This window comes from Bacteroides intestinalis, from assembly GCF_003464595.1.
Taxonomy (GTDB): Bacteria; Bacteroidota; Bacteroidia; order Bacteroidales; family Bacteroidaceae; genus Bacteroides; species Bacteroides intestinalis_A.
Genome location: NZ_QRZF01000003.1, coordinates 346,030 through 461,372 on the forward strand (window position 1 = coordinate 346,030; position 115,343 = coordinate 461,372).

At 41.7% G+C, this 115,343-nt stretch carries 90 protein-coding genes and 2 tRNA genes (2 of these 92 only partly in view); 39 read left to right on the top strand and 53 right to left on the bottom strand.

From position 1 onward, the window contains the following. The 8 genes from DWW10_RS06020 to DWW10_RS26360 form a co-directional block, all read right to left on the bottom strand. Positions 1–1,130: the 5' portion of a vitamin K epoxide reductase family protein gene (locus DWW10_RS06020; RefSeq protein WP_022391654.1), read on the bottom strand. It extends 430 nt beyond the left edge of the window; 1,130 of the gene's 1,560 nt are visible here — the first part of the coding sequence; the start codon lies at positions 1,128–1,130; the stop codon falls past the left edge of the window. A 14-nt stretch (positions 1,131–1,144) separates the two neighbouring features. Further along, the gene (locus DWW10_RS06025) at positions 1,145–1,975 is read right to left on the bottom strand and encodes a GLPGLI family protein (RefSeq protein ID WP_022391653.1); all 831 of its coding nucleotides are present in this window, start codon (positions 1,973–1,975) and stop codon (positions 1,145–1,147) included. A 170-nt stretch (positions 1,976–2,145) separates the two neighbouring features. Further along, on the bottom strand, positions 2,146–2,307 hold the full coding sequence (locus DWW10_RS25990; protein WP_022391652.1) for a hypothetical protein: 162 nt from the start codon (positions 2,305–2,307) through the stop codon (positions 2,146–2,148). 100 nt (positions 2,308–2,407) lie between these two features. After that, on the bottom strand, positions 2,408–2,764 hold the full coding sequence (locus tag DWW10_RS06030; protein ID WP_022391651.1) for a DUF3244 domain-containing protein: 357 nt from the start codon (positions 2,762–2,764) through the stop codon (positions 2,408–2,410). Positions 2,765–2,903: 139 nt separating this feature from the next. Further along, positions 2,904–4,658, bottom strand: a complete 1,755-nt coding sequence (locus DWW10_RS06035; protein ID WP_022391650.1) for a tetratricopeptide repeat protein — start codon at positions 4,656–4,658, stop codon at positions 2,904–2,906. 584 nt (positions 4,659–5,242) lie between these two features. Further along, a complete protein-coding gene (locus tag DWW10_RS06040; protein ID WP_182021359.1) occupies positions 5,243–6,139 on the bottom strand; it encodes an IS3 family transposase in 897 nt (298 codons plus the stop codon). A 26-nt stretch (positions 6,140–6,165) separates the two neighbouring features. Continuing rightward, the gene (locus DWW10_RS06045) at positions 6,166–6,570 is read right to left on the bottom strand and encodes a hypothetical protein (protein WP_118420950.1); all 405 of its coding nucleotides are present in this window, start codon (positions 6,568–6,570) and stop codon (positions 6,166–6,168) included. Between the two features lie 112 nt (positions 6,571–6,682). Then, positions 6,683–7,360 carry a helix-turn-helix domain-containing protein gene (locus DWW10_RS26360; RefSeq protein ID WP_259320429.1) on the bottom strand — a complete coding sequence of 226 codons (678 nt, stop codon included), beginning with the start codon at positions 7,358–7,360 and terminating at the stop codon, positions 6,683–6,685. A 693-nt stretch (positions 7,361–8,053) separates the two neighbouring features. Between DWW10_RS26360 and DWW10_RS06055 the strand changes: the two genes are divergently transcribed. From DWW10_RS06055 to DWW10_RS06090, 8 genes are all read left to right on the top strand, one after another. Further along, positions 8,054–10,630: a TonB-dependent receptor plug domain-containing protein gene (locus tag DWW10_RS06055; RefSeq protein ID WP_118420952.1), complete on the top strand. Its 2,577-nt coding sequence runs from the start codon at positions 8,054–8,056 to the stop codon at positions 10,628–10,630. A 32-nt stretch (positions 10,631–10,662) separates the two neighbouring features. Continuing rightward, on the top strand, positions 10,663–11,844 hold the full coding sequence (locus DWW10_RS06060; RefSeq protein ID WP_118420953.1) for a DUF4876 domain-containing protein: 1,182 nt from the start codon (positions 10,663–10,665) through the stop codon (positions 11,842–11,844). 10 nt (positions 11,845–11,854) lie between these two features. Further along, a complete protein-coding gene (locus DWW10_RS06065; RefSeq protein WP_259320430.1) occupies positions 11,855–13,393 on the top strand; it encodes a DUF6850 family outer membrane beta-barrel protein in 1,539 nt (512 codons plus the stop codon). Positions 13,394–13,440: 47 nt separating this feature from the next. Beyond that, positions 13,441–13,668, top strand: a complete 228-nt coding sequence (locus tag DWW10_RS06070) for an ATP-binding protein (RefSeq protein ID WP_118420954.1) — start codon at positions 13,441–13,443, stop codon at positions 13,666–13,668. A 9-nt stretch (positions 13,669–13,677) separates the two neighbouring features. Continuing rightward, on the top strand, positions 13,678–15,576 hold the full coding sequence (locus DWW10_RS06075; protein WP_118420955.1) for a helix-turn-helix domain-containing protein: 1,899 nt from the start codon (positions 13,678–13,680) through the stop codon (positions 15,574–15,576). A 53-nt stretch (positions 15,577–15,629) separates the two neighbouring features. Next, positions 15,630–16,286 carry a flavin reductase gene (locus DWW10_RS06080; protein WP_118420956.1) on the top strand — a complete coding sequence of 219 codons (657 nt, stop codon included), beginning with the start codon at positions 15,630–15,632 and terminating at the stop codon, positions 16,284–16,286. Between the two features lie 172 nt (positions 16,287–16,458). Next, entirely contained in the window at positions 16,459–17,463 is a 1,005-nt protein-coding gene (locus DWW10_RS06085; RefSeq protein ID WP_118420957.1) for a beta-ketoacyl-ACP synthase III, read from the top strand. Between the two features lie 210 nt (positions 17,464–17,673). Next, a complete protein-coding gene (locus DWW10_RS06090) occupies positions 17,674–19,176 on the top strand; it encodes a glutamine synthetase family protein (RefSeq protein ID WP_118402180.1) in 1,503 nt (500 codons plus the stop codon). Positions 19,177–19,424: 248 nt separating this feature from the next. Here the strand turns inward: DWW10_RS06090 and DWW10_RS06095 are convergent, their stop codons facing one another. Then, on the bottom strand, positions 19,425–21,038 hold the full coding sequence (locus DWW10_RS06095) for a serine hydrolase (protein WP_118421026.1): 1,614 nt from the start codon (positions 21,036–21,038) through the stop codon (positions 19,425–19,427). A gap of 243 nt (positions 21,039–21,281) precedes the next feature. On the opposite strand from DWW10_RS06095, the gene DWW10_RS06100 reads away from it, so the two are divergent. Beyond that, on the top strand, positions 21,282–21,674 hold the full coding sequence (locus tag DWW10_RS06100) for a VOC family protein (protein ID WP_118420958.1): 393 nt from the start codon (positions 21,282–21,284) through the stop codon (positions 21,672–21,674). 37 nt (positions 21,675–21,711) lie between these two features. Further along, complete coding sequence (locus tag DWW10_RS06105; protein WP_118420959.1) at positions 21,712–23,214, top strand: MutS-related protein; 1,503 nt, start codon at positions 21,712–21,714, stop codon at positions 23,212–23,214. A 67-nt stretch (positions 23,215–23,281) separates the two neighbouring features. Here DWW10_RS06105 and DWW10_RS06110 read toward each other — a convergent pair whose 3' ends face one another. Then, positions 23,282–23,578, bottom strand: coding sequence for a hypothetical protein (locus tag DWW10_RS06110; protein WP_007213302.1), 297 nt, complete (start codon positions 23,576–23,578; stop codon positions 23,282–23,284). 730 nt (positions 23,579–24,308) lie between these two features. Here DWW10_RS06110 and DWW10_RS06115 point away from each other — a divergent pair. Both DWW10_RS06115 and DWW10_RS06120 read left to right on the top strand, forming a co-directional pair. After that, positions 24,309–25,322: a tyrosine-type recombinase/integrase gene (locus DWW10_RS06115; RefSeq protein ID WP_118420960.1), complete on the top strand. Its 1,014-nt coding sequence runs from the start codon at positions 24,309–24,311 to the stop codon at positions 25,320–25,322. Positions 25,323–25,673: 351 nt separating this feature from the next. Further along, positions 25,674–25,907: a hypothetical protein gene (locus DWW10_RS06120; RefSeq protein ID WP_022391614.1), complete on the top strand. Its 234-nt coding sequence runs from the start codon at positions 25,674–25,676 to the stop codon at positions 25,905–25,907. Between the two features lie 86 nt (positions 25,908–25,993). On the opposite strand, the gene mgtA is transcribed toward DWW10_RS06120, so the two are convergent. From mgtA to DWW10_RS06160, 8 genes are all read right to left on the bottom strand, one after another. Beyond that, complete coding sequence (mgtA, locus tag DWW10_RS06125; RefSeq protein WP_118420961.1) at positions 25,994–28,645, bottom strand: magnesium-translocating P-type ATPase; 2,652 nt, start codon at positions 28,643–28,645, stop codon at positions 25,994–25,996. Positions 28,646–28,768: 123 nt separating this feature from the next. Continuing rightward, positions 28,769–30,136, bottom strand: a complete 1,368-nt coding sequence (locus DWW10_RS06130) for a sensor histidine kinase (RefSeq protein ID WP_118420962.1) — start codon at positions 30,134–30,136, stop codon at positions 28,769–28,771. Beyond that, entirely contained in the window at positions 30,133–30,819 is a 687-nt protein-coding gene (locus DWW10_RS06135; protein WP_118420963.1) for a response regulator transcription factor, read from the bottom strand. Before DWW10_RS06135 ends, DWW10_RS06130 begins: the two co-directional genes overlap by 4 nt. Before the next feature lie 80 nt (positions 30,820–30,899). Beyond that, positions 30,900–31,775 carry an arginase family protein gene (locus tag DWW10_RS06140; protein WP_118420964.1) on the bottom strand — a complete coding sequence of 292 codons (876 nt, stop codon included), beginning with the start codon at positions 31,773–31,775 and terminating at the stop codon, positions 30,900–30,902. A gap of 26 nt (positions 31,776–31,801) precedes the next feature. Next, entirely contained in the window at positions 31,802–32,428 is a 627-nt protein-coding gene (locus DWW10_RS06145) for an NUDIX hydrolase N-terminal domain-containing protein (RefSeq protein WP_022391768.1), read from the bottom strand. Further along, positions 32,425–33,330: a class A beta-lactamase, subclass A2 gene (gene bla / locus DWW10_RS06150; RefSeq protein WP_029327914.1), complete on the bottom strand. Its 906-nt coding sequence runs from the start codon at positions 33,328–33,330 to the stop codon at positions 32,425–32,427. Before bla ends, DWW10_RS06145 begins: the two co-directional genes overlap by 4 nt. A gap of 64 nt (positions 33,331–33,394) precedes the next feature. Then, on the bottom strand, positions 33,395–33,898 hold the full coding sequence (locus DWW10_RS06155; RefSeq protein ID WP_029427616.1) for a GNAT family N-acetyltransferase: 504 nt from the start codon (positions 33,896–33,898) through the stop codon (positions 33,395–33,397). Further along, positions 33,895–34,647, bottom strand: coding sequence for a response regulator transcription factor (locus DWW10_RS06160; RefSeq protein WP_007213316.1), 753 nt, complete (start codon positions 34,645–34,647; stop codon positions 33,895–33,897). The genes DWW10_RS06155 and DWW10_RS06160 overlap by 4 nt, the downstream gene beginning before the upstream one ends. Before the next feature lie 114 nt (positions 34,648–34,761). On the opposite strand from DWW10_RS06160, the gene DWW10_RS06165 reads away from it, so the two are divergent. Both DWW10_RS06165 and DWW10_RS06170 read left to right on the top strand, forming a co-directional pair. Beyond that, complete coding sequence (locus DWW10_RS06165; protein ID WP_022393567.1) at positions 34,762–35,352, top strand: sugar O-acetyltransferase; 591 nt, start codon at positions 34,762–34,764, stop codon at positions 35,350–35,352. A 24-nt stretch (positions 35,353–35,376) separates the two neighbouring features. Beyond that, positions 35,377–36,027, top strand: coding sequence for a DUF1349 domain-containing protein (locus tag DWW10_RS06170; RefSeq protein WP_118420965.1), 651 nt, complete (start codon positions 35,377–35,379; stop codon positions 36,025–36,027). Between the two features lie 125 nt (positions 36,028–36,152). Here the strand turns inward: DWW10_RS06170 and DWW10_RS06175 are convergent, their stop codons facing one another. Next, positions 36,153–36,803, bottom strand: a complete 651-nt coding sequence (locus DWW10_RS06175; protein ID WP_118420966.1) for an NAD(P)-dependent oxidoreductase — start codon at positions 36,801–36,803, stop codon at positions 36,153–36,155. 402 nt (positions 36,804–37,205) lie between these two features. On the opposite strand from DWW10_RS06175, the gene DWW10_RS06180 reads away from it, so the two are divergent. From DWW10_RS06180 to DWW10_RS06195, 4 genes are all read left to right on the top strand, one after another. Then, complete coding sequence (locus DWW10_RS06180; RefSeq protein ID WP_118420967.1) at positions 37,206–39,149, top strand: heavy metal translocating P-type ATPase; 1,944 nt, start codon at positions 37,206–37,208, stop codon at positions 39,147–39,149. 5 nt (positions 39,150–39,154) lie between these two features. Further along, the gene (locus DWW10_RS06185) at positions 39,155–39,592 is read left to right on the top strand and encodes a Fur family transcriptional regulator (protein WP_007213321.1); all 438 of its coding nucleotides are present in this window, start codon (positions 39,155–39,157) and stop codon (positions 39,590–39,592) included. A gap of 10 nt (positions 39,593–39,602) precedes the next feature. After that, complete coding sequence (locus DWW10_RS06190; protein ID WP_118420968.1) at positions 39,603–41,327, top strand: helix-turn-helix domain-containing protein; 1,725 nt, start codon at positions 39,603–39,605, stop codon at positions 41,325–41,327. A 135-nt stretch (positions 41,328–41,462) separates the two neighbouring features. After that, positions 41,463–42,776 carry a sensor histidine kinase gene (locus DWW10_RS06195; RefSeq protein WP_118420969.1) on the top strand — a complete coding sequence of 438 codons (1,314 nt, stop codon included), beginning with the start codon at positions 41,463–41,465 and terminating at the stop codon, positions 42,774–42,776. Here the strand turns inward: DWW10_RS06195 and DWW10_RS06200 are convergent. The 3 genes from DWW10_RS06200 to DWW10_RS06210 all read right to left on the bottom strand — a co-directional run bounded on the left by DWW10_RS06200 (position 42,753) and on the right by DWW10_RS06210 (position 45,368). After that, positions 42,753–43,310, bottom strand: a complete 558-nt coding sequence (locus tag DWW10_RS06200) for a pentapeptide repeat-containing protein (RefSeq protein ID WP_118420970.1) — start codon at positions 43,308–43,310, stop codon at positions 42,753–42,755. The two genes, DWW10_RS06195 and DWW10_RS06200, sit on opposite strands and share 24 nt — an antisense overlap. Positions 43,311–43,322: 12 nt before the next feature. Further along, the gene (locus DWW10_RS06205) at positions 43,323–44,960 is read right to left on the bottom strand and encodes a B12-binding domain-containing radical SAM protein (RefSeq protein WP_118420971.1); all 1,638 of its coding nucleotides are present in this window, start codon (positions 44,958–44,960) and stop codon (positions 43,323–43,325) included. A gap of 111 nt (positions 44,961–45,071) precedes the next feature. Further along, positions 45,072–45,368: a hypothetical protein gene (locus DWW10_RS06210; protein ID WP_259320431.1), complete on the bottom strand. Its 297-nt coding sequence runs from the start codon at positions 45,366–45,368 to the stop codon at positions 45,072–45,074. A 310-nt stretch (positions 45,369–45,678) separates the two neighbouring features. Here DWW10_RS06210 and DWW10_RS06215 point away from each other — a divergent pair, with 310 nt between their 5' ends. Continuing rightward, positions 45,679–46,245 carry a sugar O-acetyltransferase gene (locus tag DWW10_RS06215; protein WP_118420973.1) on the top strand — a complete coding sequence of 189 codons (567 nt, stop codon included), beginning with the start codon at positions 45,679–45,681 and terminating at the stop codon, positions 46,243–46,245. 5 nt (positions 46,246–46,250) lie between these two features. On the opposite strand, the gene DWW10_RS06220 is transcribed toward DWW10_RS06215, so the two are convergent. The 9 genes from DWW10_RS06220 to rho all read right to left on the bottom strand — a co-directional run bounded on the left by DWW10_RS06220 (position 46,251) and on the right by rho (position 59,716). Then, positions 46,251–48,179: a PAS domain-containing hybrid sensor histidine kinase/response regulator gene (locus tag DWW10_RS06220; protein ID WP_118420974.1), complete on the bottom strand. Its 1,929-nt coding sequence runs from the start codon at positions 48,177–48,179 to the stop codon at positions 46,251–46,253. Between the two features lie 180 nt (positions 48,180–48,359). Beyond that, positions 48,360–48,436, bottom strand: a tRNA-His gene (locus DWW10_RS06225). Between the two features lie 91 nt (positions 48,437–48,527). Beyond that, on the bottom strand, positions 48,528–49,664 hold the full coding sequence (locus DWW10_RS06230; protein WP_118420975.1) for a CapA family protein: 1,137 nt from the start codon (positions 49,662–49,664) through the stop codon (positions 48,528–48,530). Positions 49,665–49,678: 14 nt separating this feature from the next. Next, positions 49,679–51,307 (bottom strand): peroxiredoxin family protein, encoded by a 1,629-nt coding sequence (locus DWW10_RS06235; protein ID WP_118420976.1) that lies wholly within the window; start codon positions 51,305–51,307, stop codon positions 49,679–49,681. Between the two features lie 81 nt (positions 51,308–51,388). After that, complete coding sequence (gene folD / locus DWW10_RS06240; RefSeq protein WP_022391648.1) at positions 51,389–52,267, bottom strand: bifunctional methylenetetrahydrofolate dehydrogenase/methenyltetrahydrofolate cyclohydrolase FolD; 879 nt, start codon at positions 52,265–52,267, stop codon at positions 51,389–51,391. Positions 52,268–52,280: 13 nt separating this feature from the next. Further along, entirely contained in the window at positions 52,281–53,600 is a 1,320-nt protein-coding gene (ffh, locus tag DWW10_RS06245) for a signal recognition particle protein (protein ID WP_118221036.1), read from the bottom strand. A gap of 96 nt (positions 53,601–53,696) precedes the next feature. Next, entirely contained in the window at positions 53,697–55,661 is a 1,965-nt protein-coding gene (locus DWW10_RS06250) for an ATP-binding protein (RefSeq protein ID WP_118420977.1), read from the bottom strand. Further along, positions 55,658–57,469, bottom strand: coding sequence for a tetratricopeptide repeat-containing sensor histidine kinase (locus DWW10_RS06255; protein WP_118420978.1), 1,812 nt, complete (start codon positions 57,467–57,469; stop codon positions 55,658–55,660). Before DWW10_RS06255 ends, DWW10_RS06250 begins: the two co-directional genes overlap by 4 nt. 177 nt (positions 57,470–57,646) lie before the next feature. Next, positions 57,647–59,716: a transcription termination factor Rho gene (gene rho / locus DWW10_RS06260; protein ID WP_022391644.1), complete on the bottom strand. Its 2,070-nt coding sequence runs from the start codon at positions 59,714–59,716 to the stop codon at positions 57,647–57,649. 290 nt (positions 59,717–60,006) lie between these two features. Between rho and DWW10_RS06265 the strand changes: the two genes are divergently transcribed. From DWW10_RS06265 to DWW10_RS06285, 5 genes are all read left to right on the top strand, one after another. Then, complete coding sequence (locus DWW10_RS06265) at positions 60,007–60,837, top strand: 4Fe-4S binding protein (RefSeq protein WP_118420979.1); 831 nt, start codon at positions 60,007–60,009, stop codon at positions 60,835–60,837. Positions 60,838–60,926: 89 nt separating this feature from the next. Beyond that, positions 60,927–61,607, top strand: a complete 681-nt coding sequence (locus DWW10_RS06270) for a response regulator transcription factor (protein ID WP_118420980.1) — start codon at positions 60,927–60,929, stop codon at positions 61,605–61,607. After that, positions 61,604–62,662, top strand: coding sequence for a sensor histidine kinase (locus DWW10_RS06275; protein ID WP_118421027.1), 1,059 nt, complete (start codon positions 61,604–61,606; stop codon positions 62,660–62,662). Before DWW10_RS06270 ends, DWW10_RS06275 begins: the two co-directional genes overlap by 4 nt. A 362-nt stretch (positions 62,663–63,024) precedes the next feature. Then, positions 63,025–65,409, top strand: coding sequence for a TonB-dependent receptor (locus tag DWW10_RS06280; RefSeq protein ID WP_118421028.1), 2,385 nt, complete (start codon positions 63,025–63,027; stop codon positions 65,407–65,409). Further along, positions 65,393–66,160 carry a phosphatase PAP2 family protein gene (locus DWW10_RS06285; RefSeq protein WP_118420981.1) on the top strand — a complete coding sequence of 256 codons (768 nt, stop codon included), beginning with the start codon at positions 65,393–65,395 and terminating at the stop codon, positions 66,158–66,160. Before DWW10_RS06280 ends, DWW10_RS06285 begins: the two co-directional genes overlap by 17 nt. 16 nt (positions 66,161–66,176) lie before the next feature. Here DWW10_RS06285 and tilS read toward each other — a convergent pair whose 3' ends face one another. Next, positions 66,177–67,487, bottom strand: coding sequence for a tRNA lysidine(34) synthetase TilS (gene tilS / locus DWW10_RS06290; protein ID WP_022393494.1), 1,311 nt, complete (start codon positions 67,485–67,487; stop codon positions 66,177–66,179). A gap of 162 nt (positions 67,488–67,649) precedes the next feature. Here tilS and feoB point away from each other — a divergent pair, with 162 nt between their 5' ends. The 4 genes from feoB (at position 67,650) to DWW10_RS06310 (ending at position 71,244) form a co-directional block, all read left to right on the top strand. Further along, positions 67,650–70,121 (top strand): ferrous iron transport protein B, encoded by a 2,472-nt coding sequence (gene feoB / locus DWW10_RS06295; protein WP_118420982.1) that lies wholly within the window; start codon positions 67,650–67,652, stop codon positions 70,119–70,121. Further along, positions 70,118–70,333 carry a hypothetical protein gene (locus tag DWW10_RS06300; RefSeq protein ID WP_118420983.1) on the top strand — a complete coding sequence of 72 codons (216 nt, stop codon included), beginning with the start codon at positions 70,118–70,120 and terminating at the stop codon, positions 70,331–70,333. The genes feoB and DWW10_RS06300 overlap by 4 nt, the downstream gene beginning before the upstream one ends. 52 nt (positions 70,334–70,385) lie before the next feature. Further along, a tRNA-Cys gene (locus DWW10_RS06305) sits at positions 70,386–70,457 on the top strand. Positions 70,458–70,710: 253 nt separating this feature from the next. Further along, positions 70,711–71,244: a hypothetical protein gene (locus DWW10_RS06310; protein ID WP_118420984.1), complete on the top strand. Its 534-nt coding sequence runs from the start codon at positions 70,711–70,713 to the stop codon at positions 71,242–71,244. 54 nt (positions 71,245–71,298) lie between these two features. Here the strand turns inward: DWW10_RS06310 and DWW10_RS06315 are convergent, their stop codons facing one another. Further along, positions 71,299–77,091 carry a DUF3320 domain-containing protein gene (locus DWW10_RS06315; RefSeq protein WP_022393745.1) on the bottom strand — a complete coding sequence of 1,931 codons (5,793 nt, stop codon included), beginning with the start codon at positions 77,089–77,091 and terminating at the stop codon, positions 71,299–71,301. 241 nt (positions 77,092–77,332) lie between these two features. Between DWW10_RS06315 and DWW10_RS06320 the strand changes: the two genes are divergently transcribed. Both DWW10_RS06320 and DWW10_RS06325 read left to right on the top strand, forming a co-directional pair. Further along, positions 77,333–79,198, top strand: coding sequence for an SLC13 family permease (locus DWW10_RS06320; RefSeq protein ID WP_118420985.1), 1,866 nt, complete (start codon positions 77,333–77,335; stop codon positions 79,196–79,198). A gap of 24 nt (positions 79,199–79,222) precedes the next feature. Continuing rightward, positions 79,223–79,762 carry a TlpA family protein disulfide reductase gene (locus DWW10_RS06325; protein WP_022391587.1) on the top strand — a complete coding sequence of 180 codons (540 nt, stop codon included), beginning with the start codon at positions 79,223–79,225 and terminating at the stop codon, positions 79,760–79,762. A gap of 23 nt (positions 79,763–79,785) precedes the next feature. On the opposite strand, the gene DWW10_RS06330 is transcribed toward DWW10_RS06325, so the two are convergent. Continuing rightward, on the bottom strand, positions 79,786–80,517 hold the full coding sequence (locus DWW10_RS06330; protein WP_022391588.1) for a class I SAM-dependent methyltransferase: 732 nt from the start codon (positions 80,515–80,517) through the stop codon (positions 79,786–79,788). 135 nt (positions 80,518–80,652) lie between these two features. Between DWW10_RS06330 and DWW10_RS06335 the strand changes: the two genes are divergently transcribed. The 3 genes from DWW10_RS06335 (at position 80,653) to DWW10_RS06345 (ending at position 83,939) form a co-directional block, all read left to right on the top strand. Then, positions 80,653–81,735, top strand: a complete 1,083-nt coding sequence (locus tag DWW10_RS06335; protein WP_118420986.1) for a sensor histidine kinase — start codon at positions 80,653–80,655, stop codon at positions 81,733–81,735. Then, positions 81,732–83,663 carry a tetratricopeptide repeat-containing sensor histidine kinase gene (locus tag DWW10_RS06340; RefSeq protein ID WP_118420987.1) on the top strand — a complete coding sequence of 644 codons (1,932 nt, stop codon included), beginning with the start codon at positions 81,732–81,734 and terminating at the stop codon, positions 83,661–83,663. The genes DWW10_RS06335 and DWW10_RS06340 overlap by 4 nt, the downstream gene beginning before the upstream one ends. A gap of 93 nt (positions 83,664–83,756) precedes the next feature. Further along, a complete protein-coding gene (locus DWW10_RS06345; protein WP_022391360.1) occupies positions 83,757–83,939 on the top strand; it encodes a hypothetical protein in 183 nt (60 codons plus the stop codon). An 88-nt stretch (positions 83,940–84,027) separates the two neighbouring features. Here the strand turns inward: DWW10_RS06345 and DWW10_RS06350 are convergent, their stop codons facing one another. The 5 genes from DWW10_RS06350 to DWW10_RS06370 form a co-directional block, all read right to left on the bottom strand. Next, a complete protein-coding gene (locus DWW10_RS06350; protein ID WP_022391359.1) occupies positions 84,028–84,405 on the bottom strand; it encodes a VOC family protein in 378 nt (125 codons plus the stop codon). Between the two features lie 93 nt (positions 84,406–84,498). Continuing rightward, positions 84,499–85,629 (bottom strand): DUF4468 domain-containing protein, encoded by a 1,131-nt coding sequence (locus tag DWW10_RS06355; protein ID WP_022391358.1) that lies wholly within the window; start codon positions 85,627–85,629, stop codon positions 84,499–84,501. A gap of 12 nt (positions 85,630–85,641) precedes the next feature. Beyond that, positions 85,642–86,373 (bottom strand): MBL fold metallo-hydrolase, encoded by a 732-nt coding sequence (locus tag DWW10_RS06360; protein ID WP_022391357.1) that lies wholly within the window; start codon positions 86,371–86,373, stop codon positions 85,642–85,644. A gap of 81 nt (positions 86,374–86,454) precedes the next feature. Beyond that, positions 86,455–87,159: a pirin family protein gene (locus DWW10_RS06365; RefSeq protein WP_022391356.1), complete on the bottom strand. Its 705-nt coding sequence runs from the start codon at positions 87,157–87,159 to the stop codon at positions 86,455–86,457. Positions 87,160–87,262: 103 nt separating this feature from the next. Then, positions 87,263–88,270 (bottom strand): 2-hydroxyacid dehydrogenase, encoded by a 1,008-nt coding sequence (locus DWW10_RS06370; protein WP_118216141.1) that lies wholly within the window; start codon positions 88,268–88,270, stop codon positions 87,263–87,265. Between the two features lie 217 nt (positions 88,271–88,487). On the opposite strand from DWW10_RS06370, the gene DWW10_RS06375 reads away from it, so the two are divergent. Further along, the gene (locus DWW10_RS06375) at positions 88,488–89,003 is read left to right on the top strand and encodes an HU family DNA-binding protein (protein ID WP_259320432.1); all 516 of its coding nucleotides are present in this window, start codon (positions 88,488–88,490) and stop codon (positions 89,001–89,003) included. Positions 89,004–89,148: 145 nt separating this feature from the next. After that, positions 89,149–90,480 (top strand): OmpP1/FadL family transporter, encoded by a 1,332-nt coding sequence (locus DWW10_RS06380; protein WP_118420988.1) that lies wholly within the window; start codon positions 89,149–89,151, stop codon positions 90,478–90,480. A 77-nt stretch (positions 90,481–90,557) separates the two neighbouring features. Here DWW10_RS06380 and DWW10_RS06385 read toward each other — a convergent pair whose 3' ends face one another. The 8 genes from DWW10_RS06385 to DWW10_RS06420 all read right to left on the bottom strand — a co-directional run bounded on the left by DWW10_RS06385 (position 90,558) and on the right by DWW10_RS06420 (position 103,705). Next, a complete protein-coding gene (locus DWW10_RS06385; RefSeq protein ID WP_022393364.1) occupies positions 90,558–91,838 on the bottom strand; it encodes a DcaP family trimeric outer membrane transporter in 1,281 nt (426 codons plus the stop codon). A gap of 76 nt (positions 91,839–91,914) precedes the next feature. Next, complete coding sequence (locus DWW10_RS06390; RefSeq protein ID WP_022393365.1) at positions 91,915–93,378, bottom strand: TolB family protein; 1,464 nt, start codon at positions 93,376–93,378, stop codon at positions 91,915–91,917. Beyond that, positions 93,375–95,105 carry a DUF6057 family protein gene (locus DWW10_RS06395; protein WP_022393366.1) on the bottom strand — a complete coding sequence of 577 codons (1,731 nt, stop codon included), beginning with the start codon at positions 95,103–95,105 and terminating at the stop codon, positions 93,375–93,377. The genes DWW10_RS06390 and DWW10_RS06395 overlap by 4 nt, the downstream gene beginning before the upstream one ends. Further along, positions 95,102–95,731: a DUF4369 domain-containing protein gene (locus DWW10_RS06400; RefSeq protein ID WP_022393367.1), complete on the bottom strand. Its 630-nt coding sequence runs from the start codon at positions 95,729–95,731 to the stop codon at positions 95,102–95,104. Before DWW10_RS06400 ends, DWW10_RS06395 begins: the two co-directional genes overlap by 4 nt. Positions 95,732–95,862: 131 nt before the next feature. Next, on the bottom strand, positions 95,863–97,734 hold the full coding sequence (locus DWW10_RS06405; protein WP_118420989.1) for a glycosyl hydrolase family 18 protein: 1,872 nt from the start codon (positions 97,732–97,734) through the stop codon (positions 95,863–95,865). 6 nt (positions 97,735–97,740) lie between these two features. After that, positions 97,741–98,646 (bottom strand): hypothetical protein, encoded by a 906-nt coding sequence (locus tag DWW10_RS06410; RefSeq protein ID WP_118221057.1) that lies wholly within the window; start codon positions 98,644–98,646, stop codon positions 97,741–97,743. 22 nt (positions 98,647–98,668) lie between these two features. Beyond that, positions 98,669–100,474 carry a RagB/SusD family nutrient uptake outer membrane protein gene (locus DWW10_RS06415; protein ID WP_118420990.1) on the bottom strand — a complete coding sequence of 602 codons (1,806 nt, stop codon included), beginning with the start codon at positions 100,472–100,474 and terminating at the stop codon, positions 98,669–98,671. Positions 100,475–100,486: 12 nt separating this feature from the next. Further along, positions 100,487–103,705, bottom strand: coding sequence for a SusC/RagA family TonB-linked outer membrane protein (locus DWW10_RS06420; RefSeq protein WP_022391445.1), 3,219 nt, complete (start codon positions 103,703–103,705; stop codon positions 100,487–100,489). Between the two features lie 854 nt (positions 103,706–104,559). Here DWW10_RS06420 and DWW10_RS06425 point away from each other — a divergent pair. The 3 genes from DWW10_RS06425 to queF are packed head-to-tail and all read left to right on the top strand — an operon-like array spanning position 104,560 to position 106,370. Next, positions 104,560–105,240, top strand: coding sequence for a queuosine precursor transporter (locus DWW10_RS06425; RefSeq protein WP_022391444.1), 681 nt, complete (start codon positions 104,560–104,562; stop codon positions 105,238–105,240). A 6-nt stretch (positions 105,241–105,246) separates the two neighbouring features. Then, positions 105,247–105,903 carry a 7-cyano-7-deazaguanine synthase QueC gene (queC, locus tag DWW10_RS06430; RefSeq protein WP_022391443.1) on the top strand — a complete coding sequence of 219 codons (657 nt, stop codon included), beginning with the start codon at positions 105,247–105,249 and terminating at the stop codon, positions 105,901–105,903. A gap of 11 nt (positions 105,904–105,914) precedes the next feature. After that, on the top strand, positions 105,915–106,370 hold the full coding sequence (gene queF / locus DWW10_RS06435; RefSeq protein WP_022391442.1) for a preQ(1) synthase: 456 nt from the start codon (positions 105,915–105,917) through the stop codon (positions 106,368–106,370). A gap of 48 nt (positions 106,371–106,418) precedes the next feature. Here queF and DWW10_RS06440 read toward each other — a convergent pair whose 3' ends face one another. Further along, positions 106,419–106,712: a hypothetical protein gene (locus DWW10_RS06440; protein ID WP_118421030.1), complete on the bottom strand. Its 294-nt coding sequence runs from the start codon at positions 106,710–106,712 to the stop codon at positions 106,419–106,421. 139 nt (positions 106,713–106,851) lie between these two features. Here DWW10_RS06440 and DWW10_RS06445 point away from each other — a divergent pair, with 139 nt between their 5' ends. Next, positions 106,852–109,179: a sensor histidine kinase gene (locus DWW10_RS06445; RefSeq protein ID WP_118420991.1), complete on the top strand. Its 2,328-nt coding sequence runs from the start codon at positions 106,852–106,854 to the stop codon at positions 109,177–109,179. Between the two features lie 18 nt (positions 109,180–109,197). Here the strand turns inward: DWW10_RS06445 and DWW10_RS06450 are convergent, their stop codons facing one another. The 5 genes from DWW10_RS06450 to DWW10_RS06470 all read right to left on the bottom strand — a co-directional run. After that, positions 109,198–110,421, bottom strand: coding sequence for a glycoside hydrolase family 88 protein (locus DWW10_RS06450; protein WP_118420992.1), 1,224 nt, complete (start codon positions 110,419–110,421; stop codon positions 109,198–109,200). 13 nt (positions 110,422–110,434) lie between these two features. Next, positions 110,435–112,084 (bottom strand): glycoside hydrolase family 43 protein, encoded by a 1,650-nt coding sequence (locus DWW10_RS06455; RefSeq protein WP_022391441.1) that lies wholly within the window; start codon positions 112,082–112,084, stop codon positions 110,435–110,437. Positions 112,085–112,229: 145 nt separating this feature from the next. Continuing rightward, complete coding sequence (locus DWW10_RS06460; protein WP_022391440.1) at positions 112,230–114,173, bottom strand: glycoside hydrolase family 97 protein; 1,944 nt, start codon at positions 114,171–114,173, stop codon at positions 112,230–112,232. Positions 114,174–114,234: 61 nt separating this feature from the next. Continuing rightward, complete coding sequence (locus DWW10_RS06465; RefSeq protein ID WP_118420993.1) at positions 114,235–115,326, bottom strand: serine hydrolase domain-containing protein; 1,092 nt, start codon at positions 115,324–115,326, stop codon at positions 114,235–114,237. Positions 115,327–115,328: 2 nt separating this feature from the next. After that, positions 115,329–115,343: the 3' portion of a glycoside hydrolase family 127 protein gene (locus DWW10_RS06470; RefSeq protein ID WP_118420994.1), read on the bottom strand. It continues 1,911 nt past the right edge of the window; the window shows 15 of its 1,926 coding nt (coding positions 1,912–1,926); its start codon lies beyond the right edge, outside the window; its stop codon occupies positions 115,329–115,331.

The window sequence follows — 115,343 nt, forward strand, 5'->3', positions numbered from 1 at the left end:
CTAATCCAGGTTGTAATAGTTAAGGGGGCATTGGGGTCTCCAATACTAAGTCCATATTCATCTTGACGTATTACTGTTGCTTTATTAATGAATAAATTGAATACAGAAGGTGTGCGATGTATTCTTAAAGAATGTATTTTCTGTTCGATGTATTGGCTTTTAGTTGTGGAGTACTTCTTTAATAAAATGACAACTAATAGTATTAGTGGAAAGAAATACGAGATTTGAAAAAATGGTGTTATAGTATTTGTAAAACTAAAATCTTCTTTGATAAAGAAAAGACAGGCTTGCAATATTATAATAGAATCTAACGAAAGGCATAGAATACACCATTTCTTTATATAAAGTTGAACGGATAGGGAATATAAGATGAAAGGAAAGCTAATGATAAGTATTGCTGAATATGTTTCACTTGTGTTGATATTAAATGGATTATATAAAAGGGAAAAAGAAAAAAATAATGCTGTTCCGAAATATGTTAGTCCTAAATCAGCTAAAGTAATATTACCGAAACGTGAAAATTTTGAATGTGCTACACTGTCACAATCAATATGCTTTCCCACTTTACATATTTTATTTAATACTGTTCCACGCTTTCCTTTTTCATGTGCAAATATGATATATGAGCTATAAAGACCTATGATATTTAAAGCAACAATTGCTAAATTAGTAATATTGAAAAAAGGGATAGCAAATAAGCAAAGTAAAGTTATATAAATATATATGCATCTTCTGTTTATACTAATCTCTTTATCTGTACTATATAGAATAATACCATCCCATTTTTTTAGAAAAGTGTCAATGCTCTCTTTGTAGAAACGAGAATTTGCTGTATTATACCATAGAATATTATTACTGACTATTTCTTTTATGAGAATTATATTGTCTGTTGTTTGACCTTTCAGATGAGCCAAGAATGGCTTGTTTAACATTGCAATGTCTTCAAATTTTGCCTTTACGACATTACATTCTATTTCAATAGAATGGAGAGTACGATATAAGCTCAACATTGTCGGATATGCAGGAGATGATTCCAATAAGATTTGCACATCTTCTTTGTGAATGCTACTTTTGTAAAGCTTGCTGTAGCAATAGAGCGTATCTGTCAAGTTACATTTGTTAGACATCATGATGAGTCGTATTTCTAGTGATAATCAGTTTCTTCAAAGTCGTAATTGCGATGTTTTAGTGCTTTCTTTTCTTCAGAACGTTTCAATCCGTACATTGTACTCATTCTTTCGGTCGGATCGGTATGTAACTCTTTGTAACGGGTCTCTAAATATTTTTTTCGGGTAGTTTTTGCCCAGTCATGTCCATAGAAGTCATAAATGCCTACTGGTTGTATTCCTTTGCTTACTAAGCTTGTAGCAGTGAAACTATAGTCTTTGTCTTTGTCATAAGCTTCTAAAATCAGTCCTGGTAATCCACATAGTTTCCACGGTCCTTCACTGATAGGAATGTCAAAAGTGAACCAAGCATACCAGACTCGTCCACGATAATGACTAATGGCTAGTTGGCAGGAATATTCCAATATTACTTTAGTGGAATCTTTTAGTGCCCATTGTGGTTTTTCCCACTCTTCCTCATAGGTCCAATTCATCAGAGCGAAATGATTGAATACTGTCACCTTGTTTTCTGGAAAATTCTTATAAACATACTCATGGAAAACCCCGCTTGGACTTTTTCCTCCGGTTTTTCTTGAGTATTCTATAAACATCATGGCTCTTTTTTTTCTGTCTGTTCCTAACGAATCCCACCGCAATTCTCTTGGGGAATAGAACATGCTACTGTTTTGCCCGATTCGGAGTCTTGCAGGTTCTGCTTTATAGTCATTTTTCCTATCTAATGTGTCAGTTACTACACGTTTGTAATATTCACATTCTAACACTGCAGGCTCAATAACTTCTACTTTCTGTGCATATAATATGTGAGTTGTTAAACTGCAGATAAAAAAGATGATGTATTTTACTTTCATTTGGAATCTAAATCTATTTATATGAAAATGATATTTCTAAAATCCAATGCATAATGGACTATAATTAACCACAGGGAGCACAACAAATTGTATGAATTGAACTGTAATATTTGAATTATCAGTTTGTATTATACAAGTTGACGTGCTCTCTGGGTGAAAAACATGAACTTTTACAAACATGCATTGTCAAAAGCTTCATTCCAGCCATCCCAATCATAGTCAGGATCATTTCCATGAGCATTTCCTTCTGCAATGACTAAGTCGCATGCACTCAGTTCCATTAATTTACCTCCCATAATGGCAAGCATTTCTTTTTCAGTAATCTTTTCCATAATTTAAATTTTTAGTGGAGTCTATTGATCGTTTTTTCGCAAGAGTAAGTGACTCCGTTTTCTTATCTCTTGGAGGCTCTCTTGTACATTAGATATCGTCTTAATTGGAAAAACATCCATAAAAAGAATCATTTCCTATTTTAAGTTCCAATATATAGCCATCTTTTAGTAAATCAAATACCTCAAACGTGTGGCATCGTGAATTTACTATACTGGTATTAGAATATATTACATTGTCGGATTGATCTTTTATAACAATCGACACATTCTCTATTGTCATGTTTGAATAAATGCGTATTATATTCTCGTCATAAGTAGCCGTAGGCTCTACTGACAAGGAGCGTTTGTCTTTTATCCGATCGCTAGCATTATCTTTGCATAACTGTATAGTTATCTCCTTCGCCAAGCAATTCATATAAAACAAAGAACTGATAAGTATAAAAAGCAATCGTTTCATAGCTTTTAGCTTTTAGTAATTATTTAATGAGTACAAAAAAAGTGATTTTAGGGTTTTAATCAAAGTATGAGAGTGTGCAAAACAGTGTGCATATTTTCTTTTTGTGTGCAAAATAGTGTGCATTTTAGTTGTAAATATCTTATAATGAGTGTATAAAGTCATCCCAGTCTTTAGGACTTCCTTTTTTGCGGAAAACTTTTTCGTAAAGTCTTCTGCGGGTAGAAGTGATGGCTTCTTTACTGTGGGCGGTAAGTTTAGCGATATCTATGGGAGATTTATTTATCTTTATTAGCAGGCAAATGTGATACTCATGTTCATTCAGTTTGCAGAGCTTACATATATTCTCGGTGAAATCTTTATAAATAGCGTTTATGGTTTCTTCAAGTTCTTTCCAATCCTTGTTTGAAAGCAGATTTTTACTTACTTTAGTTGTATTGAGTTGTTTCTGAATGTATTTGTATATTTCAGATTCGAAAAGGACAGAACCGGCCTGTTTGCGTCTGGTTAACTCTATTTCTGCCTGTCTGTTTGCGCAAAGTGTCATTTCTATTTGTTCTTCTAGTTGTAGTTTTAAAGCATTGTTTGCTAGACTGGCTTCCTGTAATTTTTGCTCCAACACTTCTATTTTTCGTTTGTTTTCTTCTATGAACTGATCACTTTTTCGGTATTGTTCATCCCTCAGTTGTTCAAGTTTCTCCAGTTGAGTTTTTAGTTGCAAGTTTTTCCGTCTAGCATACTGCAGGTAGGCAAACAATAAAACAAGGGCAAAGAGGCTGATTAAGCTGATGATGATGATGAGATTCTGCTTTTGTTTATTTTGTGCTGTCAATTGCTTGTTTGCTTTCTCGCGTAGTTGATAATTATAGAGAGAGTTTAACTTGCGGATGGTTTCTGTATCAGTGATTTTTTGGATAGAATCTGTACATTGTATAAATTGGCGAAGGTGCAATAAAGCTTTTTGAGGATTGTTGTTGTCAATGGCTATTTGTGCTAAACCCTTATGTGCCGATTGTTTGGCATAAATGGTACCACATTGCAGTAATTGTTTATAATAATAGATAGCGGAATCTATATCCCCCATTTTGTGGTATAACTCTGAAGCAATAGAGAAAATGCCACTTTTACTGGGAATATCTATACTGTCTAATGAAGGCTGCAGAGCTTGCCGAGCTAAATCATATTTACCCAACTCTGTGTAGAGACTTGCTATTTGGCTTTTTACCAGAGCCATGAGCACATAATCTTTATGAAAGTCGGCTAGATCATAAGCTTTACGAAAATAATATAAGGAACTGTCATTTTGGTCAACACATCGGTATGCATCGGCTATATCTTTCAAATTGAATACCATGCCTATACTATCTTTTAATGCTATGTCGCATTTTTGTGCTTCCTTGAACATTTTCAATGCTTCATCATAAGTCTTTTGATATAGAAACAGTGTCCCCATCTGGCTACATATCTTGCTTTTCAGTTGGTAGTTTGCATTTTGGGGTAGGGCTTCTATTGCTTTCTCAAAGTAATCCAATGCTTGCGGCGCATCTTCCAAATCCCGATATACGCGTCCTGCATAGTAGTAAGCTTCCGGCAAATGCTCTTCATCTTCTTGCTTTATATAATAATGTAGTACGGGAAGTATCAAGCTGTCTGAAGTATGGCGTATATATGCTTTGTCGTTTGCTTTGATGCAGAGTAATCGATAATACATTTGCGTAGACTCTGATTCAGTCTTTATGTTGTCTTCCAGTGTTTTTAATAGAGCAATAGCACTATCCGGCTGTGTGCTTGCCAAACTATCCGCTACAATCAGTGATTGCGGGTTAGGTTTTCTGTCACATGCATAGAAGCATAGCAGCAGGCAGGTTAGTAGTATGAATCGTGTGTTTGTTTTCATACCTACAAAGATAGTGTTTCTTTGGAAAATATTTTATTTTCTTGGCGATAATGTATTCTATTTTTGTGGCTGAATAATAAATCAGTGGTAGGTAGGTGAGAGATCCATAATGCTTTAAACATATTATTCTACATTTATTTCAAAAAAGTTCAGCCCATTCATTTCAGAGTAAAAGCTTCAATAGTAATTGAGAAATACATAGGGGGGCATTTGACTTTGCCCTGCTTGTTTGGTGTCTTAGTAGTAAGTCTGATTGGATGTTAACCTTGGTCAACAGGCTCGTTAATGACGGTCAACAAGCCGATCAACCAAGGTTAACAAGCCTGTTGACCAAGGTTGGTGTCCAATCATTGACTATGCCTGTAAACGGTTTACACTCTCTAATAATCTCTTCCTGATTCATTGTACAGAAACCTGAAAGTCTTCCTGGTTTGCTTTACATTACTTCTTGATTCTTCCTGTTTTACTTTACAGTCTTTTCAAAGAGTTCCTGCTTTGCTATACACCGCTATAATGTTTGACAAATAGTTGTATATAAGTACTTTCATTGTTTCAAAGTTAAATAAATACGATTAAATTACCAACTACATATTATGAAAAACACCGCGGCGGTCTGCCTGCGCGGCTGGAGGCGCGAAGCCTCCAAAGAGCGCAACATGCAGTCTTCTCATTTCTGCGGGCGTTTTCATCCCATTGCTCATGTGTGGGCGTTTATTGTTGTAGAAATCAACGATTCCTTCCATAATGCTCTGCGCCTGCTGCATATCTTTGGGACGTTTCATTTTGTAGAGCCACTCCTGCTTGATGATACCGTTCATCCTTTCAGCTATGGCATTATCCGTTGGATTTCCATCCTCTGTCATGCTGATGGAGGCGCCCACTTCCTTGAGTCTTTCCACATACAGGTTACAGCAGTACTGTGAACCACGGTCCGAATGATGTATGAGTGAGCGCAGGTCCAGTCCCTGTTCCCGAGCGCTGTCGATAGCATCATTCAAGGCGGAAAGGGTATGGGAAGCCAAAAGGCTGTCAGAGAGCTTCCAACCGACAATCTCATGAGTGAAAGCATCGGTCAGCAGGTGCAGATAACAAACACCCTCATCCGTATCGATGTAGGTGATGTCCGCTACCCATAGTTCACCGGGAGTCATGGGCCTGAAACCTTTAATAAGGTTCTTGTACTTACGATAGTTGTGGTTGGAGTTAGTCGTATGTCGGCGCCGTAAGGGGGCAAGCATAAGATGTTTGCGGTGCATAAGTTCGTAAAAACGGTCACGCCCGAGCATCCTTGAACCGAAAATGTCACGCAGAATCAAAAATAGCTTGTAAGCGCCAATTCCAGGAGCTTGAGAACGTAGCTGCGCCACTACTTCGACGATTTGGGACTCCAAAAGAGAACGTTCCATGAATTTCTCACGGCTTATACAATAATAGCCTTCACGAGTCTTGCCAAACAGTCCGCTCAGGCAACGGACAGACAAATCCGAATGCCTGAGACGAAGGCTGTCTACTGCTTGGCGCCAACTTTTTTTAATAAGTCGATACCATATTCTTCACGACCGATCTTCAGTAACTCTGAAAGAGCCTCATTGCGAAGTTCTGAATACTCCAAAGCTTTACGAAGACGGGATATCTCAGCTTGGAGAGACTCAGCACTAGTCAAGGCTTTCAAATCTTCTTCTGTACGTTTCTTACGCATTGATCTCAGTTTGGTTAATAACTCTTCGGACAAAGATAGGGATTCCGGATGATTTTCAAAAAGATTCTTCCAACGACAGAGGCTGCCCCGATTGATGCCGTAACGAAAACTGGTTACAGATAAGGACTCACCACTTGAGTAATGAGAGCTTAGAACCTCAAATTGAAAAGAGGGATCATAAGCTGAACGATTGATTACTTTTTTCTGTTTCATATTACACCGTTTTTAGTTAAATAGGTGTAAACCATTTCTGTATTAAGTCATAATGCTTGATGTGAAATAAATAGATGCATCGTTCTGATACGGATTGACTGCGATTCAACTTTTAAGTGAGACATCTTCTTCTCCATTCCGAGGGAGAACAACCATATCGGTTTTTAAAAGCTTTGTGAAATGCAGAAGGGCTGTTGAAGCCTGTATTATAACAGATGTCTTCTATTTCTGCATTCGAATCTCTTAAAAGCATTTCTGCTTTTTCGATACGAAGTGACGTAAGGTATTGAAGGAAACTACATCCATATTCTTGATTGAAATATCTATTTAAATAGGTGGAATTGACTGCCACTTTTTGAGCAAACTGCTCCAATTTTATTTTTTGATCATAAATGAATTCTGGTGTTTGTAATAGTTGGTTTATTTCATCGATCTTTTGAGGAGTCAAGTATACTTTGGAGTTTTTCTTACCATTTATGAGCACCTCTTTTTCTACGACATCTTTTTCTGATTTGCTTTCTAGTTGTTGATTTAGGGTATTCACTGGGAACGGTGATGATGTTTCCCGATAAATACGTAGCTTGAGCTTTTGTTTTACGAATTGGTGTAAGAGAGAATTATAAAAGATATATCCACTTAATACGCCAATACAAAGGTTGTATAAAAGATTGCAGATATATGAAGAAGTGAACATATTCAATAAGAACATGAAGAAGAACCCTGATATTAGGATGCTTTTTCTTTGAATATCGGAAGCTGATTTTAGGAATATACAGTCTGTTTCATTCATATTTCGCAAGAGTAATACGTAAATGAAAGTCTGTGTGATCCCTGTTATTATACACGTTAAACGGAAAAGTGTCCACCAAGCCGGGAACGATGATAGAATTTCAGCCCAACTGTAAGTTAAGCGATCTGCCACCGGACTTAAAACTGACATCAATATGTAACAACACGATAAGACCATCGAGGGTAACATATGTTTCCACCATTGTAGCTTTTGGGGAAATATTCCGGTAATACGGAAGCGGATAAAGAAATAGAGTAAAGGAGGGAGAAAAGTCAGTCCCCAACAGTATAGGGTGGGTAAGAGGGATGTTCTCTGAAGCAGGAAGAAATTTTCGTATAATGTGCTATATGACGTTAATCCCCAGTATATTAGTAGGATTGGTGCTAATAATATGCTCAAATCCTTTTTATGCTTGTTTCTCCAAATCAGAGAGATAGAAGCAAGACCTAGTACAGCCCAAGTCAGCAGAAAAGTACAAATAAGTAATGTCTTTAATATGAAAAATGGCATGATATTGTTGTTCTGTTGCTTGCAAATGTACACACAAAAGTCCGAAAAGAGTGATTTTATTCTGCATTTTTTTAAAGTTTGGTAATGAAATGTTGGTAGAAAATTGTTTCCTTTGCCCCCCTAATCTGAGGGTTACTATATAACGCTCGTTAGGTATGTAAATTACCATCTTGGGTTGTACAAATGAATAATTGTTACAGGGGCTATATATTAATTGCTTTTTGGGTTTGTTCGCTGGCGGTATATGGACAGACTGAAATGCAGGCTATAGATACTCTTCGCAACATCCGGTTACAGGAGGTGATTGTTACTGCTACTCAATCAAATGCTCCGGGAACACGTTCTGTCATTGGGCAGGATGCTATTCGTCATATACAGGCTACTGATCTTTCTGTCTTATCTCAATTACTACCCGGTGTTCTTGTCCGCAATCCGGATCTGAATGCTCCGGCTGCCTTTACCATCCGCAGTGCAACTTATGAAAATACGACTAATGCTTTAGGGACAGCCATAGTGGTGGATGGACTCCGCATGAATAATAATGCCAATATGCAGCAAATGGGACTTGAAGGTAGGGGAAGCCTCTTTAATAGCACGGTGTTATCCGGTTTCGACGTGCGTTCCTTGTCTCCATCTTCTGTGGAGTCGATTGAGGTGATACGTGGTGTTCCTGCGGCACGTTATGGAGATGTGACCAGTGGGGTTGTTCTGGTTAAGTCGAAAGCTGGGATACAACCTCTTACCATCGGTATTCGTCTGACAGCTACAGAGAAACTTGCTTCTGTGGGGAAGGGCATTGCGATCAGTAATAATGGGGGAACTCTCTATTTAGGAGCAGATTATGCACTTTCAAATCAATCGCCTCAAGTCTTTGAAGAATCTTTTCAAAGATTTGGAATCCAGGCGGCTTATGCGAAGGATTTCCGGTCGGCTACTTTGCGTCTTAATATGCGTGGTTATTGGATGAAGGACAATGATAAAAGAGGGCAGAATACAGTGGATGGTGAATTTCGGAAATATCTGGATCAAAACATATCTTTTTCTGCTAACGGACAGTGGAATTTGAATCGTTCCTGGATTTCCAATCTTGAATATCAGCTAGGGTTTACGTATGGGAGCCAGAAGAATGAATCCAGTACATATTATTCGGGAACACAGCAAGTCACTACCTATACCGCACAGGCAGGTGAACATGCCGGAGTGTTCTTGCCTCCCCATTATTTCTCTCAGTTATCCGTTGAAGGCAAGCCATTGAGCGGAGATGTATCGTTGACTGCCAATCACAGAAAAACGATGGGTGAGAACATCAGTAACCATTTGCAACTGGGACTTCATGCTGAAGTGGAAGGGAATCGTGGAAAAGGAATAAGTTTCGATCCTCTTCGTCCTCCCTTGGAAATGCTCAGAGTGCGGACAAGGTCTTATCGGGATATACCTTTATTATATAAGTATTCTGCTTTTGCTGAAAATCACTTTATTCTCCGTTATGGGAAGATGCGGACCGAAGTGCAGGCGGGAGTACGTTTTACTCAGTTGCCGACTCAGCGTCTACAACGGAGCTCTTCTGTTGATCCGCGTATCAATCTTTCCCAGATATTTATTGATAGGACAGATGATGTTTTTCTAAGTCGTTTCAGTGTACGTCTGGGGTGGGGATTGATGCATAAGATGCCTGTACTTGCTTATTTGTATCCCGATAAATCGTATACGGATATGAATTGCTTTACGTACAATGATGCTGAGAATAATCAGCGTCTGACCGTCATGCATACATTTATAACTGACCGTAATTTTAACTCCGACTTACGTTTGCCTGTTAATCAGAAGTTTGAAATAGGGGTGAATTTCCGGATAGGAGGTGTTACTGCAGATGTGGTATGGTTTAAGGAACATCTCAAAAATGGCTATTGCACCTCCCAACTTGCCGAACCTTTTTCCTATCGCCGCTATTCCCCTTTGATCAGTAAAGGAGAACAACCGGAATTGACGGATGAGGGTGTCATGAATGATGGTGAACTTCTTCCATATACTTTGAATACTACGTTTGCTACCTATTTATCACCCCAGAATGGTATAGAACAGGAGAAACAAGGTGTTGAGTATACCATTGGTCCGATTCATTCAAAGACGCTGCGTTCTTCATTTTACATAAGTGGCGGATATCTGGATGTATGTGAAAAGAATACGGCACTTTCTGCCTTGCATCCCCAGATAGAAGTGAATGGAAAAGCTTACCCTTATGTAGGTATTTATGAAACAGGGCCTTCTGTTGCGAATACTCAAATCTGGCAACAATTGAATAGCCGGTTTCAGTGTGTTACTCAAATTCCCAGAATTGGTTTGATCACGAGCTTAACGCTTCAGGCTGTGTGGATGGATAAACAACAGCGGGGAATGGAGAGCCGGTTTAATAACCCTGTGCACACGGACAGTAATAATCAGAAGTGCCTGAATCCGGTTTATTATATAGACGGAGAGGGAAACCAGCATCCTTTCACGCCAGAAATGGCGACGGATGAACGTTTTGCTGATTTAGTGATCAGGGCGAATACAACTACCGCTTTTCTGAAGGACTCGTATAAACCTTATTTCTTGTTGAATCTTCGGGTTACTAAAGAGATAGGACGTCATGTTTCGGTTGCTTTTTGTGCTAATAACCTGCTGCAATCCAATCCGAAACGATATCGGCGGAGTATACAGAAATATGCAGTTGTGAATCCGGATTTATATTATGGTGCGGAAATTAGTATCCGCTTTTAAAATTAGTATTTGTATTAAATTTTAGATATTGAATGAGAATGAAATATTATGTATTGTTTTTCTTCGTGTTATTCCTATGTGCTTGTACCGGGGATGAGAATAGTTCTTCATGCTCTGTGAGTGTCCAACTACTTTCTCCTACGGATGAAGTGACCTTGCCTTTTGAAGAGATGGAGGTGGTATTGACAAATAAGGATCAAGGTACGGTTTATACCTCTTCATGTGGTTCTGATGGAGTAGCTCTGTTTAATGTGGAATATGGATATTATACAGTTGCCGTACATTATCAATCTGCTTCCGGAATTATTTTCAGTGGAAGATTGGAATCTTTGTCGTTATTGCCCGAACAGGGTGAAGAAGTGATGAAAGTCCAGTTGCAACTGGCTCGTTCTAAAATAAATGCGTTGGTCATTAAAGAGATTTATTATGTGGGTTGTAAAGGAGAGTTGGGAGCAGATTATCAGGCTGACCAATATGTTACACTCTATAATAACTCTGATGAGACTGTATATCTGGATGGATTGTGTCTGGCTTTGGTGGATCCGATGCCAGGTATTGTATCTCCTTGGGTGAAATATACGGATATGAAACGGATTCCCGTTGCTGATATGACCTGGCAATTTCCGGGTAGCGGTAAGGAGTATCCTTTATTGCCCGGAGCGGAAACTACCATTGCAACGAATGCTGTAGATCATACCGGAGGCGAATATCAGCATGCTAATTCAGTTGATTTATCTAAAATTGACTGGGGATTCTGGCATGTAAGTTTGAGCAAACAGAGCATAGCACCCGGTGTGAAACCATTGAACCTGCTTTTAAATCTTAACTCGACCGCATGGATGTATTCATTTCCGGTAGTTGGCCCCACATTCATGATATTTGGATTTGAAGGCATTAGTGCAGAGGAATATATAAATAATCCATTGAACAGGGAAAATAGGCCCCAAGCTTCGAATAAGACTAAATTCTATTTGATGATTCCGAAAGAGTGGGTGATTGATTGTGTGGAGTGCGTGGAAAATGAAGCCAAGCTTGCCAATAAGCGTGTGCCTAATGAACTGAACCATGAACCTGTGTATATTCCGGAAGGAGATTATTCCGGGAAATCGTTGATACGTAAAAGTGCAGCATCAACCAACGGGCATTTCATTTATCAGGATACGAACAATGCGGCAGAGGACTTTATCGTATCCGAACCGTCTTTGAAAAAATAAGCAAGCAACTATGCGGAGTACATTATTTATTTTATGGCTTCTGTCGGCGATTCCCGTATATGCGCAGTCTGATTCATTGCATATCTATTCTATGCAAGAGGTTTATCAGCAGAATAATTGGCTGACAGGAGCTAATCCGGTAGGAATGTCATTCAACCGTTTCCGCTCGTTCTCTGTGGCGGAAGTGGGGTATAGGTTTGAAGATGGAAACTTTGGTAATGTCAGTTTGCCCGCTTCATCCAATAAGTATGCGGTGTTTGGTGAATCTTACCAGACTATAGGTAATGTCTCTTTATATGGAAAAATAGGATATGTGAATAACCGGAAGCAAGAGGTGAATTGGAATGGGATGACCGGTGACTGCTGGCGTGGAATAAATCTTTGTGACTCAGTGAGTGGCGATCAGCGTTCGGAACAATACCAACTGTCCGGTGCATTTTCATTACCCGTTTCTTCGCATTGGCTGATTGGTTCGAGGTTCGATTATTTAGTTGACCTGAATGCCAAGGATACAGATCCCCGGAATGAAAACCAGTGGATGGAGTGGAAAATAACTCCCGGAGTTGGTTATGAGTGTGGAAGTCATCGTTTGGGTGCTTCCATATTTTATGGCAATCGTAAAGAAACGGTGGACTATCAGAATATAGGTACTCATACGGCATATCCTTTCTTTGTTTCTTATCCGTTAGGGTACTTTAAAACTTTGCCTAAAGGAGAAAATATAAAATGGTATTATTCTGCACAGGAGTTCGGAGGATTCTTACAAGAAGAGGGAGTTTATGGATGCTTCCGGCTATTTCAACAGATAGGAGGGAACCTTGTCAGACAAAATATAGTAAGTGACCGTATACAAAACAAGAAAGAAGGTGAAACAGATGGCTGGAAACTGGATTATAAAGGTATAGGTTCATTAGTTTCTCCATTGAATCGCCATGAATGGAGTTGGAAAGTTTTGTTTGACAAGTCGGATAGTTATGATCTTTTGCAGCAGCAGGAAGAGAACATGGGTACATGGCATTCTTTGGGGAAGGTTCTTCGTTCTACTTCCCGTATTAATGAATATGGGTTGACTTATGGTTACTATCGACTTTATAATGAGTGGAATAGTCGTTATTCTATCGTTTCGGGAATTGACTTTAAGCAGACAAAAAGTCAATTGCTTTTTTATCCGGCTGAATATACGCAAACTGTGCACCGTTTTACTGCATATTCTACATTTACTCGGAATTTCTTATTATCTAATGCCCGAATTGATTTAGCTATTGGGGCAGAGTACGGTAAAGGAGGTGGAACTATGATAGCTGAAAAACAGTTGCAATCAGGACAGAATACGCCCGCAATCAAATTATGGCAGAATATGGATCGGTTGGAGCAGGAGTACAATTACTTAACAGAGCTCAGATGGGCATTATATTTGTCTCTAACTTATACTCATACCGTTTCTTTTACTTGGTTTGCCCAATTGACGGCGGGGTATGAAAATGCTTCTAAAAATCTTTTTAATTCAAATAAGGAAAATATTTCTGTACAAATAGGATTGTTTTTCTAAATAGATTCCGTAGTTTTGAAGCGACTAACTAAAAAAACAATAGAATTATGGAAAAAAAAGAAATTTTGGATAATCAGAAATCAGATCCGAGACCTGTTGGTAGATGGATTATTTACATTGACAAGTGTACGGGATGTGGTGAGTGTGTGGATGCATGCAGTTTAGGACTTCTTTACATAGAAAAAGAGAAAGTTAAAATGAAAGAAGAAAGATATTGCAGTCAATGTGGAGATTGTGCCAGTGCTTGTGCATTTAGGGCAATAACTTTTGTATAATTCTACCATATGAAAAATTTCTATCTATTTCTTTTTTTATTCTTATGCGGTGCTTGTTCAAACCTTGGTAATAAAGATGCCTTAGATACAGAATTGTCAAAGGTACCGATATTATCATCTTCTTTTGATTCTTTATTATCTGAAGTAGAATATTTACCTATTAGGGATAGGATTGAATGTATAATTAAAATATCGCATAAAAATGAAGAAGAAATAGATGGAGTAAAAAAACAAGAGCGACTTTTAATGAAGGTTTTACCTTTTACTTCTGGTAGAAAAAGGAAAGAAGTTCTAATTCAATTAGTGAGAACCTGTAGTAGTTTGGATAGATTTGGTGTTTCTGGCGCTTATTCTAAGGGGCTTAAATGGATAGAAATGTTAGAAACCAATCATTCACTTTCACAAGAAGAAGAGTGGCAAGTAAATGAGATGAAAGCATTATTGCTTAACAGATCAGGTTATCAAGAAGATTTTCTTCCTGTTTGGTATAGATTATTGAAACAGTATCGTGAGGCTGATAAACCGGAAGATGTAGGTAAGTGTCTTCTAACTATAGCGAGTCATTTTGTGATGTTGGAAGATTATGAAAATGCCTTGTTACTATATAAGGAGGCATACCAGTTGGCCTTGGAACATAAATTCATGGAGCTACAACAAACCTCTGGCATTATGTTGATAAAATATTTATGTGGGGCAGGATATTATTCGGAATCATTGGATTATTATAAAAGAATTAATCCAGAAATAGCGTTTAATCCTTCAATACAAAATGAAGTTGTAAAAAGCTATATGGAACTTAATAAACCTGATAGTGCACGCATGTATTTAGTAGAAAGATTATTGGTAGAAAAGGGGAATAAATTTGTTCTAAACTGTATGATGGCCGAAACTTATATTCCTGAAGAGCAAGATGATTCCGCTTTTTTGTTTTTGGATAGGGCTATGACATCTTATAAAGAAAAGACTAAGAATTATCAAAGAAAAAGTAAAGAAGCTACATTACTTCCTCACTGTTTTTTATCTCCTTGTTATTTATTTGCCGATTTATTGTGGAAAAAAGGTAAGATTCAACAAGCGAATCAATATTATACGATTGTTGAACCTCTAATGAAAGAAATAGTCAAGACTTCCATGCAAATGGAGCTACAAATAAAAGCCCTTACCAATTTTAGTTCTTTCTGCCGTGAAACTAAGCAATATGAAAAGGCTCTGGATTTATTATCTCGACGAGATTCTGTTCTGCAAACGTATTTGGAATTTAAAGCGAAGAACGATAAAAAAAATTATGCAGAACGTTTAAAGATTCAGGAATTGAAGCATGAGCTTAATGAGAGTGAAGATGTAAATAGAATAAATACACATGTGGCTGCAATTTGTATTTTTCTCTTGGTAATTTCTGTAGCAGCTACATTCAAGTCCATATCTATGTACCGTAAGTTGAAGAAACAAGGTGCTGTAAATTATAGACTTCAAGGAATGATTAAGAAATGCGATGAAGGAGATATGCCTAAATCACATTCTGTATCTATGGATCAATATGAACTTTTATTCTGGCAAGCCTTACATAAAGTTCGTGATGAACAATACTTCCTTAAAAGTGACCTTACGATAGAGACGTTGGCTGATGTACTGAATACGAATCGTTCTTATTTATCGGTTAGCATCAATAGATTCTGTGATAAAGGCTTCAGTGTTTGGCTGAATAATTTCCGTATTCAGCATGCCGAACAACTGATGAGAGAAAATCCTTCAATTGCCCTTAAAGATTTGCCGGAGCAGTGTGGTTATGCAACCACTGGTACTTTTGTTCGAAACTTTAAGAGGTGTCATAACATGAGTCCAAGTGAATTTATGAATAAACTTCTCATTGAACAAACACTTCCTAAAGTAGAGAAGACTTTTCAGTAAATTGATTATCTTTGAGCACACTAAATGATTCATAACTTAATTATTCTATATCAATGAAAACAACTATTTTATTACCGGTAATCAGTCTTTTCTTATTCCTTGCATCTTGTACGAATCCCAATGATAAGAAAGTAAATGATCAAACTTCCGAATCCTCTGAAAGTGGTGTAACCTCTACTGATTGGCAATCTCGTTACGATAAACTTGAAGCCTCCGATTTGCCCGACAATGTGATTCAACTGATCGGTAAAGAATGGATGCTTGTAACGGCAGGTGATGAAAGTTCCTATAATACAATGACTGCCAGTTGGGGTGGTATGGGATACATTTGGGAACGTCCTTCTACCTTTATTTTTATACGTGATACCCGCTATACTTATCAATTCCTCCAACAGCATGAGAGTTTCACCCTCAGCTTCTTTAATGAAAAATATCGCAATGCCTTGCGTATATGCGGTACAATGTCAGGAAGGAATACGGATAAGGTGAAAGAGACCGGACTTACTCCTCTAGAAACTCCTTCAGGATCAATGAGCTTTGAAGAAGCACGAATGATTATTGAGTGCAAAAAGATGTTTGTTCAGGAGTTGGACTATGCCAGCCTGACCGAACCTTATAAATCAAAAATCATGGAAGAAGCTTATAAAAACGAACCTTCCAAACATCAAATGTTTATCTCAGAAATCGTCAATATTTGGATTAAGAAATAATATTCAACGAAATTTTGGTCAATTATTCCTTTTCATTGGTAAAAGACCAAAGTGTTTTTGGCCAATTCTTGGAATTCATAGTCTTTTCTGTATATTTGCGCCCGCATTTTCTTAAGTATCACTTATATATAATTGTCCCTATAATCAGAATTTACTAAACTAGGTAGAGTTTATGGAGAAAATAAACGCAGTAATTACAGGAGTCGGAGGATATGTACCCGATTATATCCTAACCAATGATGAAATTTCTAAAATGGTCGATACCACCGATGAATGGATTATGGGGCGTATAGGCATAAAGGAAAGACGTATTTTGCATGAAGAGGGACTGGGTACTTCGTATATGGCCCGCAAAGCTGCCAAACAGTTAATGCAACGTACGAATTCTCAACCGGATGAAATTGATCTGGTGATTGTCGCTACTACCACTCCTGACTATCGTTTACCTTCTACAGCCTCCATCTTGTGTGAGCGACTGGGATTAATGCGTGCTTTTGCTTTTGATGTACAGGCGGTTTGCAGCGGTTTCCTGTATGCACTGGAGACGGGAGCAAACTTTATTCGCTCGGGAAACTACAAGAAGATTATCGTGGTAGGGGCTGAGAAAATGTCTTCAATCATAGATTATACCGATCGTGCCACTTGTCCCATTTTTGGTGATGGTGCGGCAGCCTTCATGCTGGAACCTACTACAGAAGATTTAGGTGTAATGGACTCAGTGCTGAGAACGGATGGTAAGGGACTGCCTTTCCTACATATTAAAGCAGGTGGCTCTGTATGTACTCCTTCGTATTATACGCTGGATAATCACATGCATTACATTTATCAGGAAGGGCGTACGGTTTTCAAATATGCCGTAGCCAATATGGCTAATGCTTGTGAAGCTGTCATTGAAAGAAAACATTTAAGTAAAGACGATATTGACTGGGTAATTCCACACCAGGCCAACCAGCGCATTATCACTGCTGTAACGCAACGCTTGGAGATTCCAACCGAGAAAGTGATGGTTAATATAGAGCGTTATGGTAATACGAGTGCCGCCACACTTCCGCTTTGTATCTGGGATTTTGAAGATAAGCTAAAGAAAGGCGATAATCTCATCTTTACAGCATTTGGGGCAGGGTTTGCCTGGGGTGCTATTTATGTAAAGTGGGGATATGACGGAAAAAAGGGATAGTAGCCCGGGTTACTATTCCCTATAACTTTTCTTATTATAACAACCCGGATATACAAATAGTTTATCCCATCATCTTTTGCCAAACCTTCATTTTATTTCTTTTTTTGAGTATCATATATATTGAAGTTATTATAAAATATTATCTTTGTGGGGAATCATTGCATGACAACACATTGTTAACCATACAATAACTTAAAAAACAACCAACGTATGAATCATGAGCTATCGATGAGCGCCAACCAGCTGGTGGCTGCTCTTCAAAAACCGGCTTCCGAATTTACGAAAGCAGACATTATTTCTTATATCAAGGAGAACGATATTCGCATGGTGAACTTCATGTATCCCGCAGCAGACGGGCGACTGAAAACATTGAATTTTGTCATTAACGACGCTGCTTACCTTGATGCCATACTGACTTGTGGTGAACGTGTAGACGGATCAAGCCTTTTCCCATTTATTGAAGCGGGCAGTAGCGACTTGTATGTAGTTCCGCGTTTTTGCACAGCCTTTATCGATCCTTTTGCTGAAACTACAACACTTTCCATGCTTTGCTCTTACTTCAATAAAGATGGCGAACTTCTGGAAAGTTCACCGGAATATACGTTGCGTAAAGCTTGCAAAGCCTTTACTGACGTAACCGGAATGGAATTCCAGGCTATGGGTGAATTGGAATATTATGTGATATCAGAAGATAGTGGACTGTTCCCTGCCACTGATCAACGTGGCTATCATGAATCTGCTCCTTATGCCAAGTTCAATGATTTCCGTACCGACTGTATGCTGCATATTGCAAAGGCGGGCGGACAGATCAAATACGGGCATTCCGAGGTAGGTAACTTCACGCTTGACGGTAAAATCTATGAGCAGAATGAAATTGAATTCCTGCCGGTACGTGCCGACTTGGCTGCCGATCAGTTGATGATTGCGAAATGGGTTATCCGTAATCTGGCTTATCAATATGGATATGACATTACGTTTGCTCCGAAAATTACAGCCGGAAAGGCCGGTTCAGGATTGCATATCCATATGCGTATTATGAAAGACGGTCAAAACCAGATGTTGAAAGATGGTGTACTTTCTGAAACTGCCCGTAAGGCTATTGCGGGAATGATGGAGCTTGCACCTTCCATTACAGCTTTCGGTAATACGAATCCTACTTCTTATTTCCGTTTGGTGCCGCATCAGGAAGCTCCGACAAATATTTGTTGGGGTGACCGTAACCGTTCCGTATTGGTACGTGTTCCGCTGGGATGGTCGGCAAAGACAGATATGTGTATGCTGGCTAATCCGTTGGAAGCTCCCAGCCACTATGATACTACACAGAAACAAACTGTGGAAATGCGCTCTCCGGACGGTTCTGCCGATTTGTACCAACTGATAGCCGGATTGGCCGTAGCATGTCGTCATGGTTTTGAAATTGAAAATGCTTTGGAGATTGCAGAAAAGACCTATGTGAATGTGAATATTCATAAGAAGGAAAATGAGGATAAGCTGAAACAATTGGCTCAACTCCCTGATAGCTGTGCCGCTTCTGCCGATTGCCTGGAAAAACAGCGTGCTATTTTCGAACAGTATCATGTATTTAGTCCTGCAATGGTCGATGGAATTATCAGTAAATTGCGTTCCTATGAAGATCGTACCTTACGTAGTGAAGTACGTGACAATCAGGAGGAAATGCTAAAACTGGTTAATAAGTATTTCCATTGCGGATAAAGCATAATTTGTAGACAAAGAGTTAGGGTAGTGTCTTTAGTATTATCCATAATAAAGTAGGAGAGTGTATCAAAACTGAATAAAAGAACGCGAATTACACAAATTACGCAAATAACAAATCCGATAAGCTTTGACTATCAGAAGTATAAAAAAACATTATTTGTGTAATTCGTGTATTTGTGTTCTAATCTTTATTTTGACACACCCGCTCCGTTTTTTATATAGAGTTTTTGTGTTTCTGTTTTTACTTAATATACACTTGCCGATTGAATAACTATCTTTTCTAACAGCTCCTGCATTTTCCCTATAACCGGTTTTTTATCAAGACCGTATTCTGCACCCATCACTCTCATTTGCGGGAAAGTACTCCATACACTACCGTTCTTGTCTTCCCAGACAGATATCTTCAGTGGTAATTCAATGGAGATGCTGGGATTTTCCTGCATTAATTGGGTTCCCACTTTGGGTGAACCGAAAACGATAACCTGGTTCGGACGAAGTTCAAGACCTACCTCTTCAGCATTTTTGCCATGGTCGAATTTAGCGAATACAGGTATCCCCATAGCCTTCAGAGTCTGTTCGATGCGGGTCATTGTTTCTGCTACGCTGAACTGGCTTTCGTAGGTATAGAGCAGGTTATCATTGGCACCTGTTCCCATCTTGTTGCTATCGAAGGCAGCAGCAATTTTGCGTCCCAGGTTTGTCAGGTCAACCCCTTCTTTATTGGCAAGCAGAGTTACGCATACCAGTTCCGATGCATCCGTAAAGCGGCTTAGGAAAGCTGAATGTCCCGATACGCTTCCTTTTATATCCATCAGACCTTTGTGATTGTAGAACTGCCAACCGGCTATCGCAGAAACAACCTTTCCATTTGCCAGTTTTGTAGGCTTATAGATCATGTCCCGGTTTCCCGGTTTAGCTATCAGTACACCTCCGGCAAGGCCGATGTCCCAATGGCTGACATTTTCGGCAGATGCCCATATATCAGAAAAACCTTTCATTGAGGTGGGGCTGATAACAGGGGCGGTAACTAATTTTCCATCCTTTTCTATATATCCTGTAGTCGTCTCTGACGGGTTGATGTAGTCTTTATCTTTCTTGAAAGTCTGGTGTACGTTAGCAGTCGTTGTAACATCTTCTTGCTTTACGCTGGCTAAATCCTCTCCGAAATAGGTCTGTTGCAGACCGAGGTAATCTATCTGATACTTCTTCACGAAGTTGTGATACGACATCTTGCTTATTTTCTCAATAATAGAAGTCAGCAACAGGACGTTTGTAGCACTCTGCTTTACGTCTGTACCCGGTTCAAAAGCCAGTGGAATAGTTTCTACCGTTTTTATCAGTTGTTCGGGTTGGTAATCGGCAGATACGTTGAAGCCCTTTTGCGAACGGTAGTCGGCAATGCCCGAACTATGTTGCATCAGCTGGAGGATACTGATATTTTTCCAGTTCTCCGGAATATCCTTAAAATACTTGCCAATAGTATCGTTCAGGTCCAGTTTGCCTTTCTCATATAACTGCATGATGGCTACTGCTGTGAAGCCTTGCGAAATAGGACCGATGGGCCAGAGTGTTTTTGCAGCTGCCAGATTCCCTTTTTCGAAATCTGTTACTCCGTAGCCCACTACACGCGGGATGTAAGGTGCCTGCACAATGGCGAGGGTCATACCCGGTATGCCTTGTTCTTCCATGAACTCGTAAATCATTTGGTCGATAGCTTTTCCCTGATAGGCTACATGCACATTGCCTCTGCCTTCCTGCGGCAGTTGATTTTCATACTTTTTCATAATTGTTCCTCCGTCTTGTGCTAAAATCGTTCCCGAAATCAGCAAACCTGCTAATGTTATTAATTTCTGTTTCATATTATTTTTCGTTAGAGTTTTATTCTTGTTTTCTGGTGTTGCAAAGGTAGGCGGTTCCATTGGGGTGGAAGATAACGATATCACACGTATAGTTTGCAATTATTCCCGATTGCAGGGTATTCCTGCTTTTTCATGAAAGAATAGTGACCCGGGTGAAACAATATCCCCAAAAGGGCTTGCTTTTCCAGTTGATTTTAATAGATTTGTTGTTTACTCAATAAATTGATTATAAAACAGGGCTTTATGACATCAAATGTGAAATCTTTAGTCTATAAAATGAATATAGTGGTTGACTGTAAAGATGCAGGAGTTTTAGCAGAATTTTACAGTAAACTGCTGGGGTGGGAGCTGACACATCAACGTGCGAATGGTTGGGCGGCTATCACTTCTCCATCCGGTATGGTGATGGCGTTTCAGGAGATTGAAGAGTACCAGCCACCTGTATGGCCTTGGAAAGAAGATAAGCAAGGACAAATGCTTCATCTTGATTTCTATGTGGAAAATCTGGAGGAGGCTGTGGCTTATGCCATTCAGTTGGGAGCCCGGCAGGCAGATGAGCAGTACTTCAGGACTTCACGAACGATGTTTGATCCGGCAGGACATCCTTTCTGCCTTGATACGGAAGAGGCTGAATAAATACACAAAACAGTTACTGAACAATAAAGAATATACCATGTCCGAAATTGCGAACTATTTCCTTTATAGAAATGCCGAAGGCGAAACCGGTTTATCCGCTAACAGCATTGACGACCTGAATCTGGATGACTTGTTTGCCGAAATTGATTATTGTCATTCCAGTATAGGCAGGCAGTATTTGTATTATCTTCTGCTATCGGATAAAACCTCCGGCATGGAAAAGCAGGAAGCACTTCTGTCTTCATTGGCAACTCATACGGAGTTGCGTACTCTTTTAAGCAATGCACTGAAAGAACTGGATAAACCGGATGCTTATTCCATCGTATCCATTCTGGAAAATGATAATACAGGGATTGGTGCCAAGGAGATGGTTCTTATTAATATCTGTCGGTTTCTGCCTTTGCTGTTTCTGGCTCTGATGCTGCTCACTCATTCGGGAGTGTTTCTTACTTTATTTGTCTTTTCATTCGTGGCAAATGCAGTGTTGCACTATCGTAATAAGGCGAAAATCCAGAGATACTTTTTCTCTATACCTCAGCTTCTGAAGATGATAAGGCAGGCGGGAAAGCTGGCGCAGAATAAGGAGTTTATCTCTGTAGATCCTTCTATCACGACTGACTTGAAAGCTGTGGAAGGTCTGAAGAAGTATATCTCTTATTTCCGTTTCAACCTCAGTCTGGATAATGACATGGCTATTCTATTTTATATGGCAGCGGAATTAATCCGGGTATTCTTTCTCCACGAAGCGTATGCGGTAGGCAGAACTTTTCATCTGTTGAAGGAGAAGGCGACGGCTATTCACAATGTTTACCGCTTCATCGGTTTTCTGGATTCTATTTTGTCTGTTGCTATCTTGAGGGAGGAGCTACCTTATTACTGTCTGCCGGGAGATAACAGGGCAGGGGAGCGATTGCGTACACAGGCTGTGTATCATCCTCTGATAGAAAACTGTATTCCGAACGATATGGTGCTTCATGAGAAATCGGCATTGATAACCGGTTCGAATATGGCAGGTAAGACCTGTTTCATGCGTACGATAGGAGTGAATCTGTTGGCAGCGAAAACACTTCATACTTGTTTCGCAGAAGTCTTTGAGATAAATACCGGAATTTCTCTTCTGTCCTCCATTCACCAGGGAGATAACCTAATGGAAAATAAGAGTTACTTTATGCAGGAAGTGACGACTATCAAAGATTTCGTAGATGAAAGCGGTCATGGGAACCATCTCTTCCTGCTCGATGAATTGTTCAGAGGAACCAATACCAAGGAGCGGATAGCGATTTCGAAAGCTGTGCTTTCCTGGTTGGTGAAAAGTGATAATCTGGTATTTGTATCTACGCACGATCTGGAACTGGCCGATATGCTGGAAGATGAATACGAATTATACTATTTCAGCGAGTCGGTGAAAGACGGTATCCTGTCATTTGATTACAAACTGAAACGCGGAGTTGCGACCGAGCATAATGCAATTAAGATATTGGAGATTTGCGATTATCCGGCTTCGTTGGTGAGTGAGGCTCATTCAATCACAAGTATATAATGAAAAACAGAGAGAGTGTAGGTATGATATCCCGCCTCCCTCTGTTTTGCAATAATGAACAGATTGATTACTTCTTAGCTTCATCAGCCATAGAGTGCACTTTGCCTTTGATGTCATTGGCTTTTTCAGCAATAACAGATGTTTCATTGGCTACTCTGTCAGCAACTTTTTCTCCGGCATACAATGCCTTTTCTTTAGCAGATTCGATCAGGCATTCGGTATGTCCTTCAATTCTGTGCAGGGCATCGAATACTTCTGCTTTCATTTTTTTTGCTCTTGCACTGCGGGCAAAGCCATAAGCCAGTGCTCCAAAGATTGAACCTATTCCAAGGCCAATCAAAAAGTGAGAATCTTTACATGTCATAATTAAACAGGTTTAATGGTTAAAAACTAAATTAATGTTCTATTTTGGTCAGAGAACAGAGTGCACAAGGCATTAGTTCAACGGGGAGGGAAAGAATTACTACTATTTCACAATTTATGAGAATCAGGAGTTGAATTAACTCTTTCTTGTAGGGTTATGAATATAATTTTAGGCGCGGATTACGCGGATTACACGGATTCTTTTCCTGTAATATAGTGCGATAGCGCAGCCATTAATCCGTGTAATCCGCGTAATCCGCGCCTAAATCATTATCAGCATTTAGTTCATTACTTTCCCGTTATGGGTAAAACGATGATCCAGTATGATAAATATTCTGTAAATCGGTGGTAAATGTTTACAAAGTAAGATCTCCTTGAGATCAATCGTATACATAGGGTATCTCAGTATGATACTTAGGGTACCTCAATATGATACTTAGGGTGTCTCAGTCATATACTATGATACCATTATTATAATATGTCTGATAATCAACTGTTTATGAAGTATTTCTTTAGCGTTGATAAATTGTGACAAATGCCCTGTTTAAAATGATGAATTATTTCCTTTTATATCGTTATAAATCAAATTTAATACCAGATTCGTATAATTTATAAATATTCTCTTGTCGGATTCCTTTAGCTTTATCTTTGGCGCTCATAAACATTACTACTGCACGTACGTTCTGTGGTACAAGCAGTTTTTTGAATCATGTAATTAAAATCAATGCTTTATGAATGTAGAAAGAAAAAATGCGAAAGATGACTTACGGCTCTACATACCGGAAGTCATCGGGATGCTGAAGCGGGAAGGAAAGTTCCCGGCAATGCATGTTTATGCTTGCACGCTGCGTTCCTATGAGAAGTTTTGTGCAGAGGAAAGGCATCCGAAAAACGCCACTGCTTCCCTGTCCATGCAGGAGATTTTCACCCCTGAGAGGCTGAAAGAGTATGAGGGCTGGTTGGCTGGACAACAGTCCAGTCCGAATACGATCTCCACTTATATGCGTACATTGCAGGCGGTATACAATCGTTGGATGTCACCGGGCATAGAGGGGTACAATCCGGTGCTGTTCAAGGATGTTTATACGAAAGTGGAGTCGCGTACCAAGCGGGCGCTGACGGCAGAGCAGATGGAGCAACTCAGGAATACGGACTTTAGTGTGCTGACACTGCGTCAACAGCAAGTGCTCACCTACTTCTTGCTGATGTTCATGTTGCGCGGTATGCCGTTCATTGATCTAGCACACTTGCGGAAGTCGGATTTGAGAAATAGGCGCATCACTTACCGTCGGCACAAGACGGGGAAACTGATGGTGGTGGATGTGCCGCCCGATGCGATGAGGCTGTTGCAGAAGTACAGGGACAAGACGGATTCGGAATATTTGTTCCCGTTGCTGCATGGTGGCTTGTTCATGGAGGAACATCACCACCGTTATCAAGAAACATTACGGCACTTCAACCGGGAGTTGGCGCGGTTGATGAAGCAGTTATTGCCCGGTGTTTCCGTAAGTTCGTACACCGCACGCCATACATGGGCTACACTTGCTTATCATAGTGGTGTACCTGTGGGACTGATAAGCCAGTCGTTGGGGCACTCGTCTATTCGGGTGACGATGACTTATCTGAAACCGTTTGATGCGGAGGTGATAGACAGAATAAACAGGCAAGTGATTTCCTTGGTGAAGAAAAGTAAAAAAAAGAAAGATGGCAGATTTAATATGCTGTATGGCACTTCGTTGAGGTGAAATTACTTGCATAGTAACGGCAAATAGCAGCTACAAAGTTGCGTCTTTTTTGACAGAAAAGCAAACAAACCCTAACAAAATATGAATAAATCTTATATCGGACAGCAAAAACAATATTAAAATTAGTCCCTAATACATACAGCTTTCGATTTTTTATCCCAGCAGGCAAAAGGAATCGTGTTTCCGCTTTATCCTTTGAAAGTGGAATGCTTCTTTACGTACCTTATTATCAGGAAAACTTCTTTTTACCATAAAATGATACCGTCTGAAAACGCCTTTCCGGTCTGCATCAAATGGTAGCTTGCCGTTACTATGCAAGTAATTCCAACAAACGCATTAATTATACTGTTTATGAAGAATATAGAACTTCCCATCAAAAGAGGAGACCGTGTGTGGGTGAAGGTTTATAATGAACGAAATGGCTCATTCACTTCGCGTATGGCGGAGGTTATATCTATATTGCAAATGTATGTTTCCGGGGCAGATGTACCGTATGTAGCATTGCGTTATCTGGACGACCGCAGCTATGGATGTATTCCTTATGAACAAGTCACCGAAGTCTGCGACGAGTCTTTTTCTGAATAATGACACTGTAGTTTTGTTGATACTAATAGCCCTGCTTTCTTCATCCGCCAGTATCGTCTGACAAAGAAGAAAAGCAGGGCTTTCTTTTATAACCAACCCGAAAACTTTCTGATATACCAGTTCTTTACCAATTGAGTCAGCACGCAATAGGAGAGCAGAATACCCACCAGCCACGGGAAGTAACTCAATGGAAGCGCCTGCAAACCAATGGATGCTCCGAAAGATGTGAACGGTATCACAATTCCTATAACCATCACCAAAGTAGTCATACCGATTACGGGCCAAGTGGCACGGCTCTGTATGAACGGAATTTTCCGTGTACGTATCATGTGTACAATCAGAGTTTGCGAAAGCAGCCCCTCAATAAACCATCCTGATTGAAACAACGACTGGTGTTCCGGATTGTTACAGCCAAACACATGCCACATCACCAGATACGTGACAATATCAAATATGGAACTGATGGGTCCGATATAAATCATAAAACGTTTCAGGTCTGATGCATCCCATCTGCGTGGCTTTCTCAGAAATTCCGGGTCCATGCGGTCGAACGGAATGGTAGTCTGCGAGATATCATACAGTAGATTCTGGATGAGCAGATGAATCGGCATCATCGGCAAGAACGGCAGAAACGCACTGGCAAACATGACACTGAACATGTTACCGAAGTTTGAACTTGCCGTCATCTTGATGTACTTATTGATATTCCCGAAAGTCTTCCGGCCTTCCAGTACTCCGTCTTCCAGTACCATCAGGTCTTTTTCCAGCAGGATAATATCGGCACTTTCCTTGGCGATGTCCACGGCAGAATCTACCGAAATGCCAATATCCGATTGCCGTAAGGCGGCAGCGTCATTGATACCGTCTCCCAGAAATCCTACGGTATTCTCCTGTTCCTGTAAGATGGAAATAATCTGTGTTTTTTGCAGAGGCGTCAATTTGGAAAAGCAGGTAGTGGTCTTTACACGCTCTTTCAAAGTAGCCTCATCCATATTCTCAATATCCGGTCCGATCAATGAATAACTTGTGTCGATACCGACTTGCCGACCTATGGCTTTCACTACAATATCATTATCCCCCGATAAGATTTTAACTTCCACACCATACTCATGTAGTTGCTTAATAGCTTCTGCCGCAGATGGTTTCGGGGGATCAAGAAAAGCCAGGAAGCCAATCAGAACCATTTCCTTTTCATCACTTACGGAGAAATTACCCACCTTTTCTATATAGCTTTTCTGAGCAACGGCCAGTACTCTCATTCCTTTCCGGTTCATTTCTTCGCTGATCTTTTGGGCTTTAACCTTCAGTTCATCCGTCAGAGATTGCACTTCTCCATTGAATTCAGTGTGCGAACAGATACTGAGCATCTCTTCCACGGCGCCTTTGGTGATGATCTGGCGTTTCCCTTGTTTGTCTTCTATCACTACGGACATTCTCCGGCGGATGAAATCGAACGGTATCTCGTCCACTTTGGTGTAGGCATCCTTCAGATGTTCCAGCTTCAGTTCCTTTACATGCGAGAGGATGGCTTTGTCCATCAGATTCTTTAACCCGGTCTGGAAATAGCTGTTGAAGTAGGCGTGACGCAATATCCGTTTGCTTTCGTCATTGCTGCCATCGGCATTGATGTACTTTTCCAGAACAATCTTGTCGCACGTCAACGTACCCGTTTTATCGGTGCAAAGAATATTCATCGCACCGAAGTTCTGGATGGCATTCAGATTCTTGACAATCGTTTTTTTCTTCGACATGGACAGAGCACCTTTAGAGAGGTTGGCGGTTACAATCATCGGAAGCATCTCGGGCGTAAGTCCCACGGCTACCGAAATGGCGAAGATGAAAGCTTCGAACCAATCCCCCTTCGTAAACCCGTTGATGAAGAAGACGAACGGAACCATGACCAGCATAAAACGGATGAGCAGCAGGCTTACTTTACTGATTCCCCTGTCGAAAGCAGTAGTGGCGCGGTGTCCCGTGAGGTTGCGGGCGATAGTACCGAGGAAAGTCCTGTTGCCGGTTTCAAACACGACACCTTTGGCAGCACCACTGATAACGGTGGAACCCATGTAGCAGATATTATCCAGTTCTACGATGCTACCTTTCCGGTATTGCTTTTCCTTTACTTCCGGAAACTTCTCTATCGGTTCCGACTCCCCGGTCAGGGAAGCCTGGCTGATGAACAAGTCCTTGGATTCGATGATGCGCAGGTCTGCCGGAATCATGTCTCCGGCTGCCAGGAAGACGATGTCTCCCGGAACCAGTTCCGTGATATCCAGTTCTTCCTCACCACTTCCGGCACGCTTCACGAGACAGGTATTCTTTACCATTTTCATTAGCGAGTCTGTGGCTTCGTTGGCTTTCCATTCCTGCCAGAAGCGCAGGATGGCACTACACACCACCATGACGGCGATGATGACGACTCCCGTCCATTCCTGTTCTCCCGGCTCTGCCATGAGTACATCGATGACGAGTGATATGACTGCCAATCCGGTCAGCACTCCTATAAACGGATTGATGAAAGTTTTAATGAATACGATGAACGGATTCTTCTTTTGTTCGTGAACCACTTCGTTCTTTCCATACGTAAGTTGGCGGTCTTCAACTTCTGCTCTTGTCAACCCGAGCCTTGTCGTTTGCAGGTATGAATAAACGGATTTTGCCGGTTGTGTGGCAGTCAGGAATACTTTCTCGGAGTTGAGTGCATACTGAGGCTGTTGTAACTTTTTCTTCCACTTCATAATCTCTTTCCTTTTTTTGAAGTTACTAATTGCGTTTCTATTTCACGGCGCAAAAGTAAGAACGGCTTCGTGGAGAAGCCGTTAGAGATTTATTAGAGTGGTATTAGAAAACCATTAGAGAAATCAGATATGCGGGAGTTTAACGACGTAAGTGGTCCCTTCACCCGGATGTGAGAAGACGGATATTTCCCCTTTATGCAGGCTCAGTATCTTTTGTGCCAAAGTCATGCCGATGCCGTAGCCGGATGCCACATCTTTGTTTTCGCCACGGTAGAAGAGTTGGAACAAGTTCTCTTTGTCCTTGTCCGACATGCCCACACCGTCGTCCGAAAGGCGGATGATGGACCATTCTTCCCAGAAAGAAATCTGGATAAAAGAAGTTTGGTTCCGGGAGTACTTGCAATTGTTTTCGATAAGGTTTACGAATGCTGTTGTAAGCAGGTAACTATTACCGATCATTGTGAGCACCTTGTCGTCTTCGGCTTCCTGCTCGAATACGAGTTCCACATGGAAATCGGGGTGCGCCCTCAAGACAAGTTCCCTTGCATCGAGCAACAGCTCGTCCAGACGGATTTCTTCTCTTTTGATCTGTTCCGGTTCATAATCCGCTTTGGCAAGGTTCAGTAATCCGTCGATGAGTTTAATCACTCTTTGCGAATCCTGCAACGCGTTGTGGATGGCGTTTTGGTATTGTTCGGGACTTCGTTCTTTCTGTACGGCAAGATCAAGTTCGGCAGAAAGCGCAGCCATGGGGGTACGCAGTTCGTGCGACACGTTGCTGACAAACATCTTCTGCGAGTTGAATGACTTTTCCAGTCTGTCGAGCAAGGCATTGAAGGTAAGGCTCAGTTCGCCTAATTCGTCTTTCTCATTCTTGACGGGCAGGCGTTTGTTGATTCGTGAGGCGGTTATGTTCTCCGCTTCTTTCACGATGCTTCTGATGGGTGCCAATGCGCTCCGGGCAAGGAGGTAGCCTACAATAATCAGCACGGTCAGTCCGCTGAATAGTAATAGGGCGAGTGTTTCTTTCAGGATTTCCCGTTTGGCATATCCGTAGCCGTCATAAGCGGCGGCGGTAACGATGTAATCCTTACCTTCGAAAGTATAGATGATGCCTACTCCCTGGTAATCTCCGATGTAGAAGTCTATTTCTTTCTTCTGGAGGATGCGCTCTATCATTTCCGGAGTTTCCTTTATGATGTCGTTTTGCAAGGCATCGTGGTATAACATCCGGAAATCGGTGTCGTAGACGGCTACTTCTACTTCGTCGATAAACTTTTTATTGTTCAGGTAAATGGATTGCATGGTTTCGGCATCCACCTGGTTGTTCAGAAACAGATGTGCCTTGGTGATGGCTTCGCTTTTCAGATTCCGGAAAAAGGCATTGCTGCGCGAGTGCTCACTGACGTAGTAGATGGCAGTGATAAATACCAGGAACACGGCGGCTGTGATACAGGTGTACCGCAGGGTTAAGGCTGTTCTGATCTTCATAGTTTATCCGTCAGTATAAAGCCCATACCGGCTTTGGTATGGATCAGTTTGGTGTCGAAATCCTTGTCTATCTTTTTGCGGAGATAGTTGATGTATACGTCGATAAAGTTGGTCCCGGTATCGAAATGGGTATTCCAAACCTTTTCGGCTATCTCTATACGGCTGAGAACCCGCTCTGCATTCTCGGCCATGTAGAGTAACAGATTATATTCTTTGGGTGAAAGTTTGATGGAAGTGCCGTTTCGGGTAACATTCTTTCCTTGTAGGTCGATGTACAGGTCGGAATATCTGATCTCCCGGGGCTGCGGTGCGGCTGCTTCAGTATTACGTTTCAGCAGTACCCTGATTCTTGCATAGAGTTCGCGAAAATCGAAAGGTTTCACCATGTAGTCATCGGCTCCTGCATCGAATCCATCCAGTTTATCATCTGTAGAGCCTAAGGCTGTCAGCATCAGGATAGGGATGCCTGGATTCGTTTTGCGGATTTCTTTACATAGCTCAAAACCATCCATCTTGGGCAGGATAATATCAGAAATCACCAGGTCGAAAGTATGGGCACGGAAGAGACGTAGTCCCATGACACCATCGTAAGCTACCATGGTTTGATAACCATTCTCTTCCAATCCATTCTTGAGCAGGCTGGCTACTCTTGGTTCGTCTTCAATAATCAATATCGTATGCATGGTCCGTATTTTTTATAGATTCCAGTTGTTTTTGTTTGAGACCATACAAATATAGAGATTATTTGTGAGTTTCTCTTTTCTTACTCTTTTAATAAAGGCAACTGGTTCAGCATATTCCTGATTTTAATAGCGATACGTGGCATTGGTTCGGCTATGGTCAATCCTACCAGGTCATATTCGGAAGCAATGTCGTTGATCACACGGACTACTTCCTCAGTTTTCATCCCATCCGGTTCAACGCCGACGCCTGCTATCATGTCGGCAGGATCTATCACGTCCAGGTCAAAGTGGATGACAACCTTGGAAGTTCCGGTACTTTTCAGCCATTTCATAATGGAGGAACTGTTGTCCGCTGTTTCTTTCGGTGCCAGACCTTTTATGCCCAGTTCCTTTTGCCGTTCCTGCATGCCTTTGTCCCATGAACGCAGTCCTACGATTAATGCTTTGGAAGTGTCAAACTTACCGGGCAGTAAGTTCATAATCTCTTCGTCACCCATTCCCAAGCAAGCGGTGAGGGCCATGGCATGATACCCTTTGTAATCATCATAAGGCAGGTTGATGTCCGGATGCGCATCTATCCAGACTATGGCTACATCGTTCGGGTATCGGGCAGCCAGATAAGTGAACGGAACAACGCTGACCGAACATTCTCCGCCCAGGATGATAATCCGGTCCGGTTTGTTTTCGTTAAGTATATCGAGTGCAGCCTTGCTTTGTTTGACAATCATGTTACGGGAGTTGATACCTTTTTCCGTTGCTCTGTCGTTTATATTGAGAGATACCGGAACTTCCACGGTTTTCTGATTGCTGTCCGGAGCCAGCAGGTTCAGTAACTGGGCACCTAAATAATAACCTCTGGAAGAGTCTTCTGCCGGAATATCCGGCATCCAGTGATCTACAATTCCGCCTTGCCATTGCGGATAAATCAGGCGGAGAGGGGTGGTTTCTTTCTTCATATCTTTACTTTTTACGGGTGGTTTTTTTAGTCGAATGGTACCTTCCAGTTTTCATCCTGATAGGCGGCGAAACACATGGCTATCTGTTCTTTATTGTTCTTTTCTTCGGCTAATGCAGGTATCTCGTCCAGAGAGAAATAGTTGCTTTCGGTAGTCTCTATATTGCTCTGAAAACTTCCTCCTGTTACTTCGCAAAGAACAAAGGCTTTGCAGACATTGTATGCATAAGGAGGCACGTTGTGCAGGTTTCTATCCTGCAAAGCAATCAGGCGTACGGCTTTTACATCCAGTCCGGCTTCTTCTTTGACTTCTTTCTCCGTATTGGTTTTGATGCTTTGGTTGACGTCTACCCAGCCACCGGGCATAGACCATACACCGGCTTTTTCCTTTACCAGGAGTATTTTCCCGTCTTTAAAGATGGCGGCACGAGTATCCAGTTTAGGTGTTTGGAAACCGGTTTCATTGCAGAATAATTCTTTTACTTTCTCTATCGGCAGATCGCTTTGATGGCTCATAATCTCTGCCGATATTTCCCGGATACGTTCAAAACGCTCGATGTCGAAGGGATCGCGGGAGTAGGTCAGTCCTGCCTGAGCTATGAATTGTAATTCCTTGGCCCATTCGAGCCAGCGGGGATCAGTGTTCTTATTCATTGGATATCTGAGTTTAAAGTATCATATACAATTTTAGATATACTGGCGATGATAGCTGCATTATCTGCATCGGTTTCCTGCGACTCCATGACGAAGACAGCTATATAATATTTCTGTCCGTTGGGCAGGATAACAAAACCTGCATCATTATCAGCAATCTTTATCCCTTCCGGAGTCCGGTCGGAAGAGCCTGTCTTATGGCCTACGATTACGTCGGCAGGCAACTGGCCTTTCAGCTTATCTTTGCCGGTAGAAGTTTCCTGCATGGTTGCTTGAAGGAAGTCTTTGTATTGAGTTGCAAACAGGGGTTGCTTGTCGGCTATATTCAATAGTCTGACTACTTCTTCCGGAGTACTCCAGTTCAGATAGGCATCTCCGGAGGTATGCATGAGAGTTTCTGTTGCCGCAAGATTACAATCCTTTATTCCTAACGATTTCACATACTCATTTACTTGGTCTATGCCGCCGACATATTCTATAAGGATATCACATGTATTGTTATCGCTTTTCGAAATGGTGTATTTTAGCAACTCTCCGAGAGAAATTGTAATATCCTGATCAGGAAACTCATCTCTTAACGGACTGTATGTATCAGGCTTCAGTTGAGAAGACTTCACTTCGATAAGGCTGTCTAAGCCGATGTGATCTTTATCCATCTTATCCAGAACAGCCAGTCCCACATGAAACTTGAAGACGCTTAACAGGGGAAAATGGATTTGATTATTATAAACGGCTACAATCTCATCATTGGCGAGTACGGCAACGCCTACCGTAGCTTTCTTATCTTTCAGAAAGGAATCTATTTGTTGCTCTATCTTCTGCTTCGGGGTGCGGTTGGTGGTATTGCATGCACTGAATAAGATTGCCAGCGCCATACAACTTAAAAAGAATTTTGCTTTCATACGTGAATTATAAAGGATTAATAATATCAGATGGTAATCAATTTCTCATTAGTTTTTATAGTTGTTAATTTTTGGGTGATTCAGGAGTTAGTATCAATTCATAATCAAACACGTCCAGCCAGCGATCGAATTTCAATCCGACTTTCTCAAAGTGGGAAACTTGCTTAAAACCAAGTTTCTGATGCAGGGAATTACTGGCTTCGTTGCCTTCCGTGATGCAGGCTATCAATGCGTGATAACCTCTGTGACGGCATTCGTTAATCAACGTCTGCATGAGTTGTTTTCCTATTCCTTTGCCTTGATATTCGGATGCCAAATAAACGGTTGTTTCCAGCGTATGCCTGTAAGCCGCTCTTTCTTTCCAGGCATGGGCATAACAGTACCCGGCAATTTTACCTTCCGTTTCATAAACGAAGTAAGGAAAGTGTGATACTATTCCGGTTATGCGTGAACGCATTTCCTCTTCGCGTACAGGTTCTGTTTCAAATGTAATCACACTGTGTGCGACATACTCGTTGTAAATGGCTGTAATGCTTCCGGTATCTTCCGGCCTTACTTCTCTTATCATAACAAGTGCAATTCTTTAGCAATCCGGCAAGCTTCAATAGAATTGTTTACCTGAAGTTTCTCCAGGATATTTTGCCGGTGCCGGTTTACGGTGTTTATACTAATGGATAATGTCTGGGCAATGTCCTTACTCATTTTTCCCTTATTTATCAATTGCAGGATTTCTTTTTCCCGGTCTGACAACAGGTCGTTGCAATTCTGCTTTTCCAGTTCGAGGGTTTGCCCGTCTGCCGAGTTAAGAATGGTGCAACTTAACGACGTATCCATTGAAAAGTTATAAAGGCATAAGGATAACCATACACTTCCGTTTGAGTGGCTCGCTATATAAAACATTCTGTGCAAGATGTGTACATACCTGCCCGAATGATCGCGCATGCGCATATTGTGTATAAGGTAGTAGTCCGGGCGTTTCTTTTCCGGGACACTTTTCAGGAAGTGGAAGAAGCGGAGTTCCTGCAAATGCTTTTCCTGTAAGTCGTCCGGATGAATGCGGCTGAATATCTCTTCTTCCCATATCGACTGAATGGTCTTGGCGGTATTTCGTTCTGCCAGTCCCAGTTTCTCGGCTACTCCGCCGTAATAAATATAACTAATATTGGCTTTCATATCGCTCAACACTGCTATGGCATTTTCAGTCTGTGCATATATGGAAGCTATATGTTTGCACTCATTCAGGCGTTCCGTCTGTTTCTGTTCCTCGGTGAACGCTTGTTTCAGTAGCTCTTTCTTCAGTTTATTTACGATGTCCATACGGTATGGAGATGGAAAAATGGTTATTAATCAGTATTGCCGACTTATCTGTAAGCCTTTACCTTTGCAAAGGTAATGAAAACTAATGGTTATTTATTTTAAGTGCAATAAATTATGGAGAGTGAAAAAGCAAAAGCGAAAGCCGGGAAATTGTATGATGCCAATAATGATATAGAGCTTGTGTCGGAGAGGGAAGCTTGCAAAGAAGTATGTTATGAACTGAATAGCTTGCGCCCTTCACAGAAGAAGGAACGGGAGAGCATTATCCGCCGACTGCTCGGTAAGACCGGAAAATCGTTCTTGATAGAACAACCGTTTTATTGTGATTACGGATATAATATCGAAATAGGGGAGAACTTCTATTCGAATGTGAATTGCGTTATTCTGGATGGAGCTAAAGTTACATTTGGCGATAATGTTTTTGTGGCTCCGAACTGTGGTTTCTATACTGCCGGACATGCCTTGGATGCGGAACAGAGAATCCAGGGACTTGAATATGCCTATCCTATCACTATCGGAAATAATGTGTGGATTGGTGCCCAGGTCTGTGTGTTGCCGGGAGTGACGATTGGTGACAATACGATTATTGGTGCCGGAAGTGTGGTTACAAAAAGTATTCCTGCCAATGTGCTGGCTGTCGGTAATCCTTGCCGGGTGCTACGTACGATCACCGAAGCGGACAGGGCTAAATATATATCAGAATAATAATTCATTAAAATAACACGAGAAATGAAAAAGTTACTTTTTAGTCTGTTGATGATGATTGGGGTACAAGCCTCTTTTGCTCAGACATTGGAAAAAATGCAGTGGTTCAACGAACCTGAACAGTGGGAAATAAAGGATAAAAGTCTTTCGATGTTTGTCACTCCGCAGAGTGATTATTGGCGTATCTCTCATTATGGCTTTACTGTGGATGACGCCCCTTTCTATTATGCAATGTATGGCGGTGAATTTGAAGTTAAAGTGAAAGTGACTGGCGATTATAAGGCACGCTTTGACCAGGCGGGACTGATGTTGCGCATCGATCATGAAAACTACATCAAAGCAGGCATTGAGTTTGTAGACGGAAAATTCAATCTGAGTACAGTAGTGACTCACAAGACCAGTGACTGGAGCGTAATCACGTTGGATAAACCTATTCCTTATATTTGGATTAAAGCTGTCCGCAGGCTGGATGCCGTTGAAATCTTCTATTCGTTCGATGACAAGACTTATACGATGATGCGGAATGCATGGTTGCAGGATAATATTCCGGTGAAGGTCGGATTCATGGCTGCCTGTCCCGACGGAGGCGGGTTTAATGTTAAGTTTGAAAACTTCAAGGTAAAGCACCTGCCTGATATGCGCAGGTTGGAATGGTTGAAAAAGAATGCAGAATAAATAGGGTTAGTTCAATTAAGTTTGGTAAAAAGACAAATGCCGGCAAAAAAGAAGAGTGATTCTTTATTTGCCGGCATTTATTCTGTTTTGAAATTTAAAGAAATTATTTTCTGAAATAGCCTTGTTTAATATCCTATGGTGAAGCGCTCCTTGTGGTGCTTCTTCTGTTCCAATTCGTCTACCATTGCCACGGCATAGTCTTCAACGGAGATATTGCTGTCTCCATTTACATCTACCACTAAGTCATCTTTTCCGATACGGAACTTTCCGGTACGTTCTCCCGGTGTCATATTGGCGGCAGGAGAGAGGAATATCCAGTCAATATCGTTTTCCTTACGAAGTGTATTCAGATAAAACTCTCCGAGGGATTTGATTCCGGGCAACAGTTTGGCTGGAACATCGTCAGCATCCATCACCATCTTTCCGGGAGCATAGAACAGGGTTCCGGCACCGCCCACAATAAGTAGACGCTCAACACCGGCCTTCTTCACACTATCCACTATCAGCGGATAGTTCTTCAGTGTTTCTTCGTATATATTGGGATTCTTCCAGCCGGGGTTATAAGCGCTGATGACGGCGTCTTTACCTTTGCTGGCTTCAATCAGAACATCGGTATCGGTTACATCTGCCTGGACTACTTTCAGGTTCGGATTGCTGGCGGTCACCTTGGCCGGGTCGCGTACAATGGCAGTTACTTTGTGGCCTCTGTTCAGCAATTCATTCAGGATGGCGGTTCCTACAAAACCGCTGGCTCCTATGAGTACTACATTTTTCATATTGGTTCGTTGTTTATATTTATATATTAAACTATTTATCTTCAATAAAAGTTTGATAGTGATTGCTCTTTTTGAGAATGTTTAATAACTTATCCTCTTGTCAATCTGTTTAATCTCCGGGATACAAGAAATTATTCTTGAAAGTACTAAAAATTAATCTTACAACAGTTGTGCTTCTTTCTTACAGCAGCTATTGTAAGAAAGAAGCGCAACTGTTGTAAGAAAGAATAATATTTGTTGTAAGAATAATAATCTGCATAAACAGAGTTAGTTTCTTGCGAATAGGATTTTAGTTCTATGTAATTACAGAAATAATTTATAATAAGTTGTCAATGGGCTCTTTGCAACCCGGTTGCATTTCCTATTCCTTACCTTTGTACCAACTAAAAAACTAAGAAGATTATGGAGAGTAAATGTCAGTGTTGTTGTTCACATACTCATTCGCAGAGCAAAGAAAAAGAGAAATCTATCATTAAGAAGTGGTGGGCTCCGGTGTTGTCCGGTATCTTCTTTCTGTTGGGTATTATCTTCCAGCATCAGGAATGGACGTGGTTCGCTAATCCGGTTATCGAGTTTCTTTGGTTTCTTATAGGCTTCCTGCCTGTCGGACTGCCTGTGATGCGCGAAGCTTGGGAGAGTATTTTGCAAAAAGACTGGTTCAATGAGTTTTCGCTGATGGCATTGGCTTCCCTTGGAGCTTTCTATATCGGAGAATATCCGGAAGCACTGGCAGTAATGCTACTCTATTCCATCGGAGAGATGTTGCAGGATAAGGCTGTGAACCAGGCATCCCGTAATATCAAGGATTTGCTGGATGTACGTCCCGAACAGGTAGATGTGTACCGAAAGGGGATACTAAGTACTGTTTCCCCCCGTGAGGTAAATGTAGGAGAAGTGATCGAAGTGAAGCCCGGCGAACGGGTTCCCTTGGATGGTAGCCTGCAAAATCCTTATGCCGTCTTCGATACTTCGGCACTGACGGGGGAGAGTATGCCGCGTAATGTCTCCGAAGGAGGCGAGGTGCTTGCCGGTATGATTGTCAGCGGACAGGTAGTGCGCATACAAGTGACGAAACCTTATGATCATAGCACTCTGGCACGTATTCTTACTTTAGTTCAGGATGCGGCGGAACGGAAAGCACCGGCGGAACTTTTTATCCGGAAGTTTGCCCGTATCTATACACCGATTGTAGTCCTGTTGGCTTTTCTTATCGTTGCTCTTCCTGCACTTGTTGCGGCTGTGCATCCGGCATTTGACTATGTGTTCAATGACTGGCTCTATCGGGGACTGGTATTTCTGGTGATATCCTGTCCTTGTGCATTGGTTATCAGTATCCCATTGGGCTATTTTGGCGGAATAGGAGCGGCTTCGCGTACAGGTATCCTGTTTAAAGGAAGTAATTATCTGGATGCCATAACCCGTATCAATGCAGTTGTATTCGATAAGACAGGTACGTTGACTACTGGTAGTTTCCGTGTGACGTCCATACAGGCAACAGATATCCCCGAAGATGAATTACTGAGTTTAGTGGCATCTGTAGAAAAGAAAAGTACCCATCCTGTGGCACAAGCCATTGTTCACTATGCTTCCGGACGTGGTGTGAAACCTGCGGTTGTGACTTCTCTGAATGAATTGGCCGGATACGGTCTGGAAGCTGAGGTGGAACACCATCAGGTACTTGTCGGTAATATCCGTTTATTGACTGACCGTCAGATAGCTGTACCCGAAGAACTTGCGGATTGTGTAGCTACGGTAGTGGTCTGTGCCGTGGATGGGAAGTATGCCGGACAACTGCTACTTTCAGACACTCTGAAAGAGGATGCGGTAGATGCTATTAAAAAATTAAAGGCTTTAAAAATAGATAATATTCAAATGTTATCCGGGGATAAACAAGAGATTGTTAATATCTTTGCAAAGGAATTGGGAATTGACAAAGCCTACGGCGACTTATTGCCGGAAGATAAGGCCGTTCATTTGGAACAACTCAATTCTGTTCCGGGTATGTCTGTCGCATTTGTCGGAGATGGTATGAACGATGCTCCTGTATTGGCTCTCAGTGATGTAGGTATTGCCATGGGAGGGTTAGGTTCGGACGCTGCCATCGAAAGCGCGGATGTCGTTATTCAGACTGATCAGCCATCCAAAGTTGCAACCGCTATCTCTATAGGGCGGGCAACACGACGGATAGTGATGCAAAATATAGTAGGTGCTATTACGGTGAAGGTGTTGGTGTTGCTGGCGGGTGCCTGCGGATTTGCCACCCTTTGGGCGGCAGTGTTTGCTGACGTCGGCGTAGCTTTGTTGGTGGTGCTGAATTCAGTCCGTATATTGAGAAAGAAGTTTTAAGAAATATGGAAGAAATATATTTGCATAAATTGTCCCTGCGGGATATAAAGCCTACGGCCATGCGGCTGCTGATTCTCCGTACTATGATGGAGATGAAGCGGGCCGTGTCCGTGACTGATCTGGAGGACAAACTCGACACGGTTGATAAATCTACTATCTTCCGGACATTAACCCTGTTTCTTTCCCATCACCTGATACATGGAGTGGACGATGGAAGCGGTTCGCTGAAATATGCGGTTTGCGAAGATTGCTGTATGTGCACGGTGGAAGACCAGCACATGCATTTCTATTGTGAGCAGTGCCACAAGACGTACTGCATTCGAAGTGTGCATGCTCCGACGGTCAACCTTCCGGAAGGGTTTATGCAGACCGGTATAAATTACGTTATCAAGGGTATTTGCGCAGACTGTGCAGTCCACCAGAAAATAGACACAGAAGAATAAGAAAGATATTATGAGGCATTTCTACTACTTGTGCTTCCTTTTATTGGGATTCTTGTCCCTACCTGTCCGGGCAGGGGAGGCTAATCGTGAGCCAGAACAATATACCAGGGAGTATATTATGAAAGATTACATGACGGAACCCGACCGCACCTTGCAGTTGCTGGATGAAGCTGAAGCAAACAGTGCAATGCCTCTGAATATCGTTGACGAACTGCGCAGTGTGGTTTATCGCAATATGTACAGAAATAAATCCGCTCTTCATTATGCCCGCAGGGCTTATGTCAGTGATTCTCTGTCACACGATGACCCTTCGCATTTGTTGAGGATGACGGTAGCCATGGCTGAACTGTCTCATCTGCTAAGTGAATATAAGGAAAGCATGCGTTATGCCGTTCAGGGTGTGGAACTGGCGCGTGAGCTTAAGGATATACAGTCCGAATGTAAGTTATTATTTTGCATGGGGGAGAACAAAAGAATGCTTTCCTTCAAAGAAGAGGGGTATCAGTTCTTTGATCAGGCCATTGACTTGCTCGATAATTCTAAAAATGAAGAATATGAGACGATGCTTTCCTATTTTTATGGAGTAAAGATGGGCTATCTGATTGCTGATAAGCGATCAAACGATGCTTTAGAAATAGGTCTGCAACGTGAAAAGCTGCTTGACAAGATGAGTAAACAACCGGAAATTCGTGCGGACCTATTGGATCTGCAATTTGCGTATGTATATTCCAAGTTGGCCTATCTCTTCCAATTAACGGGAGACCGGGAGCGTGCGGCTGCTTATTATAAGAAATATCAGTCGACAAATGCTTCTTCTACTCCTGATGGTAAATTTGATTCCACTCCCTATTTATTGCTTTTGGGAGAATACCAGGCCGTATTGGATAATTGTCGTGATTTTAAGGAAGTGATGCGTGAGCAGGATACATTGAATAGTCAGTATCTCACTATCTTGAATCTGGAAATACTAGCCAATACTAAATTAGAGAACTATAAAACGGTTATAAATCTTCAAAGGGTGATCGCTGCAATAAAAGATAGCATTTATCAGCGGGAAAAACAGAATGCTGCACTGGAACTGGATACGCTCTACGAGCTGAATGAGAAAGAAGCTCGTATTGCAGAGCAGGCGTTTCAGTTGAAGATACGTAACATTACGTTGATATGCATTCTGAGTGGTGCGTTGTTGGCATTGTTCTTTTTGTGGAGACTCTGGCATCAGAACTGTGTAATCAGAAATAAGAATAAAGCACTGGTAAGGCGTATTAATGAACAATTTTCCATGCAGGAGGAAATGGACCGCTCGCAACTGGGCGTAGAGAAAGATATTTCTTTTCCAGAGAAAGTGGAAGACGAATCCGGTGATAACGAAGAGCAGGATAAACAGATGAACAAAATGATTTTCGAGAAGTTGGATTACATCATAAAACGGGATAAATTGTACCTTTCTCCCGATTTGTCGAGGGAAGAGCTGACCAGAATTGTCCGTATGAATAATACCCGTTTTGCCAAGATGATAAAGGAGAATACGGATACTAACCTGAGTGGATATATCAATAACCTGCGCTTGAATTATGCGATACATTTAATGAAGGAACAGCCCGATTATACTTTGCGTGCGATAGCTGAATCATCGGGTATCAATAGCATGCCCACATTCCATCAGTTGTTTAAGGGAAGAACGGGAATGACTCCTTCGGAATTTAAGAATGCTCAAAAGGATATGAGTGTTTAATGTGTTGTGTATTAGGTATATAATACTTTTCTTAATAACTTTTGGTACTATTTTTAATAACCATATAAAATATATTTCAAGGCTTATCTGAGAATTGAGTTCCTTTGTGGTTCAATTATAAGGATAACCTGAATTATGATGTATATTTTATATTTAATAACTCTGTTTGCCTTCATTGCTTCACTGATAGCGGCAGTCTATTATTTCCGAAAATATAATAAACTTCGCAATCGTCTTTCAGGGATATCTATTGATGGTAAACAGGAATTGATGAAGCCCTATAATCTCTTGATCCAGGAATTGGAGGAAAAGCAGCAGCAATTGAAACAGCAGAATCTCCAACATCATTTGCTGGTGAAGGCAATTAATCTGAAACTATGGAAGTGGGATTTGAAGCGTAAAGAGATTATTTGGGAAGGAAACCTGGAGAAAGGGGAGCAGGGAACTGTAGTAGTAGATGTGGATGAGCACCTGTCGCATGTATTGCCGGAATACAGAAAAAGAATCTATGAAGCGATAGATGGATTGGAGAAAGGTTGTTCCAAGCTTATCGATGAAGAGTTCTTATACCAGAATGCGGACAATACTTTATCTTGGAGAAATATCTATGGTATCGTATATGAGTATGATGAGGACGGAAAACCTGCTATTCTGATTGGAGGTACCCAGATTATTGACGAGAGGAAAAAGCTGGAAAGCGATTTGCGGAAAGCGAAAGACAAAGCAGAGGAAGCCAATCGACTGAAGACGGCTTTCCTGGCAAATATGAGTCACGAGATCCGTACTCCTTTGAATGCTATTGTTGGTTTCTCCAGCATATTGGCGGATACTGAGGATATAGCGGAAAAGAAAGAATTTTGTAATCTGATCAATCACAACAATGCGCTTCTACTGAAAATAGTGGATGATATTCTTGATATTTCAAAGATAGAGGCGGGGTATATAGATCTGCATCCCACGTGGTTTTGTCTGTCTGACTTGATAGTGGAAAGTGCTACCGAGTACAGGATGAAAGCAGCCGGAAGACTGGATATCCGTATTCATAAACCGGGACAGGGCTATATGGCTGAACTGGATACAAAGCGTGTGAAACAGATATTGAATAACTTCTTGTCCAATGCTTTGAAGCATACTCAGGAAGGGTATATTGATATTACTTATGGCGTTACAGAACAAGGTATTGAGATAAAGGTAACGGATACCGGATGTGGTATTCCGCAGGATAAATTGCCTGTTATTTTTGAACGTTTTGAAAAAGTGGACTCTTTTACACAAGGAGTTGGGTTAGGGTTGCCTATATGTAAGTCCATTGCGGAATGTATGGGTGGATCTATTGGGTTGACTTCGGAAGTAGGTGTAGGCACAACTGTTTGGGTTACATTACCTTGTAGTACTGCACCTACTCCCAAGTTATACAAGGAGAAGTTAATCGATAACTTCTATTCCTAATCCTGTAAGCAACCCTTCCAGTCCGTAGCGGGAGAACTTTGCTTTTTTCAGACGGTTGGCAGCAGGATTTAAAGTATAATTGCGTGCAGTAGTGAAATCTGCTTTCTCCAGGTTGGTATGATGGAAAGAAGCATAACAGAGGTCGCAATCTTTAAATACTGCATTGGAAAGGTCGGTTTCCATAAAGTCTGTGTTTTGCAAATCGCACCCTATAAAACGGGTTCCTTTTAGTTTCATCTCAGTAAAAAGGGCGTAGGACAACAGACAATTATGGAATTCCATAGACAAGCCGAAGCGGTTGCTGAGGCTGAAGTTGATGCCTGTCATTTTGCAATCGGTGAACAGGACATCCAACCAAGAGGTATTACTGGTTTTTACTAATGAAAGGTTGCACTCTTTGAATGTACATTTTTCGAATATAACTCTTCCGATAGGCTTATCTGAAAAGTTACATTTGTCAAATGTACATTCATAATAATTTGTTTCCAGTTCCTCGATGGAGAAATCTACTTTTTTTATGGTCTTGTCTTCCATTTATCTTTTCAGTTAATTCATTGCTTTGAATACGGGTTCCGGCTTCTGTATCTCCGATTCGAAACCAAACCAATAGCCTTGATTGGTTTCCTCGTTGACAGGCAGGAAACAAAGGCGGAGATTCTCTTTGTATTGGCCATACAGTACTTGCCAGTTCTCCGGGGGAACCTGCCGTTTGGTCTTTACCTTTTCTGCCGGAAGTTTTTTCAGTGACATGCCGGCCTCTATCCAAGCAATGCTGGCTTCTAACTGATATTCCGGATAGTTGTGCTTACAGAATTCATACAGGATAAGTCCTCGTTTTTCCAGACTCATCGGTTGGTCTATCAAACCTATTTGTATCAGGTGTTCCAGGAACCGATACAGGAATTTTTCTTCTTTCAGAATGAGTTTACGGGTAATGGATTGCCAGGCTGGAGTATTATAAAATCCATCCAGCAGGCGGGAGAGCTGACGGGCTGTTTGCAATTCACTTACATTGATCTCGCGGGTTTGAAGCACTTCATAGGGGGGGAGGGGAGAATATTGGATGCCCAATTCTTCCGCTCTTCTACGCATTTCCGTACCGGGGAGTAATTTGAGAGACTCCAGTTGTATTTCTCCTGCACCGTATGCTGCCAGAACACGGATATCTTCGAATATTTCTGAAAGATGGTAGAGTGGGAGTCCTGCTATTAAATCGGCATGTGTTTCCATATTGGGGAGAGAACACAAGAATTTCAGACCTTCCAATGCGTCTGTCAGCTTTCCCATCCTCCGGCTTTTTTCGAGTACAGGTTCACGCAGGCTTTGTATGCCTGCTTCCAGGTGTAACAAACCTTCGGGCAAGTGTTTCAATTCTTCTTTCAGTTCTTCGGAAAGAAGTGCAGGGTGTATTTCCAGATGGAAGCGTATATCAGGGTGGTATTCAAGAAAAAGCTCAAGCAGTTCTTTTGCCCGGCGGGTATTGTAATTGAAAGTACGGTCGAGTACACGCACGTTTTTAATACCATGTTGATGAATGATTTGGAGTCGTTCGCGAATAGCTTCTATGGAAAGTGTACGTACAGGCTTTTCACCTCCGCTGACGCAGAATGCACAGGTGTTGAAACAACCTCGTGTCGTTTCCAGTTGTACGAACGGTTTGCTCCAATTAAAGAAGCGGCTTTTTTCGGGAGGTATGAGATCAGAGAATTTCAGTACACGTGCTATTCCGTTGTCTCTGTACTGCCCGTTGGAGTCGAGATAACAGAGTCCGGGAATTGTATTCCACTTTTCCTGTTCGTGCCGGCATGCGAGCCATTGTGGGAACACCTCTTCTCCTTCTCCTCTGAATACACAGCTGACATAAAGGTTCTTATGCAGGAAATATTCATTGTCTCCCAAATACTCAGGACCACCTAATACAATGCAGCATTGTGGCAGGAGTGCTTTTACTCTTGAAAGGATGTGAAGCAATTGCTCATGGTTGAAGAGCCAGGTTGTAGCGGCAAGTATGTCAGGTTGGCGATGGTAGACTTCATTGACAGTCAGACCTACATTCTCATTAATAGTGGCTGATACGATATCCCATTCTATGGATGTATCATCAGCAATCTGGGCATGCAGTGCCGGAAGTGCCAGGGAAGAATGTGCGTATGAACTGTTGAGGTCAAGCCAGAGTAACTTCATTTTATATAGGGTTGGGTTTACAAAAACAGTTGCAAAGATAATGAATGTATTCCTATCTGCCTCTTTTCTGCCTGCCCAATCCTTTGCTTTATCGGTTTACGGTATGCTCTTTTAGCTTGCTTTAGGTCCGACAACGGATATTCTGACGCATTCGCTGGGAACTAATGTTAGTAATTCATCCAGGAACTCACGACTGCACTCCAACAAGGTTTCCTGCATCATTTCTTCTTTAGAGGTAGCGAAGAAGTGAAACAGGTTATCAGAATCAGGAAGTTTCTTTACTGAATAGATTATATCCGTTGATTTCTCATTGTATGCTTGCGCCAAATCATCAGCTCTTGCCCAGAATTGAGTTGCTTTGTCACCACCGATTTCTACGACTGCAATTAATTTCTCGTTTATTTCCATAATCATTTATTTTTAGTTGTACATGTTGTCATACTAATATCAGGGGTATATTGATTAATACTCCGTAATAATATCCGCAAATCGAGCGCCAGCAAACAGAAAATAAACGTAGGATTATCTACTTTCAACTTTTTTAAACTAAGAGACTGTTTGTTGTACACCTGATAATTCCGAATATTAAAATAACAATTGAGCCTTTTTTATGGTTTCGGGTATTTACTTTTTTTACAGAAACATGGGTATACAGGTGCCTGAATTTATACTAACTTTGCAGTGCTTTTAACGAGTTAATAATAAAATCATTTTTAAGATGAGAACACTTCAAGAAGAATTAAAGTGTATGCGCGAAGGGCTTCATTACAATGCTCATACTCCTGAAATGTATGCCTATCGGGCTGAAGTAAAAAAGAAGCTGCATCAGTTGAATGTGACTGAATATCATACCTCTAAAATGCCGGAGGTTACCCGTTCACTTTTCCCGAATTCTGCTCCGGATTTTTTTGTGGAACCACCCTTTTATTGCGATTATGGAGATGGTATATATGCAGCTGAAGGAGTTTTTATCAATTTTGGTGCTGTTATTTTGGATGGTGCAAAAGTAACTATTGGCCGGAAAACATTGATTGCTCCGGGAGTACATATTTATACGGCGCAACATCCGCTTGATGCTGACGAAAGGGATGCCTATGAGAATTGTCTGCCGGTAACCATTGGTGAACGCTGCTGGATTGGCGGTCATGCGACAATTTGCCCGGGAGTGACTATTGGCGACCGTTGTGTAATCGGTGCGGGTTCAGTGGTTACGCATGATATTCCGGCAGACTCGTTGGCTGTAGGAAATCCTGCTAAAGTGATACGTAAATTGAATCAGAAGTAATCCTGTTATTGGGGGTGTTGTTTGAAATATCTGAAAAGCAAATCCATCAATTCTCTCTTTTTGACGGGTTTTGTCATGAAATGATTGCATCCTGCGGCTAATGCATTCTCTCTGTCGGAGTCGAAAGCATTAGCGGTAAGAGCGATAATAGGGGTAGTTTGGTTAAATTCCCTGATGAGGGAAGTTGCTTCCAGTCCATTCATTACCGGCATCCGCATATCCATAAAGACGATGTCAAAGGTTTGGGCTTTGATTTTCTCGATAGCTTCTACTCCGGTTATGGCGCGGGTTAGTTGATTGTCTTTAAGAAGTTTCTTGATTAACAGGTAATTGCTGTCATTATCTTCCGCTATCAGAATATTCAGATCTTTAATCTTTACTGAGGAATCTGCTGGAAGGTGTTCTGTACTTTTGTTATTTAAGTCCTCGTCTGCAACCTCTGATTTTTCGACATATTCGACATCGGTATATCCGATGTACCAGAACTCAGAACCTACATTGGCTTTGGACTTAAAGCCTACTTCTCCGCCTGTAGCATCGGCAATAGCTTTACAGATAGAAAGTCCTAAGCCGGTTCCTTGGGCAAAAGTATCTAATTTCTCGAAACGGCTGAAGATACGGTTCTTTTTCTCCTCCGGTATTCCGATGCCACTATCCTTTACATAGATTCTTACCTGTCCGGGCATACATTCGTATCCCATCACAATTTCACCTTGTGGTGTATACTTAATGGCATTCGTAGCAAAGTTCGTGAATATCTGCATAAAGCGATATTTGTCGAAATTCGCCACACATTTGGTATATGGATTGATGAGTTTGAGGGTAACTTTGGGGTTTTTAATCCGTTGCTGGAAGGACCGGTATAATTCATCGCAAAGCTGGCACAAATTCAGTTTCTGACGATTGATATCAATGGAGCCGACTTCAATTTTTGACAGATCGAGAATGTCTCCGATTAATTTCAGGAGTATCTCACTGTTGGTTTCAATCAGTTGTTTATATTCAAATTTTTCTTTCGTATCATCTGTTTCGGTCAGCAATTCAGAGAATCCTACAATTGCATTGAGTGGAGTACGGATTTCATGACTCATGTTAGCGAGGAATGTAGATTTCAATTTGTCTGCTTCTTCTGCTTTGTTTTTGGCTGTAATCAAATTTTGCTGATATATAATGTCTTCGGTAATATCCCGTTGAATAAATGTGATGACCCCTACATTGCCTGCTTCATCTTCTACTGCACTGTAGGTAAAGCTGGAGTAACTATAATCTGTTGCATTGTTTTCCAGAACTCTTAATATAATTCTGTTTTCCGGGAGCTTCTGTTTATGAGCAACTGCTTCCAGTAATGCCATGAATTTATTTCTGTCGTCAGGATGGATGCTCTCATATATGGATTGCAATGATCTTTTCTCAATATTCTCGATGTGGACATCGAATTTACAAAACAGACCTTCCTTTATATTGTAGTTCCATGAGGATAGCTTCCCAGCATTCAAGGCTAATGATAACTCCTTTTGTGTTGCTTTTATCTTCTTGTAACTTTCAATGATTTCCCGCTCTTGTGCTTTCTTTACGGTGATATCTTCGCAGGCTAATAAATAGCCTTGACGATTTCCTTCGGGATCGCGCATGATAGTTACTTTGGTAACAAAGTATTTTTTGATTCCTTTGATGGGTGTTTCGTAGAAGTTTTCACAAAGATCGAAATCATAATCAGTTTCAAAAGAGACGTTCAACCCCTGCTTTAGGAGAGCTTTATCTTCTGCCGTGATGTTAGGGTCATCGAAGATATTAATATTATAAATATCCTTCATGGTTACACCGAACATTTTTAGTGTGGTGCCATTGGCGTATTTCAGATATCCATCTTTGTCATATACGCCGAGCCCTAAAGGTATGTATTCAGGAATGAGCGACAGAAGTTCATTTTCCATGTTTATTATTGCACCTATGATGTTTTATAACGTGGTGCAAATGTATGCAAATTCCCGGAACTTTATGATTATCGTGGTTAATATTTGTTGGAAGCTGGTCGGAATAGTAAACTTTAACATAGAGGATAGGAAGGTGTTATAAACAAAAAATCCTGCAAGTCATAAACTTACAGGATCTTTTGGGGTGACTGATGGGACTCGAACCCACGACATTCAGAACCACAATCTGACGCTCTAACCAACTGAACTACAGTCACCATGTTTGCGTCATTTCTCAAACGCGGTGCAAAGATAGGTATTATCTTTGATACTGCAAATATTTGGCGAAATATTTTATTGAAATCTGCATTATTTTTTATTCTCCTTAATTCCTACATTGTGCTGTTGGAGGAGCTTTCGGGAGTTTTTGACGAAGATATTCAGATGGTTACGTGCAGCTTCCGGGAGCTTTGAAATAGATGTGGAATCTGTAGGATAAAGCACATAATTTTTTTCTTTGGTGAGATTGGGACGTGCTGTCCATACCAAATTATATTCGCAACGTTGTACTCGAACTTGTGTGGAGGTAGATGTTGTGGTGTCTCTTTCTAATTCTAATGTGAAAATAAGTCCTCCGTCAGTATTTACTTTACTCATATTGGAGATGAAATTCCCTAAAGAATATACTACAGCGTGTTGTGCTCCGGTAATGCTATCGGTGCGTAGTTCCATCGGTTGTATAACATGAGGATGGCTACCGATGATATGGGTAACGCCCTGTTCCAATAACCAATCAGCCAACTGTCGTTGTTCGCGACTAGGTAGCGATTGGTATTCGTTTCCCCAATGCATACAGGCAATGATAACATCAGGTTGCCATGTTCGTGCTGTATCGATATCCTGTAACATGATTTTCTTATCAATATAGTTCACTATGTTGGGATAGGATGGCTTAACTCCATTGGTATCATAGGTATAGTTCAGAAGGGCAATTCGAAAACCGTTTTTGTGAATGAGCAATGGGTATCGTTGACGGCGTTCTTCTTCATTTCTATAAGTTCCGGTGTAGAGGATACGTAAGGAATCTAACATTAGGATTGTACGTTCCAAACCTTTTTTACCGCGGTCGAGACAGTGATTGTTAGCAGTTAACAGAACATTGAAACCGGCCTCTTTAATGGCATATAAATATTCATCAGGTGCACAGAAAGCCGGATAACCACTATAAGGTTTTCCACCGATAGGTACTTCTAAATTGCCGATAGCGATGTCCGCTCCACTGATTTGCTCTTTTACGAGAGAGAAACAGGGAGAGTAGTCATAAGTCCCTTTATCTGTACGCGCAGCGTCAAGCTGGGCTTGGTGTTGCATCAGATCACCTACAAATAATAGAGTGATTTTTGCAGGGGGGATTGTATCGACGACTTCAGATACCACCCGTTCTTGTGCTACACTAGAGCATGATATGAAAAATAGGCCGAGTGTGAAAGGAAATATTTTCCTCATAATTATTTGCAAGATTAAAGTTCTTTTTGAAGAATACTTTCTATCTCTTCAGCAGTGGGGTTTACAGCAAGAATAATTCCATGAGTGTCAATAAGGAAAGTTCCTCCCGCCGCATTGGGTATACGATACTTCATCCATATTTGGTTGGTATCGTTCAGTTCGATCAGATTCAACCAAGGGTAACCGTCTTTTTGGATAGCTCTTTTCATATCTGCATCGCTTCCTTGTTCCCGTGCTACTCCTATAACAGTAAATCCTTTATCTTTAAATTTTTCATATATAGGAATAATCTGCTTAGAATTTACACGACATGGACCACACCAGGAAGCCCACAAATCAATTAATGCTATTTTCCCCTTAATGTGTTCTGAAACCTTTATTTTTTTTCCATTGAGATCGGGAGCTGAAAAATCAATATAAGGGTTTCCTACTTTAGGTTGTCCGTTTTCAATCAGTATTTTCATCTCCTTGCTATAAGGATGTTCAGGATAACGAGAAGCAAAGATATTCTGATAGATACTTAGATATGGACTGATGTCTTCGCCTTTTCGTGCTATTGCTATTTTACTTGTTAGAACATATAGCCCAATTAGGGAGGGTTGCTGCTTAATATGTTCTATAGTCCATTGATTCATTTTTTGATTTAGCTGTTTGATTTCTTCCAGAAGAACTTTAGCATCTTCGGTATATGCCTCTCCACTTTCTTCAAGACGGTCTCTTTCTCTATAGATTTTATTTCGTTCTTCAACATTATCTTTGACCTGTTCCATATTTTTCCAAAGAGTTTGTAATGCCTCGCTTTCGAAGCGGTTTTCTTTATATAGTTTATCAATTTGGGCATACAGAGAGTCGAAATTGAATTTATTGTTTCTTTCAGTTTCCAGTTGCTGTAATTCGCAAGTTAATGGATTTTCAGTACGTGTCACTCCAGGTTTTCCGGTGCTTGCCGGATATAGAGTGAAAGATACAGGTCCATTTTCAGCAAAGAAGAAAGCAGGCATCCAACTACCGTTAATCATATCATTCCAGATAAAAACTTCATAAACCTCTTCTTGATCAGTATAGAAATCGTATTCAAATACTCCGTTGCGTATGGGAATAGATAACCAAGGAGCACTGCTGGGGTTCTTATGAGCTTTTATCAATACGAGCCGGCTGGATTGTGGACTATCAACCACTTCGCCTGAAATATGACAATGAATTTTTCCTTCTTTTTCCTGTGTATTAAGACTAATACCTTTAATTTGAAAATCTCTTTCATTACTACTTTCCATGAAATCAACAGTTTCTTCCTGAGGATCAAGAGGAGGAAATTGCAGAGTGAAAGTTACATTACCTGAAGTTGGCATATAGATTTCTTTATCCAATTCGAAACCTTGTGAGCGGATGAGGGAGTAATTTTTTCCGGTTTGATTTCCGTAAAGTGACAGGCTTGAAGCCAAACGAATCCAATAGTTCGGACGCGAATAAGCATCCATGTACAAAATGGTGGCTGTATCATTACGTTCAATCCGACTGATTTCCAGTGCTTCACTATTCCTATTTTGATAAATGGGGTAGTCGATTGTGAAGTTCTGTGCTGAGGAATATAGAACGTATGTAAGGAAAAGTAAGCATGCAATGGTTCTCAGTAGTGTGTTCATAGGTATTATTAGGTAAAATAAATACCGAAAAAAGGCTCCACAATCATGGTCTGCCTTTTTCGGTATTTAGGATTTTTATTATTAGTAAATTGCTTTCTTACCAGCCAGCAATGTATTTTTCATCAAAGAAACAATAGTCATAGGGCCTACACCACCCGGAACAGGAGTGATAAAGGAGCATTTCGGAGCAACTTCGTCAAATTTTACATCACCAGTCAGTTTAAATCCTGATTTCTTGGTGGCATCCGGCACGCGTGTAGTGCCTACATCAATCACTACAGCTCCTTCTTTCACCATTTCTTCTTTTACAAAGTTAGGTTGTCCCAGTGCGGCGATGATGATGTCAGCTTCTTGACACTCTTTTACGAGATCTCTACTGCGGCTATGACATACAGTTACAGTTGCATCTCCCGGATAGGCTTTTTGCATCATTAAAGCAGCCATTGGTTTGCCGACAATGTTACTACGTCCCAATACTACGCACTTCTTACCGGAAGTCTCTATCTGGTAGCGTTTTAACAGTTCTAGGATTCCGTTGGGAGTTGCTGATACATAGCAAGGCAATCCAATGGACATGCGTCCTACATTGATGGGATGGAAACCATCTACGTCTTTGCGATAATCAATGGTCTCAATCACTTTCTGCTCGGAGATGTGCTTGGGTAATGGAAGTTGTACAATGAACCCGTCTACATCTGCATCTTCGTTTAGTTCACGTACTTTAGCAAGAAGTTCTTCTTCCGTCACATCTGCTTCGTAACGAATGAGACTGGATTTGAATCCGCAAACTTCGCATGCTTTTACTTTTGCAGCAACATACGTTTCACTACCACCATCGTGGCCTACGAGAATTGCTGCAAGATGAGGACGTTTGCCACCTTTCGCCACAATTTCTGCTACTTCTGCAGCAATCTCCTGTTTTACTTGTTCCGAAATTGCTTTTCCGTCAATTAGTGTCATATCAGTATTTTTATTATTTCATCTTAGGCATCATTTTACCCATCTTGCTACCTGTTACCATCTTCATCATCTTACGAGTTTGATCGAATTGTTTTAACAAGCGGTTTACTTCCTGAATATTCGTACCACTACCTTTAGCAATACGTTGTCTGCGTGAACCGTTCAGAAGGGCCGGATTACTACGTTCTGCAGGGGTCATAGAATAAATAATAGCTTCAATACTCTTGAAAGCATTGTCGTCAATATCGATGTCCTTTATAGCCTTACCTACACCCGGAATCATAGAAGCCAGATCTTTCAGGTTACCCATCTTTTTGATTTGCGCTATCTGACTTAAGAAGTCATTGAAGTCGAACTGGTTCTTGGCAATCTTCTTTTGCAGGCGTTTAGCTTCTTCTTCGTCATATTGCTCTTGAGCACGTTCCACCAATGAAACAATATCACCCATACCGAGGATACGGTCTGACATACGTGAAGGGTGGAATTGGTCAATGGCATCCAGCTTCTCACCTGTACCCACAAATTTGATCGGCTTGTTTACTACTGAACGGATAGAAAGAGCGGCACCACCCCGGGTATCACCATCCAACTTAGTCAGTACAACACCGTTAAAATCAAGACGTTCGTTAAACTCTTTTGCTGTGTTTACAGCATCCTGGCCGGTCATAGAGTCTACAACAAAAAGAATTTCGTTCGGATTGATTGCTTTTTTAATAGCAGCAATCTCATTCATCATCTCTTCGTCCACAGCCAGACGTCCGGCGGTATCGACGATTACAACATCATATCCTTTGGCTTTTGCTTCCTGAATTGCATTTTCTGCAATTTTCACCGGATTCTTACTATCCGGTTCAGAGTACATTGGAACTCCTATTTGCTCTGCTAATACGCGCAATTGTTCGATAGCGGCAGGGCGGTATACGTCACAAGCCACCAATAACGGTTTCTTGTTCTTTTTCGTTTTTAGCATTCGTGCCAACTTACCGGAGAAAGTAGTCTTACCGGAGCCTTGCAGACCAGACATTAAGATGACAGCAGGTTTTCCTTCCAAATCAATTTCTGCAGTTTCGCCACCCATTAATTGAGTCAACTCGTCGTGCACGATCTTCACCATTAATTGACTGGGCTTTACGGCTGTCAATACGTTTTGTCCCAATGCCTTTTCCTTAACTGTATCTGTAAAAGTTTTGGCTACTTTGTAGTTAACGTCGGCGTCTAACAGTGCTTTGCGCACATCTTTCAGGGTTTCCGCAACATTGATTTCGGTGATTTTTCCTTCACCTTTCAGAATTTTAAACGACCTTTCCAGTCTTTCGCTTAAATTATCGAACATGATGATATAATTACTATTTATAAATTACAAATTACTCTTATTGAGGCGCAAAAGTACAAAAAATCCCTGTATCTACCTTCTTTTGAGGCAAGAATATTATTCAGTTGAGGTAGCAGGATAGGTGAAAAGAATAGTCGGTCCTTCCTTACCGTCATGAATTACCTGATAAGTACCGCCGAAGTGTTTCAGTAATAAAAGGTTGACATCGTTACGCAAAGCAGAGTCCTGATTGGCATAATTGAGGTCTGCCAATGGAGAGTTCGTAACTTTGAAGCATAATATTTCTCCATTTTTATCTAAAGTGAATTGGAGATCACGTTCTTCTTTGAAAGATGGAGAGGGGCAAGTAAGAATACTGACGATGAGTTGCATCATCCGGTTTGTATCAGTATAAACAATATACTCGTCAATGTCACTGTAGAAATGAATATGCAAAGTTGGATTTTGCATTTGTGCCATTCCTACGGAATCCTTGCAAAGTTGTACAATGTCATAGTCACTTAATTGGAACTTCATCATACCAGCCTCCAGACGGGATAGATCAAGAACATTGTTTACCAGACGCATTAATTGTTCAGTGTTTTGTTGAATGATGTCCGCATATTCTTTACGGGTAGGTTCGTCAATTTCCACTTCGTTTGCAATGATTTGCGAGAAACCTAATACTCCGTTCAGAGGAACCCGGATGGCATGACTCATGTTGGACAAGAAACGGTTTTTCATTTCATTGGCCCGCTCTGTTTGACGTGTGGCTTTCTGGGTCTCTTTTTTTGAAATTTTCAATGCTTTTCGTATCCGGTTGATGCGGAGCATATAAGTGATACATAGCACAAGTATGATTCCAAGGCTCAGGAGAATACTGGTTTGTACACGATTCCTGAGTTTTCCGCGTTCCCATACTAGTTGGTTAAGATGGTATATTTCTTTGATTTCTTCCAATTGCTTGGCTGATATGGCAGCAGTCAATGAATCTTGAATGTGATTAGATTTTTCGTATAGTGGTAATGCTTCTGCATATTGACCCATTTCCAGCAGGATGTCAGCTTTGCGGGATAATTGTTTGGCGTACTCCGTTAATGCCGATTTAGATTGTTGCATATATATCAGAGCAGAATCCATGTGTACTAATGCATTTTGATATTTTTTAGTGTAGTGATAGTATTTGGCATAGGCATCATGATACATGGTTATGTAAGGGAGATAACTTTGCGGGGTTATGAAATCTTGTGCCTTCTCTATATAATATTGTGCAGAGTCGGTTTTTCCTATACCTGTATAGTAGTAGGACTGGAATACTGTTGAAAATAGGTAGAGGTTGAAATAAGACTCATACATGTCAGGGTCCCAGGCTAACATTTCCTCCATTAGCTGCTTGTTTTCATCTAAATATACTTTCAGGCTTTTATAATCATTTTGGTCATTGCTGAACATAATCAGTTGTCCCAAAACATTGACTTGCGTACTGCTTGTCTTTTGCTCGGAAGCATATTTATGTGCCTTACGTAGCGCTTCTCCTTCTTCTTTCTTGCGATTGGTTTCATGATAGGCACTTGCCAGACATGAATATGCAGCTATGCATCCATCTATATTATCCAACTCTTCTGCTATCTTGAGCATTTCCAATGCTTCATTGATGGCATATTCATATTTTTCGCTATAAATATAGGTATATATAAGCAGTTTTTGTGCGTTGAAGTACAAACGATAGTATTTCATGCGTTCAGCAATGGGTTTTACATAATCAACCAATTTACTGACGCTGTCTATTTTCTCTTTATTATAGTAATATAGAATTTTAAAATAGGTACTGCTGCAGATGTATTTAGCATTTTTTTGACGCTGCGCTTCGTTGAACATTTCTTCTGCATATTCTATATAATGCGGAGAATTCTGCTCCGTAAGCACAAGCTTTTCGAGTAGTTTTAGTCTGGTAGTGTCATGTGGAAGTGTTTGCAACTCTGTTATAAGACTATCGGTAACAGGTGACCGTTTGATTGGTCTGTTTGCAAATATGAAAAAGAATTGTAGTAAAAGAACTACTATAAATAAGAGACGTTTCATTCTGATACCTCCTTTCTGCTAGTTGAGACAATAGGATGGGTAAACAGGAAACGGGAACCATTCTTGTATTCGGGGTCAATCCATATTTTCCCACCGAAACGTTCCACAATCAGTTGGCAAATGGAAAGTCCCAATCCACTACCTTGCGCATTTTCATTCAGTTTTTCGAAACGATTGAATATTGTACCCTGCTTTTCCGGAGCTATGCCGCAACCTGTATCTGATACAGCAAACAGAGCAACTTCTTCTGACTGTTTTTCTAATGAGAGAGTAATACTTCCTTCTGTGGTAAATTTGGTGGCATTAATCAGTAAGTTGATTAGTAATTGTTGAAGACGTGCTTCATCTGTATAGATTTCCAAGTTCTCTAAAGAAGTTTGGAACAGTACAGAAGCGGATGTTTGCTTTATCTTTTCTACCGTATCCACTACATTCCGGCATATAGCTACAGCATTATTGTTAGCGAAAAGAAATTGCATTTTTCCGATTTCCAGACTAGAAAGATCTACAACATCATCTATTAGTTTCAACAGTAAATCTGAATTCTGCTGAATGATTTCATTGCATTGTTGCCGGGTACTGATATCAATATTTGCATCCGTCAGAATAGCAGAGAAGCCGGACAAAGCATTTAGAGGCGTGCGTATTTCATGGCTCATATTCGACAGAAAAACGCTCTTGGTGCGGATGGAATTTTCTGCAATTTGCCGTGCTTTTTCCAGTTTCAGCTTGGATGCTATCAGTCGTTTGTTGATCTTACGGATGTAGAGTACCGATGCAATGGATATGCTTAAAATAAGGATACACCCCATGATGGAATAAAACAATAACCGGTTCCGTTCGTTTTGATTATCCATTTCAAGACGGTCTACCTGATATATGGTTCGCAGCAGATTAATTTGCGAGGAGTAGTTGCGTGCATTGATAGAATCTCGTGCAGCATTGATATCTTGAAATATTTCGCATGCCTCTTTGGCTCTTCCACGTTTGGTATACAGTCGTGCCAATGAATTCTTCATTTTCAGATATCTGTTGTAGACATTGGCGCTACTGGTACTAACGGTCAGTTCATTATATAATTTTATGGCTTGCTCGTCATCTTCGACTTGCTTGGCATATTCGGCTTGGATATATTTCAAAATAGAACTGTGAAAAAAGAAAGGATAATACTCATACCATTCTTCTGCTTCCTGAATATATTCCCGAGCTTGTTCCAGGTTATTAGTATGAAGATAATAGTAGGCTTGAAAGATATTTTCTATGAAGCGGCTATGTCGATAGTCTTTTACTTGTTCTATCTGTTCCAAATAGTCTTTAGCTTCATTCAATCGTCCCAGTCTGATAAGCGTGGGGATTAATTGGATAAGTACTTTTTCCTGTAATTTTTCGGAGTCTGCAATTTTATATAGCTTCTGCATGGCTATTTCATATTCCTCGATAGCTTCATTAGTCATGTTGGCATTGAGGTAAATATCGCCGATGGCATAATGTGATATGGCTATTCCTATATCATATTTCATTAAGGTGGCTTGCTGTAGCATGGCATTTGCTTTTTCCAATGCTTCATTGATGTGCCCATCAGATACAAGTGCATAAGCAGCCATTTGCTGCATGAGGAACATGTGTTTATAATCCTCCTTGTTGCGAAATACGTCAACAAGTTCGTCTTCCCACTGGATGATATCATGTAATCTGACTTCTTGAGAATAGGCCAGATTATTATCCATCAGATACTCCATTAGGTGTATACGCTCATCTACCAAATCCAGATTTGCCGATTGGATGTAGGAAGTACTGTAAAATAGCATCAACAAAAATAGTATGATCGTTTTACTGAGCCTCACCTGATTAATTAAATGTTTATATAATGAAATCTGATTACTTGCGACAAAAATAAATAAAAAGGGCGAGATATCCGAAAATGTCTCGCCCTTTTTGTATATATAATCCTATTTATTGTTGATTTTGTTTTTTTAGCTGTGGTTTTAGCTATTCATGCTCATTAGGAACTCGTCATTATCTTTGGTTTTTTCCATGCGGTCTTTCACAAAGTCCATAGCTTCAATCGGATTCATGTCAGCCAGATATTTGCGGAGTATCCACATACGATCCAACGTTTGCTTGTCTTGCAGCAAGTCGTCACGACGGGTGCTGGAAGCAACAATATTGACAGCTGGGAAGATGCGTTTGTTAGACAGGTTGCGGTCGAGCTGCAATTCCATGTTACCTGTACCCTTGAATTCTTCGAAGATAACTTCATCCATCTTGGAACCTGTATCAATCAAGGCAGTAGCAAGAATAGTGAGCGAACCACCGTTTTCAATATTACGGGCAGCTCCGAAGAAGCGTTTGGGCTTATGAAGTGCATTGGCGTCCACACCACCGGAAAGTACTTTACCGGAAGCCGGAGATACTGTATTGTAAGCACGTGCCAAACGTGTAATTGAATCCAGGAAGATCACTACGTCATGACCGCATTCTACCAGTCTTTTGGCTTTTTCCAGCACAATACCGGCGATTTTTACGTGGCGTTCGGCAGGTTCGTCAAAAGTGGAAGCAATGACCTCAGCATTTACGGTGCGTGCCATGTCGGTTACTTCTTCCGGGCGTTCGTCGATAAGTAACATAATCATGTAGACTTCCGGATGATTTGCTGCGATAGCATTGGCTATATCTTTCATCAAGATGGTCTTACCGGTTTTAGGTTGTGCCACGATCAATGCACGCTGGCCTTTACCGATAGGAGCAAAGAGGTCTACTACACGAGCAGACATAGAGTCTGAATAGCCACCTTTGCACAATCTGAATTTTTCGTCGGGGAATAATGGCGTGAGATGCTCAAATGGTACGCGGTCACGTACGAAAGCCGGGTCACGTCCATTGATTTTTCCCACTTTTACTAATGGGAAATATTTCTCACCTTCTTTAGGAGGACGGATTACACCCTCTACAACATCACCGGTTTTCAGACCAAACAGTTTGATTTGAGATTGAGATACATAAATATCATCCGGTGAAGAAAGGTAATTATAGTCGGAAGAACGAAGGAATCCGTAACCATCCTGCATGATTTCCAGTACGCCTGTACCGGTCAGGATATCGTCAAATTCGTATACTTTTTCACGTTCAACTACAGGTCTGCGTTCGGGGACAGGAGAATAATTCTCATTGTTGGCATTCGGTTGTGCCGGACGCTGCTGTTGTACGGGACGTGGGTTGTTGTTCCGGTTGTTATTATTGTTGTTGTTATTATTGTAAGGGGTATTATTATTGTTGTCTCGGGGACGAAGGCGTGGACGTTGATTGGCAGGAACAGATTCAACTACAGGAACTGCGGGTGTTTCAGCTTTAGTTGCTTCAAACTTACCGAGAAGTTCAGAAGGCAGTTCTACTTTCTCGGTCGGAAGGTCTTCGATAGGGATGAAGTCATCTTCGGGTTCTGACAGGATAGGGCTGTCTTCCACTACGACTTTCTTGATAACTTTAGGCGCTTCTGTTTCAAAATTCAATTCGGGCTCAGCTTTCTTAGGCTCTTCCTTCTTTGCAACAGGTACGGGTGCGGGTATGGGAGCTTTTTCTTCTACCTTAGCTTTACGCGGACGTCCCGGTTTACGCTTCGTTGAGTTAGGCGTTTCAGCTTTTTCAGGAGCTGCTGTAGCTGCTACAGCTACTTCTTTTTCCGCTACCGGCGCTTTAGGTGCCTCTGCTACCGGTGCTTTTACTGCTTCTGCTACCGGTTGTACTTTAGCGGCTGCTACTGAAGCTTCAGCTTTTGCCTTAGTGAGATCGCCGTTTTTGTTGGCGGTAAAGACTTTGTCAGTACTCTCTTTTTTTACGGTTACGCGGGTACGTTTCTGTTGTCTGTCCACTTTACGCTCTTCTTTCAGCTTTTCAGCAGCAACCTTTTTGGTAGCACCTGCGATGGCTTGTTCATCAAGTATCTTGTAAACAAGTTCTTCTTTTTTTAGTGAGTCTGTCTTTTTAATACCCAGTTCTTGGGCAATAGATTGAAGTTCCGACAAATTTTTGTCGTTCAATTGAATGATATTATACATACAGTATATATGTGAATGGTTTAAAATTTCTTTTGTTATTGGACAGATATGTTCACACGGCTGCGGTTGTCGTCACAAGCAACGTGGCAAATATACCTTTATTTAATATAATGATTATGGGATATTTATTATTGAACCGGAAAACTGTTAGCTACCCGCACTTAGGAGTTTACAGAATGTTTCAACGGCGCAAAGGTAATAAATATTTTTGGTTTCATAAACAATTCGTCTTTTTTTTAATTTTAAAACTTTATCTTTGCTTGATAAACCAAGAAAAAGCGCATATATTTATGGATATAAACGAAGTTCATTTCATCTATTTTTCGCCTACTCGTACATCTAAACAAGTTGGTGAGGCAATTGTTCGCGGAACAGGACTAACAAATGTTGTTACTACGAATTTAACACTGCATGCTGCTGAGGTAGATATTCCGGAGAATACACTGACTCTTATTGCTGTGCCGGTGTATGGCGGCAAGGTAGCTCCTTTGGCTATGGAGCGGTTGCAGAGCATTCGTGCATCGGGATCTCCGGTTGTGCTGGTAGTAGTTTATGGTAACCGCGCGTATGAAAAGGCTTTGATAGAATTGGATGCATTTGCTTCTGCCCAGGGTTTCAAAGTTATTGCCGGGGCTACTTTTGTGGGAGAACATTCATATAGTACAGAACAAAATCCAATAGCCCCAGGGCGTCCGGATGCAAATGATTTGCAATATGCGGAGGAATTTGGTGCGAAGATATGGACGAAAATAAATGCTGCCGTTGATATGGAACACTTGTATCCGGTAGATGTGAACCGTATTCAGCGCCCGCGCCAGCCTTTTCTGCCTTTGTTCAAGTTTCTGCGCCGGGTGATAAAGTTGCGTAAAAGTGGTGTTCCTTTGCCGCGTGTACCGGAAGTGAATGCGGAACTTTGCACGCATTGTGGTGTTTGCGCTGTACATTGTCCTTCGGGAGCTATTCTGAAAGGTGACGAATGTAATACGATTGCCGAAAAGTGCATAAAGTGTTGCGCATGCGTCAAAGGATGTTCGTTCAAGGCGCGGACGTATGATACCCCGTTTGCTTCATTGCTTTCAGACTGCTTTGTGCGGCAGAAAGAGGACCGGATTATTTTATAGCTTTAATCCTACATGCAATAAACTCCTTTCATTCAGAATTTCTACAGAATTCTCCGATACATTTGTGTCTGTATTTAAAATTAGGAACTATGAAATTATTGATAGTAGAGGATGAACATGAATTGTCCGACAGTATTGTGAGCTTTCTGTGTCGGGAAGATTATCTGTGCGAACAAGCCTTTTCCTTTGCTGAGGCTGCCATGAAGGTAGAACTCTACGAATATGACTGTATCTTGCTGGATTTAATGCTTCCCGGAGGAAATGGATTGGATGTGCTGCGAAAAATAAAAAGTACATCGCCTCAGACGGGAGTCATCATTGTGTCGGCAAAGGATTCTTTAGACGATAAAGTGGCGGGACTGAAGATCGGTGCGGACGATTATTTAGCCAAGCCTTTTCATCTGCCGGAATTGAGTATGCGTATTTTTGCTTTGTTGAGGAGGAAATGTTTTACGAACAGCAACACTTTACAGAATGGTCCGATAAGTATTGATTTGCTTGGTAAGGTAGTTAGTGTCGGAACTGTCACACTCGATTTGACCAAAACAGAATATGAACTTCTGTTATTCCTCATTGAAAACCGTCGTCGTGTTGTTTCTAAGAGCGCATTGGCCGAACATCTTAGCGGGGACATGGCGGATATGATGAATGACTTTAACTTCGTCTATGCCCACATCAAAAACTTAAAAGCGAAAATGGCGGATGTGGGTATGGCAGATTGCATTAAAACATATTATGGAACCGGATATAAATGGGCTATAGAATCATGAAAAGTCTTTTGAATAAAACACTATCGCAATTCCTTGTCTGTACGGTGGCAATCTTTATACTGACCACTCCCTTGTTTTTCCTGCTCACCAAGTATTTCTATGCGGAGGATATGATAGACATTATCGAGGCGGTGCAATTGGGGACGTCTATTCCACACATTGACTTAGAACGGGATATTATGGTGGGAATGATGCTTCAGTTCCTGCTTATTTTTCTGGTTCTCAGCCTTGCTTTGTTTATTATGATGCGTTTCATTACACATCGCCTGTGGTTGCCGTTTGATGACACGTTGCAGAAGACAGAACAGTTCAACTTGGCGCAAAGTGCAGTGCCTCAGTTTCAGAAAACCGAAATAAAAGAATTTGCCCGGCTCAACAATTCGTTGGCAGAGCTGATGCAGAAAGATAAGGAGATTTATCGTATACAGAAAGAGTTTACCGAGAATGCTTCGCATGAACTCCAAACACCTATATCTATTATTCGCAGCAAACTGGACTTGTTGATGCAGGAAGAACTGGACGAGCGATCAATGAGTCTTGTTTCCGATCTTTACGATCTCAACACCCGGATGGAACATTTGAATCGCAATTTACTGCTTTTGGCAAAAATAGAGAATTCACAGTACACAGAGATGGAGGAGGTCGATTTAGGCAGCTTTATTCGTGAGGCAACGCCTACTTACAATGTTCTGCACAGTGATTTGAACATTTCATTTCTTGACCAGCGTACGTGCCATGCTGTGCACAATGTGAACACAATTCTGTTAAGTTGCCTGCTGAATAACCTTGTTGTCAATGCCATTCGCCATACTGCTGCAATGGATGGAGAGATTAGACTTTTGCTTTGTGATAACTGTTTTACGGTCAGTAATCCGGCGGATGGGGTATCTCTCGATGCCCATACACTTTTTCAGCGTTTCAGTTCTGATGATGCAAAGACGTCTGGGAATGGACTTGGACTTTCTATTGTAAAAGCCATTTGCGACTACCATAATTGGAGAGTAGAATACACTTTCAAAAAGAATCGCCATGTGTTTACAGTACATTTTAGGTAATTTGTTGGCGAAATTATTTCAAAGCCGGTGTAGTCCATGAACTAAAACAAAATCCGAATAACAATATATATTATTACAACTAATGTATACGTAAGGAATAGTCGTATACTGAACCTAATTCAGTCGTATAGTGAATGCCATTCAGTCGTATACTGAATAGGGTTCAGTCGTATACTGAATGTATCCATCTAATTTATACCCCTCCCCAAATGAATAAATTCCGTCAACGTCTTTTTGATAATCAGTTGACGTATCCTAAAAAATCTCCTCAAAAAGATTGCCTTCCCCGATAAAATTCAAAATGTCTTCTAATTTGCCTTTTACTTTTGCCTCAGAATTTTGAGATAAAAGAAAGAAAAGGTATGAAAAGATTTGTTTTAGGCATCGTGGTCATTTGTTGGATTACGATTGTATTCGCTGCAGGAAATGGCAGTAAAGTGACAGGAATCTTAAGTGGTAAAACGAATAAAGCACCGGTGGAGTTTGCCACGATAGCTTTGTACGAGGCAACAACAAAAAAACTTGTGACGGGAGCTATGACAGATTCTACCGGATGCTTTCATCTGGAAGATGTGCCAACGGGTCGTTATTATCTGGTGGGTAGTTATGTCGGTTATGGTGAAACACAATCTGAAATGTTCACTGTGGGTAATGGTAATCAGACGGTTGATGTCGGTGTATTGTGGATTGACGATAAAGGTCAGGTGCTGAATGAGGTGGTGGTAGCCGGGCGAAAATCCACTTTTGTGCCCAAACTGGATCGTAAGGTATTTAATGTCGGACAGGATTTGATGAGTTCGGCAGGCTCGGCAAGCGATTTGATGCAGAATATTCCTTCGGTGGAGGTGGATTTGGAAGGTACGGTCAGCCTGCGTGGTAATGAGAATGTGACTATCCTCATTAATGGAAAACCATCCGCACTGATGAGTGGCAGGACACGGACTGATGCTCTGAATCAACTTGCCGCAAACAGTATCGAACGTATCGAGGTAATTACTAATCCTTCGGCAGAGTATAAACCCGATGGTGTGAGCGGTATTATCAACATCGTATTGAAAAAGGAGAGCAAGGCGGGGCTGAATGGCACTTTGACGGCGAATACCGGTAACCACGACCGTTACAATGCCGGAGTGAATTTGAATTACGGCATCAATGGGGTGAATTTCTTTGGCGGTTATGCTTTCCGGCAAGATCGCTATGACCGTAGTATTTTTGACAATCGTACATCGCCCACGGAATACATTAAGCAGACGACTCTCGGCACAGGTCGTCCCGTGTCGCACACATTACGACTTGGAATGGGAGCAAACCTTTCGACTCATGATGTCATGGAAATTTCGGGAAGCTATAATCGCCGTCATTTCCTGCGAAGTGAGCGTATAGAATCTGTTACGGAAGATATAAATCATCATTTGGAAGATTTTTATTTTCGCAATCGCAGGGCTGATGCCAGGGAGAATATGTGGGAAGGAAACTTTCTCTACACCCACACCTATGGAAAGGGAAATGAATGGAGCGTGAACTATACTTATTCTTCCGAAAGTGAAGACGAACAGAATGAATATTCTACCATGCAAATGGAGAATGACACCAAAGATAATGAGTGGGTATGGGATGCCAATTATCTGCATATCGGAAAAGTGCATTGGCAGCATCATTTGTCGGAACGGACAAAACTCTCGGCAGGTTATGAACTGGAAGCGCTTCGTGCCGAACAAAATTACCATGTGGAAAATTGGGACGGAGCATCTTTCATTCCTGATTTTGACCGCACAAGTGATTTTACCCATCATCGCACCCTTCATTCTCTCTTCGCTACTTTAGAAATGAATCCGGGAGAGTGGAGTCTTATGGCCGGACTGCGTGGAGAATATGCTGATATCCGGAACAATCTGTATTCTCTTGACAGCATCACGAGGCAGCACTATACCAATATTTATCCTACGTTGCATGCCTCCCGCAAACTGAATGAGCACAATGAACTCCAACTAAGCTATAGCCTTCGTGTGAACCGTCCGGAAGGTAGTGATATGAATCCATTTGCCGAGCGTATCAATCCACTCAGTCTTTCGGCGGGTAATCCTGATTTGAAACCGGAAAAGATACATTCGGTGGAGGCGGGATGGCTGTGGCACAATGATACAAATGCATCGTTGATGACTACAGTCTATTATCGCTATCTTACCAATCAGATTACCGAAGTATCACGCTACATAGACGGTGGCGTACTGCTGACTACTAAAGAGAATTTGGATCAGAGTCACAATGCAGGATTGGAGCTGATCTGGAGTTATTCTATCAATCGTTGGCTCTCTTTTAACTGGAATGCAAACGGATATTTCAATCAGATCAATGCAGAAAAGTTGGGCTTTTCACGACACAGGAATACTTTCTCATGGAGCACGTTGTTCAATGCCAACTTCATGCCGTTCAAACATTATATGATGCAGCTCAATGCGCGTTATCGTTCTGCCACACTGGTGCCGCAAGGTCGTAGGGATGCCGATTATTGTATCAATCTGGGTATGAAGTATGATATTCCGAGTATCAATCTTTCCGTATTGGCTTCGGTTACCGATTTGTTTGATACCTATCGGAAGTCGTATACGCTTGATACACCCGAATTGAAACAGAAGGTAGAAAAACGCCGTAATCCCCGTATTTTCTATATCGGCGTTTCTTATACATTTGGTGGAAACAAGAGCAAAAAACACACAGCGAAGTTAGAATATGATGAGAGTATGTAAAATCCTTATATTGCTTGTACTTTGTGCATTTGCAGTAATCGGACAAGCACAGGAGGATTCTGTCAAAATGGATACGGTTCGGGTAATGGATAATAATCCATACCGTTTCCGCATCCGGCAGGTCATTTTACCTGCAACTTTGATTGGAGTGGGGATTATCGGGTTGGAAAGCCATTGGCTGCAATATCAGAACCGGGAGTTACGCGACGAGCTACGGGAAAACATTGACAGTAAATTTACGGTTGATGATTTTTCGCAGTATGCTCCGATGCTTGCTGTTTATGGCTTGAATTTGTGTGGTGTAAAAGGAAGGCATAGCTTTACGGATCGTACCATAATCCTTGCTACTGCCTATGCGCTAATGGGTATCACGGTAAACACTTTTAAAATGACAGCCAGTGTAGAGCGTCCTGATGGAAGTAGCCGTAACTCCTTCCCGTCGGGGCATACTGCAACCGCTTTTATGGGTGCGGAGTTTTTGCGTAAGGAATATTGGGACGTTTCTCCATGGATAGGTGTTGCCGGGTATGCAGTAGCTGCCGGTACAGGCTTCTTTCGTATGTATAACAATCGTCATTGGCTGACAGATGTGCTTACCGGAGCCGGAATCGGAATACTGAGTACTCAGGCGGCTTATTGGCTTTATCCAACTATTACAAAGACTTTCTTCCGTAAGCGGTATAAGAATATATTTATTTCTCCTTATTTCTCAAAAGAAGAAAAAGGAGTAAGTTGTCATATCGCTTTCTAAAGGATACTCGTTGCAATTAATAAGGAATAAACTTCAGAATAATAACTTTCTGTGTTTGGTCGTCTATTCTGAAACGATTATCAGTACGTTCGCCTATCAGCCAAATGATATGGGAGCCACTGCAAAGCACCCATTGTTGTTCTTTGCGGGAAAGGGAGAATTTCCGATCAGTAAGGTAATCGCTAACCTTTTTTCGCCCAGTCATACCAAAGGGAACGAATGTGTCGCCTTGTCGGCAGTGTCTGACTGTGAGAGGTTGTTTTAGTTTGTCTGCATCGAAGCAAGCAGTATTTCGGTCACGGGGAATGATGAAATCATCTGTGACTTCTAATTCATCCATTGTCAAACGGAAGGGTAGGGCAGGATTATCTGGAGAAAAGACTGTTGAAGCATCTTCTGAATAGACCGGTTCTATCAGCAGAAGCTCCCGGTCTTTAATCACACGCCATTCTCTGCTAAGGAATATTTTTCCCGGTTGTCCGTTCAGGGAGGTGAAAATATCTTTGATTTGTGCACCGTTAAATCCTAATGGAGATAAGATCTCAAATAATAAAGTTTCCGGTGCGGGTTCTTGGAGCAAAGCACTGATCAGGATACCTTGTTCGGTTTGCACTTTCTGCTTCCCTTCTTCTATACCTTTCTTATATAAGAGAGCTGCATCATTCAGATGTTCTGAGGTGCGGAGAAGGCTTTCTTTTACGGAGGGATTGATTTCCTGCATTAGGGGCAATAGGTTGAGGCGTATCTTGTTGCGTGTATATTCATCTTGCAGGTTGGTGCTGTCCGTTACGTAAGGTTGCCCGATTTCTTGTAGGTATCCGGTTATTTCTTTCCGGTCGAGGCATAACAAAGGGCGGACAATGTTTCCGTTTTTGGGACGGATACCCAATAGTCCGTTGATGCCTGTTCCACGGATAAGGTTGAGCAGGAGAGTTTCTACACTATCATCTTTATGATGGGCCACGGCGATAACGTCGGCTCCTTGTTGTAGACGGAGCTGTTCAAACCAAGCATAACGTAATTCCCGCGCTGCCATTTCAATGGATATGTGGCGCTTTTCCGCTTCTTTCGTAGTTTGGAAATGTTGGACATGTAACGGAACTTCCAGCTGCAAGCATAGTTCGCGGACAAACATTTCATCTCGAACCGACTCATCTCCCCGCAGATGGAAATTGCAATGTGCCGCCTCGCAGGTGTACCCCATATCAAGAAGTAGACGCAACAAAGCTACTGAGTCCGCTCCGCCACTCAGTGTTACCAGTATTTTGTCTTCTCGTGTGAAAAGCTTCTCCTGGTCAATGTATTGCGCTATTTTCTTTTTATTCATAATGGTGCAAAGATAATATTAACGGATTGAATTCTTTCTAATTCTTCGGAACAAAGTGGAGAATAGAGAATATTTCTCCTTATTTAAAAACAATCTAAATAATTTGTAGGCTAAATACAAATCATTTATCTTTGCATCCAAATTAAAGAAAGAGAGAAGACTATGCGTTTATCCGAATTAAAAACTGGAGAAAAAGGTGTAATCGTTAAAGTACTGGGGCATGGCGGTTTCCGCAAACGAATTGTAGAAATGGGCTTTATTAAAGGCAAGACTGTAGAGGTTTTGTTGAATGCCCCGCTGAAAGACCCAATAAAATACAAAGTAATGGGGTATGAAATTTCTTTGCGTCGCCAGGAGGCAGGGATGATTGAAATACTCAGCGAACATGAGGCGAAAGAGCAAGTGACAAAACCGGACTATCATCCAGGAATGAGTGAAGATATTTATCCGGGTGAAGAAGAACTGAAACGTATCGCCCTTGGTAAACGCCGCACCATTAATGTTGCATTAGTGGGTAATCCAAATTGTGGAAAAACTTCTCTGTTTAATATTGCTTCCGGTTCACACGAACATGTTGGTAACTACAGTGGCGTTACAGTGGATGCTAAGGAAGGTCATTTTAATTTCCAAGGTTATCATTTCCGTATAGTCGATTTGCCGGGTACATATTCGTTATCAGCATATAGTCCTGAAGAAATGTATGTTCGTCATCATATTATTGATGAAACTCCGGACATTGTTATCAATGTGGTGGATTCATCTAATTTGGAACGTAATCTGTACCTCACCACCCAATTGATTGACATGAACGTACGTATGGTGATGGCTCTCAATATGTACGATGAATTGGAAGCCAGTGGCAACACGCTGGATTACATGAAACTGAGTGAACTCTTTGGTGTCCCTATGGTTCCTACCGTTTCACGTACGGGCAAAGGTATCGAAGATCTTTTTCATGTTGTCATCAGCATTTACGAAGGTGCCGACTTCCTCGATCAGAAAGGCAAGGTACGTACCGAAGTGTTGAATGACCTGCGCGAATGGCATCGCGAGTATGTGCCCGGCTATACCGGTGGGGCTCATAAAGAGGAAGAGGTGCGTCATCATGGATTCTATCGTCATATTCACATTAATCACGGTCCCGAACTGGAACGTAGCATTGAAGAGGTGAAACGGGTGATTAGTGAGAATGAGGGTATCCGTCATAAGTATTCCACTCGCTTTCTTGCCATCAAACTTCTGGAGAATGATCCGGATTTGGAAACGCTGACTAAAACTTTACCCAATGGCAAAGAAATCATAGCTGTTCGTGATCAGGAAAGTCGCCGTATCCGAGACGTGCTGAATGAGGATTGCGATCAGGCTATCACCGATGCAAAATATGGTTTTATATCCGGTGCACTGAAAGAAACCTTTGTGGATAATCACTTGGATAAAGAGCATACTACACGCGTGATAGATTCCATTGTAACACATCGTGTGTGGGGATTCCCCATTTTCTTCCTGTTCATGTATCTCATGTTCGAAGGGACGTTCGTGCTTGGCGAATACCCGATGATGGGTATCGAATGGCTGGTAGAAACCCTCGGTAACTTTATACATGCCAATATGGCGGACGGACCTTTGAAAGATCTATTGGTAGATGGTATTGTAGGTGGTGTTGGTGGTGTGATTGTCTTCCTGCCGAACATTCTTATTCTTTATTTTTGTATATCGTTGATGGAAGACTCCGGTTATATGGCGCGTGCTGCATTTATCATGGATAAGATTATGCATAAGATGGGGTTGCATGGTAAATCCTTCATTCCTCTGATTATGGGTTTCGGATGTAATGTACCTGCTATTATGGCTTCGCGCACTATTGAGAACCGTAAAAGCCGACTTATTACCATGCTCGTCAATCCGTTGATGTCATGTAGTGCCCGCCTGCCTATTTATTTGTTGCTGGTAGGTGCATTTTTTCCGAACAATGGTAGTTTGATACTGTTATTAATATATTCAATAGGTATCTTGTTGGCGGTATTGCTGGCGCGTTTATTCAGCCGTTTCCTTGTGAAGGGGGATGATACTCCGTTCGTAATGGAGCTTCCGCCTTATCGTTTACCGACAGCAAAAGCTATTTTCCGTCACACGTGGGAGAAGGGTGCACAATATCTTCGTAAAATGGGAGGTATTATAATGATAGCTTCCATCGTAATATGGGCATTGGGATATTATCCTGACCATGATGCGTATGAAACGGTTGCCGAACAGCAGGAGAATTCCTACATCGGACAGATAGGAAAGGCTATGGAGCCGGTGATTGCACCTTTGGGCTTTGACTGGAAACTTGGTATCGGTATACTTTCAGGTGTGGGTGCTAAGGAATTAGTGGTAAGTACATTGGGTGTGCTTTATACGAATGACGCTGAAGCGGATGCTGTAAGTCTTGCCGAACGTATTCCGATTACACCGTTGGTAGCTTTCTGTTATATGGTGTTTGTATTGATCTATTTCCCATGTATAGCTACGATTGTAGCAATCAAGCAAGAATCCGGTAGCTGGAAATGGGCATTATTTACGGCAGTGTATACCACGCTGCTTGCGTGGGTAATGGCATTTGCCATTTATAGAATAGGAGGATTATTTGTATGATGAATTGGCAACAATGGGTAGTTGCAATCCTGTTACTGTTGTGTATTGTCCGGATCGGATGGGGAATTTATGTTTTTTTCCGCCGGACAAAAGAAAATGGTAATCCATGTGCAAATTGCGTAACCGGTTGTGACTTAAAGCGATTGATGGATGAGAAGCGTGCAGAGTGTAGTGCGACGAAAAAAGAAAAGAAGAAAAATTGCTGCGGATAGTTGGAGTTTTCAAAAAATGTACTACCTTTGCAACCGCAAATGAGAAAAGACTGGTTCCTTGGATGAGTGGCTTAGTCAGCGGTCTGCAAAACCGTGTACGGCGGTTCGAATCCGCCAGGAACCTCAAAACGAACAAAATGCCCCGAGTAGAAATACTCGGGGCATTTGTTGTTTATTGACCTTCAGTAACTTAGCTACCCTGCCATTTGGGTGGAAAATCGTGCGAGTGTAGACCGATTGTAGTCCGCCTAAAACGATACGATTGTAGCACATGAAAAGTATTAATTTTAGGTTTTTCCCTATCAATAATTATAGAATTCACCAGTTAGTTCTCATTTTCCCATATTACTTTTGTTACAAACCAAAAGAAATACGCCATGAAAAAGATTCTATGTATCCTATTTACAGTTCAGTTTGTTTTAGCTCCCCATATAACGAAGAGCTATAGTGTTAATTCTATCGAGGATAGTTACGAATATTCGATAGTCAATCAAGAAAAGAAAACAGTCAAAAAAGACATTTTAGGCAATACGATTATTGAAGATAATAATGGTAATAAGATTACGATTAAAAAAGATATTCTGGGAAATACTATTATCGAAGACAATAACGGTCATAAGAAAACTATAAAAGAAGATATTCTGGGAAATATTATTATTGAAGGTAATAATGGCGATAAGATTACAATCAAAAAAGACATTTTAGGAAATATTACTATTGAAAACAATAATGGTAATAAGAAAACTATTAAAGAAGATATTTTAGGGAATACTATTATCGAGGACAATAACGGCCATAAGAAAACGATCAAAGAAGATATTTTTGGCAATACCATTATTGAAGACAATAAAGGGCACAAGCAGATTATCAAAAAGGATATATTCGGAAATTCCACTATCGAAGACTATTAAGTAGACATTCTTTTTCATCCTGTTTCCCCTTTCGGAAAAAAGTATCCATGAATCTTAATTGTTCATGGATACCATTCCGTTCGCGTGGCTGAATATTCCTTTATCAATCAGCAATTGTATAGTCTGTTCCGTTACCATATCTAGATTAGTTCCTTTCCTACTGAAACCAAGAAGTTGGGAAGTCAGCCGTTTCAGGTCTTCAGTCGGCATGGATATCTGTTGCTCTATGGCATAGCGGGCAGCACTCATTACTTCTAGGATTGGAATATCCAGAATATCGCGTTTGGAGTTGATGCGGTAAAAGTCGCAGTCTTTAGCTTTCTCTTCATCTTCCCAGTAAATTATAGTATCTCCCGATAAAGGGTCTTTATATGCATCTTCAAGAAGACTGTCGATAAATACCTGTAAACGGGTGGTAACTCTTGTTAGATTCCAAATTCGTAATATCCTTTTATATAGCAGAGTATTTGTTATAGGTTGTTCAATCTTGACTATTTGTTGAAGTTGTTTTTTAACCTGATAAGAGGAAGCCATTACGGTATCAATATCTGTACTGTAGCCTATATCGGGCAAGTCAGCAAATATATACTCTCTTTCTCGATTGTTCACTAACTCTACAACAGGCTCATTCTCTATACTGAATGTTTTCAGAACATTATTCTCTATCGGAAGAGGAGGCTGTTCTTCTACTTTTGTGTTTTTTAAATCTTCCAGCTTTTTGATAATGCGCTCCACGACGTTCTCCTTATGTTCAAACCAGTCGACGGACCATACACGCATTACATTCCAATGGAGCATCTGCAAAACATTCGGTTGTACTATTTCACGGTCCCTTGTAGTCTTGGTTTCATAATAGTTTCTGCCGTCACACAATATCCCCAGAATATATGTATCCGGTTGCAATGGATTGACAATCGCTAAATCCACCTTAAAGTTTGACCGCCCTACCAGAGTGTCTACTTTATAACCGCGCTGAGTAAGTTCCTGTGCAATTAAAGTAATAAGATTACTTTGTTGCAGGTTCTGTAGTTGGATGGCCGGAACAGGTGAGGTGCCGCGTTCTGCAAATTCAAGGAACCTCTTTAAGCCTTCCACACCTTTGGACTTTGTACGTTTCAAATCTATTTGTTCGGAGCGTAAGGTTGAGAAGATAATCATTTCATAACGTGCACGCGATACGGCTACATTCAGGCGACGTTCGCCACCTTGATTATTCAATGGTCCGAAATTCATAGATACATTGCCATTCCTGTCCGGACCGTATCCTATAGAGAAAAGAATAATATCCCGTTCATCACCTTGCACATTCTCCAGATTCTTGATGAAAATAGGTTCATTACTTTGGAAAGCTTTTTCTTCCAATTCAGGATATTTGTTCAGCTCCTCAATGAGCATATCTTCTATCAGGTTTTGCTGTACTTGGCTGAAAGATACGACGCCTATGCTTTTTTCAGGAACTTCAGGTGTACGTAGCCGGTTCAGTATTTCTTTCACAATGGCTTCCGCTTCGGCATGATTGCTGCGTGTACGTCCTTTATCATACGTACCATCTACCTGAATTAAGCGTACTTTTGAAACTCTGTCATCCACAGAAGGAAAAGTATATAGCTTTCCATTGTAATACTGGGAATTACTGAAAGCAATCAGACTTTCGTGTTTGCTCCGATAGTGCCAGGTCAGGTAGCGAGATGGAATGGATAACGAGATGCAATCATCCAGAATGCTCTCCATATCGTCAAATTCAGCTTCTTCCTCGTCTACTTGTGAAGAGGAGAAGAAACTTGTCGGAGGCATTTGCTTGGGATCACCTACTACGACTAATGCGTTGCCGCGGGCTATTGCACCGACTGCCTCGCTGGTAGGCATCTGTGATGCTTCGTCGAAAATAACAAGATCGAACTTCTCTGCATCCAGATCGATATACTGAGCCACTGATATCGGACTCATCAACATGCATGGACATAGCTTGGGCAACAGAGTTGGTATCTGGTCTATAATTCTCCGGATAGATGTGCCGCGTCCTCCATTTGAAATGTTCCTTTTTAGAATTCCTATTTCGGAACTGGAGGCGGCTTCCATTGTCAGTGATGGTATTTTGGCTGCTAATCTACAGTATAGTTCTTTTTTACTCAACTCCTGAAAATCTATAGTCAGTTGTTTGTATTTACTGATCATTTCCTCAAATAGCAACCCGTTGAAAAGACGTAAAGTTTCGTCTGCATCAACGGTCTTTAGAGCTAATTGGTGATAAACGCCCTTCATATACGCATCAGAAGCTTCCGATCCGCTTTTATGTTTATCTGTTATATAGTTGATAACTACGGTTAAATGCAGAGACTCCAATTCTCTCTTACGGATGCACCATTGGCCCCAGTCTTTAATCTTATTGAAGTGAGTTAACCAACTATTTAGAAGAACCGGTAGTTTCATTTCAAGATTATTATCCGGCAGTTGTATGTAGCATAAACCTTTTATTTCATAGAGAACCGTATTCAACTCGTTGGATGTATCGATTAATTGCCTGAATGTATTTTCATTAGACTGCTGGAATGTGTTCCAGTCAGTACTAATTTTATTTGCAAATTGATTCAGAACTTCTGCAAATGGCTGTTGAATGATTGCTGCATATTCCGATAAAGTGTTGTAAATCATCGGAAGATTCTTAAGTATAGAATCAATATCATCCCATTTCTCTTTCTTCTTTCTTCCTAAGAAGCCGAAAGAAGATGATAATTCGGAAGATTGCTCCTGAATGATCTTATTATTCTTTTGATAAGCATTTAGCTTTTCTAACAGGCTTGGTATTTGTGCTGCCTGCAAATTCATATTGTAAAGTCTGAGCTTTTTCAGATAAGAACGTTTGGCAAAGAATTTAGGTAAGAACCATTTCAATTCGATAGCTTTCCATTCTTGTTGGAGGGCAAATGCATTTTCTTCCAGAATTTGGGGCGCATAGTCTTTACCCAGTTCAGCTTGTAACTGATCTCGCTTACGACCGGACAGGACAATATCTTTCCATTCTTCTATCAAGTCGGTATTACCACCCATTTCCAATAACGTTTTATTCAGATATGGGATGGATAGAAGCTGGTTACTTATCTTGCCCATCCAGTTGATTCCATCCCAATTATCAGGTATCGAGATTCCCAGACTATTTGAAAGCAACTTTCTATTAGCGGTAATCGAGGTGAATAAATTTATAAAGCGCCTGATTCCGGCTTGTAGTTTCTGAGAACTTTCTATGGAAGTATCGTATGGCTCCAGTCCCTTTAATGGGTGGTCTTGCGGATGCCCTGTTATCTGAAAAACTGTATCCAATTCCTGGATCTTTTCGCAAAAGTCTGTCAGTTGATTTTTGGTAATAGAGGGAAACAGAGAAAAGTCGATAGACAATTCATCTCCCTGTATCGATAAGTAGTTTGTAATGCAATCATAAAGAGAAAAGCCGGAAGCATGGGGATGATGCAACGCTTCCATATAATCGATTAATTTCTTTCTACGTTCGAATAATTGCTTTGAAGTACTTTCAAACTCGGCTGGAGACTGAATGTGAATGACTTCTATAGCCTTCTGAAGCTGAGCCAGAAAATGAGATTTAGTGACCTTATTAGAATGTAGTTCCAGACAGAACGGATCTAATCCTATCTTAGTCAGACGGTTTTGTACTACAGAAAGTGCCGCCATCTTTTCTGCTACAAACAGCACGCGTTTTCCTTTGTACAGGGCATTGGCTATCATATTGGTAATGGTCTGTGATTTACCGGTTCCCGGAGGGCCATGCAATATGAAGCTCTTTCCTTCTCCTGATTCAATAACGGCTTCCAACTGCGAAGAATCGACATCGACAGGAATGGCAAAATGGAGAGGTTCAAGATTTTTGTCTATTTCTCTGGCGTCAATCTCCGGAGTCGTATCCTGCCATTGAATACGATTTTCCATCAGACTGGCTATAATGGCATTCTTTTTCAATTTGTCTGCATTAGTATGAATATCGTTCCACATGACAAACTTGTTGAATGAGAATAGCCCCAACATTGATTCTTCTACTACATCCCAACCTTTCATATTACGAATGCAGGTACGAATCGTAGCGAATATCTTTTTCACGTCTACGCCACTATCATCTTTTGGCAACGGATTCAACCCGGAAAGATGAACGCTGAACTGTTGTTTCAATAGTTCGACGAGCGTTATGTTCAATATAATTTCTTCGTCTCTGGTGCGGATGATATATCCGCTTGAACCTCCACGACGCAGAATGTCTACCGGTAACAGTAAGATAGGAGCAAAGCGTGGTTTCACACTCTTAGGAGACTCGTACCACTTCAGGATTCCTAAAACAAGGAACAGTGAATTGGCACCATTTTCTTCGATGGCGGTTCGCGATGTACGGTATACAAATTTGAGTGAGTTTTGAAGTTCGCTTTCGGTCAGATAAGAACGAAGTTTTTTGTTTCTCAGCTCGCTGATTACTAATTCTTCCAAATTCTCTTTCCATAAAGAAGAATCATAGAGACCAGTCTCACCAGGTTCTATTTTACTTTTAGAGGGACTGGGTAATATCTGGTAGTTTTCTCCGGCTTGCAGATGATCTTCCAGATGGTCAATTTCGAAAGATATGAATGGTATAACCCTTCTGCCAAGTCGGATGTTGATCAGATTATTACGTAGAGAAAAGTCCAGCAGTTTTCTTTCCCAAATAATCTGCTTGGTTATTTCATCCTTACTGTCCTCGAGTTTTATTTCATACCGGTCCAGTTGGTGTATTCTTTGGGTTACATTCTCATGCTCTATTCCGCTGTTTTCTATTTGCCATTCACCGTTATGGTTTATGCGTTGCGGCAATGGACGGATTTTATCCAGTCTGCATCTATATATATCGATAAACAACTCGAACCTGTTTTCTTCTTTGAGTTCTCTCTGAGCCATTGCGGCGGCTTCTTCAAATGAAATGTTTTGTGAAGATGCCAGTGCAGTTGTCTCTACTAATACAATGTCGCTGATACCATTTGCACTTCCTTTGAGTAGAAAGGAGGCATCATCGCCTACGGTTTGATGATAAATATCTTCTGTAAGCCATGCGCCTACCAATATATGTCCTTTCAACAAGACTAAAAGAGGATGAATGCCATTTGCTTCCAGACAGGAAGCATAGAGTAAAGTCAGGTCTATACATGTACCCAGCTTGCTGGTGAGTACATTATCTACCAAGCGGATACGCTGCCCCGAAGTTTCAAAGCTGGCCGGAACCGTAGAATATATTAAAGACTCAGACCGGAGAGCTTCATAAATAGCAGCTACCTGTGCACGCACTCGGTTGGGGTTCTGTGTCTGATACTCGTCTAGGGCAGAGTTTCCGGTCCACTTTTCGAGGAATTGTGAGGCTTTTACACTAATTCTTGAAAGTATAGGGTGATTGGGAGTCACAAATGTCGCTAAGAGTTCGGGCATGATCCTGGAACCGGTCCACTGATCGTATGCCATCAGTTTGATGGGAAATGTTTGCTGATGAGCTATTTCTCCGGAAATCGTAATAGTCAGATGAAAGCTAGTATCAATGCCTTCTGTGAGTTCGATTAGTTTTTCACTTTCAGGTGATATCTCCAGGTTGTTGATTTGTATGTTCTGTCCAGGTGGAATTATCTCAAGAATACTTTCTGAGTATTTAATAAGTTCACCGTCTATGGATACTTTGATGTTATTCCAGTCGGCTTCATCACTGTTCATGAGTTCGCAGAAATTGCATGAGGGCACATGGTTGTGTATCATTGCATAATTAATACATGGTAGGTATTCCAGATGGACTGTCCCATTGAAGATGCCTGTAATAGTGTTGTCGTTTCCCATTATTGTTATAGAATTTAACTGATGAAAGACGTAATTTTATAATAGCATTCCCGGATTCAAAGTTATAAATATAATGTTAATAATCTAGCTTTTATTTATAATTTAGTGAGATTTTTGTCGCTTATTTAGTTCAAAATGGATTCACCCTATTGTCTATTGTACTGATTTTTGTGATATTTGCAACGCTTTAGAACAAAAGACTCTATTGAATTGTTTAATAACAGACAAATTTTATATCTATATGTATATTACTCTCATTATTTTATTTCTTTCTGCGATATTCTTTATGAGTGGCAAAGTGCGTTCGGATTTAGTCGCGCTTTGTGCTTTGGTGTTACTAATTATATTCGGCATTCTGACCCCGGAAGAAGCATTGACTGGCTTCTCTAACTCCGTTGTTATAATGATGATAGGATTGTTCGTTGTGGGCGGTGCTATCTTTCAGACGGGATTGGCAAAGATGATAAGTAGTCGTATCCTGAAGTTAGCTGGTGACAGTGAGTTGAAACTTTTCGTTCTTATTGTATTGGTAACTGCTTTTATCGGTGCTTTTGTCAGCAATACCGGAACAGTAGCTTTGATGCTTCCCATTGTAGTCAGTATGGCTATGGGGACGCAGATCAATGTCAGTCGCCTGTTGATGCCTCTTGCGTTTGCCAGTAGTATGGGAGGTATGATGACACTTATCGGTACACCGCCGAACCTTGTAATTCAGGAAGCATTAACCTCTGCAGGATATACACCTCTTACATTTTTCTCGTTTACTCCTGTAGGTTTGGTTTGTGTAGCTGTCGGATTGATAATTTTAATTCCATTGAGCAAGATTTTCCTGACTAAGAAAGGTGATAAGGATCGTAAGGGTAAAAAGAACAAATCGCTGAAAGAATTGGCGGGAGAGTACCAATTGTTTCAGAATTTGTGTCGGGTACGAGTAGAGGGTAGATCACCTTTAACCGGAAAGACCATACAGGAGCTGAGTATTCCACAGCGTTATAATGTGGGTATAATGGAGGTTCGCCGTCAGTCATCCTCTTCGCGTCGTCATTTCTTTAAGACGATGAGTCAGGAAATGGCTGCTGCTGATACCATTATTCAGGAGAATGATATTTTGTATGTATTGGGTGATTTTACGAATGTAGAGCGCTTTGCTGAAGAAAATACATTGAAGTTGCTGGATACGCATGATGCGGAAGGTACTGTAGAATCAAAGAGTGATGAACTTGAATTCACAGAAATTGGTATTGCCGAAATTGTATTGATGCCTGCTTCTAATCTGGTCAATAAGCCGGTAAAGGATTCTGGTTTCAGAGAGAAATATGGTGTGAATATTCTGGGTATCCAACGCAAACGTCAGTATATTCTTCAGAATCTGAAGGATGAAAAGATGCATTCGGGAGATGTGCTGTTGGTGCAGGGAACATGGGAGAATATAGCGCGTTTGAGTGAAGATCCGTCCGATTGGGTAGTACTGGGACAACCGCTAGCTGAGGCTGCCAAAGTAACATTGAATCATAAAGCACCTGTTGCTGCCATTATCATGTTGGGAATGGTGGTAATGATGATGTTCGACTTCATCCCTATTGCTCCGGTAACGGCAGTAATGATTGCAGGTCTGCTGATGGTACTAACCGGCTGTTTCCGGAATGTAGAAGCAGCATATAAAACCATTAACTGGGAAAGTATCGTATTGATTGCCGCAATGATGCCCATGTCACTGGCATTGGAAAAGACCGGAGCATCCAATTTGGTATCTCAATCATTAGTCAACGGATTAGGTAGTTACGGACCTTATATATTGTTGGCGGGTATCTATTTCACAACTTCATTGATGACAATGTTTATCAGTAATACGGCTACGGCTGTACTTCTGGCGCCGATTGCCCTCCAGGCCGCCATACAGTTGGATTTGAGTCCATATCCATTCCTGTTTGCCGTAACCGTAGCTGCCAGCATGTGTTTTGCTTCTCCGTTCTCTACTCCGCCTAACGCATTGGTGATGCCTGCGGGACGTTATACATTCATGGATTATGTTAAAGTTGGTTTGCCTTTACAGATAATTATGGGAATTGTGATGATCTTTGTACTTCCGTTATTGTTCCCGTTTTGAGAATAACTTAAAAGTATAAGATCGATGAAAGTAGTAAAGAGTTTGATGTTTATCCTGTTTGTCCTTTGTAGTTTATCGGGCAAAGCACAGGAAGTAGTTGCCGATAGCACCGGCTACATTGTAAGAGTAGGGGAGATGGCTCCCAACTTTACCATTACCTTGACAGACGGTAAGAAAGTTACCCTTTCCGAACTCCGTGGAAAAGTGGTGATGTTACAGTTCACTGCCAGTTGGTGTGGTGTATGTCGTAAAGAAATGCCTTTCATAGAAAAGGATATCTGGTTGAAGCATAAAGATAATTCTGCATTTGCCCTTATCGGCATAGACCGTGATGAACCGTTGGACAAAGTGATTGCATTCGGTAAATCGACTGGTGTTACTTATCCTTTGGGCTTAGACCCGGGTGCAGATATTTTTGCCAAATATGCGCTTCGCAATGCCGGAATTACCCGCAATGTACTGATTGATAAAGATGGGCGCATCGTAATGCTGACCCGCCTGTACAATGAGGAGGAATTTGCTGCATTAACGAAGAAGATAGACGAAATGTTGTCAAAGAAATAATAATCAGAAAGTCCGGGTTGACCTTATTTTAAGGTCAACTTGGCTAAATAATCGTAGTGCTTTCCTTCTTTTACCAACTCCGCTTGGAAACCATTTTCGGCTGCATAAAGACTGAGTGTCTGGAAATCAATGTAAAGCCAGTCGAATGACTCTCCCAGGATATCCCTATATTGCATCTGGAAATCTACTTCTCCATAATAGTCGCCTGCCAGGTCGATCACAAAACTTCCGTCTTCTTCTTCAAACAGATAGCGCAAGTCGCTGGAGTCCATAAAGATACAGCCACCGGGTTGTAGCAATTGCTTCATCCTTTTGAAGAAGGCAGGCAGATTTTCCAGTTTGCCGATGATTCCCGAACCGTTCATCAACATTAATATCGTGTCGTATGTCTCATGGAAATGCTCATCGAACAGATTGAGCAATGTGGCATGCCGTACGCCGCGTTGTTGCATTACTTCTACTGAAAGCGGCGAAATATCAATGGCATGTACCTCTTTGCCTGCTTCCTGCAAGGCAAGGCTATGGCAACCGCTTCCGGCTCCTACATCCAGAATCTTTCCCGTAGCCATTTGCAGTGCAGTACGTTCCAAAAGAGGCATTTGCTTTTCTGTACGAAACAATTCCTTTACCGGAATTTCATCCTCATCGAATTGTGAAGAAAAAACACGCAGCCGTTCGGCCTTGTGTTGTTTATTATAGTCGGCAATAGCAGCACCCATTGGGTCTTTATCAGCAGTAAGCAGCGTAGTGTTCATTCTATTCAATCTTTAAAAGTTGTCGGCAAAGATACGAAAAATGCAGTCTATTAGTAGAAAAAAGCTATCTTTGTAGCGTACATATGACGGGGATCGTATATATACTTCTTATTGAAACTATGTAATTTCAAGTAAATGAAAACAAAACTTTTGGGTTTGATACTGTTCTGGGGACTATTCGCTTGTAGCGTAACTGCCTCTGACAGCATTTCATTGAGGCAAAAGGCACAGCATGCAACAGAAGAGGGGAATTATGAGGAAGCCTATCAAACTTATCAAAAGTTGAGCAATCAGTATGATTCTATCTACCAACATGTTTATGGCAAAGAAATTGAGGACTTACGTGCTACTTACCAGATAGACGAGCTTGAGTTGAAGAATAAAGAACAGGCCAACCGTCTGCTCTCTTACTTCATCGGGATAGCTTTGCTTCTAAGCTCTGTCGTTTTAATCTGTTTCTTTTTCTTCAGACGGCAGAATAAACGACTCACCATTTCCCGAAAGAAACTGGAGGAGGCCAGAATCATGGCCGAGGAGTCAGTGAAGAATAAAAGCCTTTTCCTTTCCAATATGAGTCATGAGGTCAGAACGCCATTGAATGCACTTGCCGGATTTTCGAGCATTCTGAGTATGGATGGCATTGATGATGATACCATCCGGGAGTGTGATGATATTATCCGGCTGAACTCAGACTTATTGTTGAAACTAATTAACGATGTGGTGGATATTTCCTGTATAGACCTTGAACACATGGAATTCCACCTTGCTTCTTGTGATGCCGTTGCTTTATGCAAATACGTGGTGCAGACGATGGAAAAGATAAAGCATACGCAAGCAGATATTTTGTTTACTTCGAACTTAGACTCGTTGGTGATAGATACTGATTCTTCCCGTTTACAGCAAGTCCTGATAAACCTGATTGTAAATGCTTCCAAGTTCACAAAGCAGGGCAAAATAACCCTGAGCCTGGAACGAAAAGGAGAAGAAGCCTGCTTTGCCGTAACAGATACCGGTTGCGGTATTGCTCCGGAACTTCACTCCCGTTTATTCGGAAGATTTGAGAAGTTGGACGAAAAAGCGCAGGGAACCGGATTGGGATTATCTATCTGCCGGCTTATTATCAAACGTCTGGGCGGTGATATTTCTATAGACCCTTCATATACGGATGGAGCACGCTTCGTCTTTACCCATCCCTTGGGAGAAAGGAGTGAAGTATGAGGCGAAGATTCTATATTCTACTGATATTATTAGGTTCTGTGCTGCATGTTTCAGCCGGACTGACTTCTGAAGAGCAAACTTTGCGCGACAGCATCTTCAACGTATATCATAGTATGCCGGCAGATACGATGCGCGTAGAGTATCTGAAGAGCATGTATCAACAGAACATCAGGGCAGACTGGTCCATTGAACTTGCTGATTCGGCCCTGCAAGCAGCAAGAGTTTTGGGTAACGGACGTCTTGAATTGATGTTATGCCATGAGGCATTCCGTTATTCGCAATATCGTGGAGATTTGCAGGAAATGGAACGGCGGTTGGCAGTTCTAAAAGAATGCTGTTATCGTCAGAAATCCTATGAATATTACTTTTCCGCCTGGGAGGCAGTACTTGATTTACAATGTTCCAGAGGAAATATTGAATATGCCATTTTGCAGGCTAAACAGATGAAAGCAGATGCTGAAGAGTTGGGATATGAAAAAGGAATATGTACTTCTTATATTGCTTTAGGTTCCGCTTACGGGTACTCGGAACAGTATGCAGAAGGAGCTGAGGCCTACAAAGAGGCATTGAAATGCCCTACAATAAGCACTCGTGAGAAATTAGATACCTATTGGGGATTGAGTGGTTGTTATATCGGACTGAAAGACGAAGAAAATGCTGTTATCATCTTAAATCAGGAGAAAGAGATACTGGAAAAGCTTGCGGGTGCCAAACCTACGAACTATCCTTTGTACCGGGATCGTTTATTGGACAACCAATTGCGTTTCTGCCAGCTCTATGCGAAAATAAAGGAGATTCCTAAGTTGAAATCTCATCTTTTGATAGCGAAGAAGCATTATACTGAAAACGTTTTCCTGCCTTATTATTTTCAGTATCATCTTTCATGGGCCGATTATTACCACCTGGTTCAGGATTGGGATGCTTGTTTCCCTGAACTGGATTTAGTGTTGGAACGTAGTAAAGGTATGCAACCTTGGTATGAGCAGAATGTCCGGAAGACGAAAGCTCAATACTTATGGGATGCCGGAAGACAGGAAGATGCTCTGGAGGCTTATAAAGAGATAGTCCAGATAGGAGATTCTCTTATACAGTATTTCCGGGAACAACAGACTGAAACTGTACAGAGTAACTACAGGATCAAAAAGGAGTTGATGAAGCAGGCGGAGAATGAGAATAAGGTAAGATGGCTTACTTTCGCTTCGGCTATGGTACTCTTTATTATAATATTGGTATTTACTGTCCGTACCCTGTATTTCCGCTCTTTGCTGAGGAAAGACGAAGCCGAAACGCGTGCGGCAAGCGAACTTGCCCGGAAAGCCAATCACATGAAGGATATATTTTTAAAGAATATAGTCGATGATATAAAGGTGCCTCTGGATAGTGTTGTCCATCTCTCCAAACTCTTATCGGTAGAAAGGGATACGCTTTCTATTGAGCAGAGAACAGAGTATTCATCCAGTATTACTGTGAATGCAGAAAGGCTGATAACACTGGTAAACAATGTGCTTGATTTATCACGTCTGGAATCGGGAATGATGCGCTTTGACGTACAGTCGTATGATGTCGTGCAACTCTGTCGGGATGCGGTTTATATGGCGGGTATGCAGGAGGGAAATCTCGCTACGGTTTCTTTTGAACACGATGTGGAGTCGTTGATGCTCTGCATTGACAGCAGCAGGTTCCATAAACTGATGACCTCTATGTTTACGGCGAAAGATGCTGTTACTATTCATTGTAAGCTGATCGTAACGGGTGGTGAGCAAGAGATTAAATTGGTGGTTACCGGAAGTCCGTTGTCTGCATCATCACCGGATAGATTACGCCAGATACAGCATGATATCAACCGTCTGTTCATTGAGATCTTCCACGGTAGTTATACGATTGAAAGTGAGAAAGCCTGTATCACAGTCTGTTTCCCATTGGCATAATGAATAGGATTGTATCCTATAGATGTCAGAAAAGTGTTGGAAAATGCTTATCTTTGTCCCCCAGGCTTATAATATAATAATAGAATCGAATATATGAGTATAGAAGATGCAATAATGGGAGGTATCGTCTTTAAAGGAAAAAAAGACAAGCCCAAGGAAGATGGAAAGTTAAAGACTAAAGCCAAGAAGAAATCGTATATTACTGGAAAACATGGTTCCGGTGCTGCCAAGATGAAGGCGGACATACGAAAGAAAAGGGCGAATCGTCATAAATAATAGAAAGTGATAGGGTGGTAAAGTGATAAGGTGATAAGGGAATGTATGCTCATCGCTTTATCACCTTATCACCCTATCACTTTATACTCTATTTTGCCGGAAGTACTTCTATCCAGTAATCATCCGGGTCATGGATGAAGTACAATCCCATAGCTGTATTTTCAAAGCATACCCAGCCCATGTCTTTGTGATATTGGTGAATAGCTTCATAATCACCGGCAACGCGGAAGCATAGATGGCTTTCATTCTCTCCAAGTTCATAAGCTTGCGGATGATCTTTCAGGCAAGTCAGTTCCAGTAAGAAACCAGTACTGTTGTCTGTCAGGTAAACCAGCGTGAAAGAGCCGTTCGAGGCTTCTTTACGGTGATGTTCTTTCAATCCCAATGCTTTTTCATAGAAAGCAATACTACGTTCCAGATCGGTGACGTTGATATTAAAATGATCGAATTTAGCTTTTATTTCCACGTTGTTTAATTATAAATTGTGAATAATGAATGATGAATTGCTATGCAGTATAATAGCGCACCCAATTCATCATTCATTATTTATCATTAATCATTATTTTACGAATGCCTTTAGAATTTCGCCTACATACATGCGTGGCTGACCTTCCATAGGAGCCTGTGAAGGCATCTTCTTACATTCCAGAACAACTGAAGGTTCTGTTTGGTTTGCCGGATAAAAACGAACGGTATAAGTTTCAGCAGCTTCCATCTGTTCGTAAGGTTGATCAGGTGAAAGGAAACTGAAGATAACAGGCTTACCTGAAGATTTGCCCAATGAACCGCCTGCATTAGCTGTCATCATGGTCATATTGAAAGCATCTGTACCAATTACAAGTACTAATTTGCCTGCACCCATTTGGATAGCATTCGTCGGCAGTTGATCCGGAGCTACTTCTTTATAGCCGGGCACTGTACCAGAAGCAACAGGAGTGGCCGGAGTAAGCGGGGTAGCGGGTACAACGGTTACTTTGGTTGTTTCAGCCGGAGTTTTCACTTCTACTTCAGCTTTAGGAGCAATCACTATCGGACCTGAGCTAACAGCGCTCTTTTCCTCTTTCTTAGCTTCCGGTTGCTCTGTTTCGGCTGCTTTCTTGGCAGTACTTGCACTAAGAGCTTCTGCTGCTCCAAGAGCAAGGTCATCTACAAAGTTGACTGTTTTTCTGCGCCATTTGGCAAGTCCGCGCACCAATTTGGTTTGAGCCTTATTCAGTGCATATTTGTCTACGATCCATTCCTCTGCCGTATACTTCTCTTTTCCTTCACGGTAATTGAAACGAATCTTTTCAACTTCCATTGTACACTTCTCGGGGGCACAAACCACGGACAGTTGGTAGAGTATCTTTGTACGGTCCAGTGAGAGTGCACTTGAACTGAATACAATCCATTCTTCTCCCGTACCTACTATTTGTCCTTCTTCCGGGTTCGTATAGACTACGCGGCTGTTATTCTCATTCTTTTTCAGCCGTGCTTCCATCCATTTCTGCATGCGGTTGAAGATCTCTTCCTGAGACATGCCGGGAATACTGAATTCTTTGGTAAATACAACTTTTCCATCTACTTCGGGTACTGCGCCCGCCAGATACTTGCTGTCATCATCGTCTTTGTCCTTGTCTTTTTGAGCATGTACTGCAACAGGCAGACAAATGCATAAGAGTACAAAAAGGAGGTGTGTCAAATTTTTCATAATGCGTATGTTTTATTGATTAATATCAAAACTTTCACCACGGTGGGTTATGGACAAGAAACGGCAACCTTTACTTTCGGCAAACTCCCGGAAAGCATTTCCGCCTTTGTATTCCTCGCTGAAGTGCATAGGTACAAAGATAGCAGTTTTTATCCGTTCCACGAATTGTTCCGCACCTCTCATATAATCTTTTCCGATGCGGTTGTCCACTGGAAACATGGCTACATCTACCGATAGGGCGGTTTGCTGAAGGTATTTCACTTCGGCAAGGAAGTCACCTTCCGCTTTCCGGATTTCCTGCGGAGTGGATTCTTCGCTCCAATGCCAGTTATTCAAGTCTCCGGCATGGAAGAGCCGGACACCTTGCAGGTCAATGAGAAAAGAGATACCTACATCCGTGGAACCGAATGCTTCGATACGGATATTCGGGTCTTCGTACACATCCCCTTTATTTATATAGGTGGCATCCTCGCGCGTGGCACGACGATGTTTCAGGATGTCCTTGGAGAAGATATAGTGAATATCCGGGCGTTCGGCTTTCCATAAAAGAACTTCGCGATTAAAGTGGTCGGGGTGAAAATGAGAAGAGAGCACATATAGTTCTCCGGGTCTTCCCAACAGATAGTCATGAACGATCCCTTTATTATATTCCGTTTCAGAGGAATCTTTATAGTAATCGATAATGACCGTCACTCCGTCCGCTTCAATCGCGAAGCCGCTATGGTAAATGTAATCAAGTTTCATGCACGGGTTAATTTATAGCGCAATATTACGAAAAACGCTACACAAACCTTTGGTTTTTGCTGTTATTTTTATCTAAAAGACTTACATCGGCACTTCCATCAGCAGAATGTGCGAGTCTTTTAGGGTTTCCAACTCAAAGCTGTGGGTATCGTATACGCCCATACCGTCACGGCGTGAAAGTACGGTATCATCCACCTTCACCTCACCTTCAATCACGAAGATATACACACCTGCGTGAGATTGGTGCATGTGATAGCCGATTTTCTTTCCCGCCTCTATTTCTCCGATGGAGAACCATGTCTGTTGCAACATCTTGGCAGGGGCATCGCCATCCGGCGAAACGATCAGTGCCAGTTCATTCTTCCGCAAGAACGGACGGATGTCGTAATCCTGATAGGCGGGCGGTGTATTCAGCTTCTCCGGCATTACCCAGATTTGCAGGAATTCTACCGGTTCGGTATCGCTGCCGTTCATTTCACTGTGATAAATACCGGTACCGGCACTCATGGTTTGTATGTCTCCTATGGTGATGGTACGGCTGTTCTTATTACTGTCACCATGTTTCAGCTTTCCTTTCAGGGGAATGGAGATAATTTCCATGTTCTTATGCGGGTGGGTACCGAAGCCTTTACCAGCTTCCACACGGTCGTCGTTCAATACGCGCAATGCACCGAAATTCATGCGGCGGGGATTGTAATATGTATCGAAACTGAATGTATGGTGGCTGTCGAGCCAATCATATAGAGCACGTCCACGGCTTTCCGCTTTGTCTATTACTTTTTTCATTATTTATTCCTTTCTTTAAATGTTTGATATACATAAATAACAAACTGACTATGAAAATGTTTATAGTCGAATGTTAGCATTTATTTATTGATTGCCTTTATTGTTAATTCTGAATTTTTACTTCATTCTCCGATACCTTTCCACTTTTGAAGTCTTTGATGTTCTGCAGGGTGGTGGTGGCAATGTTCTCCAGTGCTTCGCGGGTGAAGAAGGCTTGGTGCGAAGTTACAATCACGTTGTTGAAAGAGAGCAGGCGTGCCAGTACATCATCATCAATGATGCGGTCGGACTGATCTTCATAGAAATATTCGCTTTCTTCTTCGTATACATCCAGTCCGGCGGAACCGATTTTCTTGTTCTTCAGTCCTTCTATCAATGCATTGGTATGTATCAGTTGTCCGCGTCCGGTATTGATAATCATTACGCCGTCTTTCATCTTGCTGATGGAGTAGTCGTTAATGAGGTATTTGGTTTGTTCCGTAAGCGGACAGTGCAGGGAAATGATATCCGAACTATGATAGAGTTCATCGAGTGTGGTATATACCACCTGGTGTTCGCGGGCAAAGTTATAGTCAGGATATAGGTCATATGCCAGTATGTTCATGCCGAAACCTCGCAAAATCATAATCAGTTTCTTGGCAATCTTTCCGGTACCGATAATGCCGGCTGTCTTTCCATACATGTCAAAGCCGAGCAATCCGTGGAGAGAGAAATTACCGTCACGGGTACGCCAGGTAGCACGGGGAATTTTCCGGTTCAGCGATAGCATAAGGGCAACGGTGTATTCTGCTACGGCATACGGAGAGTAGGCAGGTACGCGTACTACTGTTATGCCACATTCTGCGGCGGCTTTCAGGTCTACATTATTATATCCGGCACAACGCAGTGCCAGTAGTTTGACACCATTATCAGCCATCATGCGGAGCACTTCCGCATCTGCGGTGTCATTCACAAATATGCAGACAGCGTCTACACCCTGTGTCAGTATCACGTTGTGTTTGTTCAGATGACCTTTATAATAACGAAGTTCAAAATCGTACTCTTTATTCTTCTCATTGAACGAAGCCTCGTCGTAGGGCTTGGTGCCGAAAAAAGCAATTGTATATGCCATAGTTTATGGAGTTTTTTTAGAATGTTCCTATTATCTAAAGATAACACACGTATGGCTGATAAGGTTCAGAAAGAAGGATAAATGATGCTTTGCGGACCTCATTTGCCGAATATTCTTTTTTATCATCAAAATATGACCTACATCGGCTTTGAGTATAACTTATTTATGCTACCTTTGGCAGGCAGTATATCATCAACGCCATTGATGACTACTATCAATGGTATTGATGATAGGCATCATCGGCATTGATGGCATACTCACTCCCGGATTCATCTTTATTGCGTCCGGGACTGAAGATAGATACATCCTAAAGAGAGGAGGAATTGATATGGCTTTCTATAAAAAGCAGAAATTGAATGGGAAATGGTATTTAAGGGCGGTAACCAAAGGACGCCCTGCCACCACGGATGATGTAGCGGAAAAACTGTCGTTCATGTCTACGGTGACTCCCGGAGATACCTATGCGGTGCTTGTAAATCTGGGTGAAGTATTGGGAGATTTGCTGAGTGAAGGACGGTCGGTGCGGCTGAAAGGTGTGGGAACATTCTTTCTTTCTTGTCAGTCGTCGAGCCGAGGCGTGGATACGCCCGAAGAAGTGAGCCCGAAATTAATCACTGCTGTGAAAGTGCGCTTCATTCCCGAATATGCTCGTGAACAGAATAATCAAGTGACTAAACGTACGCTCATTTCCTCTAAATTGATATGGGTGGATACGGACGAAACGGTAGAATGATTCTTGTTTTGGTTTTTTCGTTTCATTAGAAACAGTTTCTACTTTCAATTAATTGTTTCCCTGATATGACATTTTTGCACAAAAAGCTTTCGTGCGTGCAATATTGTTGTAACTTTGCGCCCGCTAACAATTAAAAAAGATTTAGATGAGAAAATTTTCGTTGATTAGCCTTATGTTGCTAATCGTTTCAACTTCAACTTTTGCAGGAGGTCTCCTTACGAATACAAATCAGCATGCCGCTTTTCTTCGTATGCTATCCCGCGGTGCTACCACTGAAATAGACGCTGCTTTGTCCAATCCGGCAGGTTTGGCCTTTTTGCCCAATGACGGTTTTCACATGTCTTTGAGCATTCAAAGTGCTTTCCAAACAAGGAATATCGATGCTTCGTGCGAAGGTCTGGGGCTGAATAAGTATTATGAGGGTAAGGCATCTGCGCCTGTCATTCCCAGTTTGTTTGCCGCTTATAAGATGGGTGACTGGACGATTTCCGGCTTTTTCGGTATTACCGGTGGCGGAGGAAAGGCTTCGTTTGACGACGGTCTTCCCATGTTCGATGCTATGGTGATAGGCGGATTGGGAGCCCAAAGCATTCCGAGCAATGCCTATTCGTTGAATAGTTACATGGATGGCAAGCAGTTCATCTACTCTGTACAGTTGGGTTTGACTTATAAGATAACGGAATGGCTTTCTGCTTTTGCGGGTGGTCGTATGAACTACTTTACCGGTGGCTATCAGGGTGCATTGAATGCTAGTGCCGCCATCAATTTGCCTTTGCCTACCGGAGGAACGATACCTGCCGGTACAGAACTTATCGGCATCGACTTGGATTGCAGTCAGACCGGATGGGGATTTACTCCGGTTATCGGCCTGGATGCCAAGTGGGGCAAGCTGAATATTGGTGCAAAGTATGAGTTCATGACTAACCTGAATATTGAAAATTCCACTAAAGCAAACTCGCTTCGTATGATTGGTGCTGCTGAAAGTGAATTGGCTGATTACAAGCATGGTGTGAATACTCCGAATGATATCCCTTCCATGCTTTCTATAGCTGCTTCTTATGAGTTTCTTCCGGTATTGCGTGCATCTGTAGAATACCACTTTTTTGATGATAAAAGTGCAGGAATGGCCGGTGGCAAGCAGGAGTATCTGACGAAGGGAACAAACGAATATCTGGCCGGTATTGAGTGGGATGTAACTAAACATTTGACTTTGAGTTGTGGAGGTCAGATCACAGACTATGGATTGTCTGACAATTACCAGAGTGATACCAGTTTCTCTTGTGATTCTTATACTCTGGGTTTTGGTGCCAAGTTGAATTTAACTGAAAGAGCTGCCCTGAACGTTGGTTACATGTGGACTACCTACGAAGATTATACTAAAAAATCTCAGAACTATAATAATACCGGATTGAGCGGTACAAATATCTATAGCCGTACAAACAAGGTGTTTGGTGCTAGTATCAACTACAGATTCTGATTTCATAATTACTTTATATATAGCAGAAGCCGTCTCAAACATTGTTTTGAGGCGGCTTCCTTGATTATGTATCTGATTTAGAAAGAATATTGCACCAACAAATTCATCCGGTTGGCATGATGCGTTGAATTATTGAAATCTGTACGCCAGCCGCGAAGGTATTCAGCACCTACTTGCATATTCGGAGTAACATTCCAGAATACATTGGTTACGAGATATTGTCCGTAACGATAACTACTGGGTTGATCGTTGGGATAACCGTTCTCCGAATACAATCTGGACATACTGTAAGTAGTGGACACAAACACTTTCGGGCAGATGTTATACTGTGCCCCGGCAAACCAGCCCAGCATAGGCAATGCCTGCATCTTTCCTTCTTTTTCGGGATTGGGAACGATGTCCACATTCAGATTGCTTATGTCATTCAGATATTGTCCGATACCTTTTCCATAAGTAGCCTGTCCGAAGATTTCCCATTTCTTACTGAGATTGAATGAGGTAGATGCCTGTATACCCCATCCGGTAACATCGGATGCATGATCGCTGAGCGTACTGGTGTAGGTCATACTGCGAACGAGGCCACCTACACGAAGATGACTGTTAGCTCCCCAACCATATTGGGCGTAAGCGGTGAAGTCCGGCATGCGTTGTTGGGCTACGCTGAATTGGTCGTTTGTAGTACCATCTACGCTGGGAACCTCTATGGATGCATGGAAACGCCAGTTCTTCAGGCCTTTGTAAGTGTAAGCCAGTTGAGTGGCACGATAGAAAGTAGCACCGTTAGGGCCTTGGAAGTCGACAGTGGAAGGCATCGCAGCCAAATCCATGAAACCACCGTAAGTATAACCTACAGTAAAGTTCAGGAACGACATATAAGCATTTCTCAACTGGAATGCTTTGTCCCCACCACGGAAGTTACCGGCAGTGTACACTACGAAATCACCCAGCAGCTTAGTGTGTCCTACAAGTTTCAGGAAGATAGTGGAAGTACTTGCATCCATCTGAAACTGGTTCTTTACTTTACTGGCATTCGGAATGTAGGCCGGGATGAAATCCATATTATCTACAATGCCGCCAAAGTCATACTCGGCAGTGGCACGCACATAGCCTCCGATACCGAGGGCGAATTTTCCTTTTTTATCCATCAATAGGAAGCGGGGGGCCTGTGGGTCGTGAATGTATCTGAACTGTGATTCGTTCATGATACGGACGATCTCGTCGCCTGCTTTGTCGATGGTAACCATGACGATGCCGTTAGATGCTTCGTCGTCAATAATCACTTTTTCTTGTGCTCTGGCCATAGACGGAACGAGACCGGTGGCGCACAGCAGAAACATTACTTTAAAGATTGTCTTCATTATTAAGTTAGGTTTTGGTGAATGCCCATTGAACAACCTAAATGAAAAAAGGTTGAGTAGGAGAATGACGAATATGCTATCTTTTGATTGATTTGTAGCGGAGGTTCTCCGTTTCTTTGCCGAAATAGGCTTTTTGCAATTCATGGGCATCATAGGTCTCGGCTGTATTGTAAAGTTCTGGTATATTATAAGACTTGAACGTATTCAGATAAGCTTCCGGATTTTCTTGTGGAAGAAGAAACGCTTTACTTACGTTTCCATCTTGGGATACATGGGCAAAGTAAGGACGCCCATATACCCGGTCGTCTCGTTTGGAGGCGAAAGCTATCCATTGGGAATTACTGCTCCAGGAATGATAGGAATCAGAGTACCGTCCGTTTGTTTCTTCCATTTTATCAATCTTTCCGGTAGAAAGCTCCAGCATCCAGAGGTCTGTTTCCGGATGCCAGATGGGGAAAGTACCATAATCGGATACGGAGAACAGCAGGTATTTGCCGTCCGGTGAGCATTTGGGAAAACTTACGGATTTCCCTTCGGATGAAGCTCTGAAGACTTCGTGAATACTATCACCCAATTGTCCGGTTTGAGGATTAAAGGAGATGGAGTAGAGATCATAGCGCATATGACGGGTACTGTCCGGCTGAGGGATATAGGGTGCCCGGCAGAAGTAGATGGTATGGTTGTCAGCAGAGAAACAAGGGAAGGTTTCCTGATATTCCGTTCCGCTGATACCGGGGTTATCGGTAACCGTTCCCTGTTCAAAATCTATCAGGATAAGATCACTGCATTTATCGAAAACTTCCAGACGTTCGGTGCGATAACTGTGCAGAATGGGGATAATTTCGGCTGTGGTGAATATGCCGAAACGCCCGTCCTGGGAAATCTCTCCATAGACAGCACCGGCTGTATGATCTGTTTTGGTGTTGATTTTCCGTAATTGCCCGTCACGACTATAAATTGTACCTCCCTTACTGCCACGCACATGCATAAATGTAGTGGGATTGGCTGCACGGTTGGATGTATGGCAATTGATACAGCTACGATCTGTAATATTATTATCGGCCAGAAGGCGGGTGTCGAAATTTTCAAGGTTACGTTCGCAAACTTGCAGCATGTTCCATATCTCATAAGCCGGCTCTATCAGGCGGTAGCTGAGATATCGGTCTATGCTGTCGGGTGAGATGTACCAGTAGAAATCTTTGTAATGTATTTTTTGTTGCGAGATATGGGTATAGACAGACACAGACAGTGTATCCCCTTTTTCATCCGCAAGCATCTTTTTCCATTTCTTTATGGGGAACTGAAGCCTGTAGGACTGGCTGTCGAATTGATACTCTTTCTTTCCCCGGATAATAACGGAGAGGTTTGCCGCACCTTCCAGTTGGAAGTTCAGCGGAGCGATGTTGCAGGGTACGGTGATATCTGTATAGTCAGGAAACAGGAGCGGCTGTTCGGGACAGTCGGTGTAATCCTGAAGTGAACGTTTTCCACAGGAGAAAAGCGTCAGGGTTACAATGAACAGGATGATAGCTCTTTTCATGGTTTCAGTTGTGCATAATAGTAATAGAACCAATATGTTTTTCCGAATAACTTTTCCAAAGCCCGCCCGTCTCCTTTGGCATCTTCGTATATGGAGAGGTATTGCAGACAGTCTTTGTAAACTTTAGCAGAGATGCGATAATGCTTCAGTTGTTCCTGCGGGTTTTCTTTCTCATTCATACATGCTATCAATGCTTCCTGATAGAGACGGGATGGAAGCGAACCGAATGTCGGATAATAGTAACGGTCATAATCCTTCTTGAAAAGCTGCAGATCTTTATTCAATAGGTGGAAGCATAAGAGGTAGTCGGCAGCCATCTTGTTTTGAGGATTACTTTCGATTAAATTAACCAGTGAAGTACGCCATTGATTGGCGGAGAACAACGTGTCTTGTTGCGGAAGCATCCGACGTTTATGGGCCCAGTAAGGGATGGAATCACATTGACCGGATTTAATAAGTTCCAATCGTTCCCTTGCCCAGCTCCGGTGCAAGGAAGTATGGGACAACATGCGTAGATACTTCTGGGCAACTGAATAATCTTCGTTGATAATGGCAATTTCCGCCAGTTTCCGTACCATGCGCGAAGAACGCTGATGCGGGGTAAATGTCATAGCAAGCATGGCAGAGTGCTGGGCTTGTGCCATGTCACCGCATTCCATGAGGGCATCGGGACTTGCCATGGCGTATATATAGCCTGTTGATTCGTTGATTTGCAGTAAAAGTCCATGGAAAGCTGGCTGATAATGTAGCATTAGTTCATCGCAGAGCTTGTCTTGGCGGGCATAAGCGAGATTGATATAGTAGGCACTGAGATAGGTTGGGTAGGAGTTATCCTCGTTGAGCCGGATTATCTTATCCCAGTGTCCGAAGTAGGCTTCGGATGAAAAGGCGAGTGTTTTTTCTTCGGAGGCGTTGTATGCCTTGGTTATGGTAATTGTACCCAGGGTAAGGACTGTAAATAGTGCAATCCATTGCTTATACTGCCGGGAAATAAAAACCGGCAGGAGGGAGAGTAACAGAAAACCTTCTGTCAGGAGGAATACAAAAGGTTGACGCAGCATGTAGCCGCTTATCAATGGATAGAAGTATGATTGGCGGGGAGTTAAAAAATAGAAATAACTACCTCCGATAGGTATGAGGAGGGAGATGAGTAACAGGAAGAAGGATAACTTGTAATTGTTGAAGTGCTTGCACTCATAAACTGTGGCTAAAATGACATATGCAAAGAAGTGTGCTCCTACGGTGCAATAGAGGATGGTAAGCATAACTACGTGGAGTATTCCCCTCGTCCGTGTTGGTGCGCTCAATGTTGACAGTAGGAATGCCCAGATGCTGCACATCAGTCCAAGTGACATGGAAAGGGGATATTCCAAATGGCAGGATAACGCCCATTCGGCAACTATGGGCAGTAATGCCCAGAGGGATACATGGCTGGTGATGCCGGTCTTACCTAATGCTATCCGGAATCCCAGCCAGGTGAACACAAAAGTGAGGGTTAATATGCTGCTTCCTCCACCTGTCCACAGGAAAAACTGAGTAAGATAATCGCCACAGATTTCGGTCAGGAATGCCGGTTTCTGTAAGTACGTTTGTAGAAAGTCCGGTTGGAGTACGCATAATGTTATCTGTTCTTTATAGTGCAGATGATATGGATAGAAGTAAAAGAAGAATATCCAACAGGCTATAAAGAATAGGGAGACAAAGATATTATCTATTCGTTTTCTCATGGTTCGGGTTTCCATTTTTCTATTCCAAGTCTTTTTAAATCATTGGCTTGCTGTTCATTGAACATGTGCTCAAGCGTCATGAATAAGTATCCTCCTAACGGATTCAGATTCTGTTTAATGAAACAGAACGTAGAGTCACCAAAACGTTCGTAGATGCTATCCCTTTGTTTCTTCAGGATTGCTGTAATGGCATTGTCTTTCTTATTTTTATTGATTTTCTGCGATAGTAAGGCCGCTTTTTCACCGGCAGATTCCATTTGTTCTTTCCAGTGTTGTAGTTGGTTATTGAGTGGAGTGCCGGTACCGGAACTATTCATACCCATGTTGGCATGCAGCGTTCCTTCTTCTGCCACAACGAGCAGACGTTGTATAGGTGCATTTGCTCGCCTGCTGATAACAATATCGTAAATAGCGGAATCTGCCGGAATGGAAAAGGAAAAAGTTCCGTTTACAATATAGGCAGAATCTACTGTTTCCGGAGTGGGATGGGGGCGTGGAACCAAATATATGATTTGCCCGTTATATTCCGAAGATACCACTCCTTCGATATTCATCATTTTTTTCGTTATCGGCTGACAACTGCTGATGCAAAATAGTAAGATAAGATAAAAGAAATGTTTATTCATATCGGTCTGTCTTTTCTGTTATCTTTAGAAAAAGGAGGTTGCTCCATTTATATATTTTTCACTCATGAATGAAGATCGCAAAATCATCCGGTGGGTGGAACAACCTCCTGTATCCGTGTTAAGTTAGAGTATTACAAGTTTGCTTTGGCCCATGCTGTAATCAGTTTGTTTTCATTGGAGTTCCAAGCTTCCTTATAAAGGTCGCGTACCACATCGAGCCACTTAATGCTGCGGGTCTCTTTAGAATCACTTGTTCCTACATCAACGGTGCCGCCGTATGCTTTATAATCTTCACGCAGGGTACCGCAAATACGGGCATAGGTCCCGGTATATGTGTTCAGGTCATTGTTGGTTACCTTAACATCGTAGTTGAGTTGATCGTCCGTGCAACTGTAATTTCCCGGATGGGCAGAATCTTCGGTAGCCCACTTGGAACGGTCTGCTGCATACACGGTGACCCCGTCCTTGAAGAGATAAGGATAATATCCTGAGTTGTCCATATCTTCATATACAATGCCGCATACCGGGAACTGAGCTCCTGATTGTAATTGTATATGTTTCAGTACCGCTGCCATCGCATCCGTATCGGTGTCACCTTTTGCTTTCCATACGGCAGTTGCAATCCAGGTTGCAAGTTTTTCGGCTGTAGGATTGAGCATGTATACCTTGCCTTTTTTCTGAACGCCGGTTTGTACATCCTTGCCGGTTGAGTACTCGTAGAGCTTAACTGGGTATCCTTCGTAATTAGGATAGGTCGTGGTTTCCTCTATCAGTGTTCCCGCCATATATTGACCGGTGCTGATTATCTTGTCGCAACTGGTGACGAGTGCTTTGTAACCATCCGAATTGTTTATGAAGTCATGTAATTGGGCGTCTTTGTCTTCCTGCATTACGGCATTCCAGAGTGCATTGCGCAGTGTTCCCTGGTTATCATCACCATCGTAGTCCCAGAACATCATACCTTTCATGCCTAATCCTAAAAGCCATGTACCTTTTGCGGCAATACTTCGGGGATTGTCATAACCACAGTAGAATATTCCGCTCTTAGTAACGTATGGAACACTGCCTTCTTCATCCCAATTATCAATGGCATAGCCTTCGCCCGCACTTAAGTCGACAATGTCTCTGTAATTGATAGAACCACCGGAGTTGAAATGTGCTCTTCCATAGAATGGAATACCCAGGACTAATTTATTGGCAGGTACACCGGCACTCAGATATTCGTTAACAGAGCGCTGGCAATCCCAGGTGGCACTTGGTTTATTCAATGGTGATTGATGACCGGGGGCGCCCACTAAGTCGTATGTCATAATGTTGACGAAGTCCACATAGGGGTCTACAGCTTTCACATCGATATACTTCCATCCTGCTCCTTGCGGTTGCTTGTTCTTGCAATACCCGGCGTAGGTCAGTAAAGTGGAACTTGATAGAGTTTCGCGCAGATCTTTCATTAACAGAGTGAAATTCTCTACGTCAACCAACGGGTCGTAGGCGTTACTGCCGAAAGTCATGCCGGGAAATTCCCAGTCAATATCGATACCGTCTATGCCTTCCTGCTGAACGAACTTCTTGCAATCCTGGGCGAATTGTTTGCGCATTTCGGGGCTCTTTGCCAGGGCGGAGAAACCTCCGTCCTGGGAATTACCCGAATTAGAGACACTATTTGTAAAAGAGAGTAATATCTTTAAATTGCTATTTCTTTCTTTTAACTTCTTCACCTGATTGAAACGTTCCTTGTCACCTTGCAAGTCAAACTTCTGATAGACATTGTTCTTAACATAAAGTTCGGCGAAAGCATAATTGATATGCGTCATGTAAGTGGGGTCAGGAAGCATTGTGCCATAGTAGGTCACATAACCTAATGCGACGCGTCCATTTACTCTATCTGCCATGTTGTTCACTTCCGGAGGCCCAAAACTGGGTACACCGGTTATGTAGTCGTCATCGTGACAGGAACTTAGTCCTAATATAATAGCTATTACAATAAATATAATCTTTTTCATAAGGCATTATTCTTTGGATTCATAATATACATACCAACCATAGTCGTCCCAGTCACCTCCACCTGTGTATTTCTGCGGGTGATACAGAGTGATATATTCATCAGTCAATGTAAGTATCCAGAATACATTGTTTTTTCCCTTACTTTGGCCGAGGTCATCATAATTGCTTCCGATAACGGGGATATTGGTGGTAAGTCTGCCTTGAACCAATTCTTCCGGTTGTTCATGGTCGAAGTTAAACGTTCCTTCGTTCACTAATTTACCACTTTTGTCATAGGTCTTCAACTTAGTATCTTGTATTTCGAATACTATTCTCTGATCTCCTGCTTGTGCAAGATTTGCTGATCCCCACCATGCAAAATTAGATTCAGGAGTATATCCTGCACTGGTGTATTTCCATCCGCCATGTGCTCCCATGTTGCAGACCGATCCCCACTTTACTTCGCGGAATCCCCATGCTTTGGTTGCATCGGCATCTGCTTTGTCTTTGGCTCCGGTAAAAAGGCCCATCCATTCGTCAAACACATTGGTGACTGTCACGGTAAAGATATCACTGGTTACAATCTTTCCGTTGGAGAGTGCTTCATAGTAGATTTCATAAGTTCCGTTGGCACCATATATGATCGTATCATTATCGCTGCCGGTAATCTTTGTGCCGACTCCATAGTGCCAGATACCTCCCAATTCAGGACGGTTGTTTTTGAGTACTACATATTGATCTCCTTCTACAGCGTCATCCTGGTTGGGAATAGGCTGGGTAACGGATAATATGTTATTCAGCTCTTCCTTGCTGATAGGATCTCCGGCATTAGTAATATATTTATCACGTAAGGATTCATCTTCCATAGGGTCGCAGGCTGTGACTATAGCCATTGCTGCGAATAATAATAGTATTGCTTTTAATGTTTTCATATCATTGAGATTTTAAATGGCATTACATTTTTGTCCAATCACTGAATTGTGCATCAGGTCCCCAGCCCGGATTTTGCTCGAGTACACCATTGGAACGGTCTATTTCTATTTGAGGTATAGGCCAGTAACCTTGGGTTTGCTGTAGACGCTTCTTATAATCATACTTGACCATAGGCGTAAGAGCGGCGGCATTGATAACCTCAAAGCCTGTCTGGCGGTTTAGCGCATTTCCTGCTTCTTCCAGACTTGGACCGGACCAGCGGAGCAGATCCCACCAACGGATGGATTCGAAAGCAAATTCCCAACGACGTTCCTGTTTAAGTGCATCCAGCGTGTATGAGATAGGAGCCAAGTGGGAACGTTGACGTACTCTGTTCAAACCGGTTGCATCTCCTTTCAATTCGGAATGCATCAGCAGTACATCGGCAAAGCGGATGTGGATAAGATCGGTAATATTCAGTAACTGCGGGGAAGTCTGGCTGGATATGCCCGGATGTAATGTTTTTCCAAAAGCTTCGAGTACTCCGTTGCTATTATATGCATTGATATTGATGTATTTCTTGTTGAAATATCCGGTTTGCTCGTAATAGCGGTAAGAAACGGTATATGCGGGTTCCGAATCATCTAAACGGAAGTCTGCCAAAACATTTCCTTCATTGTTGGGGTCCATAGCCTTGTATGACCAAATAGAACCGGAAATACGCGGGTCTTCAGTATATCCATCCAGGAATGTTTGTTGTTTAGACCACTCTTTCCAGTCCTGAACCATACTGGGAGATACCGGGCCTGCGCCCCAACCAAAGTTGAACGGATAACTTTCTTCTTTCCAGTCAGCATCGTCACCGGAAGGGGAGTAGAACATTGCACACGTATTGGCAAACCATGTGTAGGTCCATGTGGAGGTTAGGTTGTGCTTGTTGGCAAAGAGTGTTTCGATAGAAGAATTGCCATCCCAAGCGAGTTTATGCTTCACTGCGTATGCATATTGCTTCTTGGAGCTGGTGCTGTTAGTGGCAGAGTTCGTATAACCCCATAGATTGCGTTGATCGGAAATTAGGTTGTGTCCGGAATGGTCTATGCAGTCTTCCAACCAACTGATGACTTGTTCTTTTGTGATTTCGCCTTCAGGTGTCAGAGGTAAAGTCTTCTTGTCATAACGTCCGGTATAGAACAGGAATACTCGCGCTGCAAGTGCTTCGGCTGCATACTTGGTAGCATGACCTGCCATGGCATTCCCGGCCGGATATATCTGGTTAGGCATCATCTCAATTGCATTCTTTATATCAGAGGCAATCAAGGCATATACTTCGTCAACGGATGCTCGCGGGAGGTTTACAGCTTCAATCGTGGTACGAAGGGGAACGCCGCCGAATATCTTTACTAATTCATAGTAGGTCCATGCCCGGAGGAAATAAGCTTCGCCAAAGTGACGTAAACGTTCAGATTCACTTGACCAGCTTTTTACGTTATCAAGCGTGTTAATCGTGTTGTTGGCACGATTGATGAGTTGATAACAACGGTCCCAGATACCAAGTCTGCTGTTCAAGCTTCCTTGATAAAGCAAGAAGTTTGTGGCGCAATTACCGGAATAAGAGAGATTACCGCCTAAGCAATCATCACTGGCCAATTGGGCTGTATAGTATTCTGAAGATGTTTCAGGATCTTCAAACAATAACTTTGCATAGATAGACGTCAACATTTGGTTGGCATCTTTCTCCGTTTCCGGAAAGTTCTCTGTTGTTTTATCTGTAAGTAACTCAGTGTCAAGGAAATTTTCACATGACGTGAGTATGAAAAGTGCAGATAGTATATATATTAGTTTTTTCATATTTTCATATTATTAGAATTTGACATTTAAACCGAGCATACATGTGCGGGCTTCCGGATAGTATCCTAAATCTATGCCCTGTACCCAACCAAAATCACTACCATAACCGATTTCGGGATCCATACCTGAATATCCGGTAAAGGTGTATAAGTTCTGGACTGTAGCATAAAGTCTGAGCTGCTGCAGAGGGATTTTCTTGAAAATCTTCTTGATATCAACTCCGATAGTGATATTCTTGATTTTGAGATAATCTCCATTCTCTACATAAATATCGGAAACTTTAGACCAATTACTTCCACCAGTGCTTGCCAGGCGTGGTAACTTGTTAGAAGTTCCTTCTCCGTGCCAACGTTCCAGGATGTCTGTGGTAAAGTTCTGCAATGGAGAACTGGCATAATCCCGGTAGCATTTAAGTATTTGCTGGCCGAAGGCTCCATAAGTCGTAACCGATAGGTCAATCATTTTCCAGCTGACATTGAAAGAGAATCCAAGTGTCATGTCCGGGTGAGGATTACCAATTTCTGTACGGTCATTCGAGTCAATGATTCCATTCTTATCAATATCTGCCCAGATCACATCTCCCGGTTGTGTTTGAGCACCATTTTCTTTAGCACCTTTATATTCGTCTATTTGTTTTTGGTTCTGGAAAATACCAAGACTCTTGTAGCCATAAAAATATCCTAAAGGTTTTCCAACTTCTCCGCGTGCACATTCGTCAGATGCATTCCATAAATTGCCCGACGGTCCATGGAGGATACCATCTTCATTGGGAAGTTCGGTAATTCTGTTTTTATTGAATGCCGGAGCCAGATTGATACCATAATTCCAGTCCTTACCTATGTTATCGTTCCAGTGGAGGCCGATTTCAAATCCGGTATTCCGAATAACTCCACCATTGATGGCAGCCGGACTTGAACCGAATGAATAGAGTACGGGTGGGGTAATAAGCCAGTCTTTGGTTAACCTTTTATACCAATCGAATTCGAGTGCCAGACGACCATTGAAGAATCGTGCATCGAGGCCTATGTTGAGCTGTTCCTGGGTTTCCCATGAAAGATCCGGATTAGTCAGCTTATATGCGTAGGAACCAATAGAAACCTGATCCATGGAGTCGCCGAATGAATAACCTCCATTACCGTTGTTGGCAGTGATACGTGAAATGTATTCAAAGGTGTTTACGGCGTTATTACCATTCTGTCCCCAGGATGCACGCAGTTTTAAGAAATCCAGCCAATTGAGCTCTGGCATGAAACTTTCGTTTGTAACGACCCAACCTGCCGAGAAAGACGGGAAATATCCCCATCGATGGTCGCGGGCAAAAATAGAAGAACCATCCGCACGCATAATGGCGGTTGCCATGTACTTTTCTTTATAGTTGTAGTTTATACGACCAAAGAAGGAAGCCATTTGACCGGCTGCACCGGGAGCTCCTGTTAAAGTTTTAATTTTATTTTTATCATCGTACTTTATGTTGCTCAGATATGCATGTTTAAAGTCTGAGAATTCAGAACCTTCTGCATTGGCACTCATGGAGTCACCCATTCCGTATTTTTCAAGACTCTGCCCGATTACTGCGTCAAAATGATGGTCTTTAAGAGTGAAATTATAGCTGGCTGTATTTTCCCAGGACCAGCGGTGGTTGAGTGACATGGACTGAGTTACCCTGTCTTCTTGTGTCGTCAGGCTTTGACTTAGCGGGCGATAGCTGGGGATATAAGAACGATAACTTGAAGCTGACAAGATGTATCCGAACTGTGATTTGATTCGTAAATTCTTGATTGGTTGCAGCTCTGCATAAAAACTGGATTGTAAGTAATGGCTTTTGCTTAAGGCATGACTTGTGTAGTAATCCATATAAGCTATTGGATTTGTGGTGTTTTCCCCATATCCTTCTTCTTGTGCATCATCGTATAAGTAGTACTCTCCTTTGCTGTTATAGGCATGCATCAATGGGGGAGTAGTTAACATATCACGTGTACCATTCCAGTAAATGCCAGTGGTGGCAAAAGAACCTGCAGTCTGCTGGTACTTGTAATTAAGAGTCTGCCCAATTTTGAGGACATCAAGGTTCCCTATCTTTTTGACAATATGATTAGAGTTGATACGTGCATTGTATCTGTCCATACTGGCAATGCGACCGGGGGCTCCCATAGTAGCTTCCTGATTGAAGTAGGTAAAACCGATAGAGAAGTTGGAACGTTCTGTACCTCCGGTGAAGTTCAATGAATGGCTTTGGATAGGAGCATCATTATTTAAGATCTCTTTTATCCAGTTGGTACCATTCCAGGTTCCTTCCTGAATAGCTTTATAATCGGCTGCCGGTAACCATTTCTCCCAGTTCAGAAGTGAAGTACCATCCATCATGTGCATTTCATCTTCTATCATCATATATTCCTTAGCATTCAGCAGGGTGGCGATTTTAGGAAGATTCTGAATACCATAATAACCATCGTAAGTAACCTCAAAGTTACCTGTTTTGCCTTGCTTGGTAGTGATGAGAATAACGCCATTGGCGGCACGTGAACCATAGATAGCAGCAGATGCGGCATCTTTTAGTACATCGATAGATTCAACGTCGGCAGGACTTAGACCATCTATGCTGCCGTTGACTACTCCATCTACTACATATAAAGGAGAAAAATTACCATTGGTTCCGAGACCGCGGATATTGACTTTAAATCCCTGTCCGAGGAAACCGCCGTTTGATGTGATATTTATACCAGGTGCCTGACTTTGCAGACCGCCCAGAACATCCGTTGTATTTAGCTTTGCGATATCAGTACCTTTCACTTGTACCGTAGCTCCGGTAACCAATTTCTTTTTCTGAACTCCATAGCCAACTACTACTACCTCTTCCAGTAATTCGGAATCTTCTGTCAGCGTGATTTCCATCTTGGGTGTTGCTTTTACTTCCAGTGTCTTATATCCGACGAAAGAGATTACCAAAGTAGCACCTCTTTTCACGGTAAGAGAGAATTTACCATCTATATTGGTAATAATACCATTGTTTGTTCCTTTTTCCAGAACACTTGCTCCGATAACAGGTTCGCCTGTCTGATCTGTTACCGTACCATTGATGACTTGCGATTGTAGCTGTTCTGCAACTTCAGATAAACCTTCTGAATTAGTACCGATTGCCAGGGCGGTATTGCTTCCTATTAGTAAAGCTACAATGGCAATAGTGGTGAGGAATTTGTAATGTAGTGTTCCTCGTTCGCGATTTTCATTCATGATTTGATGATTTTTGTTTAAAGCTAAATTGGAATATTAAATAAACTAGATAGAAAATGAGATGGACAATAGAATGTCTGGGTGCATTGTTTCCTTTTTCATAAGCATTTGTTTTTCTTAGGTTGATATTATAAATTAAGGTGTTGTAGCATTCTGAATCAGAAGTTATTTTATGTCTTGTCTGATCTTGCTACTCCAAATATAATTCGTATTTTCATTACTTAAAATAAATGGCGAACTATATTAATAACTGTTATATGTCGTTTTATTTGCTTAAGAAACTTGCGTGAATAAAATATTGATTTAGATGCAACTTGCTTGCATATTTGAAAAATATGTTATTCTGGTGCTATATGTTTTATAATCACGTTGTTATGTTGGATATTGTGCTGTTTTATGTTCGTATATTTCTTTGTTTTAGTTTTGTTTTTAAAGTTCGTTAACTAATTTTGCCCTTCAAATTGAAATGAATGATGGGATGAATGGGCTATGCTTTTCTCTGCTTTTAGTTAAAAAGTATAATGTTTACTCATTGGAGGAGTTAGCGGATCAGTGATTCTTTTCGCTTAATTATTAGAGGTGTTACTGTTTCATCTTAATAGTACCCGGTCTATACCAAGCCCGTACCAAGTCCGTACCAAGCCCGTACCAACTTCGTGTCTGGTCCGTCTGTATAGATACGGAGCAAACACGGACTTGGCACGGTTCGAATATTAAAGCGAATGTATTTATTCCGGAAATAAGGAATGTTTGTCTGTTTTAGAAACTTATCGTATCTTTGCACCCGGATTAAAATGTAAGATGCCGTGAATAGCGGTCGTGTATTCTAGAACACCACGTAAAAAACAGGATTTATGAAGCAAAAAGTATCTGTACCTTTTATGCTGCTGGGTATTTTATTTAATGTTTGCCTGATTGCAGCTAATCTTCTTGAAACCAAGGTTATTCAGGTTTTTGGTATAACCGTTACAGCCGGATTATTGGTTTTTCCTATTTCTTATATTATAAACGATTGCATTGCTGAGGTGTGGGGCTTCCGTAAAGTACGTCTTATTATCTGGAGTGGTTTTGCCATGAACTTCTTTGTGGTAATGCTTGGCTTGATAGCCGTTGCACTACCGGCTGCACCGTTTTGGGAAGGAGAAGCCCATTTCAATTTTGTTTTTGGGATGGCACCGCGTATTGTTGTAGCAAGTCTGACCGCGTTTTTGGTAGGTTCATTTCTCAACGCTTATGTCATGAGCCGTATGAAAGTGGCAAGTGGTGGACGAAACTTTTCTGCCCGTGCTATTTGGTCGACAATAGTAGGGGAGACGGCGGATTCTATTATATTCTTCCCAGTAGCTTTTGGTGGCATTATTGCCTGGCGTGAATTGCTTGTAATGATGTGTATTCAGATCGTATTGAAATCCTTGTATGAAGTATTGATTCTTCCGGTCACTATCCGTGTAGTAGCAGCTATTAAACGGATAGACGGTAGCGATGTGTATGATGAGGATATTTCCTATAATGTATTGAAAATCAAAGATATTTAAAATAGCGTGAATAAAGAAGTTGCATTAGTCGTTTTTAGTGGTGGACAAGATTCTACTACTTGTCTGTTTTGGGCAAAACGTAAATTCAGAAAAGTGGTTGCCCTGAGCTTTTTGTACGGACAGAAACATGAGAAGGAAGTGGAACTGGCACGGGAAATAGCTCGTGATGCCGATGTGGAGTTTGAAGTAATGGATGTATCGTTCATCGGTAAGTTGGGACATAATTCTTTGACGGATACTACCATGGTAATGGATCAGGAAAAGCCGACGGATAGTTTTCCTAATACGTTTGTACCGGGGCGCAATTTATTCTTCTTAAGTATTGCTGCCGTGTATGCTCGTGAACATGACATCAATCATATTGTGACGGGAGTGTCGCAAACTGACTTTAGTGGATATCCCGATTGCCGGGATGCCTTTATCAAATCGCTCAATGTGACCTTGAACCTGGCTATGGATGAACAGTTTGTAATTCATACTCCGCTGATGTGGATCGATAAAGCTGAAACCTGGGCATTGGCAGATAAATTGGGAGTACTTGACTTGATACGCAATAAAACCCTGACTTGTTATAATGGTATTCCGGGGGATGGCTGCGGACATTGTCCAGCATGTAAGTTACGCCGTGAAGGATTAGAGAAGTATTTAAGTCATAAATGCTAAAACTTTATATTATGAGTGAATTGAAAGACCAATTATCCCTTTTGGGAAGAAAGACTGAATATAAACAGGATTATGCACCTGAAGTATTGGAGGCTTTTGATAATAAGCATCCGGGAAATGATTACTGGGTACGTTTCAATTGTCCGGAGTTTACCAGTTTGTGTCCCATAACAGGGCAGCCGGATTTTGCGGAGATCCGTATCAGCTATATTCCTGATATTAAGATGGTGGAAAGCAAGAGTCTGAAACTTTACCTTTTCAGCTTTCGCAATCATGGTGCTTTCCACGAAGATTGTGTGAATATTATAATGAAAGACTTGATTCTACTAATGAATCCTAAATATATTGAGGTTACAGGCATTTTTACTCCACGCGGTGGTATTTCTATTTATCCTTATGCTAATTATGGGCGTCCGGATACGAAGTATGAACACATGGCGGAACATCGGTTGATGAATAGAGAATAAAACAGCAATGGGAGTGAATAAGCAACACTCCCATTGCTGTTTATTGAATTATTTTTTAATGATTATCAGTTCAGCAGCTTTTAAGATTTCTTTTCCTCCAATATTTTCTTTGATGCAAACCACTTCTACACTGTCTTCCAACAATACTCCGCATACTTTATCCCTATTGGCATCCATTGTACTGATATTGACTGTATCTCCTTTGCCGGTTATCAAGGTAATGTTATTCATAGTAGCGTCATATATTATTCCGTTGATAATATGGAATTTAGATGCTTGTTTACAAGCGGCAATGCTTCCTATTGCAAGTGAGCAAACAAATAAGTAGGTTAACCTTTTCATAATATATAATTTTGTGATTGTTATTGAATACAAATGTAAATGTTTTTCTTACATGAATTTGATTTCCTAAGGAAAAAATTGCCATTTTTGAACAAAAGCGATTCTTGACTTGTTAGTCTAAAAGACTAATTGCGAAATCATGAGAATACTTCTGTATATAAAGTGCCTTTTGTGTATCTTCTTATTATATTTCTCTTCTTCGGTATCGGCTGAGGATAAAAAAGAGATTTCCGGTACGGATTTGCTGATTATCAGTAGTTATGTATCGGGTGCTCCATGGAGTCAGACCATCATTTCACATATCATGCAAAAAGAGTATGACCGGAGAGATGTGAGTATGAAAGTAGAGTATATGAATATTCTGACAATAGAAACCCCTGAGATACTGAATCAATATAAAGAAAATCTTTTTTCAACTTATGGCAATAATCCACCTAAAGCAGTATTGATGCTGGGAAATGCTCCTTTGATATTACGGGATGAAATACGTAAACATTGGGGAGATATATCTTTGATAGTATGTGCTGAGAGCAGGTATATTGGACCCGATTCCACTTATATGTATAATCAGGTTGTTCCACAAAAAGATCGCATTTACCTGAATGATTTGCGTAAAGAGTATAATATGACCTTTCTGGGTGCGCGTGCTTTTATTCCCGAAAGTGTCCAGTTGATGCGTCGTATGATTCCGGCAATGAAGAGTCTGCTGTTGATTGGTGATCAGACTGACCGGGATATTGATTATGATCAGCAACTTTCTGAATTGATTAAGACGGAATATCCGGATCTTGATTATAAGTTTCTGTCGGCTGGTACATGGAGCCCGGATCAGTTGCTGGATACACTGCGACAAGTGGTTCCGGAGGAAACAGGTATTCTATTTGCTTCATGGTTCCACAAACGAATGTTTGCGGGTAATATGCTTATGATGGCAAACTCTTATAAGGTGATTGCCAATTCTACATTGCCTTGTCCGTTTTTTGCATTATCTTCTTCTATTTCAAGTATTGAAGAAGATGGGACTATAATAGGAGGGTGTGTATATGATATGAACCTGTACTGTGAGGAAATTGTGAAGATGATTAATGCTGTAGCTGATGGCAAGCAAGCGTGGGATATTCCATATTATAATCCGAAGCCCATGGTTCTTTTTAACTATCCTTACATGGTGGATTTTGGCTTGTCTCCTAAAAACTGTCCTCCGGGGACGGTTTATTTGAATGCTCCTCCTACCTTCCTCGAAAAGTACCAGTCTGCCTTGGTAGTAGGCAGTATTGTTTTATTGTTAGTTGTTCTCTTTTTCCAACTTCGGCGAAATAAGATTCTGGAACGACTTCAGTTGGTTGAACAGAATCAACGCTTCACTCACTCCAAAATGGCTATGGCATTGGAGGTTGTTGATTTACTACCCTGGCAATGGGATTTACGGACGGATGAAATCACATATAGTTCTTACAAACCGATAGAACAGGGTAAAAAAGAAGTTTCGGAAATGACCTATACGACCGATATTAGCGACTATCTCACTTTTGTTTGTGAAGAAGACAGAGAACGTATCCGACAAATATTTAAAGATGTACGCGCTAATAAAGTTGCTAGAATTAAAGAAGAATATCGTGTCCATCGTCCGGGTAAAACGTACGATTCGGAAGACTGGATGGAAGCACGTGCTTTTGTTGAACAATATGATGAAAAGGGAAACCCTTTGATCGTGGTGGGGTCATCATTGTTTATTACGGAGCGTAAGGCGGCAGAGCGTGAACTGATTGCTGCCAAAGAGCGTGCGGAAGAGTCCAACCGTCTGAAATCTGCCTTTCTTGCTAATATCAGTCATGAAATCCGCACTCCGTTGAATGCAATTATTGGCTTCTCCAGTATATTGGCTATGACTGAAGATGAAGAAGAGAAGAAGGAGTATGTCAGCATCATAGAGAAGAATAATGGAATCTTGCTGCAACTTATCAATGATGTTCTGGACTTATCCAAGATTGAGGCCGGAGTTCTTGATTTGTATTATTCGGAATTTGGATTAAATGGAGTGCTAGCAACCTTGAAGGGAGTTGTTGAGTCTCGTTTGCAGGATGGGGTTGATCTGATTTTTGAGCCGGGGATGCCGGATGATTATGTTGTTTATTCAGAGAAAAACAGACTTCAACAATTGGTTTTGAACTTCCTGACTAATGCTTGTAAATTTACATCGACCGGCAGCATCTGCTATGGCTATGAAGTGCGTGAAAAAGACATCTATTATTATGTAACTGATACGGGAACTGGTATTCCGGAAGATAAACTCCATCTTATATTCGAACGTTTCATCAAGTTGGATAGCTTTAAGCAGGGCACTGGTTTAGGTTTGCCTATTTGCCAGCTCATTATTCAGAATATGGGAGGCGAAATCGGAGTGAATTCTAAATTGGGAGAAGGTTCTACATTTTGGTTTACGCTTCCCCTCAAACCAAAACAGTAAGAGGGGATAGCGTTGCTTCTATATGACAGCTTTATTTTCAATTAAGTTCTTCAATCGAACCAAGGCTTCGATATAATAATAGTCTGCATAAATGATGGCGGCATCTATTTCTGAATTATTCGGTAAGTGTCCGGTGGAGTGGAGGAGGAATGCCGGCTTGCTTTTGCCGCATTGATACTTGTCCGAACTCAGGCTTGCCAACATTTTTATAGCGGCATCCTTATATTCATCCCCTTTTTTACCGGGCAGATATGTGGAGAGTTCCAGCAATGCGGATGCGGTTACACTTGCAGCGGAGGCATCACGTGGGACATTCGGGATATTGGGGTCATCAAAATCCCAGTAAGGCACATAGTCTTCCGGTAATCTTTCCAAATATACATCTGTTACTTTCTGTACGAAATCCAGATACCGCGGATCTAACGTTTCCCGGTAAACTATTGTATATCCATAGATAGCCCACGCCTGTCCGCGTGCCCACATGGTATTGTCTGCATATCCCTGATGTGTAACTCCTTTTATGAAGTCGCCCGTCAAAGTATCATAGACAGCGACATGATAGGAAGTGTAGTCGGGACGGAACTGATATTTCATAGTCTTATCGGCGTGCGACACGGCTATATCTGCCAGATATGGATTTCCTCCGTTCTTGGCAGCCCAGAAAAGCATTTCCAGGTTTATCATATTATCCATGATAGTATTGTGTCCACCGAACATTTCTATATTGCGTGGCCATGAAAGTATAGTACCTGCACGAGGTCTGAACAAAGTTGCCAGTGAATCTGCTGTGTCCAGAATCACTTGTTTGTATTCCGGGTTATGTGTCAACCGATATCCATTGCCATAGCTGCAAAAGATCAGAAAACCCAGGTCATGGTCGTATGCCGGAATCTGTGACAGGAACTTCAACGGTTCGGTGAATTTCTCTGCTTCCTCCTTTATGGCTGCTTTACCGGTATATTCGTAATCATACCATAAAACTCCCGGCCAGAAGCCACTGCACCATTCATCCTTTGTTGCTTTTCGGCAATGCCAGGTGTTGAGGCTGTCCATGATGTTACGGGGCATCATCGAGTAGTCGATAGTACCTTCTGCCGCTTTTAGTTCTGTTAAAGTGCGTTGTACCTGGGCGTCACAGTAATCCAGCGCCTCATATACATCCACATCCATTCCTTTCTCGGGCATGTTGCAAGCTGTAAACATGCACAGGCATGCACCGAACAGTAGTTCTTTTGTTTTCATATAATCAGTCTTTTTATTTATCTATGTGAAACCAGTCGGCATCTACCCATCCCCGTTCCTTACCATAAGGAGTGGTACTGAATAGCCCTACTTTGGCACCTATCCATTTTCCCTGACGGGCTGTGAAAGGTATACCTATTGCTTTATATTTCTTACCATCCAGGCTGTAATAGAAGTGGCAGATACCGCCTTTTTCTATTTTTACGCGTAGATAGATGTCTCTTTCGTAGTTGGGTAACAACCCTGCTTCGTACTTTCTGCTGACAGGTAATTCTGCCAGGCGAGTAACTGTTTCGGGTGTCTTTTGCTCTGCATCTTTGCAGGTCACTTGCTTCAGTATAAATTTATCGCACTCTTTCTCTACTCCGAGGTAGCAATAGTCCCAGCCCATCACAATCAATCCGGATTGCTGTCCGTCCATTTTGGCGGAAACTTTTAGTTTGGTAGTTGCTGTGAACTCTTCTGCCATGAATTTCTGCAATAAAAGGTTCGGTACTTCCCAGAAATTCACAAAGTTCTTGGAGAGAATATGTCCGTAAATACGGATGAATCCCAGGTCGGAAGTATATCCGAATGTATCCTGATAATTGGCATGCCATTCCCATTGTAGTCCTAACTGGCGGGTATTGAACTCGTCGCTGTCCGCAGGTGTTTCTACCGGGTAATTCTTGCCTACATTGGGCTTTTTATAACGGGTTACGGGTTCGCCACAACCATCGCCGTCCTTATCTTCTCCAATTACAGGCCAGTCGTTTACCCACTTCATCGGATTCAGGTGAACGACACGCCCGTACATGGCTTTATCCTGAAAGTGAACGAACCAGGATTCCCCTGTCTGTGTATCAACCCATGCACCTTGATGAGGACCATTGATGTCGGTAGAACCTTGTGCCATGACAATCTTCTTTTCATAAGGGCCGTATATATTCCGTGAACGCAATACTAACTGCCATCCGGTTGCCACTCCTCCTGCCGGAGCAAAAATGTAGTAGTAGCCGTTCCGCTTATAGAGTTTGGGGCCTTCAATTGTATGGTTGATTCCATCATTACCATCAAAGACCAGTACCGAACCACTGATCACTTTTGTTCCTTCTGCATTCATCTCACAAATTGTGATAACACTGTTCAGTGCGGCACGACTTCCTGCCCATGCGTGTACCAGATATACTTTTCCATCTTCATCCCATAGTGGAGCAGGGTCTATCATGCCACGACCGACTTTTACCAATATCGGTTTCTCCCATTCTCCGGCCGGATCTTTGGTCTTTACCATGAAGATGCCATGATCCGGATCTCCCCAATAGATATAAAACTCTCCATTATGATGGCGGATGGATGGTGCCCAAACACCTTTTCCATGCTGGGGAGCATTGAAGAACTCGATGGGTTCTATCTGTTTCAACGCATAGCCTGCATATTTCCAGTTAACCAAGTCTTTGGAATGGAGAATGGGTAAACCAGGAGCACATCCGAAGCTGGAAGCCGTCATATAAAAATCTTCACCTGCCGCGCAGACATCCGGATCGGAATAATCGGCATGCAGCACCGGATTGATGTATGTACCATCCTTCTGGTCAGATACCCAGGCTTTGGATACATATTGGGCTTCCGCCTGCCAACAGGCAGCGCATAGCAATGTCGTAAGCAGAAATATCTTTTTCATCTTTTTATTTACCTTTTTAAATATCCTGAAAACAAAGATTTTACCTATACAAACTCTTACCTTTATCTACTGAAAATAATCTTAATGCGTTATTTGCCTATTAATACGAGCGAATCTGTTTATTCACTCAATGGAATATCATATTTTATAATCTTTCTCCTTTGTACCTTTTATACTTCTTCATTTCCTGCCTGTCTATAGGTACCAGTCGTATGGCAGCCCCACCACTGGGTTTCAGCTGGAACTTCATGGTTTGTGAAGCATTGACAAGCAGATAAGTACATTTTACCTGTGTACTTGTTTTTATCTTTTCTCCTCCATCCGTATAGATGCAGGCGAGGTAATTCTTTTCTTTATCGAGGAACGTGAGAGGAATTTCTTCTTCAGAACCTTCATTGTTGGTCATTGCTGCAACAAACCATTCCTGACCTTTCCGGCGTGCCATTGTTATGTTTTTGCCGGGAGCGCCATCCAATACTTTCGTATCGTCGAATACGGTTTGCAAGTTCTCAAACCATTCTATTTCCGGTTCTCCGTGATAGAACGATGGTTTGTCATACCAGAAGATAGTTTGCAGAGGGCTGTAGAACACGAGGGATGCTGCCAGTTGATGAGCATGAGTTGTTTTCAGCCGTTTGTCGAAATAACAGATCGTATAGTCGGCTGCACCGTTTATCATACGAGTGAAGGGGAGCGTGACATTATGAGTTGCATCGGGAAATTCTTCGTTTCCACAAATGCCTTCCTGAGTTAATAAATTCGGATAAGTACGGCTGAAACCTGAAGGGCGATATTCATCATGGATATTCATCAGCAGATGATTTTCTGCCGCCAAGCGAACCATGTCGTGCATCCAGGTTGCCCAGCGATGGCTGGCGTATTGTACGAAACCGGATTTCACTCCGACAATTCCCCATTCGCGAAGCAATGGGAAAAGTTCACGCATTTGCTTCATGAGTGCATGCTGGTTTACGTACACCCAGATACCAACTCCTTTTTCCTTACCATAAGCTATTACACGGGGCATATCCAGTTTGGCAACCACTTTTGTGGCATCCCCGTCATGTGAAGTACAGGGCATATACCATTGCCAGTCGAAAAGCATATACGGGATATTGTGTGCTGCACAGAAATCGATGGTTGCAATGGCTCCTTGAGTTGTGATGCTGGTTTCACGCATAATTTTGCCAGGCTTCACCCATGCGGCGGCATTAGCAATTTCACACGGCGGATTCAAATTTTGGATGATATCATTGTGTTCCAGCAATTCACCCGGTTTGTCGGCTGCCATGACTATCTTCCAGGGAGTGGCATAATAAGTCACCACATCCACGGGGCTATACATTACAGAAGTCAGTGTGTTCTTCTTGTCTGTGGAGGCAAGGTACTTGGTCAAACACCAATCGTCTACGTCGGCATCTGCCAGTGCGGCCCATTTGCCATTCGGGAGTTCCAGAGTAAGGGCACGTTCTACCGGATGTTTGATATCATCAATGTTCAGGTATTCGAAGAAAGCTTGTGCCCATTGTTCGGTCCATGCTTTTGTACCTGCCGGTAAGGTATATTCTGTGAGATCACCTACTACTTTATGAAAGATAGCCTTCGGGTGTTCCGGGAAGAAATAGCGGAAAGCCACTCCTTCATTATAGGCACGCACTTCAATATTGAGCCGGTAGCCGGAGTTATCTTTTTTGGAGAGATAAAGGGTGCCGGTCCGGTAATGATCGCGTATATTGCTACGTTCACCGTAAAGTGGCTGCCAGGTGATGTCTGTTTCGGGTTGGTAAGTCACAGAGTCCACTTCCAGATTGTCCATCCAGCAGGCAGGCTGTTTTAGGTTTCGTGCTCCCAGAGCCATTTCCCATATCCGGTTGTCCAGTTCCAGTCCGGCACGTGATTCATTGACTATGGGTTGTGATTTGTAATCTACCCGATAACAAAGTTCGTTTACCGCAGGTGAAACCTGCTTCTGGTAAAATGCTATTTCATGTGTTCCGTCAGGAGATGCCAGCTTTAGTTCCTTGCTGTTGTCTGCAAAGAGGGAAGGAGCGAGAGCTAACATAATAATTGCTGAGCCGATAGTCTTCATATCTTCGTATTTATTGTTTTTATATAAATACGATTTGGGATATGAGGATACTCAATGTATTCTATCTTTTTAGGGAAATAATGTTCGAGACAGTTTGTGAAATGACAGGACTTCCATAAAATGACGAGAAGCCATCTTCTTTTTGTGAACTTCCCTGTACATGGGCTATAAAGAATCCGTATACCCGGTCTTGTTTATTGATCCATGGATAGGCGCCGGCCCAACCCGGTGAACTGATCTGATAGGCTTCTCCTGTTGCTTCATCAATAAGTTCCCGCCATTCTCCCAAACCATATATGCCAGTATGATATTTTTTCAGCGCACGTTCCACGTATTCACCCGGGTGAACTTCCGCATTTCCCACCTGGTCTGCCTGCATTTCATGTATGGTTTCGGGTTTCAGTATTTGCTTTTCTTTAAATACGCCATTGTGGTAGATCATATCAAGAAAACGCATGTAGTCGTGCAAAGTGGTACAGAGACCTCCACCCAACATGGGAGCGTGTCCGCCATCTGTATTCACAGGCGTGAAGTGAGAGTTTTTCATCCCTAAAGGTTGGGCTATTAATTCCTGAAATAATTCCTCGAATTCTTTATTCATAGCTTTTTCTGCCATCCGGCCTGCTATCTGCATGGCAAGTCCGCCATATTCAAAGCGGGTACCATGAGTGAAAACCGTGTCAAGCGGAAGAATCTCCATGATTGCTGAATCCAGATGATTGTAATTGTCTACGCGTGGTTCCGGTAGATAAGGGCGGATGCCCGATGTGTGCGAAAGCAGTTGGCGTAAAGTAATTATTCCTTTTATGTCGTTTTTAAATTCAGGAATCCATTTCTTTACACTATCATTCCAGTCTAGTTCGGTGCAGTCTACCACTGCCCCGATTACTGCGGCGGCTATCCATTTTCCGGCAGAGGCTACATAGACTTTTGTGTCAGGGGTAAAATCTTTGTAGTTTTTCTGAAAGATAATGCTATCGTCTCTGACTACACAGATTGAGGCTCCCGGATAGTATCCCTTATTCATCCATGAGGTGATAATAGAGTCAAGCGGTGTAAAATCATAAGCCGCCTGCCGGTTATCGGCAGGACGGCATGATGTGAATGACAGATAAATACCTATGAGAGAAACTATAATAATAATTTGTTTCATTTCTATTTTTCTATTAA

What these genes read in the sequence shown, in the direction of transcription:
- DWW10_RS06025 (WP_022391653.1), bottom strand. Translation starts at nt 1,975, where the DNA reads ATGAAAGTAAAATACATCATCTTTTTTATCTGCAGTTTAACAACTCAC.
- DWW10_RS25990 (WP_022391652.1), bottom strand. Translation starts at nt 2,307, where the DNA reads ATGGAAAAGATTACTGAAAAAGAAATGCTTGCCATTATGGGAGGTAAA.
- DWW10_RS06030 (WP_022391651.1), bottom strand. Translation starts at nt 2,764, where the DNA reads ATGAAACGATTGCTTTTTATACTTATCAGTTCTTTGTTTTATATGAAT.
- DWW10_RS06035 (WP_022391650.1), bottom strand. Translation starts at nt 4,658, where the DNA reads ATGAAAACAAACACACGATTCATACTACTAACCTGCCTGCTGCTATGC.
- DWW10_RS06045 (WP_118420950.1), bottom strand. Translation starts at nt 6,570, where the DNA reads ATGAAACAGAAAAAAGTAATCAATCGTTCAGCTTATGATCCCTCTTTT.
- DWW10_RS26360 (WP_259320429.1), bottom strand. Translation starts at nt 7,360, where the DNA reads ATGAATGAAACAGACTGTATATTCCTAAAATCAGCTTCCGATATTCAA.
- DWW10_RS06055 (WP_118420952.1), top strand. Translation starts at nt 8,054, where the DNA reads ATGAATAATTGTTACAGGGGCTATATATTAATTGCTTTTTGGGTTTGT.
- DWW10_RS06060 (WP_118420953.1), top strand. Translation starts at nt 10,663, where the DNA reads ATGAGAATGAAATATTATGTATTGTTTTTCTTCGTGTTATTCCTATGT.
- DWW10_RS06065 (WP_259320430.1), top strand. Translation starts at nt 11,855, where the DNA reads ATGCGGAGTACATTATTTATTTTATGGCTTCTGTCGGCGATTCCCGTA.
- DWW10_RS06070 (WP_118420954.1), top strand. Translation starts at nt 13,441, where the DNA reads ATGGAAAAAAAAGAAATTTTGGATAATCAGAAATCAGATCCGAGACCT.
- DWW10_RS06075 (WP_118420955.1), top strand. Translation starts at nt 13,678, where the DNA reads ATGAAAAATTTCTATCTATTTCTTTTTTTATTCTTATGCGGTGCTTGT.
- DWW10_RS06080 (WP_118420956.1), top strand. Translation starts at nt 15,630, where the DNA reads ATGAAAACAACTATTTTATTACCGGTAATCAGTCTTTTCTTATTCCTT.
- DWW10_RS06085 (WP_118420957.1), top strand. Translation starts at nt 16,459, where the DNA reads ATGGAGAAAATAAACGCAGTAATTACAGGAGTCGGAGGATATGTACCC.
- DWW10_RS06090 (WP_118402180.1), top strand. Translation starts at nt 17,674, where the DNA reads ATGAATCATGAGCTATCGATGAGCGCCAACCAGCTGGTGGCTGCTCTT.
- DWW10_RS06095 (WP_118421026.1), bottom strand. Translation starts at nt 21,038, where the DNA reads ATGAAACAGAAATTAATAACATTAGCAGGTTTGCTGATTTCGGGAACG.
- DWW10_RS06100 (WP_118420958.1), top strand. Translation starts at nt 21,282, where the DNA reads ATGACATCAAATGTGAAATCTTTAGTCTATAAAATGAATATAGTGGTT.
- DWW10_RS06105 (WP_118420959.1), top strand. Translation starts at nt 21,712, where the DNA reads ATGTCCGAAATTGCGAACTATTTCCTTTATAGAAATGCCGAAGGCGAA.
- DWW10_RS06110 (WP_007213302.1), bottom strand. Translation starts at nt 23,578, where the DNA reads ATGACATGTAAAGATTCTCACTTTTTGATTGGCCTTGGAATAGGTTCA.
- DWW10_RS06115 (WP_118420960.1), top strand. Translation starts at nt 24,309, where the DNA reads ATGAATGTAGAAAGAAAAAATGCGAAAGATGACTTACGGCTCTACATA.
- DWW10_RS06120 (WP_022391614.1), top strand. Translation starts at nt 25,674, where the DNA reads ATGAAGAATATAGAACTTCCCATCAAAAGAGGAGACCGTGTGTGGGTG.
- mgtA (WP_118420961.1), bottom strand. Translation starts at nt 28,645, where the DNA reads ATGAAGTGGAAGAAAAAGTTACAACAGCCTCAGTATGCACTCAACTCC.
- DWW10_RS06130 (WP_118420962.1), bottom strand. Translation starts at nt 30,136, where the DNA reads ATGAAGATCAGAACAGCCTTAACCCTGCGGTACACCTGTATCACAGCC.
- DWW10_RS06135 (WP_118420963.1), bottom strand. Translation starts at nt 30,819, where the DNA reads ATGCATACGATATTGATTATTGAAGACGAACCAAGAGTAGCCAGCCTG.
- DWW10_RS06140 (WP_118420964.1), bottom strand. Translation starts at nt 31,775, where the DNA reads ATGAAGAAAGAAACCACCCCTCTCCGCCTGATTTATCCGCAATGGCAA.
- DWW10_RS06145 (WP_022391768.1), bottom strand. Translation starts at nt 32,428, where the DNA reads ATGAATAAGAACACTGATCCCCGCTGGCTCGAATGGGCCAAGGAATTA.
- bla (WP_029327914.1), bottom strand. Translation starts at nt 33,330, where the DNA reads ATGAAAGCAAAATTCTTTTTAAGTTGTATGGCGCTGGCAATCTTATTC.
- DWW10_RS06155 (WP_029427616.1), bottom strand. Translation starts at nt 33,898, where the DNA reads ATGATAAGAGAAGTAAGGCCGGAAGATACCGGAAGCATTACAGCCATT.
- DWW10_RS06160 (WP_007213316.1), bottom strand. Translation starts at nt 34,647, where the DNA reads ATGGACATCGTAAATAAACTGAAGAAAGAGCTACTGAAACAAGCGTTC.
- DWW10_RS06165 (WP_022393567.1), top strand. Translation starts at nt 34,762, where the DNA reads ATGGAGAGTGAAAAAGCAAAAGCGAAAGCCGGGAAATTGTATGATGCC.
- DWW10_RS06170 (WP_118420965.1), top strand. Translation starts at nt 35,377, where the DNA reads ATGAAAAAGTTACTTTTTAGTCTGTTGATGATGATTGGGGTACAAGCC.
- DWW10_RS06175 (WP_118420966.1), bottom strand. Translation starts at nt 36,803, where the DNA reads ATGAAAAATGTAGTACTCATAGGAGCCAGCGGTTTTGTAGGAACCGCC.
- DWW10_RS06180 (WP_118420967.1), top strand. Translation starts at nt 37,206, where the DNA reads ATGGAGAGTAAATGTCAGTGTTGTTGTTCACATACTCATTCGCAGAGC.
- DWW10_RS06185 (WP_007213321.1), top strand. Translation starts at nt 39,155, where the DNA reads ATGGAAGAAATATATTTGCATAAATTGTCCCTGCGGGATATAAAGCCT.
- DWW10_RS06190 (WP_118420968.1), top strand. Translation starts at nt 39,603, where the DNA reads ATGAGGCATTTCTACTACTTGTGCTTCCTTTTATTGGGATTCTTGTCC.
- DWW10_RS06195 (WP_118420969.1), top strand. Translation starts at nt 41,463, where the DNA reads ATGATGTATATTTTATATTTAATAACTCTGTTTGCCTTCATTGCTTCA.
- DWW10_RS06200 (WP_118420970.1), bottom strand. Translation starts at nt 43,310, where the DNA reads ATGGAAGACAAGACCATAAAAAAAGTAGATTTCTCCATCGAGGAACTG.
- DWW10_RS06205 (WP_118420971.1), bottom strand. Translation starts at nt 44,960, where the DNA reads ATGAAGTTACTCTGGCTTGACCTCAACAGTTCATACGCACATTCTTCC.
- DWW10_RS06210 (WP_259320431.1), bottom strand. Translation starts at nt 45,368, where the DNA reads ATGGAAATAAACGAGAAATTAATTGCAGTCGTAGAAATCGGTGGTGAC.
- DWW10_RS06215 (WP_118420973.1), top strand. Translation starts at nt 45,679, where the DNA reads ATGAGAACACTTCAAGAAGAATTAAAGTGTATGCGCGAAGGGCTTCAT.
- DWW10_RS06220 (WP_118420974.1), bottom strand. Translation starts at nt 48,179, where the DNA reads ATGGAAAATGAACTTCTGTCGCTCATTCCTGAATACATACCTTTAGGG.
- DWW10_RS06230 (WP_118420975.1), bottom strand. Translation starts at nt 49,664, where the DNA reads ATGAGGAAAATATTTCCTTTCACACTCGGCCTATTTTTCATATCATGC.
- DWW10_RS06235 (WP_118420976.1), bottom strand. Translation starts at nt 51,307, where the DNA reads ATGAACACACTACTGAGAACCATTGCATGCTTACTTTTCCTTACATAC.
- folD (WP_022391648.1), bottom strand. Translation starts at nt 52,267, where the DNA reads ATGACACTAATTGACGGAAAAGCAATTTCGGAACAAGTAAAACAGGAG.
- ffh (WP_118221036.1), bottom strand. Translation starts at nt 53,600, where the DNA reads ATGTTCGATAATTTAAGCGAAAGACTGGAAAGGTCGTTTAAAATTCTG.
- DWW10_RS06250 (WP_118420977.1), bottom strand. Translation starts at nt 55,661, where the DNA reads ATGAAACGTCTCTTATTTATAGTAGTTCTTTTACTACAATTCTTTTTC.
- DWW10_RS06255 (WP_118420978.1), bottom strand. Translation starts at nt 57,469, where the DNA reads ATGCTATTTTACAGTACTTCCTACATCCAATCGGCAAATCTGGATTTG.
- rho (WP_022391644.1), bottom strand. Translation starts at nt 59,716, where the DNA reads ATGTATAATATCATTCAATTGAACGACAAAAATTTGTCGGAACTTCAA.
- DWW10_RS06265 (WP_118420979.1), top strand. Translation starts at nt 60,007, where the DNA reads ATGGATATAAACGAAGTTCATTTCATCTATTTTTCGCCTACTCGTACA.
- DWW10_RS06270 (WP_118420980.1), top strand. Translation starts at nt 60,927, where the DNA reads ATGAAATTATTGATAGTAGAGGATGAACATGAATTGTCCGACAGTATT.
- DWW10_RS06275 (WP_118421027.1), top strand. Translation starts at nt 61,604, where the DNA reads ATGAAAAGTCTTTTGAATAAAACACTATCGCAATTCCTTGTCTGTACG.
- DWW10_RS06280 (WP_118421028.1), top strand. Translation starts at nt 63,025, where the DNA reads ATGAAAAGATTTGTTTTAGGCATCGTGGTCATTTGTTGGATTACGATT.
- DWW10_RS06285 (WP_118420981.1), top strand. Translation starts at nt 65,393, where the DNA reads ATGATGAGAGTATGTAAAATCCTTATATTGCTTGTACTTTGTGCATTT.
- tilS (WP_022393494.1), bottom strand. Translation starts at nt 67,487, where the DNA reads ATGAATAAAAAGAAAATAGCGCAATACATTGACCAGGAGAAGCTTTTC.
- feoB (WP_118420982.1), top strand. Translation starts at nt 67,650, where the DNA reads ATGCGTTTATCCGAATTAAAAACTGGAGAAAAAGGTGTAATCGTTAAA.
- DWW10_RS06300 (WP_118420983.1), top strand. Translation starts at nt 70,118, where the DNA reads ATGATGAATTGGCAACAATGGGTAGTTGCAATCCTGTTACTGTTGTGT.
- DWW10_RS06310 (WP_118420984.1), top strand. Translation starts at nt 70,711, where the DNA reads ATGAAAAAGATTCTATGTATCCTATTTACAGTTCAGTTTGTTTTAGCT.
- DWW10_RS06315 (WP_022393745.1), bottom strand. Translation starts at nt 77,091, where the DNA reads ATGGGAAACGACAACACTATTACAGGCATCTTCAATGGGACAGTCCAT.
- DWW10_RS06320 (WP_118420985.1), top strand. Translation starts at nt 77,333, where the DNA reads ATGTATATTACTCTCATTATTTTATTTCTTTCTGCGATATTCTTTATG.
- DWW10_RS06325 (WP_022391587.1), top strand. Translation starts at nt 79,223, where the DNA reads ATGAAAGTAGTAAAGAGTTTGATGTTTATCCTGTTTGTCCTTTGTAGT.
- DWW10_RS06330 (WP_022391588.1), bottom strand. Translation starts at nt 80,517, where the DNA reads ATGAACACTACGCTGCTTACTGCTGATAAAGACCCAATGGGTGCTGCT.
- DWW10_RS06335 (WP_118420986.1), top strand. Translation starts at nt 80,653, where the DNA reads ATGAAAACAAAACTTTTGGGTTTGATACTGTTCTGGGGACTATTCGCT.
- DWW10_RS06340 (WP_118420987.1), top strand. Translation starts at nt 81,732, where the DNA reads ATGAGGCGAAGATTCTATATTCTACTGATATTATTAGGTTCTGTGCTG.
- DWW10_RS06345 (WP_022391360.1), top strand. Translation starts at nt 83,757, where the DNA reads ATGAGTATAGAAGATGCAATAATGGGAGGTATCGTCTTTAAAGGAAAA.
- DWW10_RS06355 (WP_022391358.1), bottom strand. Translation starts at nt 85,629, where the DNA reads ATGAAAAATTTGACACACCTCCTTTTTGTACTCTTATGCATTTGTCTG.
- DWW10_RS06360 (WP_022391357.1), bottom strand. Translation starts at nt 86,373, where the DNA reads ATGAAACTTGATTACATTTACCATAGCGGCTTCGCGATTGAAGCGGAC.
- DWW10_RS06365 (WP_022391356.1), bottom strand. Translation starts at nt 87,159, where the DNA reads ATGAAAAAAGTAATAGACAAAGCGGAAAGCCGTGGACGTGCTCTATAT.
- DWW10_RS06370 (WP_118216141.1), bottom strand. Translation starts at nt 88,270, where the DNA reads ATGGCATATACAATTGCTTTTTTCGGCACCAAGCCCTACGACGAGGCT.
- DWW10_RS06375 (WP_259320432.1), top strand. Translation starts at nt 88,488, where the DNA reads ATGGTATTGATGATAGGCATCATCGGCATTGATGGCATACTCACTCCC.
- DWW10_RS06380 (WP_118420988.1), top strand. Translation starts at nt 89,149, where the DNA reads ATGAGAAAATTTTCGTTGATTAGCCTTATGTTGCTAATCGTTTCAACT.
- DWW10_RS06385 (WP_022393364.1), bottom strand. Translation starts at nt 91,838, where the DNA reads ATGAAGACAATCTTTAAAGTAATGTTTCTGCTGTGCGCCACCGGTCTC.
- DWW10_RS06390 (WP_022393365.1), bottom strand. Translation starts at nt 93,378, where the DNA reads ATGAAAAGAGCTATCATCCTGTTCATTGTAACCCTGACGCTTTTCTCC.
- DWW10_RS06395 (WP_022393366.1), bottom strand. Translation starts at nt 95,105, where the DNA reads ATGAGAAAACGAATAGATAATATCTTTGTCTCCCTATTCTTTATAGCC.
- DWW10_RS06400 (WP_022393367.1), bottom strand. Translation starts at nt 95,731, where the DNA reads ATGAATAAACATTTCTTTTATCTTATCTTACTATTTTGCATCAGCAGT.
- DWW10_RS06405 (WP_118420989.1), bottom strand. Translation starts at nt 97,734, where the DNA reads ATGAAAAAGATTATATTTATTGTAATAGCTATTATATTAGGACTAAGT.
- DWW10_RS06410 (WP_118221057.1), bottom strand. Translation starts at nt 98,646, where the DNA reads ATGAAAACATTAAAAGCAATACTATTATTATTCGCAGCAATGGCTATA.
- DWW10_RS06415 (WP_118420990.1), bottom strand. Translation starts at nt 100,474, where the DNA reads ATGAAAAAACTAATATATATACTATCTGCACTTTTCATACTCACGTCA.
- DWW10_RS06420 (WP_022391445.1), bottom strand. Translation starts at nt 103,705, where the DNA reads ATGAATGAAAATCGCGAACGAGGAACACTACATTACAAATTCCTCACC.
- DWW10_RS06425 (WP_022391444.1), top strand. Translation starts at nt 104,560, where the DNA reads ATGAAGCAAAAAGTATCTGTACCTTTTATGCTGCTGGGTATTTTATTT.
- queF (WP_022391442.1), top strand. Translation starts at nt 105,915, where the DNA reads ATGAGTGAATTGAAAGACCAATTATCCCTTTTGGGAAGAAAGACTGAA.
- DWW10_RS06440 (WP_118421030.1), bottom strand. Translation starts at nt 106,712, where the DNA reads ATGAAAAGGTTAACCTACTTATTTGTTTGCTCACTTGCAATAGGAAGC.
- DWW10_RS06445 (WP_118420991.1), top strand. Translation starts at nt 106,852, where the DNA reads ATGAGAATACTTCTGTATATAAAGTGCCTTTTGTGTATCTTCTTATTA.
- DWW10_RS06450 (WP_118420992.1), bottom strand. Translation starts at nt 110,421, where the DNA reads ATGAAAACAAAAGAACTACTGTTCGGTGCATGCCTGTGCATGTTTACA.
- DWW10_RS06455 (WP_022391441.1), bottom strand. Translation starts at nt 112,084, where the DNA reads ATGAAAAAGATATTTCTGCTTACGACATTGCTATGCGCTGCCTGTTGG.
- DWW10_RS06460 (WP_022391440.1), bottom strand. Translation starts at nt 114,173, where the DNA reads ATGAAGACTATCGGCTCAGCAATTATTATGTTAGCTCTCGCTCCTTCC.
- DWW10_RS06465 (WP_118420993.1), bottom strand. Translation starts at nt 115,326, where the DNA reads ATGAAACAAATTATTATTATAGTTTCTCTCATAGGTATTTATCTGTCA.